101 protein-coding genes and 1 pseudogene (2 of these 102 only partly in view) are annotated in these 114,102 nt (G+C 70.6%); 49 read left to right on the top strand and 53 right to left on the bottom strand.

Going from position 1 to position 114,102, the window contains the following annotated elements; translation table 11 throughout:
- Together ubiB and ubiE are read right to left on the bottom strand one after the other, a co-directional pair.
- Positions 1-1,084, bottom strand: the 5' portion of a protein-coding gene (gene ubiB / locus OWC43_RS16645) for a 2-polyprenylphenol 6-hydroxylase (RefSeq protein WP_393957481.1). The gene continues 479 nt to the left of window position 1, outside the view; the window shows 1,084 of its 1,563 coding nt (coding positions 1-1,084); the start codon lies at positions 1,082-1,084; the stop codon falls past the left edge of the window.
- A gap of 130 nt (positions 1,085-1,214) precedes the next feature.
- A complete protein-coding gene (ubiE, locus tag OWC43_RS16640; RefSeq protein WP_137831819.1) occupies positions 1,215-2,003 on the bottom strand; it encodes a bifunctional demethylmenaquinone methyltransferase/2-methoxy-6-polyprenyl-1,4-benzoquinol methylase UbiE in 789 nt (262 codons plus the stop codon).
- 311 nt (positions 2,004-2,314) lie between these two features.
- Between ubiE and mutM the strand changes: the two genes are divergently transcribed.
- The 3 genes from mutM (at position 2,315) to OWC43_RS16625 (ending at position 3,942) form a co-directional block, all read left to right on the top strand.
- Positions 2,315-3,214 (top strand): bifunctional DNA-formamidopyrimidine glycosylase/DNA-(apurinic or apyrimidinic site) lyase, encoded by a 900-nt coding sequence (gene mutM / locus OWC43_RS16635; protein WP_393957480.1) that lies wholly within the window; start codon positions 2,315-2,317, stop codon positions 3,212-3,214.
- 69 nt (positions 3,215-3,283) lie between these two features.
- Complete coding sequence (locus OWC43_RS16630) at positions 3,284-3,472, top strand: hypothetical protein (RefSeq protein ID WP_238308601.1); 189 nt, start codon at positions 3,284-3,286, stop codon at positions 3,470-3,472.
- 155 nt (positions 3,473-3,627) lie between these two features.
- Entirely contained in the window at positions 3,628-3,942 is a 315-nt protein-coding gene (locus OWC43_RS16625) for a hypothetical protein (protein WP_393957479.1), read from the top strand.
- Between the two features lie 9 nt (positions 3,943-3,951).
- Here the strand turns inward: OWC43_RS16625 and OWC43_RS16620 are convergent, their stop codons facing one another.
- The 5 genes from OWC43_RS16620 to uvrB all read right to left on the bottom strand — a co-directional run bounded on the left by OWC43_RS16620 (position 3,952) and on the right by uvrB (position 11,410).
- The gene (locus OWC43_RS16620; RefSeq protein WP_393958574.1) at positions 3,952-6,261 is read right to left on the bottom strand and encodes a PAS domain-containing protein; all 2,310 of its coding nucleotides are present in this window, start codon (positions 6,259-6,261) and stop codon (positions 3,952-3,954) included.
- Between the two features lie 170 nt (positions 6,262-6,431).
- The gene (locus OWC43_RS16615) at positions 6,432-7,160 is read right to left on the bottom strand and encodes a glutathione S-transferase (protein WP_393957478.1); all 729 of its coding nucleotides are present in this window, start codon (positions 7,158-7,160) and stop codon (positions 6,432-6,434) included.
- A 9-nt stretch (positions 7,161-7,169) separates the two neighbouring features.
- A complete protein-coding gene (locus OWC43_RS16610; protein ID WP_393957477.1) occupies positions 7,170-7,859 on the bottom strand; it encodes a YidB family protein in 690 nt (229 codons plus the stop codon).
- A 274-nt stretch (positions 7,860-8,133) separates the two neighbouring features.
- Complete coding sequence (locus tag OWC43_RS16605) at positions 8,134-8,430, bottom strand: hypothetical protein (protein ID WP_393957476.1); 297 nt, start codon at positions 8,428-8,430, stop codon at positions 8,134-8,136.
- Between the two features lie 232 nt (positions 8,431-8,662).
- Positions 8,663-11,410: an excinuclease ABC subunit UvrB gene (gene uvrB / locus OWC43_RS16600; protein ID WP_393957475.1), complete on the bottom strand. Its 2,748-nt coding sequence runs from the start codon at positions 11,408-11,410 to the stop codon at positions 8,663-8,665.
- A 132-nt stretch (positions 11,411-11,542) separates the two neighbouring features.
- Between uvrB and OWC43_RS16595 the strand changes: the two genes are divergently transcribed.
- Both OWC43_RS16595 and OWC43_RS16590 read left to right on the top strand, forming a co-directional pair.
- On the top strand, positions 11,543-11,803 hold the full coding sequence (locus OWC43_RS16595) for a type II toxin-antitoxin system Phd/YefM family antitoxin (protein WP_393957474.1): 261 nt from the start codon (positions 11,543-11,545) through the stop codon (positions 11,801-11,803).
- Complete coding sequence (locus tag OWC43_RS16590; RefSeq protein WP_393957473.1) at positions 11,800-12,186, top strand: type II toxin-antitoxin system VapC family toxin; 387 nt, start codon at positions 11,800-11,802, stop codon at positions 12,184-12,186. Before OWC43_RS16595 ends, OWC43_RS16590 begins: the two co-directional genes overlap by 4 nt.
- Here the strand turns inward: OWC43_RS16590 and OWC43_RS16585 are convergent.
- Positions 12,159-13,100, bottom strand: coding sequence for a LysR family transcriptional regulator (locus tag OWC43_RS16585; RefSeq protein WP_393957472.1), 942 nt, complete (start codon positions 13,098-13,100; stop codon positions 12,159-12,161). The genes OWC43_RS16590 and OWC43_RS16585 overlap by 28 nt on opposite strands.
- Before the next feature lie 113 nt (positions 13,101-13,213).
- Here OWC43_RS16585 and OWC43_RS16580 point away from each other — a divergent pair, with 113 nt between their 5' ends.
- The 6 genes from OWC43_RS16580 to bchE all read left to right on the top strand — a co-directional run bounded on the left by OWC43_RS16580 (position 13,214) and on the right by bchE (position 17,684).
- Entirely contained in the window at positions 13,214-13,645 is a 432-nt protein-coding gene (locus OWC43_RS16580) for a DoxX family protein (RefSeq protein WP_393957471.1), read from the top strand.
- Between the two features lie 20 nt (positions 13,646-13,665).
- Complete coding sequence (locus tag OWC43_RS16575; protein WP_393957470.1) at positions 13,666-14,148, top strand: VOC family protein; 483 nt, start codon at positions 13,666-13,668, stop codon at positions 14,146-14,148.
- A 164-nt stretch (positions 14,149-14,312) separates the two neighbouring features.
- Positions 14,313-14,936 carry a hypothetical protein gene (locus OWC43_RS16570; protein ID WP_137831390.1) on the top strand — a complete coding sequence of 208 codons (624 nt, stop codon included), beginning with the start codon at positions 14,313-14,315 and terminating at the stop codon, positions 14,934-14,936.
- Complete coding sequence (locus OWC43_RS16565) at positions 14,929-15,306, top strand: transcriptional regulator (RefSeq protein WP_393957469.1); 378 nt, start codon at positions 14,929-14,931, stop codon at positions 15,304-15,306. Before OWC43_RS16570 ends, OWC43_RS16565 begins: the two co-directional genes overlap by 8 nt.
- A 70-nt stretch (positions 15,307-15,376) precedes the next feature.
- Positions 15,377-16,087 (top strand): di-trans,poly-cis-decaprenylcistransferase, encoded by a 711-nt coding sequence (locus OWC43_RS16560; protein ID WP_137831388.1) that lies wholly within the window; start codon positions 15,377-15,379, stop codon positions 16,085-16,087.
- Between the two features lie 94 nt (positions 16,088-16,181).
- Positions 16,182-17,684, top strand: coding sequence for a magnesium-protoporphyrin IX monomethyl ester anaerobic oxidative cyclase (gene bchE / locus OWC43_RS16555; protein ID WP_393957468.1), 1,503 nt, complete (start codon positions 16,182-16,184; stop codon positions 17,682-17,684).
- A 7-nt stretch (positions 17,685-17,691) separates the two neighbouring features.
- Here the strand turns inward: bchE and OWC43_RS16550 are convergent, their stop codons facing one another.
- The 8 genes from OWC43_RS16550 to OWC43_RS16515 all read right to left on the bottom strand — a co-directional run bounded on the left by OWC43_RS16550 (position 17,692) and on the right by OWC43_RS16515 (position 25,824).
- Positions 17,692-19,062 carry a sigma-54 dependent transcriptional regulator gene (locus OWC43_RS16550; protein ID WP_137831386.1) on the bottom strand — a complete coding sequence of 457 codons (1,371 nt, stop codon included), beginning with the start codon at positions 19,060-19,062 and terminating at the stop codon, positions 17,692-17,694.
- A 162-nt stretch (positions 19,063-19,224) separates the two neighbouring features.
- Positions 19,225-19,572, bottom strand: coding sequence for a flagellar motor switch protein FliN (fliN, locus tag OWC43_RS16545; protein WP_137831385.1), 348 nt, complete (start codon positions 19,570-19,572; stop codon positions 19,225-19,227).
- Positions 19,573-19,585: 13 nt separating this feature from the next.
- On the bottom strand, positions 19,586-20,203 hold the full coding sequence (locus OWC43_RS16540) for a flagellar assembly protein FliH (RefSeq protein ID WP_393957467.1): 618 nt from the start codon (positions 20,201-20,203) through the stop codon (positions 19,586-19,588).
- Positions 20,203-21,258, bottom strand: coding sequence for a flagellar motor switch protein FliG (gene fliG / locus OWC43_RS16535; RefSeq protein WP_137831383.1), 1,056 nt, complete (start codon positions 21,256-21,258; stop codon positions 20,203-20,205). Before fliG ends, OWC43_RS16540 begins: the two co-directional genes overlap by 1 nt.
- A gap of 42 nt (positions 21,259-21,300) precedes the next feature.
- Positions 21,301-22,923, bottom strand: coding sequence for a flagellar basal-body MS-ring/collar protein FliF (gene fliF, locus OWC43_RS16530; protein ID WP_137831382.1), 1,623 nt, complete (start codon positions 22,921-22,923; stop codon positions 21,301-21,303).
- A gap of 214 nt (positions 22,924-23,137) precedes the next feature.
- On the bottom strand, positions 23,138-23,413 hold the full coding sequence (locus OWC43_RS16525; RefSeq protein WP_056238806.1) for a DUF1153 domain-containing protein: 276 nt from the start codon (positions 23,411-23,413) through the stop codon (positions 23,138-23,140).
- Positions 23,414-23,543: 130 nt separating this feature from the next.
- On the bottom strand, positions 23,544-24,221 hold the full coding sequence (locus OWC43_RS16520; protein WP_393957466.1) for a flagellar hook assembly protein FlgD: 678 nt from the start codon (positions 24,219-24,221) through the stop codon (positions 23,544-23,546).
- A 10-nt stretch (positions 24,222-24,231) separates the two neighbouring features.
- The gene (locus OWC43_RS16515; RefSeq protein WP_393957465.1) at positions 24,232-25,824 is read right to left on the bottom strand and encodes a flagellar hook-length control protein FliK; all 1,593 of its coding nucleotides are present in this window, start codon (positions 25,822-25,824) and stop codon (positions 24,232-24,234) included.
- A 276-nt stretch (positions 25,825-26,100) separates the two neighbouring features.
- Here OWC43_RS16515 and mnmA point away from each other — a divergent pair, with 276 nt between their 5' ends.
- The 4 genes from mnmA (at position 26,101) to OWC43_RS16495 (ending at position 30,662) form a co-directional block, all read left to right on the top strand.
- Positions 26,101-27,258, top strand: coding sequence for a tRNA 2-thiouridine(34) synthase MnmA (gene mnmA, locus OWC43_RS16510; RefSeq protein WP_137831154.1), 1,158 nt, complete (start codon positions 26,101-26,103; stop codon positions 27,256-27,258).
- A gap of 148 nt (positions 27,259-27,406) precedes the next feature.
- Positions 27,407-28,063: a class I SAM-dependent methyltransferase gene (locus OWC43_RS16505; protein ID WP_393957464.1), complete on the top strand. Its 657-nt coding sequence runs from the start codon at positions 27,407-27,409 to the stop codon at positions 28,061-28,063.
- Between the two features lie 145 nt (positions 28,064-28,208).
- Positions 28,209-28,988 (top strand): TVP38/TMEM64 family protein, encoded by a 780-nt coding sequence (locus tag OWC43_RS16500; protein ID WP_137831156.1) that lies wholly within the window; start codon positions 28,209-28,211, stop codon positions 28,986-28,988.
- 234 nt (positions 28,989-29,222) lie between these two features.
- Positions 29,223-30,662, top strand: a complete 1,440-nt coding sequence (locus OWC43_RS16495; RefSeq protein ID WP_393957463.1) for an ATP-binding protein — start codon at positions 29,223-29,225, stop codon at positions 30,660-30,662.
- Between the two features lie 195 nt (positions 30,663-30,857).
- Here OWC43_RS16495 and bioB read toward each other — a convergent pair whose 3' ends face one another.
- Positions 30,858-31,874 carry a biotin synthase BioB gene (bioB, locus tag OWC43_RS16490; protein WP_393957462.1) on the bottom strand — a complete coding sequence of 339 codons (1,017 nt, stop codon included), beginning with the start codon at positions 31,872-31,874 and terminating at the stop codon, positions 30,858-30,860.
- 155 nt (positions 31,875-32,029) lie between these two features.
- Positions 32,030-32,914 carry a fumarylacetoacetate hydrolase family protein gene (locus tag OWC43_RS16485; protein WP_393957461.1) on the bottom strand — a complete coding sequence of 295 codons (885 nt, stop codon included), beginning with the start codon at positions 32,912-32,914 and terminating at the stop codon, positions 32,030-32,032.
- A gap of 303 nt (positions 32,915-33,217) precedes the next feature.
- On the opposite strand from OWC43_RS16485, the gene OWC43_RS16480 reads away from it, so the two are divergent.
- Together OWC43_RS16480 and OWC43_RS16475 are read left to right on the top strand one after the other, a co-directional pair.
- Positions 33,218-34,537, top strand: coding sequence for an OmpP1/FadL family transporter (locus tag OWC43_RS16480; RefSeq protein WP_393957459.1), 1,320 nt, complete (start codon positions 33,218-33,220; stop codon positions 34,535-34,537).
- Between the two features lie 331 nt (positions 34,538-34,868).
- Positions 34,869-37,283, top strand: a complete 2,415-nt coding sequence (locus OWC43_RS16475) for an EAL domain-containing protein (RefSeq protein ID WP_393957458.1) — start codon at positions 34,869-34,871, stop codon at positions 37,281-37,283.
- 151 nt (positions 37,284-37,434) lie between these two features.
- On the opposite strand, the gene OWC43_RS16470 is transcribed toward OWC43_RS16475, so the two are convergent.
- From OWC43_RS16470 to OWC43_RS16425, 10 genes are all read right to left on the bottom strand, one after another.
- Complete coding sequence (locus OWC43_RS16470) at positions 37,435-38,718, bottom strand: cytochrome P450 (protein ID WP_393957457.1); 1,284 nt, start codon at positions 38,716-38,718, stop codon at positions 37,435-37,437.
- Position 38,719: 1 nt separating this feature from the next.
- Positions 38,720-39,994 (bottom strand): NAD(P)/FAD-dependent oxidoreductase, encoded by a 1,275-nt coding sequence (locus tag OWC43_RS16465; protein WP_393957456.1) that lies wholly within the window; start codon positions 39,992-39,994, stop codon positions 38,720-38,722.
- Positions 39,991-40,200 carry a ferredoxin gene (locus tag OWC43_RS16460; RefSeq protein WP_393957455.1) on the bottom strand — a complete coding sequence of 70 codons (210 nt, stop codon included), beginning with the start codon at positions 40,198-40,200 and terminating at the stop codon, positions 39,991-39,993. The genes OWC43_RS16465 and OWC43_RS16460 overlap by 4 nt, the downstream gene beginning before the upstream one ends.
- 222 nt (positions 40,201-40,422) lie before the next feature.
- Positions 40,423-41,346 (bottom strand): glycosyltransferase family 2 protein, encoded by a 924-nt coding sequence (locus OWC43_RS16455; protein ID WP_393957454.1) that lies wholly within the window; start codon positions 41,344-41,346, stop codon positions 40,423-40,425.
- Positions 41,343-43,157 (bottom strand): aspartate--tRNA ligase, encoded by a 1,815-nt coding sequence (aspS, locus tag OWC43_RS16450; protein ID WP_137831167.1) that lies wholly within the window; start codon positions 43,155-43,157, stop codon positions 41,343-41,345. Before aspS ends, OWC43_RS16455 begins: the two co-directional genes overlap by 4 nt.
- A gap of 214 nt (positions 43,158-43,371) precedes the next feature.
- On the bottom strand, positions 43,372-44,466 hold the full coding sequence (locus OWC43_RS16445) for an ABC transporter permease (protein WP_393957453.1): 1,095 nt from the start codon (positions 44,464-44,466) through the stop codon (positions 43,372-43,374).
- Positions 44,463-45,386 (bottom strand): ABC transporter permease, encoded by a 924-nt coding sequence (locus OWC43_RS16440; protein ID WP_393957452.1) that lies wholly within the window; start codon positions 45,384-45,386, stop codon positions 44,463-44,465. The genes OWC43_RS16445 and OWC43_RS16440 overlap by 4 nt, the downstream gene beginning before the upstream one ends.
- Positions 45,383-46,999, bottom strand: a complete 1,617-nt coding sequence (locus OWC43_RS16435; protein WP_393957451.1) for a peptide ABC transporter substrate-binding protein — start codon at positions 46,997-46,999, stop codon at positions 45,383-45,385. The genes OWC43_RS16440 and OWC43_RS16435 overlap by 4 nt, the downstream gene beginning before the upstream one ends.
- A gap of 5 nt (positions 47,000-47,004) precedes the next feature.
- Entirely contained in the window at positions 47,005-47,442 is a 438-nt protein-coding gene (locus OWC43_RS16430) for a heme-binding protein (protein ID WP_393957450.1), read from the bottom strand.
- Positions 47,443-47,549: 107 nt separating this feature from the next.
- On the bottom strand, positions 47,550-48,002 hold the full coding sequence (locus tag OWC43_RS16425) for an OsmC family protein (RefSeq protein ID WP_393957449.1): 453 nt from the start codon (positions 48,000-48,002) through the stop codon (positions 47,550-47,552).
- Positions 48,003-48,212: 210 nt separating this feature from the next.
- Between OWC43_RS16425 and OWC43_RS16420 the strand changes: the two genes are divergently transcribed.
- From OWC43_RS16420 to OWC43_RS16410, 3 genes are all read left to right on the top strand, one after another.
- A complete protein-coding gene (locus OWC43_RS16420) occupies positions 48,213-49,181 on the top strand; it encodes a UDP-glucuronic acid decarboxylase family protein (RefSeq protein WP_393957448.1) in 969 nt (322 codons plus the stop codon).
- A 108-nt stretch (positions 49,182-49,289) separates the two neighbouring features.
- Positions 49,290-49,514, top strand: a complete 225-nt coding sequence (locus OWC43_RS16415; RefSeq protein WP_238308593.1) for a hypothetical protein — start codon at positions 49,290-49,292, stop codon at positions 49,512-49,514.
- A 73-nt stretch (positions 49,515-49,587) separates the two neighbouring features.
- Positions 49,588-50,304, top strand: coding sequence for a RibD family protein (locus OWC43_RS16410; protein ID WP_137831175.1), 717 nt, complete (start codon positions 49,588-49,590; stop codon positions 50,302-50,304).
- Positions 50,305-50,383: 79 nt separating this feature from the next.
- Here OWC43_RS16410 and OWC43_RS16405 read toward each other — a convergent pair whose 3' ends face one another.
- Both OWC43_RS16405 and OWC43_RS16400 read right to left on the bottom strand, forming a co-directional pair.
- The gene (locus OWC43_RS16405) at positions 50,384-50,857 is read right to left on the bottom strand and encodes an SRPBCC family protein (RefSeq protein ID WP_393957446.1); all 474 of its coding nucleotides are present in this window, start codon (positions 50,855-50,857) and stop codon (positions 50,384-50,386) included.
- A 93-nt stretch (positions 50,858-50,950) separates the two neighbouring features.
- Positions 50,951-51,370 (bottom strand): annotated as a pseudogene (locus OWC43_RS16400) (VOC family protein).
- A 214-nt stretch (positions 51,371-51,584) separates the two neighbouring features.
- Between OWC43_RS16400 and OWC43_RS16395 the strand changes: the two are divergent.
- The 6 genes from OWC43_RS16395 to OWC43_RS16370 all read left to right on the top strand — a co-directional run bounded on the left by OWC43_RS16395 (position 51,585) and on the right by OWC43_RS16370 (position 59,402).
- Positions 51,585-52,391 (top strand): SDR family oxidoreductase, encoded by an 807-nt coding sequence (locus tag OWC43_RS16395; RefSeq protein WP_137831178.1) that lies wholly within the window; start codon positions 51,585-51,587, stop codon positions 52,389-52,391.
- Between the two features lie 4 nt (positions 52,392-52,395).
- On the top strand, positions 52,396-53,790 hold the full coding sequence (locus OWC43_RS16390; RefSeq protein WP_393957445.1) for a dihydrolipoyl dehydrogenase: 1,395 nt from the start codon (positions 52,396-52,398) through the stop codon (positions 53,788-53,790).
- Between the two features lie 329 nt (positions 53,791-54,119).
- The gene (locus OWC43_RS16385) at positions 54,120-56,837 is read left to right on the top strand and encodes a histidine kinase dimerization/phosphoacceptor domain -containing protein (RefSeq protein WP_393957444.1); all 2,718 of its coding nucleotides are present in this window, start codon (positions 54,120-54,122) and stop codon (positions 56,835-56,837) included.
- A gap of 13 nt (positions 56,838-56,850) precedes the next feature.
- A complete protein-coding gene (locus tag OWC43_RS16380) occupies positions 56,851-57,423 on the top strand; it encodes a biliverdin-producing heme oxygenase (protein WP_246681773.1) in 573 nt (190 codons plus the stop codon).
- 169 nt (positions 57,424-57,592) lie between these two features.
- Positions 57,593-58,330, top strand: coding sequence for a dTMP kinase (gene tmk / locus OWC43_RS16375; RefSeq protein ID WP_393957443.1), 738 nt, complete (start codon positions 57,593-57,595; stop codon positions 58,328-58,330).
- On the top strand, positions 58,320-59,402 hold the full coding sequence (locus OWC43_RS16370; protein WP_393957442.1) for a DNA polymerase III subunit delta': 1,083 nt from the start codon (positions 58,320-58,322) through the stop codon (positions 59,400-59,402). Before tmk ends, OWC43_RS16370 begins: the two co-directional genes overlap by 11 nt.
- A 16-nt stretch (positions 59,403-59,418) precedes the next feature.
- Here the strand turns inward: OWC43_RS16370 and OWC43_RS16365 are convergent, their stop codons facing one another.
- Positions 59,419-61,029 (bottom strand): acyltransferase family protein, encoded by a 1,611-nt coding sequence (locus OWC43_RS16365; RefSeq protein ID WP_393957441.1) that lies wholly within the window; start codon positions 61,027-61,029, stop codon positions 59,419-59,421.
- A gap of 203 nt (positions 61,030-61,232) precedes the next feature.
- Here OWC43_RS16365 and metG point away from each other — a divergent pair, with 203 nt between their 5' ends.
- The 3 genes from metG to OWC43_RS16350 are packed head-to-tail and all read left to right on the top strand — an operon-like array spanning position 61,233 to position 64,488.
- Positions 61,233-62,795, top strand: a complete 1,563-nt coding sequence (gene metG / locus OWC43_RS16360) for a methionine--tRNA ligase (protein ID WP_373324521.1) — start codon at positions 61,233-61,235, stop codon at positions 62,793-62,795.
- A gap of 42 nt (positions 62,796-62,837) precedes the next feature.
- A complete protein-coding gene (locus tag OWC43_RS16355; protein ID WP_393957440.1) occupies positions 62,838-63,635 on the top strand; it encodes a TatD family hydrolase in 798 nt (265 codons plus the stop codon).
- Positions 63,636-63,651: 16 nt separating this feature from the next.
- Positions 63,652-64,488, top strand: coding sequence for an MBL fold metallo-hydrolase (locus tag OWC43_RS16350; protein ID WP_393957439.1), 837 nt, complete (start codon positions 63,652-63,654; stop codon positions 64,486-64,488).
- Between the two features lie 174 nt (positions 64,489-64,662).
- Here the strand turns inward: OWC43_RS16350 and OWC43_RS16345 are convergent, their stop codons facing one another.
- The 3 genes from OWC43_RS16345 to OWC43_RS16335 all read right to left on the bottom strand — a co-directional run bounded on the left by OWC43_RS16345 (position 64,663) and on the right by OWC43_RS16335 (position 72,073).
- The gene (locus tag OWC43_RS16345; protein ID WP_393957438.1) at positions 64,663-65,052 is read right to left on the bottom strand and encodes a group III truncated hemoglobin; all 390 of its coding nucleotides are present in this window, start codon (positions 65,050-65,052) and stop codon (positions 64,663-64,665) included.
- A 53-nt stretch (positions 65,053-65,105) separates the two neighbouring features.
- Entirely contained in the window at positions 65,106-65,909 is an 804-nt protein-coding gene (locus tag OWC43_RS16340; protein ID WP_137831692.1) for an SGNH/GDSL hydrolase family protein, read from the bottom strand.
- A 686-nt stretch (positions 65,910-66,595) separates the two neighbouring features.
- Entirely contained in the window at positions 66,596-72,073 is a 5,478-nt protein-coding gene (locus OWC43_RS16335; protein WP_393957437.1) for a beta strand repeat-containing protein, read from the bottom strand.
- 1,155 nt (positions 72,074-73,228) lie between these two features.
- On the opposite strand from OWC43_RS16335, the gene OWC43_RS16330 reads away from it, so the two are divergent.
- The 8 genes from OWC43_RS16330 (at position 73,229) to OWC43_RS16295 (ending at position 84,145) form a co-directional block, all read left to right on the top strand.
- A complete protein-coding gene (locus OWC43_RS16330) occupies positions 73,229-75,226 on the top strand; it encodes a M10 family metallopeptidase C-terminal domain-containing protein (protein ID WP_393957436.1) in 1,998 nt (665 codons plus the stop codon).
- A gap of 687 nt (positions 75,227-75,913) precedes the next feature.
- Entirely contained in the window at positions 75,914-76,003 is a 90-nt protein-coding gene (locus OWC43_RS16325) for a K(+)-transporting ATPase subunit F (protein WP_056241308.1), read from the top strand.
- A gap of 22 nt (positions 76,004-76,025) precedes the next feature.
- Positions 76,026-77,741, top strand: coding sequence for a potassium-transporting ATPase subunit KdpA (gene kdpA, locus OWC43_RS16320; RefSeq protein WP_393957434.1), 1,716 nt, complete (start codon positions 76,026-76,028; stop codon positions 77,739-77,741).
- A gap of 3 nt (positions 77,742-77,744) precedes the next feature.
- Positions 77,745-77,942 (top strand): hypothetical protein, encoded by a 198-nt coding sequence (locus tag OWC43_RS16315; protein WP_393957433.1) that lies wholly within the window; start codon positions 77,745-77,747, stop codon positions 77,940-77,942.
- A gap of 31 nt (positions 77,943-77,973) precedes the next feature.
- Positions 77,974-80,070: a potassium-transporting ATPase subunit KdpB gene (gene kdpB / locus OWC43_RS16310; protein WP_393957432.1), complete on the top strand. Its 2,097-nt coding sequence runs from the start codon at positions 77,974-77,976 to the stop codon at positions 80,068-80,070.
- A 19-nt stretch (positions 80,071-80,089) separates the two neighbouring features.
- The gene (locus OWC43_RS16305) at positions 80,090-80,695 is read left to right on the top strand and encodes a K(+)-transporting ATPase subunit C (RefSeq protein ID WP_393957431.1); all 606 of its coding nucleotides are present in this window, start codon (positions 80,090-80,092) and stop codon (positions 80,693-80,695) included.
- A 14-nt stretch (positions 80,696-80,709) separates the two neighbouring features.
- A complete protein-coding gene (locus tag OWC43_RS16300; protein ID WP_393957430.1) occupies positions 80,710-83,442 on the top strand; it encodes a DUF4118 domain-containing protein in 2,733 nt (910 codons plus the stop codon).
- 10 nt (positions 83,443-83,452) lie between these two features.
- Positions 83,453-84,145 (top strand): response regulator, encoded by a 693-nt coding sequence (locus OWC43_RS16295; protein ID WP_137831745.1) that lies wholly within the window; start codon positions 83,453-83,455, stop codon positions 84,143-84,145.
- 13 nt (positions 84,146-84,158) lie between these two features.
- Here OWC43_RS16295 and OWC43_RS16290 read toward each other — a convergent pair whose 3' ends face one another.
- The 4 genes from OWC43_RS16290 to OWC43_RS16275 form a co-directional block, all read right to left on the bottom strand.
- Complete coding sequence (locus OWC43_RS16290) at positions 84,159-85,193, bottom strand: sensor histidine kinase (RefSeq protein WP_393957429.1); 1,035 nt, start codon at positions 85,191-85,193, stop codon at positions 84,159-84,161.
- Between the two features lie 57 nt (positions 85,194-85,250).
- Entirely contained in the window at positions 85,251-86,216 is a 966-nt protein-coding gene (locus OWC43_RS16285; RefSeq protein ID WP_393957428.1) for a DMT family transporter, read from the bottom strand.
- A gap of 149 nt (positions 86,217-86,365) precedes the next feature.
- Complete coding sequence (locus OWC43_RS16280; RefSeq protein ID WP_393957427.1) at positions 86,366-86,767, bottom strand: hypothetical protein; 402 nt, start codon at positions 86,765-86,767, stop codon at positions 86,366-86,368.
- Between the two features lie 6 nt (positions 86,768-86,773).
- Positions 86,774-87,007: a DUF433 domain-containing protein gene (locus OWC43_RS16275; protein ID WP_393957426.1), complete on the bottom strand. Its 234-nt coding sequence runs from the start codon at positions 87,005-87,007 to the stop codon at positions 86,774-86,776.
- A gap of 276 nt (positions 87,008-87,283) precedes the next feature.
- Here OWC43_RS16275 and OWC43_RS16270 point away from each other — a divergent pair, with 276 nt between their 5' ends.
- The 3 genes from OWC43_RS16270 to OWC43_RS16260 are packed head-to-tail and all read left to right on the top strand — an operon-like array spanning position 87,284 to position 90,492.
- Positions 87,284-88,108 carry an SDR family NAD(P)-dependent oxidoreductase gene (locus OWC43_RS16270; protein WP_393957425.1) on the top strand — a complete coding sequence of 275 codons (825 nt, stop codon included), beginning with the start codon at positions 87,284-87,286 and terminating at the stop codon, positions 88,106-88,108.
- 12 nt (positions 88,109-88,120) lie between these two features.
- Positions 88,121-89,029, top strand: a complete 909-nt coding sequence (locus tag OWC43_RS16265) for an alpha/beta hydrolase (RefSeq protein WP_393957424.1) — start codon at positions 88,121-88,123, stop codon at positions 89,027-89,029.
- Positions 89,026-90,492, top strand: coding sequence for a flavin-containing monooxygenase (locus tag OWC43_RS16260; protein ID WP_393957422.1), 1,467 nt, complete (start codon positions 89,026-89,028; stop codon positions 90,490-90,492). The genes OWC43_RS16265 and OWC43_RS16260 overlap by 4 nt, the downstream gene beginning before the upstream one ends.
- A 70-nt stretch (positions 90,493-90,562) precedes the next feature.
- Here OWC43_RS16260 and OWC43_RS16255 read toward each other — a convergent pair whose 3' ends face one another.
- Positions 90,563-90,862, bottom strand: coding sequence for a hypothetical protein (locus OWC43_RS16255; RefSeq protein WP_393957421.1), 300 nt, complete (start codon positions 90,860-90,862; stop codon positions 90,563-90,565).
- A gap of 120 nt (positions 90,863-90,982) precedes the next feature.
- Here OWC43_RS16255 and OWC43_RS16250 point away from each other — a divergent pair, with 120 nt between their 5' ends.
- Both OWC43_RS16250 and OWC43_RS16245 read left to right on the top strand, forming a co-directional pair.
- On the top strand, positions 90,983-92,461 hold the full coding sequence (locus OWC43_RS16250) for an MFS transporter (protein ID WP_393957420.1): 1,479 nt from the start codon (positions 90,983-90,985) through the stop codon (positions 92,459-92,461).
- Positions 92,462-92,709: 248 nt separating this feature from the next.
- On the top strand, positions 92,710-93,720 hold the full coding sequence (locus tag OWC43_RS16245; RefSeq protein ID WP_393957419.1) for an alpha/beta fold hydrolase: 1,011 nt from the start codon (positions 92,710-92,712) through the stop codon (positions 93,718-93,720).
- A 48-nt stretch (positions 93,721-93,768) separates the two neighbouring features.
- Here OWC43_RS16245 and argF read toward each other — a convergent pair whose 3' ends face one another.
- The 5 genes from argF to OWC43_RS16220 all read right to left on the bottom strand — a co-directional run bounded on the left by argF (position 93,769) and on the right by OWC43_RS16220 (position 98,120).
- On the bottom strand, positions 93,769-94,734 hold the full coding sequence (argF, locus tag OWC43_RS16240) for an ornithine carbamoyltransferase (RefSeq protein WP_393957418.1): 966 nt from the start codon (positions 94,732-94,734) through the stop codon (positions 93,769-93,771).
- 70 nt (positions 94,735-94,804) lie between these two features.
- Complete coding sequence (locus OWC43_RS16235; protein ID WP_137830327.1) at positions 94,805-96,001, bottom strand: aspartate aminotransferase family protein; 1,197 nt, start codon at positions 95,999-96,001, stop codon at positions 94,805-94,807.
- A 214-nt stretch (positions 96,002-96,215) separates the two neighbouring features.
- Positions 96,216-97,082 (bottom strand): helix-turn-helix domain-containing protein, encoded by an 867-nt coding sequence (locus OWC43_RS16230; protein WP_393957417.1) that lies wholly within the window; start codon positions 97,080-97,082, stop codon positions 96,216-96,218.
- A gap of 193 nt (positions 97,083-97,275) precedes the next feature.
- Positions 97,276-97,722 carry a helix-turn-helix domain-containing protein gene (locus OWC43_RS16225; RefSeq protein ID WP_393957416.1) on the bottom strand — a complete coding sequence of 149 codons (447 nt, stop codon included), beginning with the start codon at positions 97,720-97,722 and terminating at the stop codon, positions 97,276-97,278.
- Between the two features lie 164 nt (positions 97,723-97,886).
- A complete protein-coding gene (locus OWC43_RS16220; RefSeq protein ID WP_393957415.1) occupies positions 97,887-98,120 on the bottom strand; it encodes a hypothetical protein in 234 nt (77 codons plus the stop codon).
- A 407-nt stretch (positions 98,121-98,527) separates the two neighbouring features.
- Here OWC43_RS16220 and OWC43_RS16215 point away from each other — a divergent pair, with 407 nt between their 5' ends.
- The 5 genes from OWC43_RS16215 to OWC43_RS16195 all read left to right on the top strand — a co-directional run bounded on the left by OWC43_RS16215 (position 98,528) and on the right by OWC43_RS16195 (position 103,719).
- Complete coding sequence (locus tag OWC43_RS16215; RefSeq protein ID WP_393957414.1) at positions 98,528-99,817, top strand: HlyD family secretion protein; 1,290 nt, start codon at positions 98,528-98,530, stop codon at positions 99,815-99,817.
- Positions 99,814-101,985 carry a peptidase domain-containing ABC transporter gene (locus OWC43_RS16210; RefSeq protein ID WP_393957413.1) on the top strand — a complete coding sequence of 724 codons (2,172 nt, stop codon included), beginning with the start codon at positions 99,814-99,816 and terminating at the stop codon, positions 101,983-101,985. Before OWC43_RS16215 ends, OWC43_RS16210 begins: the two co-directional genes overlap by 4 nt.
- 77 nt (positions 101,986-102,062) lie before the next feature.
- Complete coding sequence (locus OWC43_RS16205; protein WP_137830321.1) at positions 102,063-102,536, top strand: RidA family protein; 474 nt, start codon at positions 102,063-102,065, stop codon at positions 102,534-102,536.
- Positions 102,533-103,291, top strand: coding sequence for a glycerophosphodiester phosphodiesterase family protein (locus OWC43_RS16200; protein ID WP_393957411.1), 759 nt, complete (start codon positions 102,533-102,535; stop codon positions 103,289-103,291). The genes OWC43_RS16205 and OWC43_RS16200 overlap by 4 nt, the downstream gene beginning before the upstream one ends.
- A 101-nt stretch (positions 103,292-103,392) precedes the next feature.
- The gene (locus OWC43_RS16195) at positions 103,393-103,719 is read left to right on the top strand and encodes a hypothetical protein (RefSeq protein WP_393957410.1); all 327 of its coding nucleotides are present in this window, start codon (positions 103,393-103,395) and stop codon (positions 103,717-103,719) included.
- 7 nt (positions 103,720-103,726) lie between these two features.
- Here OWC43_RS16195 and OWC43_RS16190 read toward each other — a convergent pair whose 3' ends face one another.
- From OWC43_RS16190 to OWC43_RS16165, 6 genes are all read right to left on the bottom strand, one after another.
- Complete coding sequence (locus tag OWC43_RS16190) at positions 103,727-105,412, bottom strand: methyl-accepting chemotaxis protein (protein WP_137830319.1); 1,686 nt, start codon at positions 105,410-105,412, stop codon at positions 103,727-103,729.
- A gap of 259 nt (positions 105,413-105,671) precedes the next feature.
- Positions 105,672-106,817, bottom strand: a complete 1,146-nt coding sequence (locus tag OWC43_RS16185) for an alpha/beta fold hydrolase (RefSeq protein ID WP_393957409.1) — start codon at positions 106,815-106,817, stop codon at positions 105,672-105,674.
- A complete protein-coding gene (gene glpK / locus OWC43_RS16180; RefSeq protein ID WP_137830333.1) occupies positions 106,814-108,319 on the bottom strand; it encodes a glycerol kinase GlpK in 1,506 nt (501 codons plus the stop codon). The genes OWC43_RS16185 and glpK overlap by 4 nt, the downstream gene beginning before the upstream one ends.
- 113 nt (positions 108,320-108,432) lie before the next feature.
- The gene (locus OWC43_RS16175) at positions 108,433-108,972 is read right to left on the bottom strand and encodes an ankyrin repeat domain-containing protein (protein ID WP_393957408.1); all 540 of its coding nucleotides are present in this window, start codon (positions 108,970-108,972) and stop codon (positions 108,433-108,435) included.
- A gap of 209 nt (positions 108,973-109,181) precedes the next feature.
- Positions 109,182-109,469, bottom strand: a complete 288-nt coding sequence (locus OWC43_RS16170; protein ID WP_137830316.1) for a hypothetical protein — start codon at positions 109,467-109,469, stop codon at positions 109,182-109,184.
- Between the two features lie 146 nt (positions 109,470-109,615).
- Complete coding sequence (locus tag OWC43_RS16165) at positions 109,616-110,950, bottom strand: capsule biosynthesis protein (RefSeq protein WP_393957407.1); 1,335 nt, start codon at positions 110,948-110,950, stop codon at positions 109,616-109,618.
- Positions 110,951-111,233: 283 nt separating this feature from the next.
- On the opposite strand from OWC43_RS16165, the gene OWC43_RS16160 reads away from it, so the two are divergent.
- Positions 111,234-111,668 (top strand): hypothetical protein, encoded by a 435-nt coding sequence (locus tag OWC43_RS16160; protein ID WP_393957406.1) that lies wholly within the window; start codon positions 111,234-111,236, stop codon positions 111,666-111,668.
- Positions 111,661-112,758 (top strand): lysylphosphatidylglycerol synthase domain-containing protein, encoded by a 1,098-nt coding sequence (locus OWC43_RS16155; RefSeq protein WP_393957404.1) that lies wholly within the window; start codon positions 111,661-111,663, stop codon positions 112,756-112,758. Before OWC43_RS16160 ends, OWC43_RS16155 begins: the two co-directional genes overlap by 8 nt.
- 76 nt (positions 112,759-112,834) lie before the next feature.
- Here the strand turns inward: OWC43_RS16155 and OWC43_RS16150 are convergent, their stop codons facing one another.
- The 3 genes from OWC43_RS16150 to OWC43_RS16140 form a co-directional block, all read right to left on the bottom strand.
- A complete protein-coding gene (locus OWC43_RS16150; protein ID WP_393957403.1) occupies positions 112,835-113,164 on the bottom strand; it encodes a helix-turn-helix domain-containing protein in 330 nt (109 codons plus the stop codon).
- A complete protein-coding gene (locus OWC43_RS16145; protein ID WP_393957402.1) occupies positions 113,161-113,526 on the bottom strand; it encodes a type II toxin-antitoxin system RelE/ParE family toxin in 366 nt (121 codons plus the stop codon). Before OWC43_RS16145 ends, OWC43_RS16150 begins: the two co-directional genes overlap by 4 nt.
- A gap of 184 nt (positions 113,527-113,710) precedes the next feature.
- Positions 113,711-114,102: the 3' portion of an ABC transporter permease subunit gene (locus tag OWC43_RS16140; protein ID WP_137830311.1), read on the bottom strand. Its footprint extends 385 nt past the window's final position; 392 of the gene's 777 nt are visible here — the last part of the coding sequence; its start codon lies off the right edge, out of view; it ends in the stop codon at positions 113,711-113,713.

Below are 114,102 nucleotides of genomic sequence, written 5' to 3'. Positions count from 1 at the left end.
CCTGGGCGAAGTCGTCGACGGAATGGTGGCGGGGCACGTAGCCCGCCTCGAAATGGACCTGGGCGACGCGGCGGTAATCGCGGGTGATGAAGCCGAGCAGAATCTCGGCGAGGAAGCGCCGCTCGGCATGGCCGAGCCGGCCCATGATGCCGAAATCGACCGCCACGAGGATCCCGTCCCGGTCCACGAACAGGTTCCCGGGATGCATGTCGGCGTGGAAGAACCCGTCGCGGATCGCCTGCCGGAGGAAGGACTGGATCACCGTGCGCCCGAGCGCCTTCGGATCGTGGCCCGCCGCGACGATGCCGGCCCGGTCGTTGAGGCGGATGCCGTCGATCCACTCGCTGGTGAGCACGTCCCGCGCGGTCAGCGCCCATTCGGGGCGCGGCGTCCGGAAATCCGCGTCGCCCGCGGTGTTCTGGGCGAGTTCCGACATCGCCGCCGCCTCGAGACGGAAATCCATCTCCATGGTGACGGAGCGGGCGAGGATCTCCACCACCTCCCGCGGGCGCAGGCGCTCGGCATCGGGCAGCAGCGCCTGGACGACGCGCGCCATGAAGCGCATCGCCTGAATGTCCTTGGCGAAGCGCTCGCGCACGCCGGGCCGCATCACCTTGACGGCCAGCGTCCGCTGCGTGCCATCGGCGTCGAGCACGGTCGCCTTGTGGACCTGGGCGATGGAGGCCGCCGCCACCGGCTCGCTGAAGGCGGTGAACAGGGCCGAGACCGGCTTGCCGAATTCCTGCTCCACCACCCGCATGGCCACGCCCTGCGGGAAGGGCGGCACCCGGTCCTGCAACCGCTCGAGATCGCGGGCGGCGGCCATGCCGACGATGTCGGGGCGGGTGGCCAGGAACTGGCCGAACTTGACGTAGGACGGTCCGAGCCGGGTCAGCGCCCGTTCGAGGGGGCTCGCGCCGGGATCGGCGGCGATGCCGCGCCGCTCCAGCGCCCGTCCGAGCCGCAGCGCGAAGCGCAGATGCGGCGGCAGCTGATCCGCGTCGATCAGCGCGAGCCCGCCCTCTCGGGCCAGCACGAAGCCGACATGGGCGCCGCGGGCGAGGTGGAAGACCGCGCCTAGCATGGCCGGACTCCGCGCGGCGACAATGCCGAAGGGCGGAGGCGTGCGGAAGCCGAGGCGTCGAGCGGAGCGAAGGCCGAAGTGAGCTTCACAACCGCGGACCCGGCCGCCAGCATCTGAGGCTGGACAGAGATCAAGAGATCTTCCAGGCGGAGTGGATCGCGACGATGCCGCCGGACAGCCGGCGATGGGTGACGTGCGAGAACCCGGCCGCCCCGATCATGGCGGCGAAGGCGCCGGGGGAGGGGAACTTGCGGATCGATTCCACGAGGTACTGGTAGGATTCCCGGTCGCCCGCCACCCGCTCGCCGATGCGCGGGATCACGTGGAAGGAATAGGCGTCGTAGATCTTCTCCAGCACCGGCAGGTCGACGCGGGAGAATTCCAGGCACAGGAAGCGCCCGCCGGGCTTGAGGACGCGCCGTGCCTCCCGGAGCGCCGCATCGATGCGCGGCACGTTCCGGATGCCGAAGGCGATGGTGTAGCTGTCGAAGCTGTTGTCGGGCAGCGGCAGCGTCTCGGCATTGCCGGTGACGAAATCGATGCGGCCGTCATACTTCGCGCCCGCGCGCTCGGCGCCGACCCGCAGCATCGCCTCGTTGATGTCGAGCACGGTGACGTGGGTGTCCGGCCCGCCCGCCTCGAGGGTGCGGAAGGCGATGTCGCCGGTGCCGCCCGCCACGTCGAGATGGCGGTGGGGCCGCGTCTTCGACGGGCGCAGCATGCCGATCAGGTGCGATTTCCAGGCGCGGTGGAGGCCGCCCGACATCAGGTCGTTCATCAGGTCGTAGCGGCGGGCGACGGAGCGGAACACGTCGTCGACCCGGGCCTGCTTCTCGGACAGCCGGACGCGCTCGTAGCCGAAATCGGCGGTGTCCTCGCCGGCCCTGTCCGGGCCGCTTCCGGTGGTGTTGCCGCTCATCCGATTTCGTGCCGCCCGCGCGTCCGATACCCCTGGCCGAGCCTCATAGCGAAAGCGCGCCGGAACCGCCATGCGGCAGGGGGAGCGCCCGTGACGGAAGGCGGCGGTGCGGCGCGCGCCGACACCGCTTATAATCTCGCTCGCCTCCCACCCCTTCCCCTCATCCTGAGGTGGCGGCGCGAAGCGTCGCCCTCGAAGGAGGGCCCCAGACCGCGCGGTGCTCTCTGGAGCCCTCCTTCGAGGCCGCTTCGCGGCACCTCAGGATGAGGGGAGGGGTGGGGTATCCCGTTTCCGAAGCCTCGTCCCAGAAAATGCCTGAACTGCCCGAAGTCGAGACCGTGCGCCGGGGCCTCGCGCCCGCGATGGTCGGAGCGCGGATCTCCCGCGTCACCTTACGCCGGCCGAACCTGCGCTTCCCCTTCCCCGAGCGCTTCGCCGAGCGGCTGGAGGGGCGCCGGGTGCTCGATCTCGCCCGCCGCGCCAAGTACCTGACGGCGGCGCTCGATTCCGGCGAGAGCCTGATCCTGCATCTTGGCATGAGCGGGCGCTTCGACGTGGCCATGCCCGACGGTTCGAACCTGTCGCCGGGCGATTTCTACCTCGACGGGGCGCTCGGCGTGCCCAAGCACGACCACGTGGTCATGGCCTTCGAGACCGGCGCGACCGTCACCTACAACGATGCCCGCCGCTTCGGCTTCATGGACTTGGTGCCGACGCAGGATCTCGAACGCTGCCGCCACTTCGCCGCCATGGGGATCGAGCCCCTGAGCGAAGCCCTCGACGGCCCGGCCATCGCCCGCCTCTTCCGCCACAAGATCACGCCGCTGAAGGCCGCGCTGCTCGACCAGCGCCTGATCGCGGGCCTCGGCAACATCTATGTCTGCGAGGCCCTGCACCGGGCCGGCCTGCACCCGGCGATGCCCGCCGGCGCCCTGGCCAAGCCCGACGGCGGCCCGACGCCGAAGGCCAAGAAACTCGCGAAGGAGATCAAGGAGGTGCTGACCGAAGCGGTCGCCGCCGGCGGCTCGACGCTGCGCGACTACGCCCGCCCCGACGGCCAGAGCGGCGGCTTCCAGCACGTCTTCCGGGTCTACGACCGCACCGGCTTCCCCTGCCAGGCCCGGGGCTGCACCGGTCACGTGTCGCGGATCGTGCAGGGGGGACGCTCGACGTTCTTCTGCGAGCTGTGTCAGGTGATGCCGAAGTCGTGATCGCCCCCGGAACGGTTTTCCCGCCCCCGTTGTTCGACCCACGGACAACGAACGGAGGAATCGCCCACCATGCGTATCGCCCGGCTTCTGCCCGTCTTCGGCCTCCTCGCTCTCGGCCTCGCCGCCTGCAAGGACGAGAAGAAGGACGCGCCCCCGCCTCCGCCCCCACCACCGGCTACGACAGCACCGACCCAGCCGAGCGCGCCGCCGGCTCCGGCCCCCGCGACCCCGCCCGCCAACAAGCCGGCCGGCCAGTAACATCCAAGACGGAGGAGGGTCGGCCGCCCCGGCGGGCCCTCCTCGCATCGCCGCCGGCCGGGGAATCCGGTACCGGCGGCGCGGTGTGAACGTTCCCCGATCGCTCGCGTTGGTTCCCCGGCTTGCACGTGCCGACGAACCGAACGGGTGCCTCCATGAAGCCGCTGTTCCGCGCAGCCCTCGCGCTGCCCTTCGCACTGCCTCTGGCGACCGCCGCCCACGCCCAGGCGGGTCCCGCCGAGATCAAGCAGCCCGCGCCCGCGCGGACCCTGGGCCCCGCCGACGGCGCCACCACGGTCGTCCAGCCCGGCGGCGTCGACAATGGCGGTCCGGGCTCCCTCGGCACGGCCGCGCCGGGCGTGACGGGCGCCACGAACGTCACCAACAATCCCGGCACCGCCGGCAACGCCGAGAAGCCGGAGCAGCCGATCGGCAATGCCGGCTCGCCCGACACCGCCGGCGGCGGCTGAAGCCTCGCCTTACCGCCCGACCACCTGACGCAGCATCGCCGCCAGTTCCTGCGCCGAGTAAGGCTTGCGCAGGAGATCGAAGCCGTGCGCGTCGTCCTGGGCCAGCACGTGGCTGTAGCCGGAGGTGAGCACCACTGGCAGGTCCGGAAAGCGTTCTCGGAGCAGGCGGGCCAGGGCGATGCCGCCCATGCCCGGCATGACCACGTCGGAGAACACCGCGTCGAACGGCTCCGTCGATCCGGCCAGGGCGGCGAGCGCCGCCTCGGCGTTCTCGGTCCAGACGGGGCGGTGGCCGAGATCCTCCAGGATCTGCGTGCAGAAGCGGCCGACCTCCAGATTGTCCTCCACCACGAGGACGCGCAAGGTGCCGGCCTCGCCGCCGGGCGCGGCGTCGCGGCGGGTGGGGGGATCGGCGGCCGGGGCCGGAACCTCGGGCAGATAGAGGGTGAAGGTGGCGCCCGCGCCGGGCTGGCTCTTCACGTCCACGTCGCCGCCCGATTGCTTGGCGAAGCCGATCACCTGGGACAGGCCGAGGCCGGTGCCCTTGCCGACCTCCTTGGTGGTGTAGAACGGCTCGAAGATCCGCATCAGGTCGGCGGTCGCGATCCCGGTGCCGGAATCCGTCACCGAGACGGCGACGAAGGCCCCCGCCGCCCCCGCATGGCCGCGGATCGGCGGCAGGGCGATGGGCGCGTCGAGGCGCAGCGTCAGGACGCCCTCGCCGTCCATGGCGTCGCGGGCATTGACCGCCATGTTGACGAGCGCCGTCTCGAACTGACTCGCGTCGGCGCGCACGTAGCAGGCGCCGCCGGGGAGATCGGTGACGACCCGGATGCGGGCGCCGGTCACGGAATCGAGCATTTCCGAAATGCCGCGCAGGCGCTCGCAGACGTCGAAGGTCTCGGGCTTGAGCGCCTGGCGCCGGGCGAAGGCGAGGAGTTGGCCGGTGAGCTTGGCCGCCCGGTCCACGGTGTCGGAAACCGCGTCGAGGTAGCGGGCCTTGCGCGCCTCCGGCAGCTCGGGCCGGCGCAGGAACTCCACCGAGGAGCGGATGATCGTGAGCAGGTTGTTGAAGTCGTGGGCCACGCCGCCGGTGAGCTGGCCCACCGCCTCCAGCTTCTGCGACTGGCGCAGGGCTTCCTCGGCGTGGCGCTGCTCGGTGATGTCGCGGCCGAATCCGTAGAGCAGGCCGTCCTCCGGCACGATGGTCCACAGCACCCGCCGCGGCTCCGCGACGGCGGAGAGGCAGCTCAGTTCGAGTTCGAGTTCCCGCCGGATCGGCGGACCGGCAGAGAGCCGGGCGAGGGCGTCGGAGAGGATTGCCCGCTCCTCGGGGATCACGAACTCCTCCAGCATCCGGCCGAGCGATTCGGCGGCCGGCCAGCCTAGGGCCCGGGTCCAGGACGGGTTCACCGCCGCGATCCGACCGTCGGGCGCCGTCACGGCCTTCAGCACCGGCGAGAGCGCCCAGACGCGGTCGCGGTCGCGCCTCTGCGCCGTCACCTCCGCTTCGAGATCGGCGGCCTTGACGTGGAGCTGCTGCTCCATCCGCTTGCGGGCGGTGACATCCTGGAACAGCACCGCGACCCGCCGCTGGCTCGGCGGCTCGATGCGGAAGGCGGCGACTTCCAAGTAACGGCCGGTGGCGACCAGCTCGCGCTGGACCCGGATCGGCCGACCGGTGCGCAGGACGTCGCCGTAGAGCGCGACCCAGCCCTCCGCCTCCTCCGCGGAGACGAACTCGCGCAGGCGCTGGCCGACGACGTTCTCGATGCCGGCATGCTGCGCGTAGGCGCGGTTGGCCTCGACATGGAGGTAATCGCTCGAGGGCCCGTACGGCCCATCGAGAAACTCGATGACGCAGTAGCCCTCGTCCATCTGCTCGAACAGGGTCCGGTAATGCTGCTCGCGCTCGGCCAGTTCGGTCTCGTGGTCGCGTTCCGCCGTCACGTCGCGCACGACGCCCACCCATCGCAGGGGCCGGCCCGCCGCATCGCGCTCGGCGACGAGCGTGCGCCGGACACGGAGCACCGCCCCGGTATCGGCCCGCCGGATGCGGTAGAGCGTGTCGCCGGGTTCCGCGCTCTCGGAGAGGGCGGCTCCGTCCTCGGGGAAGGCCAGGGCCTCCACCGTCGCGACAGGAAACGCGTCCCGCGGGGGCAGACCATGCAGGCGGCAGAAGGCCAGGTTCGGGCGAAGGACAGCGCTCGCCACGTCCAGCGTGAACAGGCCGTGCCCGGCCGCATCCAGAACGCGGGCGAGGGCGTCGGCCTCCGGGGCTGGGGCAGCCGCGATGTTCGATTCTTCGGAGCGGCGCAGGCTGTCGGTCTCTGTCACAGCCGCCATCCTACCACGGCAAAACTGGTGCGTGGCTGACATAGATAAGTGCAGCCACGCTTCCCGACAGCGACCGAGGGGCGCATCCCTCGTCCCTGCTCGTCCCAGGCAGGACCGACGGGTACGGCATGATCCGCGGCGACCGGCGGCGCTTATGCGGGATCGAGTTCCGGGTAACGGCGGAAGATGCCTGCCTCGCCGAACGGCCGGCGCCTCTCGCTTGCAAGATAGGAGGCGATCCGGGGCTGGCCGGCCATCCGCGCCGCGTGGGCGGCGACGCGGGGCACCGCGTCCAGCGCCTGGGCGGTGGCGTGGGGGAAGGCGTAGCGCAGACCCTCGACGAGTTGGAACAGGGAGGTGTCGGCGTAGGAGATCGCGGCGCCGACGAGATGGTCCGGCCCGGCCGGGTTGCGGACGAGCACCAGCTCGAACCAGCCGAGGAATTTCGGCATGCGGTTCTCGCGGAAATCCCGTGCCCGGCGCAGGGCTTCCGGCTTCTGGTCCTCGTAATACAGGCCGACGCCGACGGGATGGTGGGTGTCGTGGGCCTCCGCCACCATGTCGGCGATGGTGAGCTGGATCTGATGCGTCCAGATCCGGTCGGCCTCGCTCTCACCGACGAGGCCGATGCGGGGGCCGAGATAGAGCAGGATCGCCGCGGTCTGGCCGATGACGCGATCACCGTCCCGCAGGAAGGGCGGGGCGAAGGGCGGGCGGAGCGGTTCGTCCTCCAGCCGATCCATCATCGCCTCGATCCCGCCGCCCTCCTCGTGGGGCAGGCGGGCCACGTCCACATATTCGGCGCCGGCCTGTTCGAGGGCGAGGCGGACGAACTCGCCCCGGCCCTGGATCATCGGCCAATAGTGCAGCTCGTAGGCCATGGACGCCGCCTACCAGCCGCGGGCATCCTCCCGGTTCGGGGGCCGGCCCTGCGGCGTGAGGGCGTCGACGACGCCGGGCAGGGCCTGCGCCAGCTGGCCGAGCAGGTCGTCGCGCGAGAGGCCGGTCTCGCGGCTCAGCGTCTCGACGGTGTCGGGGCCGAGCGCATCGGCGAGGCGGTTGGGCTGGACCGTCTGGTTCGGCCCGTGGCCGATCCAGGAGCCGATCACGTCGCCGAGGCCGCTGCGCTCGAAACGCTCGATCAGGCCGCCCAGCCCACCCGCAGCCTCTTGCCCGGCCTGGTCCGCTTCGTCCCGGTCGAGGCGGGCATAGGGGCCGGCGCCGGGGGCGCGCTCGCCCAAATCACTCCGTCCGTCACCCGGCCCGTCGAGCATTCCGGCCAAGTCGCCGAACTCGCCGCCGAGATCGGAACCGCCCTGGGCGGGAGGCCCGCTGCGGCGGCTCTGGTTGAACCCGCCGAGATCGCCGTCACCGGCACCGGGGTCGGGCATGGGGTGCCGGCTCTCGGGCCCCTCCTGCCCGCCGAGGCGGCCCAGAATGTCGCCGAGCCCCCCGTTCGCGCCCTTGGCGAGCAGCAGCATGAGCAGCGCCTTGACGATGGGCGAGGACAGAGCACCGCCACGCCCTCCGCCCAAAACCTGTCCGACGACCCCGCCGATGACCTGATCGAGCAATCCCATGCGGCTCTCCCTTGTCCGATCGTCGTCCAACACGCGCGGCTGGGCCGCAGTTGCGAGACACAGCCAACAGGCGCGGCTCGCCCCATCCATCCCCTCATCCTGAGGAGCCGCGCGAGCGGCCTCGAAGGACGGCGCTGGGTCGCGCACGATTCCTGGGGGCCTTCGAGGCTGCGCTTCGCTCCGCACTTCAGGATGAGGGGGAGGGTGGGAAAGATCGCAGCATCGATCGAGGCCGCCTCAACAGCCGGAGCGTCCGTCCGGTCTCACGGCTGGATCAATTCTCCTGGCTGGAGCGGTAGCGCGCGGAGAGATGGTCGAGGGGGTTGGTGCGGGTCTTGCCGCCGTCGGGCACCACCGAGGTCGAGGGCCGGATCGCGCTGGGGGCCCGCACGTCGCCGGACGGCCGGTCGGGGGCGGGATCCTGGCGGGGCAGGGTGCTGGTTCCCGACGGCAGGGTGCCGGCGGTGGGCTGGTCGTTCGGATTGGCCACGGTCTGGGCGAGCGCGGCGCCGGGCAGGATGGCGGCGGCGAGGCAGGCGGCCGCGAGGGGGCGTCGAAGGAGGGCGCGCATCGGGGACTCCATCAGGCAGCACCCGCGCAGCCGATGAAGGGCGGCCCGCAGCGGGCAGGGTCTGACACGCCAATCCGGCGCCAGAGGCCGAGGTTCCGACGTCGGCCTGACCGAGTTTCAGGCAAGGTCCGGTCCCGGCCCGTTTCCCGCCGACCGCCCTCGGCGAGGCCGAGATCGTCATCGCGCGCGGCGGCGAGGCGATCCGGAACGATCGTTCCGGACGGTGCCCGCCTCAGCCGCGCTTGCGTCCCCCGCCACCCTTGTAGCGGGGCTTCTGACCGCCCAGCCCCTGCGTCGAGCGCGCCTTGGGCCGCTCCTGCCAGGGCACGGCGCCGGCGGGCAATTCGCGATCGGTGCCGGGGCCCATATTGTCCAATGTCGGCTTGGCGATGCGGCTGCCCTTCTGGCCGTAGCGGCCGGCCTCGCGCTCGACATCGCCCTGGCGGGCCATGGGATCGTCGGAGACCATCAGCTCCGTGGCCTGGAGGCGCTTCAGCTCGTCGCGCAGGCGGGCGGCCTCCTCGAAATCGAGGTCGGCGGCCGCCGCGCGCATCCGCTTCTCGAGATCCGCCATGACGGCCTTGAGATTGTGGCCGACGGTGATGGCGTCCTTGGCGAGCCCGGTATCGACGCGGACATGGTCGCGCTCGTAGACGCTCTCGAGGATGTCCGCGATGCCGCGCTTGACCGATTGCGGCGTGATGCCGTGCTCTTCGTTGTAGGCGAGCTGCTTGGTGCGGCGGCGCTCGGTCTCCGCCATCGCCCGCTCCATCGAGCCGGTGATGCTGTCGGCGTAGAGGATGCAGCGGGCATCGGCGTTGCGGGCCGCGCGGCCGATGGTCTGGATCAGCGAGGTCTCGGAACGGAGGAAGCCCTCCTTGTCGGCATCGAGGATGGCGACCAGGGCGCATTCGGGGATGTCGAGGCCCTCGCGCAGCAGGTTGATGCCGATGAGGACATCGAAGGCGCCCAAGCGCAGATCGCGAATGATCTCGATGCGCTCCAGGGTGTCGATGTCGGAGTGCATGTAGCGCACCCGCACCGAATTCTCGTGCAGATACTCGGTCAGATCCTCGGCCATGCGCTTGGTGAGCGTCGTCACCAGCGTCCGGTAGCCGGCCTGGGCGACCGCGCGAACCTCGCCCAAGAGGTCGTCGACCTGGGAGCGGGCCGGGCGGATCTCGATCACCGGATCGACGAGGCCGGTCGGGCGGATGACCTGCTCGGCGAAGACGCCCTGCGTCCGCTCCATCTCCCACTTGCCGGGCGTGGCCGAGACGTGGACCGATTGGGGCCGCATCGCGTCCCATTCCTCGAAGCGAAGCGGGCGGTTGTCGAGGCAGGAGGGCAGGCGGAAGCCGTACTCGGCCAGCGTCGCCTTGCGGCGGAAGTCGCCCCGGTACATGCCGCCGATCTGCGGCACGGTGACGTGGCTCTCGTCGGTGAAGACGAGGGCGTTGTCCGGCAGGTACTCGAACAGGGTCGGCGGCGGCTCGCCGGGCTTCCGCCCGGTCAGGTAGCGCGAGTAGTTCTCGATGCCGTTGCAGGCGCCGGTCGCCTCGATCATCTCGATGTCGAAGGTGCAGCGCTGCTCCAGGCGCTGGGCCTCGATCAACCGGCCCATCTTCGTCAGTTCCTCGACGCGGAGCTTCAGCTCGGTCTTGATGCCCTTGATCGCCTGCTGCAGCGTCGGGCGCGGCGTGACGTAGTGCGAGTTGGCGTAGACCTTCACGAACTTCAGTTCGTTGATCTTCTTGCCGGTCAGGGGATCGAACTCGACGATCGACTCGATCTCGTCGCCGAACAGGCCGATACGCCAGCCGCGATCCTCCAAGTGGGCCGGCCAGAGTTCGATCACGTCGCCGCGGACGCGGAACGTGCCGCGGGCGAAGTCGGACTGGATGCGCTTGTACTGGAGCGCCACGAGATCGGCGATGAGCTGGCGCTGCTCGATCCTCTCGCCGAGCGACACCGTGAACGACATCGCCGTGTAGGTCTCGACCGAGCCGATGCCGTAGATGCAGGACACGGAGGCGACGATGATGACGTCGTCCCGCTCCAGCAGGGCGCGGGTGGCCGAGTGGCGCATCCGGTCGATCTGCTCGTTGATTGAGGATTCCTTCTCGATGAAGGTATCCGAGCGCGGGACGTAGGCCTCCGGCTGGTAGTAGTCGTAGTAGGAGACGAAGTACTCGACCGCGTTGTCGGGGAAGAAGCTCTTGAACTCGCCGTAGAGCTGGGCGGCGAGCGTCTTGTTCGGCGCCAGGATCAGGGCCGGGCGCTGGGTCTCCTCGATGACCTTGGCCATCGTGAAGGTCTTTCCGGAGCCCGTGACGCCGAGCAGCACCTGATCGCGCTCGACCGTCTTCACGCCCTCGACGAGCGCCGCGATGGCGGTCGGCTGGTCGCCTGCGGGGGTGAAATCGGATTTCAGCGTGAATTTGTAGCCGCCCTCGGACTTCGCCGGCCGCTCGGGCCGGTGCGGCACCCAGGCCTCGCCATTCTTGAACAGCGGGTTGCCCTCGGTGAGGAGCCGTTCGAGGGCCTCGACGGTGGCGGACACCCCCTCCGTGGCCAGCGAGGGCGTCTCCTCCGGTCCGTTGCCGGGGGCCGGCCCGTCATCGGGCGGGATCAGGCCGAGGGCCTGGGCCAGGCGCGGATCGACATCGGCCGCATCGCCCAGGGCGAAGCCCGCCTGCGGCGCCTCGGCGAAACCGTCCTGCGCGATCCGCTTCGCGGCGGTCGCCTCACCCGTCCCTTCGCTCTTCGCACGCCCCTTGGCATTTGCCTTCGCATGTGCCTTGGCCACGCCCGTGCGACCGCGCTCCTTCCGGGGCGGCTCCGGCGCGGGCTCGGGCATCCGGAGGCGTTCGCGGTTGAGCGCCGGGCTGAGCAGGGCGGCGAGATGCTCGTCGAGCGGCTTCAGCTCGGGCTTGTCGGCCCGCGCTGGGGCGGCGCGCGGTTTCTTCGGTGCGGGCATGGGACCAATATGGGCCGGACCGGGGCTCGACGGAAGAGTTCACGGGCATGGACGAGGCGACGAGCAAGGACGCGCTTGCCGGGCCGAATGCCACCGAATACCGTCGACCCGCTCTCATCCATGGAGACCGCCATGAAAACGGTCAGCCTCCGCGAGGCCGAGGCCGATCTGTCCCGATTGGTCGAGGAAGCCGCCCGCGGCGAAGCGTTCGTGATCGCGCAGGACGGCCGCCCCCTGGTCCGGGTCGTCCCGGCCGAAGCGGAGGCCCCGCGCACCCAGCGGCTCGGCGGCCTCATCGGTCAGATCTCCGTACCCGACGATTTCGACACGATGTTCCAGGACGAGATCGTCCGAATGTTCGAGGGCGCGTACAAGGGCAAGGCGGAGCCGTGAGGCTCCTCCTCGACACGCATCTGTTGGTTTGGGCTCTCGGCGCACCGCACAGATTGTCGAGTTCGGCTCGTCAACTGATCGATGATCCCACGCATCAACCGGTATTCAGCACGGCGAGCATCTGGGAATTGGCGATCAAACAGAGCCTTGCCCGCATGCCCGGTTCGATTGACGCCGCCGCCGTCCGGAACACCCTGCTTCGCGATGGATACAAGGAACTTGTCGTGCTGGGCGCGCATGCCGTCGCCGTTGCAAGCCTGCCCCCCATCCACAAGGATCCCTTCGACCGGCTCCTCGTTGCCCAGGCCCTGGTAGAGGGGCTCACGCTGCTGACCGCGGACGGGCTTCTCGCGCGCTATCCCGGCCCCGTCCGCCGGGTCTGATCGCCCTTACCCCGCACCGGTTCGGGCAAGTCCCGGTCCCAATCCGGCTCGCCCGCGAAGAGCTGCGTCAGGGCGGCGAGGAAGACCCGCGTCTTGGCCGGGCGGCGGCCCGGCGGCATCAGGGCGTGGATTGGCAGGACGGGCAGGGCGCCGAGGTCGAGGGCCACCAGCGTGCCGGCCCGCAGGGCGTCGGCGACGAGGAAGGTCGGCTGGTAGATCAGGCCGAGCCCCTCGATCGCCGCCGCGACCAGGGCCGCGCCGTTCGAGGCCCGCAGCGTCCCGGTGACCGGAACGGGCGTCCCATCGAACGTCCAGTGTCCCTCCGCCGCCAGGGTGTAGCCGAGGCAATTGTGCCGGCCCAGATCGGCAGGCCTTCGCGGCAGGCCGTGCCGGGCGAGGTAGGTAGGGGCAGCGCAGAGGGCGAGGCGGCAGGGGGCGAGAGGGCGGGCGATCAGACTCGAATCGGCCAGGGGCCCGATCCGTACGGCCAGATCCCAGCCCTCCTCGATCAGATCGACACGGCGATCGTTGAGGCCGAGTTCCACCGTCACGGCCGCATGCGCGGCGCAGAAGGCGGCCAGGGCCGGGGCGATCCGGCGGACGCCGAAGGAGAGCGGCACGTTGAGCCGCAGGGTGCCGCGCGCCTCCAGGGCCTCGGCGCCGATGCCGGCCTCCGCCTCCGCGATCTCCGCCAGGATGCGCTCGCAGGCCTCGAGATAGGTCCGGCCCGCCTCCGTCAGCGTCAGGCGCCGGGTCGTGCGGTGCAGGAGCCGCGCGCCCAGCCGTGCCTCCAGCGCCGCCACGTGCTTGGTCACCCCGGTCTGCGACAGGCCGAGCGCCCGGCCCGCCGCGGAGAAGCTGCCGAGGGCCGCCACCCGAACGAAGACCTGCATCCCGGTCACCCGGTCGAGCATCGGCCCACCTCACTCTGACGATGTGAGATGAATGGCGAAATCTCCCGATTATCGCAAGAACGCCCCCGGTGCAGGATCGCCTTCATTGCCGACCATCCTCACAGGAGACTGCCATGACCGCCCTGACCGCGACCCTGCCCGCCCAAGCCGGCGTCGAATCCCGCACCGTCCCCTACGCCGCCCTGCTGCTGCGGCTCACCCTCGGCGGCCTGTTCCTGGCCCATGCGGGCCTGAAGCTGTTCGTGTTCACCCCGGCGGGCACCGCCGCCTTCTTCGGCTCCCTCGGCCTGCCGCCCGCCCTCGGCTACGCGGTGATCGCCGCGGAGGCGCTCGGCGGCCTCGCCCTGATCCTCGGATTCTATGCGCGGATCGTGGCGCTCGCCCTGGTGCCGATCCTGGTGGGCGCCATCGTCACCGTGCACGGCGCCAACGGCTTCTTCGCGCAGAATCCGGGCGGCGGCTGGGAATTCGCCGGCCTCTGGGCGGTCATGCTCCTCGTCCAGGCCGGGCTCGGCGGCGGCGCCTACGCCCTGCGGCGGGACTAAGAGACCAGGGGGAGGGGACCATGACCGGATCGATCCATTCGCAGACCCGCATCGGCCATGTCCACCTGAAGGTGGCCGATCTGGAGCGGGCCCTCGGCTTCTATGGCGGCGTGCTGGGCTTTGCCCTGACGCAACGCTACGGCAGCCAGGCGGCCTTCGTCTCCGCCGGGGGCTACCACCACCATATCGGCCTCAACACCTGGGAAAGCGCGGGCGGGACGCCCCCGCCCCCCGGCACCACCGGGCTCTACCATCTCGCGATCCTCTATCCCGATCGGGCCGCCCTCGCCGACGCCCTGCGCCGGGTCGAGGCCGCCGGCATCCCCCTCGACGGGGCGAGCGACCACGGTGTGTCCGAGGCGATCTACCTGCGCGATCCCGACGGCAACGGGGTCGAACTCTACCGCGACCGCCCGGAGGCCGAGTGGCCGCGGAACCCGGACGGCACCCTCGCCATGGTCACCCGTCGGCTCGACCTCGCGGCCCTGCGGGCGGAGGCGTGAGCGCCATCCGGCGAGGCGCATGCCGCCTCGTCGGGGGAAGGCGCGGGGAGCCAGGCTCCCCGCGAGGCGGGCGTGCCTCTCCGCACTCGGCCCCCGCTTGACGGCTCTGCCTCCGCGTGTACTTTGCGATGCAAAGTGAATTCGGCCACGGGGGTGGGCGCGTGATGCAGGATCTGGACAGGGCCCTTGCCGACATCGTCGCGATCCGGATGCAGATCGCGCGCGACACCGCCTTCCGCGGACTCGGAACGGCGACGCTGGCGGCGACCGGAGGGCTGGCCTTGGCGGTGGCGGCCGGGCAATCGCTGTTCCTCGACGATCCGACCGGGCGGCCCGTCGCCTTCTTCGGCCTGTGGATCGCCGCCGCCATCGCCGCCTGCGGGCTGATCGGCTTCGAGGCGGTGCGGCGCTCCCGCCAGGTCCATTCGGGCTTCGCCGACGCCATGGTGTTCAACGCCATCGAGGGGTTTCTGCCGGCGGGCGGGGCGGGCCTGTGTCTCGGGCTCGTCTTCGCCCGCTTCGTGCCCGAGGGGCTGTGGATGCTGCCGGGCCTGTGGCAGGTGCTGGTCGGGCTCGGGCTGTTCGCCTCGATCCGCATCCTGCCCCGCCCCATGCAGCTCGTCGGCGCCTGGTACCTGCTCGCGGGGCTCGCCGTGCTGGCGCTGGCCAGCGAGACGCATCACCTCTCGCCCTGGTTGATGGGTCTGCCCTTCGCGGTCGGCCAGGGCGGGCTCGCCGTCATTGTCCACTGCCAGCCGGGCCAGAACGAGGGAGGCATCGATGCCTGACGCTCGCGAAGCGCGCTTCTCCTACGAAGGGCTCGACCGGGTCATCCATGAACGGGCCCGGCTCTCGGTGCTGACCTCCCTGGTCGCGCATCCCCGCGGCCTCGCCTTCCCCGATCTCAAGCGCCTGTGCGGGCTCACCGACGGCAATCTGAGCCGCCACCTCGCGGTGCTGCAGGAGGCCGACCTCGTCGCCCTGGAAAAGGGCTACGACCACAACCGCCCCCAGACCCTGTGCCGGCTGACGCCCTCGGGCCGAACCCGCTTCCTCGAGTACCTCGCGGTGCTGGAGCAGGTGGTGCGCGACGCCCAGACGGCCGGCGGCAAGAAGGCGGGCGACAAGAAGGCTGCGGGCCTCGCCGAGCCGGCCTAACCGGCCGCGATTTCGCACCACCTTAACGGTTTTCTGTTCTCATCGACTGATTGTGCCGCGGAGCTTTACAATGCAAAGCAGTTTCGAGCGCAGACCGAAACTTCATGCCGCGATCATCATGGACGGCAACGGCCGCTGGGCGAGCGCCCGCGGCCTCCCGCGCGGGGCAGGGCATCGGGCCGGCGTCAAGACGATCCAGCGCGTGGCGGAGGCCGCCCCCGATCTCGGCATCGGCACGCTGACGCTCTACGCCTTCTCCAGCGACAACTGGCGCCGCCCGGCCGACGAGGTCGGCGGGCTGATGCGCCTGCTCCGGGCCTATCTGCGCAGCGAGACCGAGCGGCTGGCCCGCACCGGCACCCGGCTCACGGTGATCGGCCGGCGCGACCGCCTGCCCGAGGGTATTCCTGCGGCGATCGAGCGGGCCGAGGCCGCGACCGCCTCGGGCACGCGACTGAGCCTGCGCATCGCCGTCGACTATTCATCCCGCGACGCGATTCTCGCGGCGGCCGCCCGGCTCGGGCCGGAGGGCTTGTCCCGCGAGGCGATGAGCGAGGCCCTGGGCGAGGCCGGCGACGTCGATCTCCTGATCCGCACCGGCGGCGAGCAACGCCTGTCCGACTTCCTGCTCTGGGAGGCGGCCTATGCCGAGCTGCATTTCACCGACCGGATGTGGCCGGATTTCGGGGAAGGCGATCTGGCCGCGGCGGTGACCGACTTCACCGCGCGGGATCGACGGTTTGGGGGCTTGAACGCACCGCGGGTGCCGGAAGCGGCCTGACACGACATTACCGGCACTGCCGAGCCGCCTCGGCGCGGCCGAAACGCGGAGGTGACAGCCTCCGCGAACCCTCCCTCACGTCCGGGAGCCCCCGATGAATATTCTGCTCGTGAACGTGCCGCATCCGGCGATCGGCAGTCGGATTCCCGACGATCACCTGCCGCCGCTCGGGCTGCTCGCCATCGGTGGGCCGCTGATCGACGACGGACACGAGGTCTCCCTGATCGACGGCGAGTTCGGCCCCATGCCGATCCCCGACTTGGTCGCACGGATCGTGGCAGCCGCGCCCGAGGCGGTGCTGTTCGGCCATTCCGGCTCGACCTCGGGCCACCCGGTCATCGCTGCGGTTTCCGCCAGCGTGGCGGCGGCGATGCCGGACGTCCACATCGTCTACGGGGGCGTTTTCCCGACCTACCATGCACGCGAGATCCTGAAGGCCGAGCCGCACGTCACCGTCATCGTGCGCGGGGAGGGCGAAGAAACCGCGCGCCGGCTCATGGCCGCGCTCGCGGCCGGACAGCCCCTCGGCACCATCCCCGGCCTCACCTTCCGCGACGGCGGCGTGATCCGGGAGACGCCGCCGGCCCCACCGATCCGCGACCTCGACGCCTATCGGGTCGGCTGGGAGCTGATCGACCATGCCCGCTACAGCTATTGGGGCGGCCTGCGCGCCGTCGTCGTGCAGTTCTCCCGCGGCTGCCCGCATCCTTGCACCTATTGCGGCCAGCGCGGCTTCTGGACCCGTTGGCGCCATCGCGATCCGGTCCGCTTCGCGAAGGAACTTGCCCGGCTCCACCGCGAGCACGGCGTCCGGGTGATCAACTTCGCCGACGAGAATCCGACGGTCTCGAAGAAGGTCTGGCGCAGCTTTCTCGATGCGCTGATCGCGGAGGAGGTCGACCTGATCCTCGTCGGCTCAACCCGCGCCGACGACATCGTGCGCGACGCCGACATCCTGCCGCTCTACAAGCGCGCCGGCTGGGTGCGCTTCCTTCTAGGACTCGAGAGCACCGACGCGGCGACCCTCGACCTGATCCGGAAGGGCGCCACCACCACGACCGACCGCGAGGCAATCCGTCTGTTGCGAGAGAACGGGTTTCTCTCGATGGCGACCTGGGTGGTCGGCTTCGAGGAAGAACGCGACCGCGATTACTGGCGGGGTCTGCGGCAACTCCTGGCCTACGATCCGGACCAGATCCAGATGCTCTACGTCACGCCCCACCGCTGGACACCCTACTTTCGCACCGTGGAAGAGCGCCGGGTGATCCAGACCGACCGGCGGCTTTGGGACTACAAGCATCAAGTGCTCGCGACCCGCCACATGCCGCCCTGGCGGGTGCTGCTCTGGTTCAAGCTGATCGAGGTCATTCTCCAGGCCCGACCGAAGGCGCTCAGGCGCATCTATCTCAATCGCGACCCGCGTCTGTCGCACGCCATGCGCTGGTACACCCGCATGGGCCGCCGGGTCTGGCCGCACGAGATCCGCTCGTGGTTCCGCGACCCGCTGGTGCGCAACGGGCCCAGCGTCGCGCAGTTCTGGGGCGCAGGGCAGGCGGACGAGAACGCGCTGGCAACCCGGCGGCGGGAGGCCGCCTGACGCCGATTCAGCCGTAAGCCGCCATCGCCCGCACCCCGCCGGGCTCGGCCACGGTCACGCCGGCATCGACGTATTCGTTGAGCTTGTTGCGCAGGGTCCGGATCGAGATGCCGAGGATGCGCGCGGCATGCGTGCGGTTGCCCAGGCAATGGTCGAGGGTGTCGAGGATCAGGTCGCGCTCGACATCGGCCACGGTGCGGCCGACGAGGCCGCGGGTGGCGGCTTCGGCGAGGCTGGCCGCCCGCTCGACCGGGCCGGTCGGGGCGGGCTGGCCGAGCGACTCGCCCTCCGGGCTCAGAATCGCGTCGGGGCCGATCTCGGGCCCCTGGGCCAGCAGCACGGCGCGGTGGATCGTGTTCTCCAGTTCGCGCACGTTGCCGCGCCAGGGATTGCGGGCGACGAGGCCCTGCGCCGCCCGGTCGAGGGCGCGCACCGGCACGCCGTTGATCTCGGCATATTTGCGCGCGAAGTGGGCGGCCAGTTCCAGGATGTCGGCGGGGCGCTCGCGCAGAGGCGGCAGGCGCAGGTGCACGACGTTCAGCCGGTAGAACAGATCCTCGCGGAACGTGCCCTTCTTGACCTCCTCGGCGAGGTTGCGGTTCGAGGTCGCGAGCACCCGGATGTCGACCTTGACGGGGGCGGCGCCGCCGACCCGGTCGATCACCCGCTCCTGCAGGGCGCGCAGCAGCTTGGATTGCAGCCGCACGTCCATCTCGGAAATCTCGTCGAGGAGCAGCGTGCCGCCGTTGGCCTCCTCGAACCGGCCGATGCGCCGGGCCACCGCGCCGGTGAAGGCGCCCTTCTCGTGGCCGAACAGCTCGGATTCGAGCAGCGCCTCGGGGATCGCCGCGCAATTGACCGAGACGAAGGGGCGGCTGCCGCGGTTCGACTTGGCGTGGACGTGGCGGGCCAGCACCTCCTTGCCGGTGCCGCTCTCGCCGGTGATCAGCACCGAGGCCTCCGAGCGGGCGACCTGCTCGGCGAGCTTGACGACCCGCTCCATCGACGGGTCGCGCCAGACGAAGCTGCGGGCATCCGCCGCCACCGCCTCCAGCACCGCCGCGATCAGATCGGGATCCGGGGGCAGGGGGATGTATTCCTTGGCCCCGGCCTGGATCGCCGCCACCGCGGCGCGGGCATCCGAGGCGATGCCGCAGGCGATCACCGGCGTGCGGATGCGCTCCTCGCCCAGGGCCCGGACCAGGCGGGCAATGTCGAGCCCGACATCGACCATGACGAGGTCGCCGCCCTTGGCGCGCAGGACCGCGAGCCCCTGCTCGACGCCCTCCGCATGGGTCACCGAGGCACCCCGGTGCATGGCGATCTTCGAGGCGGTGACGAGCTCGCTCGAGAGCCGTCCGACGATGAGGAGCCGCATGGTGGGTTCTCCGAGTTCTGTTCGCGACGTCCGTTCGGACCGCCCCTTTCACCCACTCCCCTCATCCTGAGGTGCCGCGTCAGCGGCCTCGAAGGAGGCCTCCGCTTCGCTCCGGCACCTCAGGATGAGGGGGTTGGATAGGAGAAGCGTCGATCGAAGCGACTAGTGATCGTTCTTGATGATCTCGGTCATGGTGACGCCGAGGCGCTCCTCGACCAGGACGACCTCGCCGCGGGCGACGAGGCGGTTGTTGACGAAGATGTCGATGGCCTCGCCGACCTTGCGGTCGAGCTCCAGCACCGTGCCGGGGCCCAGGCGCAGCAGATCGCCGATCGGCATGCGGGAGGAGCCGAGCACCGCCGAGACCACCACCGGCACGTCGAAGACCTGCTCCAGATCGGCGGCGCTCTTGGGCGAAGTGGGCACGTCGCGCACCGAGCCGGGGCCGCCCTCGTCGTAGGTGAGGTCGGTCTCGTTGAGCTGGGGCAGGCTGAAATCGTCGCTGGACATGGAAGTGGCGGCCTCAGATCTCGGAAGCGGTGCAGGGGGCCAGGGCCTCGGCCAGGGCGGCCTCGATGCGCGCACGCTCGCGCACCACGCCGCCATCGGCCCATTCGAGGCGGGCATCGCCCGGCGGCATGTCGGGCTCGCCCAGCACGACGAGGCGGCCCTCGAAGCCGTGCTCGCGGGCGAGCCGCCGCATCAGCGTCTCGGCGTCCTCGACGAGGCTCTCGTTCAGGCGCAGCACGAGGTGGGGCACACCGCGCAGGTGGCGGAGCGCCGCGCGGGCAGCCTCCTCGACGCCGGCGAGGGGCCGGGCATCCAGGGCCTCGCCCGCGATCCGCTTGGCGAGGGCGGTGGCGAAGGCCAGCGCCTGCGCCTCGCGCTCGGCGTCGCGGGCATCGGATTGGTGGATCAGGCCGGCGGCCGCCAGCCCCACCCGGGTGAGGGCATCGGCGAGGCGCGCCTGCCCCTGGGCGGCGGCCTCGGCGCGGCCCTCCTGCAGGCCGCGGGCATGCGCGGCGGCGGCGGTGGCCTCGCGATCCGCGGCGACCTGCGCGGCGGCCTCCGCCTCGGCCGGGGAGGGACCGCGCTGGCGCCCGAAATCGGTGTCGAACAGGAAGGGGCGGGAGGCGCGCATCAATAGACCAGCTCCTCTTCGCCGCCGTTCTTGGCGATCATGATCTCACCCTTCTCGGCCAGCTCCTTGGCGAGCTCGGTCATCCGGGCCTGGGCCTCGTCGACCTCCTTGAGGCGGATCGGGCCCATCGAGCCCATCTCGTCGTTGAGGTTCTTGGCGGCGCGGCTCGACATCTGGCCCATGAAGAAGCCCCGCACCCGCTCCTCGGCGCCCTTCAGCGCCCGGCACAGGGTGTCGTTGTCGACCTTGCGCATCAGGGTCTGGACCGAGCCCGGATCGAGCTTGAGCAGATCCTCGAAGGTGAACATCAGCTGGCGGATCTTCTTGGCCGAGCCGCGGTTCGCCTGGTCGATCGCGGCGAGGAAGCGCGTCTCGGTCTGGCGGTCGAAGGCGTTGAACACGTCCGCCATCAGCTCGTGCGCGTCGCGGCGGGTGGTCTGGGCGATGGTGGAGACGAACTCGACCCGCAGGGTCTCCTCGATATGGCGCAGGGCCTCCTTCTGCACCGTCTCCATGCGCAGCATCCGGTTGAGGACGTCGATGGCGAACTCCTCCGGCAGGATGGTCAGCACCTTCGCCGCGTAGTCGGCGCGCACCTTCGAGAGCACCACCGCGACGGTCTGCGGGTACTCGTTGCGCAGGAAGTTCGCGAGGATCTCGGGATCGATCTGGACGAGGCTGCCCCAGACGCGGCGTCCGCTCGCGCCCTTGATCTCCGCCATGATCGAGGAGACCTGCTCGGGCGGGAAGATCTTGAGCAGCAGCGCCTCGGTGCGCTCGAAATTCGAGGTCATGCCCCCGCCCGAGGAGAGGCGCGAGACGAAATCGACGATCAGCTTCTCGACGGTGCCGGCCTCGAGCGAGCCGAGCTGCACCATCGCGTGCGAGACGATCTTGACCTCCTCCTCCTCGAGTCGCTGCCAGATCGGCGCGCCCTCCTCCTCGCCGAGCAGCAGCAGCAGGGCCGCCGCCCGCTGCGGCCCCGACATCTGCGCGAAGGCCGCGGAGGAATCGATGCTCTCCATGGCGGCGGTGAAGTTCACGCCCGCGGACACGGCTCACCTCGCTGTTCGTGATGGCTGCTCATCCCGCCCCGCTCAATGATCATGGATCCAGTTGCGCAGCACCTCGACCGTCTCGGTCGGGCTCGCCCGCACCATGTCGACGACGCGCTCGACCGTCTCGGCCTGGACCTGGCCGTTGATCTTGGCCAGCTCCAGGAAGCGGTTGGCGTCGCTGGCCCGGCCCGCTTCCGCGACCTCTCCCCCGACCTCGGCCCCGGCGAGGGCGAGGGCCCCGGCGGGGCCGGCGAGGGCGACCATCGGCACTTCGGACGCCAGCACGCGCTTGAGGAGCGGGCGCACCACCGCCATCAGGACGATCAGGGTGAGGAGGCTCAGAACCGCGAGCTCGACCATCCGCATCACCTCCTCCTTGCTCGGGGACAGGAGGGACTGGAGCAGGCCCGGCTCGGCGAGGTCGGCGGCGACGGGCATCTCGGCGAAGCGCAGATTGACCACCTCGACCTGATCGCCGCGGGCCTTGTCGAAGCCCACCGCCGTGCGCACCAGGGCGGCGATGCGCTCGATCTCGGCGGCGGGACGCGGCTGGTAGGCCGGCTTGCCGTCGGCGCCCGGGGCGTAGACGCCGTCGACCACCACGGCCACCGAGAGGCGCTTCAGGCGCCCGCCCTCCAGGGTCTCGACCCGGGTGACGCGGGAGATCTCGTAATTCGTGGTCTCCTCGTTCTTCTGGCTCGTGTCCTTCTGCGCGGGCTGCCCCTGGTTCTGGTTGGCGCCGGGCAGCTCGTTGCCGACGGTGACCTGCCCCTCGCCGCCCCCGGTCAGCGAATTCTCGGAGCGGGTCTGGGTCGAGCGCACCACCCGGCTCTCGGGATCGAAGCTCTCCGAGCGGCTCTCGACCCGGTTGAGATCCATCTCGGCGGCGACCTGCACCCGGGCCCGGCCCTGGCCGACGATGCCCGCGACGATCTCCTCGATCTGCGAGCGCAGGCGCCGCTCGATGCCGCTCTGGCGCTCCTCGACGAGGCCGGCGCCCTCGGCCTCGGCGCCGCGGGCGCCGTCGGCGAGGAGCCGCCCGCGCTCGTCGACGATCGAGACCCGCTCGGGCTTCAGGCCCTCGACGGCGGAGGCCGCGAGATGGCGGATGGCGCGCACCTGGCTCGGGTCGAGATCGCCCATCAGCTTGACCACGATCGCCGCCGAGGGCGCCTCGCGGTCCCGCTCGAACAGGCGACGCTCCGGCATGACGAGATGGACGCGGGCGGCCTGGACCCGGCCGATGGCGCGGATCGAGCGGGCGAGTTCGCCCTCCATCGCCCGCAGGTGGTTCACGTTCTGGACGAAGCTCGTCGAGGAGAAGGCGTCGCCCTTGTCGAAGATCTCGTAGCCGACGCCGCCCTGACTCGGCAGGCCCTTGCCGGCGAAATCCATGCGCAGCTTGGCGAGGTCGGCCCTGGGCGCCATCACGGTCTGTCCCGTGTCGCCCCGGGTCTCGTAGGCGATGCCGCGCGCGTCCAGCTCGCGGATGACCGCGGACGAATCCTGCATCGACAGGTCGGAGAACAGCACGCCCATATCCGGGCGCGACACCCGCAGGATCACGAAGGCGAAGAAGCCGACGAGCGTCAGCGTCACGGCCGCCATCGCGGCGATGCGCGCGGGCCCCAGCTTCGTCACCAGTTCGAGGATCGGCTTCACGGTTGGTCGCGGCCCACGGCAGGAGGCGCGGGCGCGACCGGCGCCCACCCGGCAAGAATTGCCCAGGTGGTGGTTAGCGGGGAGTTAATGCGGCCCGACGCGGCCGCCCGGAAACGGCGAAAGCCGCCATGCGTCTCCGCAGGCGGCTCTTGGAGGCTCGGTGCGCGGCCGGCTGCGGGACAAACCCCGCACCGTCGCGTCCGTCTGAAGGAAATCAGTGCCGGTAATGCTGGATGCGCGTGGTGCGCAGGCCGGCGAGACCGTGCTGGTCGATGGAGTACTGCCAGCTGAGGAATTCCTCGGTGGTCAGGGTATAGCGCTGGCAGGCCTCCTCCAGGCTGAGCAGACCGCCGCGCACCGCGGCGACGACTTCGGCCTTCCGGCGGATGACCCAGCGGCGGGTGGAAACGGGAGGAAGATCGGCGATCGTCAGGGGGCTGCCGTCGGGCCCAATCACATATTTCACACGGGGCCGGGGGGTCTCAGTCATGATACGCTCTACACTCGACTGACCTGTCGAGAGCCAAGCTACTTGTCTCCGCTTAAAAGTTCTTGAAGTCGGTCCTTCGAATGCGATTCGTCGTTCGAGGGGGGATGTGGAAAAGCCTTGCTGCATTGCATCAAGATCCTGATGCGACAAGGGATTTCACCGCCGACGCCGGAACCCGCGCGGAGCCGATCGTCAGCACCGGTTCAGATCCGCTCAGATCGACCCCATCGACTTGACCGCTCACCTTGGTATCGACGTCGACCTTCGCGCCGGTGGTATCGATGGCGTCCACGGTGATCGTGTACTGGCCGTCCTTCACGGTGAGACCGGAGGTCGAGGCCCCGTTCCAGTCGAAGGTCTGGGAGCCGGCCTTGAGCGTCGTCGTCTTGGCGGCGACCACGCTGCCATCCGCGCTCTTGATCGTGATGATCGCCCGGGCCGCCGCGCGGGCCGGATTGAGGGTCCAGCTCGCCTGACCGTCGGTGAGGTCGGTGGTGGCGCCGTCGGCCACGACCGTGCGGCCGATCAGGCTCGAGGCGGAGGCCGTCGCGGAGGCCCTCGAGTTCGCCAGGATCGTGCCCAACTGGTCGTTGGTCTTGAGCTGCTGCTCCACGCCCGCGAACTGCACCAGCTGCTGGGTGAACTGGTTGGTGTCCATCGGATCGAGGGGATTCTGGTTCTTGAGCTGGGTGGTCAGCAGGGTCAGGAACTGCGTGAAATTGCCCGCGATCGCCTTGGTATCGGCCGTGGTGGTGGCCGTGGCGTTCGTGATGCTCGTGCTGGTACTGCTGGCGATGCCGGCGGCCATGGTGTGATTCCTAGATGCGGATGTCGAGGCCGCCCGCCGCGCGCAGGCGGCGGAAGGCGGATGGGTTGATGGCGCTGATGTCCGCCTCGCGGCCGGTCACGGCCCCTGGCCGGCCGCGCGCGCCGGAATCGTTGCCGCGGTCGGCATCGCGACCGGCATTCTGTCCGGCCTGGTCATTCGTTTCGCCGCGCAGAGACAAGGCGATCCCCTCGTTCGCCTCGAAGCCCGCCTGCGCCAGCGCCTGCTGCAGGACGCCCGCGTCGCGCTGGAGCAGGGCCAGGGTCTCGGGTCGGTCGACCGTGAGATGGGCCCGCGCCCGCCCACCGGCCCGGTCGAGATCGAGCGACACCTCGATCGCCCCGAGTTCGACCGGGTCGAGGCGGATCGCGAAGCGGCTGGCGCCCGCGAGCGAGCGCAGGCCGATCGTCATCGGCACGGCGCCGAGGGGGATCGGGGCGGGCTGCGCGGGAGCGCTCGCCGTCCCAGTCGCGGCCTCCGCCGAAGATGACCCCGCAGGGCCGCCGGGGGTGGCGGCAGCGGCGGCAGGGGGGGAGGGGGGGCTCGCCGGGGCAAGGTCCGCCTCGCTGCCGCTTCCGGCGGCCGCGAGGATCGCCTCGAACCCCTTCGCATCGGTGCCGGCGCCTCCGGTCACGTCACCCTTGGCGCCCTCGCCCTGAGCGGTCTCGGCCTTCGCCGTCCGACCCGTCGCGACCTCCTCCTTGGCCGCCTCACCCTTGACGATCTCGCCTTGAAGCGCGGTTCCGGCCGTGGCCGCACCGGCTGCCGCCGCGAGGGGAGCGGCAAGTGGGGGGGCAACGGCTGCGCCCGGCTGGGACGATGCGAGGGCGGGATCCGTCGCCGTCCCGGCCCCGCCATATCTCTCCGCCTCCGGGGCGGCCTGGATCGAGGCCGCCACGGGGGAGGGGACCAGCAGGAGCACGGGCCCGGCAGCCCCCTCCGGCGGACGGTCATCGATCCCGGCCGCCTCGCTCTCCTTCGCGCGGTCCTCCGTCGCGTCGCCGTCCTGTCCCTCGCTCTCGACCGATCCGGGCTGGGCCGTCCCGGTCCCCGCCGTGGCGCCGAGGCCCGGCTCGTCGGCGACGGTTCCGTCTCCCGTCCCCTTCGCCACGGGATTCGCCGCGCTCGCCGGATCGGTCGCCCCGGTGCCCTTCGTCGCCCCGGTCCGGTCGTCGCTCCGCCGTGTCGTATCGGAGGCCGGGTTCGCCGCGGGCTCCTCGGCCTGTTTCTTCGGGGCATCGGCAGATCCGGGCGAATGCGCGTTCCCCGCGGATCCGGAGGCTTTCGTGCCTTCCTTCGTGTTCTCCCTGACGGTCCTCGCGAGGCTCCCCTCCGCGTCGGGCGTGCGGGCATCGCGCCGCGCCGTCAGAGCGCGCGCCTCCGCGGTCCGCATCTCGGCGCGCCGAGCGTCATCTGCTTGGTCGGCCATCTGCCGTCCCTGTGCCCGCCGCTCCGCACGATCGGTGTCGGCCGCCTCCTGCAGGAGGCTGAAGCGCTCGTGGGATACGGCCGCGCGGGCTTGGGCGGTCGGCCGCGCCAGCGGCCTGACCGACATCTCCATCTTGTCCGTGCGCGCCACCGTCATGCCTCGACCTCTCTTCGGAGAGCCCGGCGCAAGCCCCGCGCCAGTCAGGCCGGCGCTTAACCCCCTCACGGATCGACAAAATTTCTCACCCCTCGAACATCACCGCGCACCGGCGCAGCGAAAAATGCCGCCCGGGCGGCAGGTTTTGCCGACTCTGCCTGCGGCGACGTCCCTGGAAAGTCCGGACCGGGATCGCTATAGACACGGCAGACGCGCGCGCCGGGGCCCCGGCCCGCTCGCGCCCTCGCGACGGCCCGCACGGGCCCCATCACGGCCATGAACTCGCTCGATCTTCCGAAGCCTCCGCACGAGACGCGCGTCGTCGTCGCCATGTCGGGCGGCGTCGATTCCTCGGTGGTGGCCGGCCTGCTGAAGCGCGAGGGCTACGACGTCGTCGGCGTCACGCTCCAGCTCTACGACCACGGCGCCGCGACCCACCGGAAGGGCGCCTGCTGCGCCGGCCGCGACATCCACGATGCGCGCAGCGTGGCCGAGACCCTCGGCATTCCCCATTACGTCCTCGATTACGAGGACCGCTTCCGCGAGTCGGTGATCGACCGCTTCGCCGAGAGCTACCTGTCCGGCGAGACGCCGATCCCGTGCGTCGAGTGCAACCGCTCGGTCAAGTTCCGCGATCTCCTCGGCATGGCCCGCGACCTCGGCGCCGAGGCCCTCGCCACCGGCCATTACGTCGCGAGCCGGCCCGCCCCCGGGGGCGGGCGCGCCCTCTACCGCGCCCTCGATCCCGCCCGCGATCAGAGCTACTTCCTCTACGCGACGACGCCCGAGCAGCTCGCCTTCCTGCGCTTCCCCCTCGGCGAGCGGCCCAAGGACGAGACCCGCGCGCTAGCCCGCGAACTGGGACTGACCGTCGCCGACAAGGCCGATAGCCAGGACATCTGCTTCGTGCCCCAGGGCGGCTATGCCGACGTGATCGCCAAGCTGCGGCCGGAGGCGACCCGCCCCGGCGCCATCGTCGATCTCGAAGGCCGCCAGCTCGGCGAGCATCAGGGTATCGTCCACTACACCGTCGGCCAGCGCCGGGGCCTGAAGCTCTCGGTCGGCGAGCCGCTCTACGTCGTGCGGCTCGAGCCCGAGACCGCCCGCGTCGTCGTCGGCCCGCGCGCCGCGCTCGCCACCCGCCGCATCCGGTTGACCGACCTCAACTGGCTGGGGGAGGGCGCCCCCGAGGCGTTGACCGACCTGCCCGTGGCGGTCCGGGTGCGCTCCACCCGCGAGCCGCGGCCCGCGCGCCTGTCGTGGAACGCCGCCGAGGCCTATGCCGAGGTCGAGCTCGCCGCCCCCGAGGACGGGGTCTCGCCGGGTCAGGCCTGCGTGATCTACGAAGATGACGGCCCCCGCGCCCGCGTGCTCGGCGGCGGCACCATCCGGCGCATCGGCGCGTTGCAGGCGGGGGCGGCCGAGGCGGCTTGATGGAAGCCGTCGTGGACGTCTCCGTGAGAACCTGCGGGCTTCGCCCGTCGCATTCCGGTTTTCCGACACCTCACATCCCGTCGCACCGTCCCGGCCTCCGCCCGGCTCGAGGCGCGACGGGACGACTGGATAAAGGGTCACGCACGAGATGCTGAAAGAGCGGGCGCCCGAGGCCGGGCCGACCACTGACCTGATGCGCAAGGCCTATGCCCGCTGGGCGCCGGTCTACGACGTGGTCTACGACAAGCTGACCGAGCCCGCCGCCCGCGCCGCTGTCCAGGCCGCCGTCGCCCACGGGCCGCGGGTGCTGGAGGCCGGCGTCGGCACCGGCCTGTCGCTCGGCTACTATCCCCGCGACAGCTTCGTCTGCGGGGTCGATCTCTCCGAGGACATGCTCAAGCGCGCCGGCCGCAAGGTCGCCCGCCGGGGGCTCAGCCACGTCAAGGGCCTGCAGGTCATGGACGTGTGCCGCCTCGGCTACAAGGATGCCAGCTTCGACGCGGTGGTGGCGCAGTTCCTCATCACCCTGGTGCCGGATCCGGAAGCCGCGCTCACCGAGTTCCTGCGGGTGGTGCGCCCCGGCGGCGGCATCGTCCTCGCCAACCATTTCGGCCAGTCGAACGGGCCGGTCGCCCGCGTCGAGGAGATCGTCGCTCCGCTCTGCACCAAGATCGGCTGGTCCTCCGACTTCAAGGCGACCCGGATCGAGGCCTGGGCCCGTCGCAACGGCGTCGAGGTGGTGGGCCTCGCCCCGACCTTCCCCGGCGGCTTCTTCAAGATCCTCCGGATGCGCAAGCCCGGCTGATGGATCGTCACGGGTTTCTGAAGGGACCATCCCTTTGGCGAGGCCAGGGGGATCTGCCCTGGGCGGCGCCCCGCTCTCCCGTTCGACCGGGGCTTCGCCCCGGACCCGTGAAAGGACTTGTCCTTTCGACACCGATGATCGTCCGATGACGGAGGCCGGGCCCCGGCGGCGTGCTTGGCTGCGCTGGCTGCCGCTCGCGGTGCTGCTGGCCCTGTCCCTCGGGATCGCCGCGGCGGGCGGCGCGCAACTCCTCGATCTCGACCGCATTTCCGAGGCGCGCGCCTCGCTCCAGGCCGCCGTCGCCGAGGACCCGGTGCGGGCGATCGCCCTCACCGTCCTGGTCTTCGTCTGCGGCGTGGTCGTCTCGATCCCCGCCGTCACCGTCGCCCTCACCGCCCTGTCCGGCCTGCTGTTCGGCACGCTCACCGGCGCCCTGATCTCCGTCGGCTCGGCAACGACCGGAGCGATGATCGTGTTCTCGATCGGGCGGCTCGCGGCGGGCGACCTGATCCGGCGCCGGGCCGGGGCACGCCTCGGCCGCTTTGCCGAGGGCTTCCGCCGCGACGGCTTCGGCTACGTCCTGACCCTGCGGCTCCTGCCGATCTTCCCGTTCTGGATGACCAACCTCGCCCCGGCGGCCTTCGGCGTCTCGTTCCGCAGCTTCTTCCTCGCCACCCTGCTCGGCCTGATTCCCGGCGCCTTCATCTTCTCGGGCCTGGGCTCGGGGTTGGACGAGGTGCTGACCGCCCGGGACACCACCCGGGATGCCTGCCTCGCCGCGGGCGGCAGCGATTGCGCGGTCGGCCTCGACCTGCGCTCCCTGGTCAGCCCGACCCTCCTCGCCGCGCTCGCGGGCCTTGCGGGCTTCACCTTGCTGTCGGTTTATCTGCGCAGACGGGTTGAGCGGCGGACGCTCCGCGCATAAGACTTGCGCACAAGCGAGTGGCGCACACCCTCTAGCCTCAGAGAGCCTCGCCAGAGGCCCCGCAAGGACGCGCCGCTCTCATCGAACCATCACAACCACGGGTAACTCTTGAGACGGCCCCGCTTTCCGTTCTCGCGCCGGGTTGGCACCCCGGAACGAGCGGACCGGCACGAATCGGCGGCTGCCGCCGCCCTTCCCTTGCACTGTGAGGCATCGGCCGGGACTGCATTCAAGGTGGAAGCCGCGGGCTTCCGCTCGCTCTCCCGCCTGCGCCTCGGCCTGTCGGGCCGGCTCTTCCTGCTCACCGTGGCCTTCGTGGTCCTGGCCGAGATCCTGGTCTTCGTCCCCCTCCTGGCGAGCTACCGGCAATCGCGCCTGTCCGATCGCGTGGCGGCGGCCCAGGTCGCGGCCCTGGTGCTGCGCGCCGCGCCCGAGGGCAACGTCTCCGAGGATCTCGCCCGGCGCCTGCTGACCGGCCTGGGTGCCCGGGCCATCGCGGTGCGCGACGGGGAGGCTTGGCGGCTGCTCTCGGTCGATCCCATGCCGGAGTCCGTCGCCGAGACCGTGGATCTGCGGGTGCAGGATTGGGAAGGCTCCATCCGCGGCGCCTTCCGGACCCTGCTGTTTCCCGCCGACGCGCCGATCCGGGCGGTCGGGGGCGGGCAGGGCGGCGTCGGCGCGGTCGAGATCCTGCTCGACGAGGCGCCCCTGCGCAGCCGTCTCATCGCCTTCGCCCTGCGCCTGCTCGCGGCCTGCGCCGTCATCGCCGCCATCGCGGCCGGCCTCGTGTTCTTCGTGCTGCAACGGTCGATCGTGCGGCCGGTCCTTCAGCTCGCCCGCAACATCGCCGCCTTCGCGGACGATCCCGAGCGCTTCGACCGCCCGGCGGCCTGTTCGCGCCGCACCGACGAGATCGGACAGGCCGAGACTGCGCTCGCCCGGATGAAGGCGGCACTCGGCGGCGAGCTGCGCCAGAAGCGCCGGCTGGCGGAACTCGGCCTCTCGGTGAGCAAGATCAACCACGAACTGCGCAATCTGCTGACCACCGCCCAACTCCTCGGCGACCGGTTCGAGACGGTGTCGGACCCGGTGGTGCAGCGCGTCGCCCCGCGCCTCGTGGCGACCCTCGACCGGGCGATCCGCTTCTGCGAGGCGACCCTCGCCTACGGCCGGGCGACCGAACCCAACGCCCAGCGCCGCATGGTCGCCCTGGCTCCGCTCCTCGACGAGCTGACCGATCTCAGCGGCCTGATGCCGGCCGCGGGGGTGGAGGTGAGCGTGTGCGCGCCCGCCGATCTCGAGATCGACGCCGATCCCGAGCAGCTCCTGCGGGCGCTGACCAACTTGGTGCGGAATGCGGTCCAGGCCCATGCGGCGGCGCGCACCACGGACGCGAGCGTCGTCATCGAAGGTCTGCGCGACGGCTCCCGCGGCGCGGGCCAGGTCACGATCCTCGTCGTCGATAACGGTCCCGGCGTGCCACCCCGCGCGCGGGCCAACCTGTTCGCCGCCTTCCAGGGCTCGACCCGCCCCGGCGGCACCGGCCTCGGCCTCGCCATCGCTTCGGAACTGGTGCGCCTCAACGGCGGGACGCTGGGCCTCGACGAGACCGCCAACGGCGCCTGCTTCCGCATCGTCATCCCGGATCGGGCGATCCAGGCGAAGGCCGCCTGACGTCCTCGCCGATCCGGCGAGCGCCGTCCTTCGAGCAGGAACGCGCGGACCCCGCTATCCGGGACGTTGCATCGGCCGAACCGCATGAAGGGCCGGAGCGACGCGCGTGAGGCGCCATTCGCACGCCTCGGCTGTCACCGTCGCGTCGATACTCCGGCTTCCACCAGAAGGAGCGTGAAAGCCCTTGCGCGGCGGCTACTCCGCCGCCGCGAGCGTCAGGCCCGGCACCGGCACGCCGATGTCGCGGAGCAGTTCGGCATCGGCATCCGCCTCGTTGTTGGCGGTGGTGAGCAGGCGCTCGCCGTAGAAGATCGAGTTGGCGCCCGCCAGGAAGCACAGGATCTGGGCCTCGCGGGTCAGGCTCTTGCGCCCGGCGCTGAGACGCACGCGCGCTCGCGGCATGACGATGCGGGCGGTGGCGCACATCCGCACGAGGTCGAGCGGATCGATCGGCGGGCGGTCCTCCAGCGGGGTACCCTCGACGGCGACGAGGGCGTTGATCGGCACGCTCTCGGGATGCGGGGCGTGGTTGGCGAGCACCTGCAGCATCTCCGCCCGGTCGCGCACCCGCTCGCCCATGCCGACGATGCCGCCGCAGCAGACGCCGATGCCGGCCTCGCGCACGTGCTCCAGCGTCTGTAGCCGGTCCTCGTAGGTGCGGGTCGAGATGATGTCGCCGTAGAATTCGGGGCCGGTGTCGAGGTTGTGATTGTAGGAGGTGAGCCCGGCCTCCGCGAGGCGCTGCGCCTGGCTCTGGGTCAGCATGCCGAGGGTGACGCAGGCCTCCATGCCGAGGCCGCGCACGCCGCGCACCATCTCCAGCACCGCGTCGAATTCCGGCCCGTCCTTCGGCTTGCGCCACGCCGCGCCCATGCAGAACCGGTGCGCCCCGTTGGCCTTAGCCGCGGCGGCTTCCTTCAGCACGGCGTCGACCGGCATCAGCCGCTCGCGCGGCAGGTTCGCGCCCTTGTGATGGGCCGATTGCGGGCAATAGGCGCAATCCTCCGGGCAGCCGCCGGTCTTGATCGAGAGCAGGGCGGCCCGCTGGATGTCGGCCGGATCGTTGTAGGCCCGATGCACAGAGCTCGCCCGATGCACGAGATCGAGCAGCGGCATGTCGTGGATGGCCTGGATCTCGGCGAGCGTCCAATCATGCCGAATGGCGGCCGGGACAGCGGCGGGGGAGGCGAGGGGGACCACGGTGTCGCTCATGCGCACCTTTGAGAGCGAAGGCGGGGAAAAAATCAAGCCTTGCCGTGGGAAGCCACCCGATCTGCCAGTCCCGCTGGGCGGCACCGGTGCGGTCATGGCCGGTCCCGACGCCCTGCGGCCCCCTCTGGCGACTCCCGCCGCGTCGGACCGGACCCTCAATTCGTCGGCTCGCCCGCCGCGACCTTCGCGGTCCAGTCGTCGAAGGCCACAACCCGCTGGCGCTGCTCGCCGAGGCCGGCGATGCGCAGCACCATCTCGTCGTCGCTGCGGAGGAAGCGCGGCGGCTTCATGCCCAGCCCGACGCCCGGCGGCGTGCCGGTGGTGATGACGTCGCCGGGCTCCAGCATCATGAAGTGCGAGACATAGGCCACGATCTGCGCGACGTCGAAGATCATGGTGGCGGTGGAGCCGGTCTGCATCCGCTGCCCGTTGAGGTCGAGGCTCATCGAGAGGTTCTTCAGGTCCGGGATCTCGTCGAGCGTCACCAGCCAGGGGCCGAGCGGCCCGAAGGTCGGGCAGCCCTTGCCCTTCGTCCAGGTGCCGCCGCGCTCCATCTGGAATTCGCGCTCCGACAGGTCGTTGCAGATGCACAGACCCGCGACGTAGCGCAGGGCCTCGTTGGCGTGGACGTACGACGCGCGGGCGCCGATCACCACGGCCAGTTCCACCTCCCAATCGGTCTTGGCCGAGCCCTTCGGCAGGATCACCGTGTCGTTGGCGCCGACGATGCAGGAGGGCGCCTTGTTGAACAGGATCGGCTCCGCCGGGATCGCCGCGCCGGTCTCGGCGGCGTGGTCGACGAAGTTGAGGCCGATCGCCACGAAATTGCGGGTGCCGCCGACGCAAGGGCCGAGGCGGGTGCCGGCCGGGAGCAGCGGCAGGCTCCCGGGATCGAGGCGGGCGAGCCGGTCGAGGGATTCGCGCGACAGGCCGGGCCCGGCGAGATCGCGCAGGACGCCCGAGAGATCGCGCAGGCCGCCACTGCCATCGACGAGCCCCGGCTTCTCCTCCCCGCTCTCGCCGTGCCGGATCAGTTTCATCGCCGGATCTCCTCGCGTCTCTGCCGCGACGGGCCCGCGCGCATGGCCGTCGTGGGGACGGGGCGCGCGGCCGCTCTTGACCGAGGCAACGCCGACACCGCTCGGTCCGGTTCCCGACCGGCTCCTCGTCAGGCCGCGCCCGCGTCGTTGCCGTCATGACAGACGGCTCCGGGCACAACCGTCGCGCCAAAGTTACATTTGTTTATTATTTGGTAAGGCTGCCATCCGAACCCTCGACAGGTGGCACCGATCGATTCGATCGTCGCTTCCGATGACGAGCAAGACACGCGGAGACGGGCGACTATGACGGGGGGGACGACCCGGGCGATCACCATCGCCGGGATCATCGCGGCATCGATCGGTGCCACGACGGACGTGCAGGCCGGTGCCTTCGGCTTGCGGGAACAGAGCACTCAGGGGCTGGGCCTCGCCTTCGCGGGCGCGGCATCGGGCGCGGCGGGCGTGTCCTCGATCTTCTGGAACCCCGCGACCGTGACGATGCGGCCGGGCTTCACCTCCGAGCAGAGCCTGACCTTCGTCAACCTGACGGGCGAGATTCGGCCGACGGTCGGCACCGCTCCCTTCCTGCTGCCCTTCGGCGATTCCGGCGAGATCGGCCAGGGCGCGGTGCTGCCCGCGGGCGCGACCAGCTACCAGCTCACCGACCGCCTCTCTCTGGGCCTCCAGACCGGCACGCCCTTCGGTCTCGTCACCAAGCCCCGCCCCGACTGGGCCGGCTCGGTCTACGGACGCTCCTCTCGGGTCTTCTCGCTCGCGTTCAACCCGGTGATTGGCTACCGGGTGACCGACTGGCTCTCGATCGGCGTGGGCGCCAATATCGAGTATTTCCGGCTGACGCTGCGTCAGGCCATCCCGGTGCCCGGCCTGTCCCCGGCGCTCTACCCGCCCTCCTTCGTCAAGGGCGAGTCGTGGAGCGTGGGCTGGACCGCCGGCGCAACCATCACCCCGTGGGACGGCACCGTGCTCGGCATCGGCTACCGCTCCTCGGTTCACCACGACATCGACGGCTCGATCGGCTTTCCCAACCCGGCTCTGGCCAACGTGTTCGGCTCGATCAGGGCCAACCTCAACACACCGGAGAAGCTCAGTGTCGGCCTGACCCAGGCGATCGACCCGGTCACCCGCATCAATCTGGCCTTCGAATGGGACAACTGGTCGCGAATCGGCGACATCGGCATCGTCTCGAACCTGACCGGCACCACGGTCAGCCACCTGCCGCTCAACTTCAAAGACTCCTACTTCTACTCCGTCGGCCTGGAACATGACTGGTCGCCGAACCTCACGGTCCGCGGCGGCCTCGCCTACGAGGACGGGCCGATCGACACGTCGAACCGCTCGGTGCGCCTGCCCGACGGCGACCGCATCATCGCCTCCGTCGGCGCCAGCTACCGCTGGAATGACAAGCTGACCCTCAATGCCAGCTACGCCCACCTCTTCGTCGGCAAGAACCGGATCCTCGCCGGGCCGGGCCGCAACTTCGATGTCGGCATTCCCTTCGCCGCCATCGCCGATGTGAGCGCCGATCTCGTCTCGGTCGGCTTCCGCTACGCCTGGGACAGCCCGGCGAGCGTCGCCCCGGCCCCGCTGGTGCGCAAGTACTAGGTCATCGTCCGACCAAGTGGATGCCGGCCCATCGGAGGGATTTGCGCCGCCCCGGATCGAAGTCCGGGGCGGCATTTTCATGTGCCGTCGCCGCTCGGCACCGCCCCGCTCAACAATCGATCCGAGCACGGCACGGAAGCCTCGATCATTCGAGCGAAGCGATCATCAATAGAGGCGCGACGTTGCGACAATTCCGCCCAGTTACGCGGTATCTTTGAACAAATACTCGGATTGCGCCGAAAAATCCTCGTGAAGACCCGAATCGTAGCACCGTATTAATAGGCATCCGCGAGAGCTGAGTGGGGGTTCGGGCGATCACGATGGTCCATCTATGCTCAGCATCGTCGCCTGCATCGCGCAGGAGCACGACCTCGGCCTCGTGGCGCTCTCGGCCGCCATCTGCCTGCTCGGCTGCTTCTCGACCGCGACGCTGATGGCGCAGGCCGCGCGGCTGCGCGGGCGCAGGGTCCTCCCCTGGCTCGGAGCCGCCGCCCTCGTCTTCGGCAGCAGCGTCTGGTCGCTGCATTTCGTGGCGATGCTGGCCTTCCGACCGGGGACGCAGGCCGCCTACGCCCTGATTCCGACCGCCGTCTCGATCGCCGTCTCGATCGGCGGAACGCTCATGGCCCTGATGGTCCGGGAGCGGATGGGCGCGACGACGCTCGGGCTCGCGGGAGCCGGCCTCCTCCTGGGGGCGGCGATCGCCGGCATGCATTATCTCGGCGTCGGCGCGATGGGGGCGAACAGCCTGCTCCACTTCGATCCCGGCTATGTCCTCGCCTCGCTGGCGATCTGCGGATCGCTGGCGATTTTGGCCCTCCTTCGGGCCGACGAGCTGTCGCGGCTCGGGCGGCGCCTCGAAGTCACCCTGTGGCTGACGCTCGCGATCTGCGGCCTTCACTTCACCGGCATGACCGGCCTAACCGTCGCGCCGCTGGCGCCGGTGGAAGGCGGTTTCGTCGTGGGCTCGACGCAGCTCGGCCGCGTCGTCGGGCTCGTCAGCCTCGCCGTGCTGGCCGCGGGGCTGAGCGCGCTGCTGACGCAGCGGCATCTGACGCAGCGCCGCTTGGACGAACTGAGCCGGATGCGCCTTCTGAGCAACCTCGCCCACGAGGCCCTGCTGCTCCATCGCGACGGGCGCGTGCTGGAGATCAACGAGGCCGGCACGCGCCTGTTCGCGATGCCGGCCCAGGCCATGATCGGCCGTCCGCTGTTCGACCTCTTCGCCGATTCCGCCATTCCCGCCCTGCTACGGCGGGAGCGCTGCGACCCGCAGGACCGACTCCCGGAGGAACTCGACATCCGCACGCGCTCGGGCGCGCAGGTGCCGGTGGAACTGTCGTGCCGGGCGATCACCTATCTCGGCCGTCCCGCGACCGCGGTGGCGTTGCGCGATCTCAGCCAGCGTCGCCGCGACGAGGCTCGGATCCGCCATCTCGCCCTGCACGACGCCCTGACCGACCTGCCGAACCGCACCCTGCTGGAGGAGCGTCTCGTCCACGCCCTCGGCGTGGCGGCCGACGAGGGCTCGCAGCTCGCCGTGATCTATCTCGACCTCGACCGGTTCAAGCCGGTCAACGACGTCCACGGCCACGCCGCCGGCGACGCGCTGCTGGTCCAGGTCGCCGAGCGGATGCGGGCGGCGCTCCGCCCGACCGACACCCTCGCCCGCATCGGCGGCGACGAGTTCGTCGCCGTGCTGCCGGGCATCGCCATGCCCGAACAGGCGGCCGAGATCGCCGGGCGGCTCGTGACCGTGCTCGGGATCCCGTTCCGGATCGCAGGGAACCGCGTCGAGATCGGCAGCTCGGCGGGCATCGCCCTGTTCCCCGGCGACGGCACCACCGCCGAGGCCCTGTTGCGGGCCGCCGACACCGCCCTCTACCGGGTCAAGGACGAGGGGCGCGGCGCGTTCCGCTTCTTCGAAGCGGTGATGGACGTGCAGCTCCAGAACCGCCGGGCGCTGGAGCAGGAGTTGCGTGGGGCCATCGGGCGCGGCGAGTTGCGGCTGTTCTACCAGCCGATCGTCAACGGCAGCACCGGGGAGATCGAGACCTTCGAGGCCCTGGTGCGTTGGCAGCACCCGATCCGCGGCCTCATCTCGCCCGCGGCCTTCATTCCGCTCGCCGAGCAGACCGACCAGATCGCGCGGATCGGCGAGTGGGTCCTCGACACCGCCTGCGCCGCGGCCGCCGCTTGGCCGCTGCCCTGGCGCGTCTCCGTCAACGTCTCACCGAAGCAATTCCGGCAATCCGACCTGCCGGCGCTCGTGGCGGCGGCCCTCGCCCGCCACGGCCTGACGCCGAGCCGGCTGGTGCTGGAGATCACCGAGGGCGTGTTCATCCAGGATGCCGACACGGCCGTGGCGGTGCTCACCGACCTGCGGGGGCTCGGCGTGCGCCTCGCGCTCGACGATTTCGGCACCGGCTACTCGTCCTTGAGCTACCTGCAGCGGTTCAAGTTCCACAAGATCAAGATCGACCAATCCTTCGTGCATCGCCTGGGGCAGGACGCGGATTCGCTCACCATCGTGCGCGCGATCACCCATCTCGGGCACAATCTCGGCCTTCAGGTCACCGTGGAGGGCATCGAGACCGCCGAGCAACTCGGGATGCTGCGGGATCTGGGCTGCGACCAGATGCAGGGTTACCTGTTCGCACGACCGGCCGCGACGACGGCCTCGGAGTTCGACCGCGCCCGGTTGCGGAGCCTCTTCGCCGAGGCGCCGATGAAGATCAGCGCCTGAGCCCCCGGGGCGAGAGCGAAGGCGAAGGGAGCGCCGAACGCGCCGCAGGGGGTGGGATCCGTTCAAATGGCGCGGCGGTGACGCCGCGTCGCTCATGTCCAGGCCACGACCGACCGGCCACCGTGCCGATCGGTCGCCTTTCGAGCGGCCTTCACGCGTCGGCGATCCCGTCGAAGGCGAGGCACAGATGCCGCGGTCCCCGCAGCGATGCGCCGGGCCGGTAGGGCGGCGGATCCTCGACGAGGCGCGGGTTCTTCAGCCGGCGGGCCAGGGAGACGAGGGCGACCTCGGCCTCGATCCGGGCGAGCGGCGCGCCGACGCAGTAATGCAGGCCGCCGCCGAAGCCGAGATGACGGTTGTCGGGCCGGTTCGGATCGAACCGATCGGGATCGGCGAAGCGGGCCGGATCGCGGTTGCCCGAGGCGAGCAGCAGCACGACCGGCGCATCCTTCGGGATCGTCACCCCGGCGATCGGGATATCGGCCACCGCCAGACGGGTGCGATACTGGACCGGCGGCTCGTAGCGCAGCATCTCCTCGATCAGGCGCGGGGCGATGCCGGGGTCGTCGCGCAGCCGCTCCCAATGTTCGGGACAGCGCAGCAGCGTCAGCACGCTGTTGGTGATCAGGTTCACCGTGGTCTCGTGACCGGCGACCAGGAGCAGGACGGCGGTGGCGATCAGGTCGAAATCGTTCATCGTCTCCGCCCCGTCCTCGTCCGGATCGTCGCCCGAGGCGTTGCCCGGCTTGGTGCCGTTGGCGAGGTCGGTGAGGATGTCGTCCTGCGGCTCCTTGCGCTTCTTGGCGATCAGGTCGCGCAGGAAGTCCGAGATCTCGGTGAAGCACTGCTCGTTCTTGGCTTGCGTCTCCTCGTCGGCGCGCTGGTTCGGCTCCAGGGCGGTGGCGAGCTGGGTCGCCCAGCCCTGGAATTGCGGCTCGTCCTCCGGCGGCACCCCCAGAAGCTTGCAGATCACCGTGACGGGCAGCGGATAGGAGAAGTCGTCGACGAGATCGATCTGCGCCTTGCCTGCGAATTTCCCGATCAGATCGTTCGTGAGGTCGGCGGTCTCCTCGCGCATGCGCCGTACCCGCTCGGGCGAGAAGGCGCGCATCACGAGGCCGCGCAACCGGTCATGGTCGGGCGGATCGCGGAAGATGAAGGGCTGGTGGCGCCGCCGGATCTCGGCGCGGATCGGGCGCACGAACAGGTCGGTGATCGGATGCCCGGTCCAGCGGAATTTCTGGGGGTCGGGCAGATCCTCGGAGCTGATGCGCGGATCGGAGACGAGGCGGGCGATCTCGGCATGCGTGCTGACGACGTAGGTCCCGTCCTCTTGCCGGCAGACCGGCTGGCGCCGCAACTGCGCGAAGAGCGGGTAGGGGTTCGCCCGGTTGTCGGGGTCGAGCACCTGCTCGAACAGCGTGGTGCAGCTCACGTCACGGCTCCTCAATGCGGAGGCGAGGCTGGTCGATCGCGCCCTCGATCGGCGGAAACGGCGCCCCCTCGCGGATCGCGGCCTCGTAGGCCGGCAACCAGCGGGCGCTGTCGATCGAGGCCGCCGCCACGGTGCGGCCCTCGCGCCCGTAGAGCGCCACGAAGCGGCGCGCGTCGAGCGAGCCGTGGACGACGGCGAGGCTGTCGGCGCCGTCGGCCAGCCCGACGAGCTTGATCGTCAGCCCAAATTGCTGCGACCAGAAATCCGGCAGGTGATCGTGCCGCGTGAGTCCGGCCGCGGGACCGGCCAGCATGTTGCGCGCGGCCGCCTCGGCCTGCGCCCGCGCATTGCCCCAATGCTCGACGGCGACCAGCGCCTCGCCCTGATGCGGGTTCGGCCAGCGCGCCACGTCGCCGGCCACGAACACGTCCGGGACGATGTCGCCGTTCGCGCGGATCGCCCGGCAATAGCCGTCGCAGAGCACGCCGCCCTCGTCCGCCGCGAGGCCCGAGCCTTCGAGCCACGCGACGTTGCGAACGGCGCCGATCGCGGCGACGAGGAGATCGGCCTCGATCCGCTCGCCGTCCTTCAGCGTCACGCCGGTGAGGCGGCCGCCCTCGGAGTCCATCCGCTCGATCTCGGCCCCCAGGCGCAGATCGACGCCGCGCTCCTTCGCGATCGTCCCGACGAGGCCGCCGAGGCGCGGCCCCAGAGCGGCGGCGAGCGGTTGTCCGTCGCGCACCAGCAGGCTGACTGGGATGTCGAGGTCGCGGCAGGTCGAGGCGACTTCGAAGCCGATGAAGCCGCCGCCGACGAGGACGACGCGCTTCGGCCCCGCCTTGAACCGTGCCGAGAGCCGGGCCGCATCGTCGCGGGTGCGGAGGGTGAAGACGCCGTCGAGCGACGCCTCCTCCGGGTTCGGCCAGGGTCGCGCCCGGGTGCCGGTGGCGATCAGCAGGCGATCGTAGGGGAGGGTCGAGCCGTCGGCGAGCGTCACGGTGCGAGCCTCGCAGTCGAGGCAGCTCGCGGGCGTGCCGAGGCGGAACTCCGCGCGCAGCTCCGGACGGCGCGGGAGGGTGGTGTCCGGCGAGAACAACCCGCGCAGCACCTGCTTCGACAGCGGCGGCCGGTCGTAGGGCGCGTGCGGCTCGTCGCCGACCAGGGTCAGCGCCCCAGCAAAGCCCTCCGCGCGCAGGGCATGGGCGGCGGAGAGGCCGGCAAGCGAGGCGCCGACGACGAGGATCCGCTCGGGGGGGCCGGACGGGCCTGCGGTCACTTCGTCTCTCCGGCCGGGTCGGGCAGGGCGGTGATGGCCCGGACCGGGCAGGCATGGACCGCCCGCTCGATCTCGGCGCGGGCGGCCTCGTCGGGGGAGGGGTCGTAGATCAGCGCCTCGCGCCCATGCAGCACGAAGTGCCGCGGCGCCGCGTAGACGCATTGGGCGTAGGCCTGGCAGCGGTTGAGATCCACGACGACCTTCATGCGTGCTTCGCTCGTGCTCCTGTGGGCGGATTGGGGGCGAGCCGGGGGCTCGGACGCCGCTCGACGGGGGGAATGCTTCGGGAAACGCCGATCGCGGCCGGATGTCCCCGGCGCGCTCCACGTTTTCCCAGAGGTGAGCTAGGGCGGGGCAGGGGGCTCCACCATGCCCGCATGAACGCCGCCTGCCGCCGCAAACGCCGCAGGGCCTGCGCCGGCCGGTCGTTACGGCGCGAGCCCCTCGCGGGCGAGCGCCGAGACGCCGCGCAGGGCCGCGAGCGCGCCCAGGGCCGAGCCGCCGTAGCGCTCGATGCCGGCGCGGCGCAGGATGAGGGCGGAGAGCAGGGCCTTGGGGGCGTTGGCGGCGAGCATCCCGAGGCTCGGGTTCGGCAGGCCGTATTTGCGCGAGACGTAGGCCCGCGACCACGCTTGGTGCCAGCGCGTCCGAAGAACCCGGCCGGGCTGCGGCGCCGAGGAGCGCCCGCGCCCGTGCAGCGCCACGGCGCCGTGGACGTGGATCAGGGCGCGGCCCGCATCCGCCACCCGGCGGCAGAGGTCGTCATCCTCGTAGAACAGGAAGATGTTCTCGTCGAACCCGCCGAGTCGGAGGAAGAGGGCCCGCTCGACCATGAGGCAGGCGCCCACCAGGAACGGGGCGCAGGCATCGCCCTCGGGCAGGGCGCGCAGGCCCTTCGGATTGGTCAGGTAGGGGGCGAGCAGCGAGCGGGGCTGAAAGAAGAAGCGCCCGTCCGGCTCGTGGATGCGCGGGGCGAGGAGACCCGCATCGGGCCATGCCCGCGCGGCCGCGATCAGCGCCGCGGCGGCACCGGGCTGGAGGATCAGGTCGGGATTGAGGATCAGGACGTGGGAGGCGTCCGCGGCGGCGCGCACGCCGATATTGTTGGCGCGGCCATAACCCTCGTTGCGGGGATGGGCGACGACCCGCGCGCCGTGCGCCCGCGCCACCGCGACGGAGGCGTCGCAGCTGGCATTGTCCACCACGATGACCGGGACACCCTCGCGATTCAGGGCCGCGAGACAGTCGGGCAGGGCGTCGGCGCTGTCATGGGCGACGACGACGGCGGTGAGGGCCGCCCCGCTTCCTCCCCCCTCCCCCGTGGAGGGGGGAAGGTTTGGAGGCTGCCTCACCCCTTCTTCTCGGGCAGGTTCAGCCGGATATGCAGCTCGCGCAGCTGCTTCGGCGTGACCTCGGCGGGGGCGCCCATCATCAGGTCCTCGGCGCGCTGGTTCATCGGGAACAGCACGACCTCGCGGATGTTCGGCTCCTCGCAGAGCAGCATGACGATGCGGTCGACGCCCGGCGCGATGCCGCCGTGCGGCGGGGCGCCGAGGCGCAGGGCGTTCAGCATGCCGCCGAACTTCTCCTCCAGCACGTCGCGGCCGTAGCCCGCGATGGCGAACGCCTTCTCCATCACGTCGGGGCGGTGGTTCCGGATGGCGCCGGACGACAGCTCGATGCCGTTGCAGACGATGTCGTACTGGAACGCCTTGATCCCGAGGATCTTCTCGGAATCCGCCTCGCCGAGCGCCAGGAAGTCCTCGCGCTCGAAATTGGGCATCGAGAACGGGTTGTGGGAGAAGTCGATGCGCTTCTCCTCCTCGTTCCACTCGTACATCGGGAAGTCGACGACCCAGCAGAACGCGAACTGGTCCTTATCCGACAGGTTCAATTCGTCGCCGATGCGGATGCGCGCCTTGCCGGCGAGCCCGGCGGCCTTGGCCTCGGTCCCGGCGGCGAAGAACACCGCGTCGCCCGCCTTGGCGCCGGCCTTCGCGGCGATCCGCGCCTGGATATCGGCGGGGATGAACTTGGCGATCGGCCCCTTGCCGGTGAGCGCGCCGCCCTCCTCCTCGAACACGATGTAGCCCAGGCCCGGCGCGCCCTCGGAGCGGGCCCAGTCGTTGAGCTTGTCGAAGAACGAGCGCGGCTGGCCCGCCGCCCCCGTGGCGGGAATCGCGCGCACGACGCCGCCCGCCTTGATGACGCCCTTGAACGCCTTGAACTCGACCGCGTCCTCAGCGAACTCGTCGGTGACGTCGGCGATGATCAGCGGGTTGCGCAGATCCGGCTTGTCGACGCCGTATTTCAGCATCGCGTCGGCGTAGGTGATGCGTGGGAATTCCTTCGTGACGCGCTTGCCGTTGGCGAATTCCTCGAACACGCCGCGCAGCACCGGCTCGACCGCCTGGAACACGTCCTCCTGCGTGACGAAGCTCATCTCGATATCGAGCTGGTAGAACTCGCCCGGCGAGCGGTCGGCACGGGCATCTTCATCGCGAAAACAGGGCGCGATCTGGAAGTAGCGGTCGAAGCCCGCGATCATCGTGAGCTGCTTGAACTGCTGCGGGGCCTGCGGCAGCGCGTAGAACTTTCCGGGATGGACCCGCGACGGGACGAGGTAGTCGCGGGCGCCTTCGGGCGACGAGGCGGTCAGAATCGGCGTCTGGAACTCGAAGAAGCCGCCCTCGCGCATGCGGCGGCGGAGCGAATCGACGATCGCGCCGCGCTTCATGATGTTGGCGTGCAGCTTCTCCCGGCGCAGATCCAGGAAGCGGTACTTGAGCCGCGTCTCCTCCGGATATTCCTGGTCGCCGAAGACCTGGAGCGGCAGTTCGCCCGCGGGCCCGAGCACTTCGAGATCGTCGATATAGACTTCGACGGCCCCCGTCGGCAGGTCCGGGTTCTCGGTGCCCGCGGGCCGGGTGCGGACGCGCCCGTCGATGCGGATCACCCACTCCGAGCGGACGATTTCGGCCGCCTTGAAGGCCTTGGAATCGGTGTCGATCACGCACTGCGTCAGGCCGTAATGGTCGCGCAGGTCGATGAAGAGCACGCCGCCATGGTCGCGGATGCGATGGCACCAGCCGGACAGGCGGACGCTTCCGCCGACGTCGGACGGGCGGAGCGCCCCGCAGGTGTGGGTACGGTAACGGTGCATGGCGGGCTCTTGAGAATGAGGCCGGCACCATTCACGGGGAGGGGGGGAAGTCAAGGATAAGCGGTCGCGCCGCCGACTTTCGCGCCGTTCACCCCTATTCCGGGACCGCATGGCGGAACCCGGAAGCCCCGATCGGCCACGACGCCTTTCATAGCCGCGCATCACGGGTCGATCCCGGGTTTCGCTGCGCGGCCCCGGGATGACGTCCGTGGGGTTACGGACGTCCCAGCCGCGGGTCGAGGGCGTCCGACAGGCCGTCGCCGAGGCGGTTCAGGGCCACCAGGGTCAGCACCAGAAGGCCCGCGGGCGCCACGAGCATCCAGGGCGCGGCCTCCAGCGCCCGCGCCCCTTCGGCGATCAGCACGCCCCAGCTCGTCGCCGGCTCCTGCACGCCGAGGCCGAGGAAGGACAGGAAGCTCTCGAGGAGGATCACCCGCGGCACCAGCAGGGTCGCGGCGGCGATGATCGGCCCGAGCGTGTTGGGCACGGCGTGGCGCACCAGCACCGCCCCGGTGCCCGAACCGAGGGCATAGGCCGCGCGAAAAAAGTCGCGGCTCTTCAGGCTGAGCGTCTGGGTGCGGACGATGCGGGCCATGTCGAGCCACTCGACCGCGGCCACCGCCACCAGCACCAGCCACAGACCGGCGCGGAAGAACACCAGGAGCACGATGACGAAGAACACGAAGGGCAGGGCGTAGAGGATGTCGACCACGCGCATCATCAGCGCGTCGAGCCCCCCGCCGACGAGGCCCGCGACCGCGCCGTAGGCCACCCCCAGGGAGAGGGCGACCAGCGTCGCGACGAGCCCGATCAGGAGCGAGATCCGGCCCGCGACGAGGCAGCGGGTGAGCAGGTCGCGCCCGAGCATGTCGGTGCCGAGCCAGAAATGGAGACGCCGCACCGGCGCCTCGACGACGAGTCTGGTGTCGTCCGGCGACCGCTCCACGACGGTCGCGGTCCCGAACAGGTCGGAGCGGGGGAGGAGCACGAGGTTGCGCGCGTCGATGGGCTTCGGCGCCGTGAGCGTCAGGCGGACACGATCGCCCTCGGGGCGCACGTCTTCCAGGGTGACGCGCATGCGCAGGGCGAGCCTGTCGAGGGCCGGGCGCACCTCGCCGGGCGTCGGATGAGCCGACAGGCTCGGGGCGGTTCGCACGAAATCGGGATAGATCCGCTCCGGCGCATGGCCGGTGAGGAACGGGCCGATCAGGCAGGCGAGCGCGATGCCGACCAGCGCGATCAACGCCGCCACGGCGCCGCGATCGCGGGCGAGGCGGCGACGGGCGAGGGCGGCCAGCGACGCGCTCACGCGGCGGCCCTCACGCGGGGATCGAGGAGGGCGGCTAGGATGTCGGCGATCAGGTTGAAGACGAGGACGAGGATGCCCACCAGCACCACCGTGCCCATCACCAGGGTGTAGTCGCGGTTGAGCGCCCCATCGACGAAGTAGCGGCCGATGCCGGGCAGGCCGAAGATGGTCTCGACCACGACCGAGCCGGTCATCAGCCCGGCGGCGAGGGGGCCGAGCGTAGCCACGACCGGCAGCAACGCGCCGCGGAGCGCATGGCGGGCGACGCGGCCGCGCGAAAACCCCATGGCGCGTTGCGTCCGGATATGCGGCTGCACCAGCATCTCGGCGAGCGAGGCCCGGGTGAGCCGGGCGATGCCGGCGGCATGCGGGAGCGCCAGCGTGATCACCGGCAGGACGAGGTTTCTCAGATGTCCCCCGCCCCAGCCGCCGACGGGGAGCCATGCCAGCCCGAGCCCGAACCCGATCTGAAGGAGGGGGGCGACGACGAAGTTCGGCACTGCGAGCCCGAGGGAGGCAATGAGCCCGACGCAGCGGTCGGCGAGCCCTCCGCGGCGGAGGGCGGCGAGGCTGCCGAGCGCGAGGCCGAGCCCCAGCGCCAGAACCAGAGCGAGCGCCCCCAGCGTCGCCGAGACCGGCAGGCCGCGGGCGAAGAGATCGGCGACGGTGAGATCGCGGAAGGTGAAGGAGGGCCCGAGATCGCCCCGGGCGAGACCGGCGAGGTAGCGGGCGAACTGCTCGGGCAGCGACGCGTCCAGGCCGTAGACGCGGCGCAGATTCTCCATGGCGGCGGGCGGCAGCGGGCGCTCCAGATCGAACGGGCCGCCGGGGGCGAGCCGGATCAGGAAGAAGCTGCCGGCGATCACGAGGAACAGCGTCGGCAGGCTTTGCGCCAGCCGGCGCAGGAGCAGGGCGGTCACGGATCGAGCCGGAGGTAGCGGGTGGGGGCGGCGTTGCGGATGTTCTCGTGCACGCCGTGCAGCCGGGGCGAGATCAGCGCCTTCGAGCGATAATGCAGCACCGGAATCCAGGGCAGTTCGTCGAGCACGATGGCCTCCGCGTCGAACAGCATCCGGGCGCGGCCCGCGACGTCGCGCTCCTGCGCCGCCGCCGTCAGCAGCCCGTCGAAGCGCGGATTCGACCAATGCCCGGCATTGAACCCATCGTTGCCGGTGCGCAGCAGAAACAAGAAGTTCTGCGGATCGGAATAGTCGGCGATCCAGGACATGCGGGCGAGGTCGAAATCGCCGCCGTCGCGTAAGTAGGCGAAATGGGTCTTGGCGTCGGTGGCGACGAAGCGGGTCGTCACGCCGATGCCGCGCCAGACATCGGCCAGGGCGATGGCGGTGTTGCGGTTGTTGTCGGTGACGTTGAACCGGTACTCGACGCGCAACGGGTTTTCGGGGCCGAACCCCGCCTCCCTCAGAAGGCGCAGGGCCTGCTCTTCGCGGTCGATCGGTCCATCCTCGCGGCCGGGCAGGAGCGGGGAGGGCAGGGCGTTGTCGAGACCCGGCGGGCAGAAGGAATAGGCCGGGGCCATGGTCTCGCCCCAGACGGCGGCGCTCAGGAACTCCCGGTCGATGGCGAGCGACAGGGCGCGGCGCACCCGCGCGTCGTCGAAGGGCTTCTTGCGCGTGTTCACCCCGATGGCGAGGAGGCCGAGCCCCGGCCCGAGCCGCACCTGCGCGCCGAAGCGCGCCCTCAGCGAGGCGATCTGGTCGGCGGGGAGATCGGCGAGCGAGTCGATCTCCCCGGCGGCGTAGCGGCGCACCGCCGCCGCGAGGTCGGGGGTCGGCACGAAATCGACCTGCTCGATCGGGATCGCGTCCGCATCGCGGAAATGCGGGTTCTTCCGCAGGGTGATGCGGTCGTTCGGCACCCAATCGACCAGGGCGTAGGACCCGTTGGTGACGGCGCGGCCCGGCCGGGTGAAGCCGTCGCCCCAGCGGGCGAGCGTCGGGCGGTGGACCGGCAAGGCCGTCTGGTGCGTCAGGAGTTCGAGGAAGTAGGGCACCGGCTCGGCCAGCCCGATCTCGACCGTGCCGGGGTCCGGGGCGGACACGCCGAGCGTCTCGGGGGGCGCCTCCCCGGCATTGACGGCGGCGGCGCCGCGGATCGGGAACAGCACCTCGGCGTATTTCGCCGCCGTCTTCGGATCGAGGATGCGGCGCAGGGAATACAGGAAATCCTCGGCCGTGACGGGATCGCCGTTGGACCAGCGCCCGTCGGGGCGCAGGGCGAAGCGGTAGGTCAGGCGGTCGTCGGAGACGCTCCAGCGCGCGGCGGCGCCGGGGATGATGGCACCGCGATTGTCGTAGGTGAGCAGCCCCTCGTACAGGTCGCGCAGGATATGCGCCTCGGCCACCGTCGAGGTCTTGTGCGGATCGAGCGTCTCCGGATCCGCGTCGTTGCCCCGGCGATAGACCGGCGCGCCCGCCGCCCGCGCCGGTCCCGCGGCGAGCGGAGGGAGCACCAGTCCCGCGGCGAAGGCGGCGCCTCCCCGCAGCCAGCGGCGTCGGTCGGGCCGCGCCACCCGGGTCAGGCGCCGGTCTCGGCGGCGAGTCCGGCCGCCTCGATGCCGGCGAGCGCGCAGATCTCGTCGTTGTCCGAGGTGTCGCCGGAGACCCCGACCGCGCCGAGCAGGCGGCCTTGCGCGTCGCGGATCAGCACGCCGCCGGGCACCGGCACCAGGGCGTCGGGTCCGACGAGATGGCTCACCGCGGCCACGAAATGCGGCTGTTCCTCGGCCCGCTTGGCGATGGCCCGCGAGCCGAGGCCGAGCGCCAGCGCCCCGTTGGCCTTGCCGCGGGCGATCTCGGTGCGGCGCAGGGAGGTGCCGTCCTCCGCCGCGAGGCATTTGAGGGCGCCGCGGGCGTCGTAGACCACGACCGCGAGCGGCTTCAGATCGCGCTCGCGAGCGGTCCTCAGCGCGGTTGCCACGAGGGTCTGGGCGGCGGCGAGCGTCAGGTCGGTCATGGCGGTCCTCGAAGATGCGGCGGCCTCAGGACATGCACCGGCGGACGCCGCCACGCCAAGGGCTCATCGCCACAAGGGCGCATCGCGACGAGGACGCAGCTCGGCCCTCAGGCGACGATCACCTCCGCCCGCACCGAATTGGCGATGAAGCAGACCGCGTGCGCCTCCGCGTGGAGGGCCGCCAGCCGGTCCGCGTCGGGCGCCGACCCGGCCCAGTCGATGGCGGGGTGCAGCACCACCCGCGTCACCGCCTGCCGCCCCGGCGCGATCTCGGCCATGGTCCCCTCCGCGCGGTCGCGGTAGGCGCCGACATCGAACCCGGCGAGGCGGGCGACGTGGAGGAAGCTCAGCATGTGGCAGGACGAGAGGGCCGCCACCAGCATCTCCTCGGGATCGACCGCCGCCGGATCGGCCCATTTGCCGACGACATGGGGCGAGGCCGAGCCCGGCAGCACCACGCCGCCGTCGAAGCGCAGGCGATGGCCGCGGCCGTAGCGGCCGGCGGCGAAATCCTCGCCCTCGCCCAAGGCCCATTCCACCTCCGCGACGTAGCGCGCCATCGGTTCCGTCTCCGCATCGGTCTCGAGGCCGGGGAGCCTATCGGAGCCGGACGGGGCGGACCACGTTGTGCCGCCCGCCGCCGCCGGGCATGGTGCGCCCCGGGACTGGCGGGGCGAGAACGACCGGCAAGGTCACCCGGAAGGACGACCCGCAAAACCGATCGACGAGATCGGCCGAGGCCGAAGAAGAGACTGCGGAAAGCGGCGACGATGCGCTACGGCACGATGAAGAAGATCCTCGTCACGGGGGGCGCCGGCTTTCTCGGCTCGCATCTCTGCGAGCGGCTGCTGGCGCAGGGCCACGAGGTGTTGTGCGTCGACAACTTCTTCACCGGCGCGCGCCGCAACGTCGCCCACCTGCTCGATCATCCGTCCTTCGAGCTGATGCGCCACGACGTGACCTTCCCGCTCTACGTCGAGGTGGACGAGATCTACAATCTCGCCTGCCCGGCCTCGCCGGTGCATTACCAGTTCGATCCCGTGCAGACGACGAAGACCAGCGTCCACGGGGCGATCAACGTGCTCGGCCTCGCCAAGCGGGTGAAGGCGACCGTGCTTCAGGCCTCGACCTCGGAGGTCTACGGCGATCCGGAGGTGCATCCGCAGCCGGAGGAATATTGGGGCCGGGTGAACCCGATCGGCTTCCGCTCCTGCTACGACGAGGGCAAGCGCTGCGCCGAGACGCTGTTCTTCGACTACCACCGCCAGCACCAGGTGCCGATCAAGGTGGTGCGCATCTTCAACACCTACGGGCCGCGCATGCATCCCAACGACGGGCGCGTGGTCTCGAACCTGATCGTCCAGGCGCTGAAGGGCGAGGACATCACCCTCTACGGCGACGGCCAGCAGACCCGCTCGTTCTGCTACGTCGACGACCTGATCGAGGCGATGCTGCGGATGATGGCGACCGGTCCCGAGGTGACGGGCCCGATCAATATCGGCAATCCGGGCGAGTTCACGATCCGCGAGCTGGCGGAGACCGTGCGCGACCTCACCGGCTCGTCATCGGCCTTCATCCACCGGCCGCTGCCGCCGGACGATCCGCGCCAGCGCCGGCCCGACATCGCCAGGGCCCGCGCCGTGCTGCATTGGGAGCCGACGATCTCCCTGCGCGAGGGCTTGGCCAAGACCATCGCGTATTTCGAAGCCTATCTTGCCTCGGAGCCCAAGGAAGGCTGAGATCTTCCTTCCACGATGCTTGTCTCCCTCGCACTTGACCTTGCCACGGTAGGAAGGTGCAGCGTCCTCGACGGCGAAGACGCCAAAAATTCCGACGGAGACGACATCGTGAAGACACTCGTTGCGGGTGCGGCCGCCCTGCTGCTGCTGGGCGCCGCGCCGGCCCTGGCGATGAGCTGCTGCGGCGGCGCCAAGGGCAAGGCCGGCCTCTGTGCCAAGGGGGATATGAAGGGGAGCATGAAGAGCGGCATGAGCATGAGCCGCGCCGATTCCAAGGGCGGCAAGGGCTGCTGCTGCGAGGGCATGGCGGGCAAGATGAGCCGCCGCGGCTGACGGACGCGGCTGGGACATCGCTCAGGGTCGCTCTAGTTCAGACGAACCCCGAACCGAGCCGGATCGACGTTTCATGAGCGAGTCCCATCCAGACCGTCCCTATACCGTCTGCCACATGACCACGTCCGTCGACGGGCGCATCAAGGTGCGGCGCTGGAAGACGGTCGATGCGGACGCCCATTACGAGGAGGTCCACGGCACGCTCGGGGGCGACGCCTGGATGTGCGGACGCATCACCATGCAGGGCTACGCCGACAGCGCGCAGCCGCTGCCCGAGGCCCCGCCGGAGGAGCCGGTCTCACGGGAGGACCATGTGGCCAAGGCGGACGCCTCCGGCTACGCGGTGGCGCTCGACGCGCGCGGCGCGATGGATTGGGGCGCGCGCAACGACATCACCGGCGACCACGTCGTCGTGGTGACGACGCACCAAGCCTCCGACGACCGCCTGCGCCGCCTGCGCGCCGGGGGACAATCCTACATCCTGGCGGGCGAGCGGGAGGTCGATTTCGCCCTGGCGCTGAGGAAGCTCAAGGCCCTGTTCGGCATCGAGCGGCTCCTGGTGGAGGGCGGCGGACGCATCAACGGCTCGCTCCTGAAGGCCGGGCTGATCGACGAGCTGAGCCTGCTCCTGGCGCCGGCCGTCGACGGCGTGTTCGGCACGCCGGCCCTGTTCGACTTCGACGGGGAGGAGGCCGACTCGATGGGGGCGCGCCTGCGCCTCACCCGCACGGCGTTCGAACCCTTCGACGACGGCACCGTCTGGCTGCGCTACCGCGTCGAGCCGGTCTGACGGAAGTCCAGGGCTCTGCCCTGGACCCGCTGAAAGGACTTGTCCCTTCGAAACCTCGACTTGAAACCTCGGCGTGGGCTCAACCGAGCCCCTTGGCCACCGCTTCGAGCTGGTCGGCGCAGAGGCCCCAGCCCTGGTGAAACCCCATGGCCTCGTGGGTGGCACGGTCCTCGAGCGTCCAGTGGCGGGCCCGCGCGGTGTAGCGGGTGCCGCCGGCCTCGTCCGCGAAGGTGAGGATCACCGTCAGGAACGGCTTGGGGGAGGGCACCCAGGCACGGGTGTAGGCATCGGTGACGACGAGGCGCGCCTCGGGCACCACCTCCAGATAGACGCCGGGATTGGGCAGATCCTGCCCCTCGGGACTGCGCATCACGATGAGGCTCGTCCCGCCGGGCCGCACGTCGAGTTCGGCGACCGGGGTCGTGTAGGGTTTCGGGGCGAACCACTGCCGGAGCAAGTCCGGCTCGGTCCAGGCTCGCCACAGGGCGCGGCGCGGCACGTGGATCAGGCGGGTCAGGACGAGATCGCGGGGATCGTCGGCATCCTCGGTCATGCGGGGGGCTCCTCGGCTCCAACTCCTCGTGAGCGGGGTCATGCCGGATGGCCGGGTGCGACCGCCGGCGTGTGAGGCGGCGCAGAAGCCCGGTTAGGTCGGCCGCTTCGATTGGTTCATCGCCCAGGTCACGCCGAACGGGTCGCGCAGTTGCCCGTAGACGTCGCCCCAGAACATCTCCTGATACGGCGTCACCACCGTGGCGCCGGCCGCCACCGCACGATCCCACCACGCGGCGATGTCGTCCACCGGCAGCATCAGGTTGAAGGCCTCCGGTGCCTGGAGCGGATGGCCGTACTCGGGAAAGGCGTCGGAGAGCATCAGCGAGCTTCCGTTGAGAGTGAGGTGGACGTGCATGGTCCGCCCCTTCTCGTCCACGGGCATCGCGGCCGCGATCTCGGCCCCGAAGGCCTACCGGTAGAATTCGGCCGCGCGCATCGCCCCGTCCACCGTCAGGTAGGCGACCACACCGCCCCGGGTCGACGGCAGCGCGTCCGTCATCGCCTCGCTCATCGTCGCATCCTCCCGGATCCTTCGAAGATCGCCATACGGGCAAGCCGACCGATCCTAGCGTGGCGTGCGGGCCACGGGCAAATGCGGGCCCCATCCCGGTCTGATCGCCGCAGCGGCGGGACCGGGCGGAACGATCGTGAACGCCTCCCGTTGGCCCGCGAACTTAACGCAGGATGGCCGCGTCGGCGCCCGCCGGCCGGGAAGGACCTCTCTCATGGATCTCGGTATCAGCGGTCGCGTCGCGGTGATCACCGGCGGCGATTCCGGCATGGGCTATACCACCGCGGAATATCTCCTGCGCGAGGGCGTCCGCGTCGTCCTCTCGGACCTGAAGGAGACGGAATTGCAGGAGGCCGCCCAGCGGCTGTCCGCGCTCGGCGAAGTCAAGGCCTGCCAAGCGGACCTCTCCTCCAACGAGGGCGCCCTCAAGCTGCGCGACTTCGCCGACCGCGCCTTCGACGCGAAGCCGTCGATCCTCGTCAACGCCGCGGGCGTGACCGGCGCCACCGGCGACTTCCTCGACATCGACGACGATGGCTGGCTCTCGACGATCCAGGCGGATCTGATGGGGGCGGTGCGGGTCGCCCGCGCCTTCATTCCCGGCATGCGCGCGCAGAAATGGGGGCGCATCGTGCTCTTCACCTCCGAGGACGCGGTCCAGCCCTATGTCGAGGAGTTGCCCTACTGCGCCGCCAAGGCCGGCCTGATGAACCTGACCAAGGGCCTGTCCAAGGCCTACGGGCCGGACGGCGTTCTGGTGAATTCGGTGGCCCCCGCCTTCATCGCCACGCCGATGACCGATGCCATGATGGAGAAGCGGGCCGAGGAACTCGGCGTCTCGTTCGACGAAGCGATCGAGAGCTTCCTCGAGGAGAAGCGCCCCGGCATGGTCGCCAAGCGTCGCGGACGGGCGGAGGAGGTCGCGGCGGCGGTCGCCTTCCTCTGCTCGGAGCAGGCGAGCTTCATCACCGGCGAGAATGTGCGCGTCGATGGCGGCGCCGTCCTGACCATGTCGGCCTGATCCGATGCGCGAGATCGTCTGCGACGTCGCCATCATCGGTGCCGGCACCGCCGGCATCGCCGCCCATCGCGCCGCCCTCAAGGAGGGCGCGCGCTCGGTGCTGATCGAGCAGGGGCCGGGCGGCACCACCTGTGCCCGCGTCGGCTGCATGCCGTCGAAGCTCCTGATCAGTGCGGCCGAGGCGGCGCATGTCGCCCGCGGGGCGGAGGTGTTCGGCGTGCGGGTCGAGGGCGTCGGGATCGACGGCCCTGCGGTGCTGCGGCGGATGCGCAGCCTGCGCGACGACTTCGTGGCGTCCGTGTTCGAGGGGCTCGACGATCTGCCGGCGGAATCGCGCTTGACCGGCCGGGCGGTGTTCGAGGGACCGGATAGCCTGCGGGTGGGCGACCACACGCGCCTGCGCTTCAAGGCCGCGGTGCTCGCCACCGGGTCGAGCCCGAGCGTGCCCGAGCCGCTGCACGACCTGGGTGAGCGCGTGCTCACTACCGACACCGTGTTCGAGATCGAAACTCTGCCCGAATCCCTGGCCGTGCTCGGTGCCGGGCCGGTGGGGCTCGAACTCGCCCAGGCCATGGCCCGGCTCGGCGTGCGGGTCAGCGTGTTCGATCCCGGCGACAGCCTGGGGGGCCTGAAGGATCCCGACCTGACGGCGGCGGCCCGCGAGATCTTCTCCGGCGCCTTCAATCTTCATCTCGGCGCGGAAGTCGAATCCGGCGCTGCGGAGGGCGACGGCGTGCACCTGACCTGGAGCGCGAAGGAAGGGGCGGATTCGACATCGGGATCCGGCCGTTTCGCCCGGGTGCTCTCCGCTGCCGGACGGCCGCCGAACGTGCGGGGCATCGGCCTCGAACGCACTGGCGCCCAGCTCGACGAGCGCGGCAGCCCCGCCTTCGACGCCCGCTCCCTGCGATGCGAAGGCACCGCCCTGTTCATCGCGGGCGACGCCAATGCCGATCGCCCGATCCTGCACGAGGCGAGCCGCCAGGGAAAGATCGCCGGACGCAACGCCGCCCGCCTCGCCGCCGGTGCGGGCGTCAAGCGGCCGGAGCGCTGGGTGATGCTCGCCATGGTGTTCAGCGATCCGCAGATCGCGGTGGTGGGCGGCGGCTTCGACGAGGACGCGGGCCACCGCGTCGGCGGCGCGGATTTCTGCGATCAGGGCCGGGCGCGCGCCATGGACCGGGCGCAGGGAGGCCTGCGCCTCTATGCCGAGCCCGGCGGACGCCTCGTCGGCGCCGAGATGATCGGCCCGGAGGTCGAGCATCTGGCCCATCTCGTCGCCTACGCCGTGCAGGACGGTCTCGACGTGGCGGCCTTCCGCGACCGTCCCTTCTACCACCCGACCCTGGAGGAAGCGCTCGACACGGCGCTCGGTCAGTTGGCGGATCGGGACGGCTGATCCGCGCCCCGCCCCTTCTGCGGTCGATGAACGATCGGAGTGTCTTCATCGTTAAGGTTCGGGGCCGCCCTTCGGCGGCGGCCGGCACGGCACCGGATCGGCGTGTGAGCGCATCCGGGGCGGCCTTGGGAGCGCGCGGCCAACCAGCAGCACCGGGCCGATCATGAGCCGCAGGAGGCGGTCCGCTTCGATATGCACACTCTGTGCGCTTACATACAAAGCTCCGTGAGCTCAACAACTTGGCCATATGCCGGTTTAGCCTCGCACGGGGGATCTTTCCGACAGAAGGATTGCGCACAAGGCTCGCGGCAGGCATATCGGGCAGCGTAATGGTCGATCCGTCGCAGATGCACGCCAAGGGAGCGATCACGGGAGCGGCCAAAGGGACGGCCACGGGTTCGGACTCTGTCCCGATCGATCTGCCCGTCGATCTCGACGCCCTGACGACAGCCCAGAGGGACGCGATCGAGGCGGGGCTTCTCGCTCTCGATCCGGCAGGGCTCGTGCTCGCCTGCAACCGGGCGGCAGGAAGCCTGTGCGGCTTCGCCCCCGAATCGATGGTGGGACGCAACTTCTTCCGCGATCTCATGCCGAGCGCCCGCGTTCCGGGCTTCTACGGCCGCTTCCTCGGGACCCAGCGCGGGAGCGTCGGCGCGCAGACCTTCGAGTTCGTGTTCGGCCGGCTTCCCGCCCCGTTGCGGGCGCGCATCGGCCTGATGCCCGGCACGGACGGACGCACCTGGCTCGCCATCAGCCCCCTGGAGCAGATCGCCTCCGGCCCCTCCCGCGAGGCGGTGCTGGCGGCCATCGCCCGGCGCAGCCGGGCCGAGCCGGTCGATCCCGGCCTGTGCGAGCGCGAGCCGATCCACATCCCCGGCTCGATCCAGCCGAACGCCGTGATGCTCGCCGCCGATGCGGGCAGCTTCGAGATCCTCGCCTTCAGCGCCAACGCGGCGGACGTGCTGCCGCCCGCCCTGTTCCCGCCGACCGGGCAGCATCTGGACGCGGTGCTGCCGACGGGAATCGTGTCCGCCCTCCGCGACGGGATCGCCGCCCACAGCCTCACCGACGGGCGGGTCCTGCGCTGCGCCATCACGCTCCCGCCGCGTGGGGAAACCTTCCACCTCGTCGCCCATGTCCATCTCGGCCGGGTGATCGTCGAACTCGAACTCGCCCCCGAGCGGGCCGAGGACTTTTGCGCCGCGAGCCCCCTCGACACCGAATTGGCGATGACCCGCCTGCGCGCCGCCGAGAGCCTCACCGAGGCGGCCCAGATCGCCGCCCTGGAGATCCGTGCGGTCACCGGCTTCGAATCGGTGCTGGTCTACCGCTTCGACACCGACTGGAACGGCGAGGCCATCGCCGAGGACATGGTGCCGGACTGGCAGCGCCCGCTGATCGGCCTGCGCTTCCCCGCCTCCGACATCCCGGCCCAGGCGCGCGCGCTCTACACCAAGGCCAAGAGCCGCTTCGTCATCGACCGCGACTGCGTGCCGGTGCCCCTGGTGGCGGATCGGGCCGCCGGCAATGCGCCGATCGACCTGACCTTCGCCCAGAACCGCACGCTGTCGCCGATCCATCTCGAATACCAGCGCAATCTCGGCGTCGACGGCTCGATGTCGATCTCGATCATGGTCGAGAACCGACTGTGGGGCCTGATGATCGGCCATCACCGCCGTCCGCACTACGTCGCTCCGGAGACCCGCGCGGCGGCGACCGTCCTGACCGACGCCTTCGCGATGCGGGTGCAGGAGATCGAGGGCAAGGCGCTCTGGAGCGAGCGCCAGCATCACCTCGACATCCAGGGTCAGCTGGTGCGGCGGCTGACCAGCACCGAGGATTTCACCGACACCCTGATGCAGGGCAGCCCGGCGCTGATCGACCTGTTCGCCGCCACCGGCGCGGCGATCGTCTCCGACGACACCGTGTGGCGGGCGGGTGCGGCGCCGGACGAGGCGCAGATCGGAGCGCTCACCGAGTGGCTGCGGGCGGAGTTGCCCGCCGAGGCGCGAAGCTTCGTCACCGACACGCTGGCGCTGCACCATGCGCCGGCCGCCTTCTATACCGAGATCGCGAGCGGCCTGCTCGCGGTGTTCGTCGGGGCCCAGCGGCGCCACCTGCTCCTGTGGTTCAAGCCGGAAGTGCCGAGCACGGTCACCTGGGGCGGCGATCCGAGAAAGCCGGTCCTGCCCGGCAGCGGGCCGGTGGCGGTGCTGCCGCGGCGCTCGTTCGAGCGCTGGGTCGAGGAGCGGCGCGGCCATTCGATCCCCTTCGCCCCGTGGAAGGTCGATCTCGCCCAGCAGCTCGCGGAGGCCGTGGACGGCGTGGTCCTGCGCCAGCGCCGCAAGATCTCCGAGCTGACCGGTCTGCTCGCCGAGAAGGAGCGCCTGCTGGAGCAGAAGGATCTCCTGACCCGCGAGATCGACCACCGGGTCAAGAACTCGCTGCAGATCGTCACGGCCTTCCTGCACATGCAGCGCCGCCAGATCGCCGACCCGGCCGCCCGCCAAGCCTTCTCCGAGACCTCGGCGCGGGTGATGAGCGTGGCCCGCGTCCACGACAGCCTGTACCAGGGCGACAGCCTGGAGGAGGTTGATCTCGGCCAGACCATCCAGGCGCTCTGCGACGACCTCGCCGGCATGGCGGGGGACGAGCACAGCGTCGAGCTGACCGCCGATGCCGGCCTGATGGTGCCCTATCGCCACGCCGTGGCGCTCTCGCTCATCACCACCGAACTCGTCACCAACGCGTTCAAATATGCGAGCCGGCCCGACAAGGGCGCGCATATCACCGTGACGGTGAAGGGCGAGCGGCGGAGCGAGGGGACGGAGGGGCCGGCGCCCGCATCGGGCGAGGCCCGCAGCGGGGAAGGGGCGGTGCGGCTCACCGTCTGCGACGACGGCGACGGCATGCCGCCGGATTGGGAAAGCCGCAAGGCGCAGGGCACCGGGCTCGGGATGAAGCTGGTCCGCGCCATGCTGGAGCAGATCGGCGCCCGCCTCGAGGCCGAGAATGCGGGCGGCGCCTGCTTCACCGTTCACGTCTGAGCCGGAGCCGGGTGTGAGCGAGCGCGAGACCCTGCACGCCCGCCTGCGCGAGGCCACGGCGGATGCCCATGCCGCCCTGGAACGCGATCTCGATTGGCAGGACAAGGTGGCGACGCTTCCCGGCTACCGCGCGCTGCTGGCCCGGCTGCGGGGTTTCCATGCCGCCTACGAACCCGCCATCGCCGCAGGGCTCTCCGACGCGGACTTTCTCGCGCCGCGGCGGCGGCTCGCCGCCCTCGACACGGATCTCGCCGCCCTCGGCCTCGACGAAGCGGCCCGCGACGCCCTGCCCGCGCCCGACGCCCCCGTCCTCGACGGGGAGGGCGCGGCCTTCGGCGCGCTCTACGTGCTGGAGGGCTCGACCCTCGGCGGTCTCGTCATCGGGCGCCATGTCGGGGGCCTGCACGGTCAGGCCGCCCCGCTCGCCTATTACGCCGGCCGGGGCCGCGAGGCCGGGCCGCTCTGGCGGCGTTTCCGCGAGCGGCTGGACGGCCTTCCTCCGGCGCAGGAAGCCCCTGCCTTCGCGGCCGGCATCGCCACCTTCGACGCGATGCGGGAATGGCTGACGACGGCGCCTGCCGTTTGAGCGTCCGCGGTCCGACTCGAGCGCCATCGCCGCCAACCTCGGACAATCCACTGCCGTGATTCCGGGGCGCCGGAGACGAACCCGGAATCGCGATGGCGCACGTTCGGCGTCTCCCCCTGCCCTCCACCTGCGCTGTCGCGCCGGCCCACCCTGTGCTAGCCCGCTTTCCATGTCGAGCGATGCGCCGCGGGGCGTCTTCATCACCTTCGAGGGCGGGGAGGGGGCGGGCAAGTCCACCCAGATCGCCCGACTGGCCGCCACCCTGCGGGAACGGAGCGGGCGCGAGGTCGTGACGACGCGCGAGCCCGGCGGCACCCAGCGGGCGGAACGCTATCGCGAGGCGCTGCTCCGGGGCGTGGCCAAATCGTTCGGCCCCTTCGCCGAGGCGCTGATCTTCGCCGCGGCCCGCATCGACCATATCGACGCGCTGATCCGCCCGGCGCTGGAGCGCGGCGCCATCGTCCTGTGCGACCGCTTCGCCGATTCCACCCGAGCCTATCAAGGCGCGGCGGGCGGCCTCGATCCGGCGCTGATCGCGAGCCTGGAGCGGGTGACGCTCGGTGCCCTGCGCCCCGACCTCACCCTGATCCTCGATCTGCCGGCGCCGGCCGGCCTCGCCCGCGCCCGCCGCAGGAGCGGGGAGGGGGGCGAGGCGCCGGACCGGTTCGAGGCCGAGGCGCTGGGCTTCCACGAGCGGTTGCGGGCGGCCTTCCGGTCCATCGCCGAGGCCGAGCCGGAGCGCTGCCGGGTGATCGATGCCGAGCCCGGCCCCGACGCGGTGGAAGCGGCGATCCGCGCGGCCCTTGCCGCCCTCCGGCCCGATCTCCTGACCGGCGAGACGAGCCCGGGGGACCGTGACGGCGATCGGGCAGGGGATCGGGAAGGAGGCCGCGACCATGCCGCCTGAGGGAGGCCGCGCCCGCAAGGAGGCGCCCGCCGTCACGGAGGCCGAAGCCGGCGATCTCGCCCACGTGCCGCGCCCGCGCGAGCAGACCCGCCTCGTCGGCCACGGGGCGGCCCAGACGGCCTTCACCGAGGCTCTGGCCGCCGGCCGCCTCCATCATGCGTGGCTGATCGGCGGCCCCGTCGGCATCGGCAAGGCGACGCTCGCCTATCGCGTCGCCCGGCGTCTGGTCGCCGATCCGCGCACGCTGCCCGCCCCCGGCCGCCTCGACCTGCCCGAGGACCATCCGGCCGCCCGCCAAGTGGCGGCCCTGTCGCATCCGAACCTGATCGCGCTGCGCCGGGTCCAGGCGCCGGGCGCCAAGACCCTGCCGACCCGCATCTCCGTCGATGCCGCCCGCGAGGCGCTCGCCCTGTTCGCCACTACCGCGGGCGGGGAGGGGGGCTGGCGCGTCTGCATCGTCGACAGCGCCGAGGATCTCAACGCCAACAGCGCCAACGCGCTGCTGAAGATGATCGAGGAGCCGCCCCCACGGGCGATCTTCCTGATCGTGTCCCACGCGCCGGGGCGGCTCCTGCCGACGATCCGCTCCCGCTGCCGCGCCCTGACCCTGCGCCCGCTGGCCGAAGAGCAGGTGCGCACCGTGATCGAGGGCTTTCCGGCCCCCTTCCCCCGGCCCGATCCGGCGGCGCTCGCCCGCGCCGCGGCCCTCTGCGAGGGCTCGGTGGCGCGGGCGGTGGCCCTGCTCGATCCCGCGACGCAGGGGATCGAGGCGGAGGTGTCGAGCCTGCTCGCCGGCCTGCCCGACCCGGATTGGCGCCGCGTTCTGAAGCTCGGCGAGAGCCTCGCCGCCCGCGATGCCGAGCCCCTGCTCGCGGCCGTGCTCGACGCGATCCAGCGCCATGTCGCCGCCGAGATCGACCGCCGCCAGGGGGAGGGCCCGGCCCGGCTCCTGCCGCTGGTCGAGGCCGCCGAGCGCATCGGCGCCGCCGCCCGCGAGGCGGCGATCTACAATCTCGACCGCCGTCCCCTGGTGCTCGCGGCCTTCGAGACGCTGGCGGCTGCCGGCCGGTAAGCCCCAAACCCGCGCATCACCGGCCGTCCGTCCCGGGCAGCGCGGCCATGCGCCCGTCCTCGTCGACGACAATGGCGAGCGGGACGGCATCGCCCGGACAGGCCGCGCGCGCGATGCGCATCCGATAGCCGATCCGCTGTCGTCCGACGCCCTCGAAGCCGGGGCGGGCGGCGAGATCCGCGCGCAGGCGCCGCGGCCGGTCGAGCCCCGCGAGCCGCCCGCCGCAATAGAGGGCGAGCATCATCCCGCGCTCCGGCCGCGCCGGATCGTAGGCGAAGCCGCTCACGATCGCCTCCGTCGGCGAGACCGGCTCGATCGCTTCCAGCGCGCCCCGCAGGGTGGCCGGCAGGCCGAGGTCGCGGCCGGAGAGGGCGGCCTCGGCCGATTCGCGGCCGGACCACGCCTCCGGGGGAAGCCCGGCGAGGGCGGCCCGTGCCCGGCTCTCGCGCAGATCGTTGCGGGCGGTCTCGATGCTGCCCCAGGCGGCACAACCGAAGAACAGCAGGAGGTAGAGGGTGAGGCCCCGCCGCAGGCTCCGGGGGGAGGCCGCATCGATGCGGCGGCGCAGGTGCCGGTAGAGCGCTCCGTCGAGGGGGCCGAGCAGGGCGGCGAGGCCGAGCGCCGCGGCAATTCCGACAAGCCCGTAGGCGAATCCGGGCCAGGAGGCGGGCAGGGCCTGGGCCGTGAGCCACAGCACCGGGACGTGGACGAGGTAGAGGACGTAGCTCCCATCCCCGAGGGCCAGCGCCGCCCGGGACAGGGGCCCCTCGCCCCGGATTTGCTGTCCGGTCGCGGCGGCGCCCACGAGCAGCACCGCGGCGGCCCCGCCGAGCCAGCGCGCCGCGTCGATCTCCACCAGCAGGCAGGCCGCCGCCAGCGGCAGCGCCAGCAGACCCGCGGAGGGCCGCAGCCGACCGGACGCGATGAGGCGCGGCAGGAGCAGGCCGCCCGCGAAGGGAATGCAGGCGCCGGACAGCGGCAGCAGGTAGAGCGGCGGCAGGGTAAGGTCGACCGCGCCCTGCGGCAGCATCACGAAGGCGGCAGCCATGAGCCCGAGCCAGCCGAGCGCCAGCGGCACGATCCGGCGGGCGAGGCCGGCCAGCGCCACGAGGAACAGGCCGACATAGAAGCTCGTCTCGAAGACCAGCGTCCACTCGACGGTGAGGGGGTAGGCGCGGGGGCCGGCCGGCGCGAGCGACAACGTCAGCGGCGTGAGATTGCCGAAGCCGAGGCCGAGGGCGGCGAACAGCCCGGCGAACAGGGCGACCACGGCGAGATAGGTCGGGAAGATCCGCGCGATCCGGTGGGACAGGAAGGCGAGGGGGCGGTCGCGCAGGACGAGCCCGGCCATCAGGAAGCCGGAGATCGCGAAGAACAGGGCCACGCCCCACAGCCCGAGCATGGCGTCGAGGGCCCGCATCGGCCGCCCGGCGCCGCGCAGGGCCTCGGCGTAGTGGGCCGTATGGTGGACGAGCACGGCGCTCGCCGCGAGCCCGCGCAGGACCTGGATGTTGGAGAGGCCCGGCGCGCGGGTGCCGACGGTGACGGGCGCCGCCGGGGCGCGGCCCGTCGCGACGAGGGGCACCGCGGAGCGGGACGACAATCCTCTGACGAGGCGGGTGATCATGGTAGGGGTCTCGGGAACGGTCCGGGGCGGCGTGTCCCCGTGCGCTTCGGATCCCCGTCCACGAGGAATCGGGCGGTTTTCCGCCGCCAGCATGCGTCCGGCGCCCTGACAGCACCGCGCTCCGCCTCGCCTCGGTTGCGTCGCGGGACGCGGCGCGCCACAAGGCCCCTCGGTCCATGTTCGAACCAGCCGGGACATCATACGTGAGCGAGACGGCGAGGCAGCCCTTCCTCATCACCACGGCGATCTCCTACCCCAACGGCGCGCCGCATATCGGCCACGCCTACGAGGTGATCGCCACGGACGCGATCGCGCGCTTCCAGCGCCTCGACGGGCGCGAGGTGCTGTTCTCCACCGGCACCGACGAGCACGGCCTCAAGATCCAGCAGACGGCGGCCAGGGCCGGGATCAGCCCGCGGGCCTTCGTCGACGACATGGCCGGGCGCTTCAAGGCCATGGCCGACCGGCTGAACTGCGCCTACGACCGCTTCATCCGCACCACGGAGGCCGACCATTACGCCGCCGCCCAGGAGCTGTGGCGGCGCATGGAGGCCAATGGCGACATCTATCTCGCCAAATATGCCGGCTGGTACTCGGTGCGCGACGAGGCCTATTACGACGAGGCCGAGACCGTCGTGGGCCCCGATGGAAGCCGCCGCTCGATCAAGACCGACACCCCGGTCGAGTGGATGGAGGAGGAGAACTTCCTCTTCCGCCTGTCGAAGTATCAGGATCGTCTGCTCGCGCTCTACGCCGAGCGCCCCGATTTCCTGAGCCCGGAGACGCGCCTCAACGAGGTCGCGAGCTTCGTGCGCTCGGGGCTCAAGGACCTCTCGATCAGCCGCACCACCTTCGATTGGGGCGTGCCGGTGCCGGGGCATCCGGCCCACGTCATGTATGTCTGGGTCGATGCCCTGACGAACTACCTCACGGTCTGCGGCTTCCCCGACGAGAGCGATCCACGCTTCCGCTTCTGGCCGGCCGACGTGCACGTGATCGGCAAGGACATCGTCCGCTTCCACGCGGTCTACTGGCCGGCCTTCCTGATGTCGGCGGGGCTGCCGGTGCCGGCCCGCGTCTTCGGCCACGGCTTCCTGCTCTCCAAGGGCGAGAAGATGTCGAAATCGCTCGGCAACGTCGTCGATCCGATGGATCTGGCCGAGACCTACGGGGTCGATGCCCTGCGCTACTTCGTGCTGCGCGAGGTGCCGTTCGGCGGCGACGGCAATTACAGCCACGAGGCGATCATCAACCGCATCAACGCGGATCTCGCCAACGATCTCGGCAATCTCGCCCAGCGCTCGCTCTCGATGATCGCCAAGAACCTGTCCGGCGCCGTGCCGCAGCCGGGCGCCCTCAGCGAAGCGGATACCCGCTTGCTCGCCGCCGCCGCGGCCCTGCCGGAGAAGGCGAGGGGATTGATGCGCGATCTGGCGCTGCACACGATCCTGTCCGAGATCTGGACCGTGGTGGCCGACGCCAACCGCTACTTCGCCTCGGAAGAGCCGTGGCGCTTACGCAAGTCCGATCCGGCCCGCATGGAGACGGTGCTCTACGTCACCGTGGAGACCCTGCGCCGGGTCGGGATCATGGTGCAGCCCTTCGTGCCGACGGCGGGCGCGGCGCTCCTGGATCTCCTGGCGGTGCCGGCCGACGCGCGGAGCTTCGCCTTCGCCGACGAGGCCCATCGCCTGACGCCCGGCACGGCGCTTCCGGCACCGGCGCCGATCTTCCCGCGTTTCGAGAAACCGGAGGCCGCGGCCTGACGGCCTCCGTCTCCCTCACGCCCTCACCGCTCAAAAGAATCCATGCTGGTCGACAGCCACTGCCATCTCGATTTCCCCGATTTCGCCGAGGACATCCCCGGCGTCGTCGCCCGCGCGGCGGCCGCGGGGGTGACGCGGCTCGTCACCATCTCGACCCGGGTCGCCAAGGCGGACAGCTACCGGGCGATCAGCGAGGCCAACCCCGCCGTCTGGTACACGGTCGGCACCCACCCGCACGGGGCGGCCGAGGAGCCGGACGTGCCCGCCGACACGATCGCGGCCTTGGCCGAGGCCCCGCGCTGCGTCGGCATCGGCGAGGCCGGGCTCGACTATCATTACGAGGATGCCGCACCGGAGGCCGTGCAGGAGCGGGTGCTGCGCGCCCATATCGAGGCCGCCCGCCGCGCTGGCCTGCCGCTGGTGATCCATTCCCGCGACGCCGACGCGCAGATGGAGGCGGTGCTGACCGACGAGATGGCCCGCGCCCCGTTCAAGGCGGTGCTGCACTGCTTCTCGTCGGGCGCGCGGCTGGCCGAGGTCGGGGTCGAACTGGGGCTGTCCGTGTCGTTCTCCGGCATCGTCACCTTCCGCCGCTCGGACGCGCTGCGCGACATCGCCCGCCGCGTCCCGCGCGACCGCATCCTGGTGGAGACCGACGCGCCGTTCCTGGCGCCGGAGCCGCACCGGGGAAAGCGCTGCGAGCCCGCCTACACCGCCGACACCGCCCGCGTGCTGGCACGGGCCCTCGACCTGCCATTCGAGGATTTCGCCGCGCTCACCACGGGCAATTTCTACCGGCTGTTCACGAAGGCGGCGGCCCTCGAGGGCGTGTCCGCATGACGATCGGGGAGGGCCCATGGCGAGCCTAACGCTCCGCATCCTCGGCTGCGGCTCGTCGGGCGGCGTCCCGCGGGTCGGCTCCGGCTGGGGCGCCTGCGACCCGTTCAACCCGCGCAACCGCCGCCGCCGGTGCTCGCTGCTGGTCGAGCGTCGCGAGCGGCAAGGGGAGGGGCAAGGGGAGGCGCGAGGGGAGGGGGCACCGACGACGGTGCTGGTCGACACCTCGCCCGACCTGCGCGAGCAACTGATCGATGCGGGCGTGACCCGCCTCGACGCCCTGCTCTACACCCACGCGCATGCCGACCACACCCACGGCATCGACGACGTCCGCCCCCTCGTGATCCAGATGCGCCGCCGCATCCCGGTCCACGCCGATCCCCTCACCCGCACGCTGCTGACGGCCCGGTTCGGCTACGCCTTCGAGACGCCGCCGGGCAGCGCCTATCCGCCGATCCTCGACCTGCACGAGTTGCGCGCGGGCGAGCCCGTGACGATCGACGGTGCCGGCGGCACGATCGAGGCGGTGGCCTTCTGGATGGAGCACGGCAACGAGGCCGCCCACGGCTTCCGCTTCGGCCCGGCGGCCTACGCCCCGGACGTGAGCCTGATGCCGGAGGCCGCCAAGGCGGAGTTGCGCAACCTCGACCTGCTCATCATCGACGCCCTGCGCGAGATCCCTCACCCGTCGCATTACTCGGTCTCGGACGCCCTCGCCCTGATCGAGGAGGTCGCGCCCCGGCGGGCGATCCTGACGAATCTCCACACCGATCTCGACTACGCGACGCTGGCCAGGAAGCTGCCGCCGGGTGTGGTGCCGGCCCATGACGGGTTGAGTGTCGCGGTGGATCTGTAGAGCGTCGGCCTGCCCGGTTTCTCATACCCGACCGCCTCATCCCGAGGTGCGGAGCGAAGCGCAGCCTCGAAGGAGGGCTCCCCGGATCGCGTGCGAGCGGGAGCCCTCCTTCGAGGCCGCTGACGCGGCCCCTCAGGATGAGGGCGCGGGTCGGAGCGACGGGGGGACGGCGTCTCACCGCGCGCCCGCGAGATCGGGCCGGAAGAACAAACCCGCCTTGAGGCTGTCGCCGATCCGGTGCGCCCGCCCGGCGATGTCCTCGGCCAGAGGAGCGTCGAAAAACTCCGCCGCAGTTTCCTCGAACAGGCCGAGCCAGCGGACGAAATGGTCCGGGGCGAGCCCGCCGATGCCGAGATGACGGCCGAACGGGTTGCCCTTGTAGCGGCCGGTCTTCAGCAGCACCGAGGACCAGAAATCGGTCACCCGGGCCATGTGATGCGGCCAATCCGCGTCCGGAATCCGGCCGGCGAAGACAGGCCCGATCAGCGGATCGCGGCGGACCTTGCCGTAGAACGCGTCGAGGAAGGCGGCGAGCGCCGCCTCGGTCAGCTCGGTGTGGGGCATGGTGTGCGGGGAGGGGGCTTCGGGACCTCTTGGAAAGAGGTCCCTCCTCCGGTTCAGTTCCGGGCCAGCGTGGGCTGGATCAGGCCGGCGCCGACGAGGATCTGGGCGGCAGCCGCCTTGGCGAGCTGGCGATAGCCCGCATCGGTCATGTGGAGGCCGTCGGGGCCGATCATCTGGGCCGGCGTCATCAGGCCGTGCGTGACCCAGGACTGCATCAGGGCGCGGCGGCGGATCACCGGGACGTTCAGTTCGGCGGCGAGGGCGTGCAGCGCCTCGCCGTAGCGCTCGGCGCCGTCGACGCCAGAGAGCTTGCGGCACCATTGCTGATCCATCAGCACCACGTCGGCGCCGGTGGCCCGGATCGCCTGGATGCCGGCGCGGGTCAGTTCGACGAAACGCTCCACCGGCACGCCGCGCAAGGGATCGTTGCTGCCGGTCTGCCAGATCACGAGGTCGGGCCGCTCGGCCAGCACGTCGCGCTCCAGGCGCTTCGCCATCTCCTCGGAGGTGTCGCCGCCCTTGCCGCGGTTGATCACGGTGATCGAGCGCCGGCTCGACGCACCGATCTGCAGCCGCTCCTCGAGGTCGCGCTCCAGCAGGGCAGGGTAGGCCATGGCCGGCGAGGACGCGCCCGCCCCTTCCGTGGAGGACGAGCCGAACGCCACGATCCGCACGTCGCCATCCTGCCCGAGCATCGAGGCGAGGCGGGCGAGCTTGGCCGGCACCCGCTCGGCCACCCGCTCGGTCGGCGCCTGCCCCGTGACCGGCGGCGCGTCGGGCTGGGCGAGGGCCGGGCCGATGCCGGCGATGGCCAGCGCGGCGAGCGGCATCAGGCCGAGGAGCGGGCGGAGCGGCATGGAGCGAGGCTCGGCATGAAACGGGGTGAAGCGCTTGATCGCGATCATCGGTCTGGCCGTGTTGCCCGGGAATTGTGACGATTGCGAGAGTGCGCCGCGCCCACCGCCCAAATTGAATACGTTATGCATGATCGTGCCACAAGTGCCGCCCCGGCGTTGCCAATCTGCAATTTCGTGCAACGTCGCCCGCCGACCGTGAGGCATCATCGGATCGAACCGATCCGATTCCCTCGCAATCTTCGCTCAAATGCGAGGAAATCATGGTTAATGCTCTTAACCATACAGCGCCGGGCGACCCTGCCCACGACCCAATGTTCCATAATATATCTTATGCGAACGACTTTGGTGGCCGTTGGGGCGGAGATCTGACGGGCTGCGAGGCGGCATGGCAACCTGCCTGGGATGGGTGAACCGCCGCGCGATGATCGGGGTAGCATCCAGCCGGCACGAACGGGCGGCGGTCGCGGATCGCTGCGCCTTTCCTTGGTCGAGGAGGGCCGGGCGGTCCGCACAGGCCCCCTCCTCCGCGGCACGCCTCGCCGTCTCCGGAACGCGCCAGCGAGCGTGGTTTGGGGATGGTCAGGCGTGAGCGTCGCGTCGGATCCGATGCCCCTGCCCCGCCGACCGGGGATCGCGGCCACGGCCCGCCCCCCCGAGCGCCAGGCTCGGGGTGCGGGCGCGGATCGCTACACGATGAAATCGACGTCGATGGCTTTGAGGAAATCGGTGGCTGCCATGCCGGTGGGCACCGTGAAGACAGCCACCGCTACGGCCGCCTGGCTCCCAGCACCGTCCGCGTCCCAGGACAGCGTCTTCGATGAACCGTTGAAGACGAATGTCGCGTGCGACCGGCTCGCCGCCGCCCCGTACTCGAAGTAGTCCGCATTCAGATGACCCGATGCGTCCACGCCGTGACCGACGCCGAGACCGTAATCGCTGGCGCGAAACACGAGTTTGTCCCCGGCCGCACTGTTGAAGTCGAGGATCCGGTCGGTGCTGTCCGCGCTGGCCACGCCAAACACGAAACTGTCGGCGCCTGCTCCGCCGGTCAGCGTATCCTTGCCGCCGTCGCCGGCCAGGACATCGTCCCCCGCATTGCCGAGCAATATATCGGCCCCGTCACCACCGGACAGAACGTTGGCGGCGCCGTTTCCACTCAGCCGATTGGCAAGGGCATTGCCCGTGCCGTGAAGCGCCGCCGTGCCGGTCAGGGTCAGGTTCTCGACGTTGGTCGAGAGCGTGTAGTCGATGGCACTGTTGACGAGGTCGATGCCCCAAGGGTCGTCACTTTCGTCGACCACGTCGCCGGCATTGTCGACATCGTAGGTGTCGTCGCCGGCGCCGCCGCGCATGAGGTCGGCGCCCGCACCGCCGTCGAGGCGGTCGTTGCCCTCGCCGCCCACCAGCGTGTCGTTCCCGGCGACACCGTAGAGAAAGTCGTTGCCGCCACCCCCATCGAGGATGTTGGCCGCCGCGTTGCCGCCCAGCTTATTCGAGAGTTCGTTGCCCGTGCCGTTGATCGCCGCGGTGCCGGTCAGCATGAGGATCTCGACCTCGCCGAGCACGTGCGTCCGGTCACCGAGGTCGAAGCTGATCGAGCTGAGGACGCGGTCCGCGGCACCCGAGCCGTCGCTCTCGTCGACGACGTCGCCCACGTTCTCGACCGTGTAGGTGTCGTCGCCGATCCCGCCACGCATCGTGTCGGCGCCGGTCCCGCCATCGAGCTGGTCGTTCCCGCCCTCCCCATAGAGCATGTCGTTTCCGGCATAGCCCAACAAGACATCGTTTCCGGCGTCACCATACATGCGGTCGTCGGAGGCCGTCCCTCGCAACATGTCGTCGCCCGCGGTGCCGGCGATCCGTGACGTCGCGACGGTATTGATCGAGAAAACGATCTGGCCTCCGCCGCCCGTATTCCCGGCACTGTCCGCGTATGAGGCGCCCCCGACACTCACGAGCCCCTCGCCCGCGTAGTCGGAATCGGGGGTGAACAGGGCCGTGTAGGTCCGCTCGCCCACCTTGGCGAACCGCCCCAGTTGGCCATGGCTGATCGATACGCTGTCCGACGAGAAACCCGAGATGGTCTCGCTGAACTGAAAGGTGAGCTCGCTCGTCTCACCGGCGGTGAGCTGCGCGTCGCTGGCCGAGATCGAGAGGCTCGGCGCGAGCCGGTCGAGGACGAAGCTCAGCGAGGCTGCCGAGGAGACGTTGCCCGCCGCATCGGTCTGCGCCACCGCGACGGTATGGGTGCCGTCGGCGAGCGCCGTCGGATCGTAGGTCGTCACCGCGACGCCGTCGACCGTATAGCGCAGGCTGCCGCCCGGCTCACCGGCGGCCACGACCAGGGTCGCGTCCCGGGTGACGCCGTCGCTCGCCGAGGCGCCCGTATCCGACCCAAGCACCAGGCTCGGAGCGGACGGTGCGGTCCGGTCGAGGACGAAGCTCAGCGAGGTCGTCGGGGAGACGTTGCCCGCCGCATCGGTCTGCGTCACCGCGACGGTATGGGTGCCGTCGGCGAGCGCGGTCGGATCGTAGGCCGCCACCGCGACGCCATCGACCGTATAGCGCAGGCTGCCGCCCGGCTCACCGGCGGCCACGACCACGGTCGCGTCCCGGGTGACGCCGTCGCTCGCCGAGGCGCCCGTGTCCGACCCAAGCACCAGGCTCGGTGCGGAGGGTGCGGTCCGGTCGAGGACGAAGCTCAGCGAGGTCGTCGGGGAGACGTTGCCCGCCGCGTCGGCCTGGGTCACCGTGACGGTGTGGGCACCGTCGGCGAGCGCGGTCGGATCGTAGGTCGCCACCGCGACGCCGTCGACCGTGTAGCTCAGGCTGCCGCCCGGACTGCCGGGAACCGCGACCACGGTCCCGTCCTGGGTGATGCCGTCGCTCGCCGAGATGCCCGTGTCCGACCGAAGCGCCAGGCTCGGGGCGGGCAACGACCGGTTTAGAACGAACTGAACGTCTGAAGCTTTGAGGAAATCGCCGGCGGCCATGCCGGTGGGGATCGTGAAGATGGCCACCGCCACGGCGGCTTGCCCTCCCGCGCCATCCGCGTCCCAGGACAGCGTCTTGGTGAGGCTGTTGAACACGAACGTCGCGTGCGAGCGGCTCGCCGACGCCCCGTACTCCAAGTAATCCGCATTCAGCTGACCCGTCGCGTCCACGCCTTGACCGACGTTGAGACCGTAATCGACGGCCTTGAACACGAGTTTGTCACCCGCCGCGCTGCTGAAGTCGATGACCCGATCGGTGCTGGTCGCGCTGGCCGCGCCGAACACGAAACTGTCGGCGCCCGCCCCGCCGGTCAGCGTATCCTTGCCCTCATCGCCCGCAAGGACATCGTCCCCCGCACCGCCGAGCAGGGAATCGGCCCCGTCACCGCCGGAGAGAACATTGGCGCCGGCATTGCCCGTGATGACGTTGGCCAGCCCGTTGCCGGTCCCGGCGAGGTTGGCGGTGCCGGTCAGCGTCAGGTTCTCGATGGCCCCGATCGCCCGCGCCGCATCGCCGAGGCTGAAATCGATCGCGCTGTTGACGACGTCGGTTCCGTCACCGCCCGTCTCGTCGACGATGTCGCCCGCGTCGTTCACCGTATAGGTGTCGGCGCCGGCGCCGCCCTGCATCCGGTCGGCGCCCAGGCCGCCATCGAGGCGGTCGTTGTCCGCCCCGCCGATCAGCAGATCGTCCCCCTCCCCGCCCAGCAGGTAATCCGCCCCGGCATCGCCCACGAGCGTGTCGTTGCCGGCCATGCCGTAAAGGTAGTCGTTGCCGCCGCCGCCCGAGAGGAGATTGGCGCCGACATTGCCCGTGATGACGTTGGTCAGCGCGTTGCCGGCGCCGGCGAGGTCGTCGGTGCCGGTCAGCGTCAGGTTCTCGACGGCCCCGATCGTCCGCGCCGCATCACCGAGGTCGAAACTGACCGAGCTGTTGACGAGGTCGATGCCATCGCCGCCCGTCTCGTCGACGATGTCGCCCGCGTCGTTCACCGTATAGGTATCGGCGCCGGCGCCACCCTGCATCCGGTCGGCGCCCAGGCCGCCATCGAGGCGGTCGTTGTCCGCCCCGCCGATCAGCAGATCGTCCCCCTCCCCGCCCAGCAGGTAATCCGCCCCGGCCTCGCCCACGAGCGTGTCGGCACCCGCGCCGCCTTGCAGCGTGTCGTTGCCGTCGCCGCCCGTGAGGAGATTGGCGCCGGTATTGCCCGTGATGACGTTGGCGAGCCCGTTGCCGGTCCCGGCGAGGTCGGCGGTGCCGGTCAGCGTCAGATCCTCGAGGTCGCTCCCGAGCGTCCAGGAAATCGACGCCTTGACGAGGTCCCGGCCCTCCCCGGGCCTCTCGATGACGACGTCGCCGGCATCGTCCACGATGTAGGTATCGTTGCCGACCCCGCCGATCAGGATATCGGCGCCGAGGCCGCCATCGAGTACGTTCGCCGCGGCATTGCCGATGATGATATTGGCGAGCTCGTTGCCCGTTCCGTTGATCCCCGAAGAACCGATCAGAGTGAGGTTCTCGACGTTGCGGACCAGCAGGGTGGATGTGGTCGCGAAGACCGTGTCGATGCCCTGGCCGTCCTCCTCGGTGATCGTGTCGTTGGCGTCGGTGTAGTAGCGATCGTCGCCCTCGCCCCCGAACAGGGCATCGAAGCCGATATCGCCGTAGAGGATGTCGTTGCCCGCGCCGCCGTAGAGGGTGTCGTTGCCCCCGTAGCCGCGCAGGATGTCATCACCGTTCAGGCCCGAGATGACGTTGACGCCGTTATTGCCCAGGATGACGTTGTCATCGTCGTTGCCCGTCCCGTCGATCGCGGCATTGCCGGCCAGGATGAGCTGCTCGACATTGACGTCGAGCGTGTAGGAAATCGACGTACTGACGGTATCGAAGCCCCCGCCCACCAGTTCCACGATCTGGTTGGTCACCACCGCATCGCTGTTGGGGCTGTGGTCGGTGATGATCGCGATCGTGTAGGTGTCGTCACCGTTACCGCCGATGAGCACGTTGCGCCCGGAGCCTCCGTTGAGGAGGTCCCGGCCGTCACCGCCGTAGAGGACGTCGTCACCGCGCCCGCCGAAGAGGACGTCGTTCCCCCCGTCCCCGTGAATCGTGTCGATGCCGTCGTCGCCGTAGATCGCGTCGTCGTCCTCGCCGCCGTGGAGGAGATCGTCGCCCGCGCCGCCGGCGATGACGTCGCGTCCGGCGCCGCCATCGACGCGGTCGTCGCCGCCGAGGCTCCGGATCACGTCGTCGCCCGCGCCGGGTGCCAGATCGTCGGCCGCGTCGGTGCCCGCCAGCCGCGGATCGGGAACGGGGGCGTGCCCGCCCAGCGTGATGGCGGCGGCCTTCGCCACCTCGATCGCCTGCCAGACGCGGGCGGCGCCGGTGAGGTGAACGTGGTCGATGAGTTCCAGGCTGAGATCGGAGGCGACGTAGTCCACGTCGGCCATCGCGTCGGCGGTGGCGATCTGGCCGGCCCGGATCGCGTCGAAGCCGGCCGGGAAGAGCGGCGAGGCCGCCAGCCCCCCGATGATGACGGGCGGGCTGCCCATATCGGCCTGGGCCTTGGCCAAGAGGCCCTGGAGCGCGCCCGCATACTCGTCCGCGGTCACCGTCCGCGCGCTGGCCTCCGTCTCGCCCTGCATCCAGAGAATGAGGTCGGCCGTGCCGCCGACCGCTTTCAGCTGATCGAGGGTGTTCTGGTAGAGGCTGCCGGGACCCTCCTTCAGCCAGTAGCCGAACGCAGTCTCGGTTCGGGCGAGGAGCGCCGTTCCTCCGACCGCGCCATCGACGAACGCAATCGGCGCACCGTCCAGGCCGGCACTCAACGTGCTGGCGAAGGCCACCGCCCCGGCGCCGGGCGTGGCGACCCAGTCGCTGCCGTTCCAGCGGAAACTCGGCACGGTCGCGTCCTGCGTCACGGGGTCGGTGAACCAACCGCGCATGTTGGACTGGCCGGTGGTCACGACGATGTAGCCGACGCTGAGATCGACCGAGGTGACGACGCCGCCACGGACCGTCTCAAGCTGATAGCCGACCCCGGCGGGGACGCCGGACAGACTCGTCCCCGTCGTCCAGTCGACGACGACGACACCGTCCTTCGTGACGCGCGCAGCGTCACCGTCGAATCCGACCTGTCCTGAGGCAGCGTCGACCCGAGCAAAAATCATAACTTTTGATCCAAAATTTTGTATCGATACCGTTAACGAATAATTAAGGCAGGATAGCGACTTGTAAAGCTTTCGCGCTCAAAAATGTAATCGGCGGCGAGCCTCGATCTACGTAGTTATCATTTATTGCAATCGCCGTTAGATTCCTATGCGAATAGACTTTTATTCACTGACGCGATTACAAGTACATTCCATAGCAACGCCTTAAACTGACGAAATCGAGCGAATCGCCCAATCAATATACGGGCTGGGTGATCCGAGAATGTCCGGAGCCCAGGAAGAAGATCCATCTATTTTCGGGATGATCAGGCAATCGCGCCGACATCGACGATCTTGGCGGACATCAGAGCTGCCCTCGATCGCCGTATTGGCGAGATATCGAAGACGGTCGAAACGATATCGGCCCCGATCAATCGATCGCCGACTTGGCCGTTCGGCCTCGAGCCGGGGTCCGATCCCGCTCGTAAGCTCGGATTGGGCGCCCCGTGCACCCGGCGAGATCAGAAGACGCGCACGGGTCAGGTACCGTCCGCACCGCGCCGGGCCGCGGTGCGGACGTCCGGGGCCCACGCGCGGCGCTGGTTTTCACGGGGGCGACCATCGTCGGGCAGGACGGCGCGCGTTGGCGCAGGGCGGCAAGGCGCTCGATCCGGACCCTCGAAGGATCTCGGGGGCGGGACCCCTGCCCGGCCGAACGCATCACCGGCCCACGAGCCGCCAGGCTCCGGTCTTTGGTTCCTCATGGCCGAGACCGCGCAAAAGCCTCTCGAACGGCCCGGCCCCATACCGATCCGTTGTCCGCCCTGAGCCATGGGTTGCCCTCACGACAAGGGTCGCGACCGCATCGTCCCTGCCCTGCGGCAGCCTCTGCGGCCCTGCGCGATGCCGACCGAGTCCACGGCGGACGGCGAGTCATAAAAGCGTAGCGTCCGTCCGCTAAGACCTTGTTCAACCACAAGAAATTTTGTTAACCATTTATTAACTATGCCACCGGATGATTTATAAGACTTCGAAAGATACAAAAACACTAGATGCAGCAATGTTTAGATATTCATCGAAAGGATTCTTTAATAATTCGATTTAGCGTCCACGGAAGTTCACTGAAGGCATAAGCGCAGCGGGCGTTGAGCAACGCTGCCGATTGGGGCTGGTTATATGTACGTTGCTTCGGATCTCGCGGCCATCGCCCGCAACAACGGCCTTCAGAAGGTCGCTGGCGTCGATGCAGCGGTGGGCACGTCTCTGTCCAAGGGGCAGCTCAAGAGCTTCACCACCCTGAAGTCGACGGATGGCGTCTACTACAACAAGGCTCTGAACACGCTCGCCATCACGAAATCAGGCGTGACCTTCGATGGCTACGACTTCCGCGGCGTGTCGATCAATGTGCAGGCCGACAACGTCACGATCAAGAACTCGACCTTCGACGCGTCGGTCGGCAAATATGCCATCAACGCGCTGACCGGGACCAAGAACCTCACCGTCGACCGCTCGACGTTCGACGGCCTGAAGCTCGACAATATCGGCTATGTCGACTTCATCATGTCGCGCGGTCACAACACCGTCCTGACGAACAACGCCTTCCTCGATGCGCCGTCCGACGCCATCGCGATCCAGAGCGGCACGATCAGCGGCAATTACATCTCCGGCGGATCCTACGCCACGGGTGCGCACGCGGATGCGATCTGGATCGGCAAGACGATCGGCTCGGTCGTCATTGCCAACAACGTGATCGACTGGCGCTCGCGCGCCGATGCGCCGACCGAGACCAACGAAGCCGTGCGGATCACCGGCGAGCTGGGCAACGTCTCGAACGTCCTGGTCAAGAACAACATCCTCCTCGGCGGCAGCATGACCGTCCTGGTGTCGGATGGCGCCACCCAGACCCACAATGCCGGCCAAGTCGGCACGGTCACCGGCGTGAAGATCGTCGAGAACGTCATCGACTTCGGCAAGTACGGCGACCTGAAGCAGACCTCGCGCCCCAAGGACATGGTCTATGCCGACAACATGCATGCCAGCGGACGCCCCGCGATCCCGGGCGCGGAAACCGTCGAGGCCCGCACCGACCTGTCGTCCCTCAAGAAAATCGACGCCGCCTCGGCCGCTGCGTCCATCATCGGCACCGCCAAGGGCGACTACATCAAGGGCGGCAGCGGCTCGAACTACATCCACGCCGGCGCTGGCGACGACGTCATCGTGGGCGGCGGCGGTCGCGACTCCATCACCGGCGGCAGCGGCAAGGACACTTTCGTCTACACGTCCCTCACGAATGACGGCATCGACCGCATCGCCGACTTCACGCAGGGGCAGGACAAGATCCATCTGGCAAACCTCGCCGGCGCCCCCAAGGACCATACGGATTGGCAGTGGCTGGAGTCGCGGAGCTTCACCGGCCATGACTGGCAGCTCCGCTACGGCTACGCGTCGGGCGCCACGACGATCGAGATCGATGCCAACGGTGACCTGAAGGCCGATTTCAAGCTCGAGCTGACCGGCAAGGTTGCGCTCAAGACGAGCGATTTCATCCTGGCCGAGAAAGGGTCTACCCTTCCGCCCACATCGGGGACCGACGCACCGACGGCCCCTCCGGTAACGCCCTCTCCGGTCGAGACACCCAAACCATCGGCGCCGACCAAGCCCGCCGAGCCCGCTCCTCCGGTGCAATCCGCAGATCCGACCCTCGTGCTGCAGGCGCCCTCCTCAGGGGGGCATGTCAACGGAAAAGCATCCGATGAATTGATCCTGGGCAGCGCGAAGGCGGACGGCCTCAGGGGCGGTGGCGGCGACGACGTCCTGGTCGGGCGGGGCGGCAAGGACATCCTCTATGGCGGGGCGGGCCAGGACACGTTCCGGTTCGAGAAGCTCAGCGACAGCCTGGCCGCCGGATCGGGCCGCGACTACATCGGCGACTTCGTCAGGGGCGAGGACAAGATCGACCTGCACGCGATCGATGCCGATGCCCTGACGGCGGCCAACGAGGCCTTCACCTGGATCGGTTCGGACACCTTCACGAAGAATGCCGGTGAACTGCGGATCGCGTCGATCGCCGGCGGCCATCAGGTCCAGGCCGACATCAATGGCGATGGAAAGACCGATTTCGCGATCGACGTCATGACGAAGACGACGCTGCACTCGTCCGACTTCTTCCTGTAATTTTCGGCGTCGCGCAGAGATGAAAGGATCGCCATGGATCTTGGGTCCAGGGCGATTTTTTGATTCTCGTGCTGCATCGGCATGTTCCGATAGCCGGCATCCCCTTTTCCGGCCGATGCTCTGCGGCGCGTTCCGATAGAGTGGAAGCGCCCGTCGAGAGACTGCGCCGCGCTCGCCCATCAACATCACGGCGCGGCCGAATCCGTCGCCGAACCGCAGCGATGCCGGCGTGTCCCGCGCTGTTCCGGCTCATCCCGCCCGGTTCGGACATCCGCGACGCGTGGCGGTGACGGGCCCAGGGCGGTCGCGCGAGGCCGCGCCTGAACGATCCCCGCGTCGAACGCTGGACCCTTGCCCCCGTGACGGGACGGTACCGAAGATGCGGTGGGAACGGGAGCAGTACCTTCCGGCCTTACCCTGATTCCCCTCCGTCGGGGCAGGGGAACGTCTCTGGGGACCCGCCAAGGCGCCCTCCCGGCAAATCCTGATGCGATCCTTATGCGGGGGGCCGTCTTTCCCCCTCGAACCCTCACGCGGTTTGTCGACCTAGTCCGGTCCGCGGCGCCTCCTCGCCGAACGGACCCGAACCCCATGCTCGACCTCGTCCTCCTCGCCGCAGGCCTCGCCTTCTTCGGGCTGGCCGCCGGCTACACCGCGCTCTGCGCGCGCCTCTAGGAGGGTCCGCCGATGACCCTCGACCTCGCCCTCGGCGCCCTCGTGACGGCCGGGCTCCTCGTCTACCTCACGGTCGCCCTCGTCCGCCCCGAGCGGTTCTAGAGCGGCGCGACGGAACACTCCCATGACTCTCGACGGCTGGATTCAGGTCGCGCTGTTCTGCGCGATCGTGCTGGCGCTCGTGAAGCCGCTCGGTCTCTACATGACCCGCGTCTTTACCGGCGCCCCCACCCTCCTCTCGCCCCTGCTCGCCCCGGTCGAGCGCGGGCTCTACCGGCTCGCCGGCATCGACGGGCGCCAGGAACAGAGCTGGCTCGGCTACGGGCTGGCGCTTCTCGTCTTCAACGGGCTCGGCTTCGTGGGGCTCTACGCCGTCCTGCGGTGTCAGGATCTCCTGCCGCTGAACCCGGCCGGGCAGGCGGCGGTCCCGCCGGATCTCGCCTTCAACACCGCGGTCAGCTTCGTCACCAACACCAACTGGCAGAATTACGGCGGCGAGACCACGCTCTCGCACCTGTCGCAGATGCTCGGGCTGACGACGCAGAACTTCCTCTCGGCGGCCACCGGCATCGCCCTGGCGCTGGCCCTCATCCGCGGCTTCGCCCGGGCCTCGGCGGCCACCGTCGGCTCGTTCTGGGTCGATCTCACCCGCTGCACCCTCTACGTGCTGATGCCGCTTTCGGTCGGGCTGACGCTGTTCTTCGTCTGGCAGGGCATACCCCAGACGCTCCAAGCCGCCGTCGAGGCGACCACGCTGGAGGGCGCGCACCAGACCATCGCGGTCGGCCCCGTGGCGAGCCAGGTCGCCATCAAGATGCTCGGCACCAATGGCGGCGGCTTCTTCAACGCCAACGCCGCGCACCCGTTCGAGAACCCGACGGCGCTCGCCAACCTCGTCCAGATGGTCGCGATCTTCGCCCTGGGGGCCGCGCTCACCAACGTGTTCGGCCGCATGGTCGGCGACGAGCGCCAGGGCTGGGCGATCCTGGCCGCCATGGGCGTGCTGTTCTTAGGCGGCGTGGCCATCACCTACGCGGCGGAAGCGGCCGGCAGCCCCGTGCTGAACGCCCTCGGGCTGCCCGGCGGCAACATGGAGGGCAAGGAGGTCCGCTTCGGTCTCGCGGCCTCGGCCCTGTTCGCCGTCGTGACCACCGCGGCCTCCTGCGGCGCGGTCAACGCCATGCACGACTCGTTCACCGCGCTCGGCGGCCTGATCCCGCTCCTCAACATGCAGCTCGGCGAGATCATCGTCGGCGGCGTCGGCGCGGGCCTCTACGGCATGCTGGTCTTCGTCGTGGTGGCGGTGTTCGTGGCCGGGCTGATGGTCGGGCGCACGCCGGAATATCTCGGCAAGAAGATCGAGGCCCGCGAGGTCAAGATGGCGATGCTCGCCGTCCTGTGCCTGCCCGCGGCGATGCTGGGGCCGACGGCGTTGGCGACCGTGATCCCGGCGGGCCTCGCGGGGCCCGCGAATGCCGGCCCGCACGGCTTCTCCGAGATCCTCTACGCCTTCACCTCGGCGGCGGCCAACAACGGCTCGGCCTTCGGCGGCCTCTCGGGCAACACCCCGTTCTACAACGTGGCGCTCGGCTTCGGCATGCTGGCCGGACGCTTCCTCGTCATCATCCCGGCGCTGGCCTTGGCCGGGGCGCTGGCGGCCAAGAAGACGGTCCCGGCCTCCGCCGGCACCTTTCCGACGGATAGCGGCCTGTTCGTCGGCCTGCTCGTCGGCGTCATCCTGATCGTCGGCGGGCTGACCTTCTTCCCCTCGCTCGCCCTCGGCCCCGTGGCCGAGCATCTCGCGGGGGCGGCGGGCCAGACCTTCGGGGCAGGGGGCTGACCGATGCCGCGTCCCCTCCCCGCCCGCCGCGCCCCGCGCCATACCCCGCCGCCGCGCCCGAACCGGTCGCGCCTTCCCTGGCACCGGGCGCATGGCGGGCGGCCCATGCCCGCCCGCACCTCCGACCTCGTGCTCGCCGTGCTCGGCGTCGTCCTGCTCGGTGGCCTCGCCCTCGCCGCGGCCTTCGCGGCGGCGGCCTGACGCCCCTCCCCCTTTCCGGACCCGCGATCCCATGTCCCCTCAGAAACACAACTCCCCGTTCGGCGCCGCCCTCGCGGGCCGGGCGCTGCTCGGCGCCTTCGCCAAGCTCGATCCCCGCGCCATGGTCCGCAATCCGGTCCTGTTCGCCGTCGAGGTGGTCGCGGTGCTGACCACGATCCTGTTCGCGCGCGACCTCGTCACGGGCGGGCCCGACCTGCTCTTCTCCGGCCAGATCGTGCTGTGGCTGTGGTTCACCCTGCTCTTCGCCAACGCCGCCGAGGCGCTGGCGGAAGGGCGGGGCAAGGCCCAGGCCGAGTCCTTGCGGCGCACCCGCACCGAGATGACCGCCAAGCGCCTGACCGGCGGCGCGAACCGGGACCACGAGACCGTGCCGGGGGCGAGCCTCCGGGTCGGCGATCTGGTTCTGGTCGAGGCCGGCGAGCTGATCCCCTCCGACGGCGAGGTGGTCGAGGGCGTGGCCTCGGTCGACGAGGCGGCGATCACCGGCGAATCCGCTCCCGTGATCCGCGAATCCGGCGGCGACCGCTCGGCGGTGACGGGGGGCACGCGGGTGCTGTCCGACGCGATCGTGGTGCGGATCACGGCGGCGGCCGGCTCGACCTTCGTCGATCGCATGATCGCGCTGGTCGAGGGCGCCTCGCGCCGCAAGACCCCCAACGAGATCGCCCTCGACATCCTGCTCGCCGGTCTCACCCTGGTCTTCGTGTTCGCGGTCGCCTCGATCCCGAGCTTCGCGCATTATGCCGGCGGCACGATCCCGGTGATCGTGCTGGCGGCCCTGTTCGTCACCCTGATCCCGACGACGATCGGCGGTCTGCTCTCGGCGATCGGCATCGCCGGCATGGACCGGCTGGTGCGCTTCAACGTGCTGGCGATGTCCGGCCGCGCCGTCGAGGCGGCGGGCGACGTCGATACGCTGCTCCTCGACAAGACCGGCACCATCACGCTGGGCAACCGGCAGGCCACGGCCTTCCGGCCGGTCTCGGGCGTGCCCGAGCGCGATCTGGCGGATGCGGCGCAGCTGGCATCCCTCGCCGACGAGACGCCGGAGGGGCGTTCCATCGTGGTGCTGGCCAAGGAGGCCTATGGGCTCCGCGGGCGCGACATGGCGGCGCTGAACGCCACCTTCGTGCCGTTCACGGCGCAGACCCGCATGAGCGGCGTCGATCTCGGCGGCTCCTCGATCCGCAAGGGCGCGGTCGAGGCGGTGCTGGCGGCCCTGTCGGTCGCGCCCCCCTCCCCGCGCGGCGGGAATGCGGCCCTGGCCTTCCGCCCGGCCGACGAGCCGGAGGCGGCTGCCGAGATCCGGGCCATCGCCGAGGAGATCGCCAAGGCCGGCGGCACGCCGCTCGCGGTGGCCCGCGACGGGCGCCTGCTCGGCGTCGTGGCGCTCAAGGACATCGTCAAGGGCGGCATCCGCGAGCGCTTCGCCGAACTGCGCCGCATGGGCATCCGCACCATCATGATCACCGGCGACAACCCGATGACGGCCGCCGCCATCGCGGCGGAAGCGGGCGTGGACGATTTCCTCGCCCAGGCGACCCCCGAGGACAAGCTGGCGCTGATCCGGAGCGAGCAGGCCGGCGGCAAGCTGGTGGCGATGTGCGGCGACGGCACCAACGACGCCCCCGCCCTCGCCCAGGCCGATGTGGGCGTGGCCATGAACACCGGCACGGTGGCGGCGCGTGAGGCCGGCAACATGGTCGATCTCGATTCCGACCCGACCAAGCTCATCGAGATCGTGCGGATCGGCAAGCAGCTGCTGATGACCCGCGGGGCGCTGACCACCTTCTCTATCGCCAACGACGTCGCGAAATACTTCGCGATCCTGCCGGCGATGTTCGCCGCCCTCTACCCGCCGCTCGCGGCGCTCAACGTGATGGGGCTCGCCTCGCCCCAGAGCGCGATTCTGTCGGCGATCATCTTCAACGCCCTCGTCATCGTCGCCCTGATCCCCCTGGCGCTCAAAGGCGTGACCTACCGCCCGGTCGGCGCCGCCGCGCTCCTGCGGCGCAATCTCCTCGTCTACGGCCTCGGCGGCGTCCTCGTGCCCTTCGCCGGCATCAAGGCCATCGACATCGCCGTCGCCGCCCTCCATCTCGCCTGAAGCTTACGAGACTCAAGCCATGCTTGCCCCACTCCGCCCCGCCCTCGTCCTCCTGACCGCCTTCACGATCATCACCGGCCTCGCCTATCCGCTGGCCATGACGGGGCTCGCCGGCGCCGTCTTCCCGGCCCGGGCCGCCGGCAGCCTGATCGCGCGCGACGGCCGGATCGTCGGCTCGCGCCTGATCGGCCAGACCTTCACCGATGCCCGGTACTTCCACGGCCGACCCTCGGCCACGACCGCGCCCGATCCGGCCGACGCGACGAAGACCGTACCGGCCCCCTACAACGCCGCGGCCTCGCTCGGCTCGAATCTCGGCCCCACCAGCGCGGCGCTCGCGGGCCGCGTGAAGGGTGACCTCGACGCCCTCCGGACCGAGAATCCCGGGGCGCCGGTGCCGGTCGATCTCGTCACCACCAGCGGCTCGGGCCTCGATCCCGATCTCTCGCCGGAGGCCGCCCTGTTCCAGGTGCCGCGCGTCGCCAAGGCCCGCAGCCTCCCCGAGGACAGGGTGCGCACGCTCGTGACCGCCCAGGTCGAGGGACGCACCCTCGGCCTCCTCGGCGAACCCCGCGTCAACGTCCTTGCGCTGAACCTCGCCCTGGACGCTCTCGCCGGGCACTGACGGGCGGACCGAGCATGCGGGACACCGGCCGCGATCCCGAACGCCCCTCCCCCGACGCGCTGCTCGCCGCGGCGCGCCGGGAGGCGCGCACCCGCGGCCGGCTCAAGATCTTCCTCGGCGCCGCCCCCGGCGTCGGCAAGACCTACGAGATGCTCACCGTCGGGCGCGCCCGGCTCCGGGCCGGCACCGACGTGGTGGTCGGCGTGGCCGAGACACACGGCCGGGCCGAGACCGCCGCCCTACTCGACGGCTTCGAGATCGTGCCCCGCGCGTCCGTGCCCTATCACGGCACCGTGCTGGAGGAGATGGATCTCGACGCGCTGCTGGCACGCCGGCCGGCGCTGGCCCTGGTGGACGAACTCGCCCACACCAACGCGCCGGGCTCGCGCCACCGCAAGCGCCATCAGGACGTGGAGGAACTCCTCGATGCCGGCATCGACGTCCTGACCACCCTCAACATCCAGCACGTGGAGAGCCTGAACGACGTGGTGGCCGGCATCACCCGCATCCGGGTGCGCGAGACAGTGCCCGACGGCATCCTCGACCGGGCCGACGACATCGAGGTGGTCGATCTCAACCCCGACGACCTGATCCAGCGCCTCAAGGACGGCAAGGTCTACGTGCCGGAGGGCGCCGAGCGGGCGCTGGCCCACTACTTCTCCCGCGGCAATCTCACGGCTTTGCGCGAGCTGGCGCTGCGGCGCACCGCCGACCGGGTCGACGACGAGCTGCTCGGCCATATGCGGGCCAACGCCATCCCCGGCCCCTGGGCGGCGGGAGAGCGGGTGCTGGTCTGCATCAGCGACGACCCGCGCTCGGCCGCCCTCGTGCGCTACGCCAAGCGCCTCGCCGACCGCCTGCACGCCCCCTGGACCGCCCTGTTCGTCGAGGGTACCCGCGCCGCCGCGCTCGGCGAGGCGGCGCGCGACCGGGTCGCCGAGGCCCTGCGGCTCGCCGACCGGCTCGGCGGCGACGCCGTCACCCTGCCCGGCGGGCGGCGGGTGGCCGACGACATCCTCGCCCATGCCCGTTCGGCCAACGTCAATCACGTCGTGGTCGGCAAGGCGGAGCGATCCTGGGCCTTCGAGCTCCTGCACGGCTCGGTGGTGCACGATCTCGTGCGGCGCAGCGGCCCGATCAGCGTGCACGTCGTCCCCGGCGAGGCGCTGCCGGGGGAGAATCTCCGGGGACGGGCCGGCGCCTCGGGGGGGGCCGCGGCGGTCGCCACCGCCCCGGCCCGGTCGCGGCTGCAGCTGCGGCCCTACGGCCTGTCCCTGCTCGCCACCGCCGCCGGGCTCGGCCTCGCCCTGCTGCTCCAGCCCCAGACCGGCATCGAGAATGCCGACCTCATCCTGCTCACCGCGGTGGTCGCGGTCGCGGTGCGCTTCGGTCTCGGGCCGGCGCTCGCCGCGGTCGTCGCCGCGTCGCTCGCCTACAACTTCTTCTTCCTGCCCCCCGTCTACACCCTGACGATCGCCGATCCGACCAACGTGGCGGCCTTCCTGCTGTTCACCGTGGTGGCGGTGCTGGTCTCGAACCTCGCCGGACGCTCGCGCCGGGCGGCGATGATCAGCCAGACGCGGGCCGCCGCCACCGAGCGGCTCTACGGCTTCTCGCGCAAGCTCGCGGCCTGCGGCACCCTCGACGACGTGCTCTGGGCGACCTCGGCCCAGGTCGCCGCGATGCTGCGGGTGCGGGTGGTGGTCCTCCTGCCCGAGGGGCGGACGGTCGTCGTGCGCGCGGGCTACCCGCCGGAGGATCGGCTGGAGCCCGCGGATCTCGCCGCCGCGCAATGGACCTTCGACAACGACCGCCCGGCGGGCCGCGGCGCCGACACCCTCCCCGGCGCCCGGCGCCTGTTCCTGCCGATGCGCACCGGACGCGGCACGATCGGGGTGATCGGCCTCGACGCGGACGGCGCCGGCCCGATCCTGACGCCGGAGGGCCGGCGCCTCCTCGACGCGCTCGCCGACATGGGGGCGCTGGCGATCGAGCGGGTGCGGCTCGTGGACGATCTCGACCGGGCCGAGCGCGCCGCCGAGACCGACCGGCTCGCCCGCGCGCTCCTCACCTCCATCAGCCACGACCTGCGCACGCCGCTCGCCTCCGTGCTCGGCGCGGCCAGCACCCTGCGCGATCTCGGCGCCGCCCTACCCGACGAGGCGCGGGGCGAGCTGCTCGCCACCGTCATCGAGGAATCGGAGCGGCTCAACCGCTTCATCGCCAACCTGCTCGACATGACGCGGCTGGAGGCCGGGGCGGTGGCCCCGAACCTCTCGGACGGGGACATGGCCGAGAGCGTCGACACCGCCCTCCGCCGGACCGGGCCGGCCCTGTCCGGCCACCGGATCGCGGTCGAGGTCGAGCCCGGCCTGCCGACCCTGCGGCTCGACCCGGTCCTGTTCGAGCAGGCGCTCGTCAACCTGCTCGACAACGCCGCCAAATACGCCCCCGAGGGGACCACCGTCACGGTCCGGGCGGACCGCCGGGGCGCGTGGGTCCGTCTCGCGGTGCTGGACGAGGGCGAGGGCCTGCCGGAGGCCGAGACCGAGCGGGTGTTCGACAAGTTCCACCGCCTGCGCAAGGGCGACCGGGTCCGCGCCGGCACCGGGCTCGGGCTTGCCATCGCCCGCGGCTTCGTCGAGGCCATGGGCGGCACCGTCACGGCGGCCAACCGGCGCGACCGCCCGGGCGCCGTCTTCACCGTGTCGATGCCGATCCCCGCGCCGGAGGACCGCGCCGCATGAGCCCACCTCTATGAGCCCGACCGTCCTCGTGATCGACGACGAGCCGCCGATCCGTCGGCTCCTGCGGGTCGGCCTGTCGACGCAGGGCTACAGCCTCCTGGAGGCGCCCGACGCCGGCACCGCCCTGACGCTGCTCAAGCGCGAGCGGGTCGATCTCGTCATCCTCGATCTCGGCCTGCCCGACATGGGCGGGCACGACCTGCTGCGGACCATCCGCGCGGATCATCCCGACCTGCCGGTGGTGGTGCTGTCGAGCCGCGGCGACGAGGGCGGCAAGGTCGAGGCGCTCGATCTCGGCGCCGACGACTACGTGACCAAGCCCTTCGGCATGGGCGAGCTGCTGGCCCGCCTGCGGGCGGCCCTGCGCCATCAGCTCGCCGCCAAGGGCGAGCGCCCCGTCTTCCGGGTCGAGGGACTCAGCGTCGACCTCGTGCGGCGCATCGTGCGGGTCGACGGGGCCGAGGTGAAGCTCACCCCGCGCGAGTACGATTTCCTGCGCATCCTCGTGCTGCATGCCGGCAAGGTGCTGACCCATGCCCAGCTGATGCGCGAGGTTCCGGCCTCGTCCGACCCGCAATATCTGCGGGTCTACATGCGCCAGCTCCGGCAGAAGCTGGAGGCCGATCCCGAGCGCCCTCGCCTCCTCCTGACCGAGACCGGAATCGGCTACCGCCTGCGCGCGTCCGACGACGGGCTGGGCTGAGCGCGGCGGCGCCTCACGCCGCCCGGCCGCCGGGGAATACGAGACGCACCACGGTGCCGCCGTCATTGGCATAGGTGAGCGTGCCGTCGAGCTGGGCGGCGAGCCCCTGGACGATGCGGAAGCCGAGGCTGCGGCTCGCCGTCGGATCGAAGTCTGCCGGGATGCCGGGACCGTCATCGGTGATGGTCAGCGCCGTCATGCTCCCCTGCAGCTGCTCCAGACGGATCGTGATGGTGCCGCGCGCGGATTCGGTGAAGGCGTGCTTGAGGGCGTTGGTGACGACCTCGACCACGAGGAGCGACAGGGTCGTCAGCCGGGCGAGGTCGAAGCGCAGCGGCGGCACGTCGACGAGGCAGACGATGTTGCGCGCGCCGGTGGCCTCGAGGAGGTCGCTGCACAATTCCTGAAGGTACTGGCCGACCGGCTGATCGATCCGGCTCGGATCGTAGAGGCGGCGGTGGATGCGGGCGATCGTCTCCAGCCGGGCCTGGGCCTCGTCGAAGGCCTCCGCCGCCGCCCGGGGATCGTCGGCGATCTTGCGCTTCTGCAGGGCGAGGAGCGCGGCCACGAACTGCATGTTGTTGGCGACCCGGTGCTGCAGCTCCTGGAACATGGTGCGCTGCTGCTCGTAGAGGTCGGCGGTCACCGCCCGCTCGGCGGCCAGACGCTCCCCCGCCACGCGCATCCAGTGGATCAGCGCGATGTCGACGGTGACGATAAAGGCGTAGAAGATGAGCGCCAGGGCGGTCTGCGCGTTCAGCACGAACGAATTGATCGGATTGATGAAAAAGTACCACGCCGCCAGCCCCGACAGCACCGCGCAGACGATGCCCGGCCGCAGCCCGAAGAAGAACGTCGTCAGGACGACGGCGGGGAAGAAGGTCAGAAACGGGAAGCCCGGCGGCAGCACCGGATCGAGCAGGAGGCGCAGGCCGGTCGCGAGCAGGGTGATGGCCACGGCGACCGCGTCGCCGGCCCAGGGCGGCAGGGCGCGCAGCGGAGCGAGCCGTTCACCGGCCCGCGACGGGGGGGTGGAAGCTGAGGGCATCGGCGGAGGAGAAGTTCGGCTTCGGTGATTCGCGGATGTCATAGCCGATGGATGCGCCTAACCTGTGGCCTCATCACCACAACCTTTGGTTTTCCCTCCACGGACCGATGCCCGCCGCCCGGCGGTCTCGGCGATCAGGATGCCGCCGAGGACGAGGGCGAGGGCCACGCCGTCGAAGGCATCGAACGGCTCGCCCGCGAGCATCACGGCGAGACCCGCTCCGAACACCGGCACGAGATTGACGAACAGGCCTGCCCGGTTCGGACCGATCAGCTCGACGCCGCGGATATAGGAGAGCTGCGCGAGGAGCGATGGCCCGAGCGCCACGAAGGCGACGAGGGGCCAGCCGAGGGGAAGCGTCGGCCAGATCAAGCGCCCGGCCGCCCATTCGACGGCGAGTGGCGGCAGCGAGGAGAGGAGGGCGGCCAGCGCCAGCCCGGTGAAGAAGACGAGCCCCGACACCGCGGGCCGCGACGGCAACGCCACGGTGTAGCCGGCATAGACGAGGCAGGCGGCGAGCATCAGCCCGTCCCCGAGATTGAAGGTCAGGGTGCGCAGCGCGTCGAGATCGCCGTGGGTCGAGGCGACCGCGACGCCCGCCAGCGTGACGGCCGCGCCGGCCGCCTGCCCGGCCCGCACGCCCGCGCCGCGGACGAGAAAGTTCAGGAGCATGACGAAGATCGGCACCGCCCCCTGGATCAGGGCGACGTTGAGGGCGGTGGTGTGGGCGCCCGCCGCGTAGAACAGGCTCGCGAACACCGTGTAGCCGCTCGCCCCCATGGCGAGCACGTAGCGCCAGCGCGGCAGCAGGCGCGGCCATTCCGCCGCGACCTGGCGGCGGGCGATCACCGCCAGCAGCGCGAAGGCGAAGGCCCAGCGCAGGGTTGTCAGCGCCTGCGGCGACACCTCGCCGACCGCCCATTTCCCGGCCACCGCGTTGCCGGCCCAGAGCAGCGCCGTGAAGGTCAGGATCGCGTAGGCGGTGACCGCGGAGCCGCGTCGCCGGTCAGGGTCTGATGGCACGTGGGATATCCGAATACCGGGGGGCGGATGGAGGCGAAGATCGGTCTGGACATTCGTCGAGCGAGCAGCGGATCGACGACGCGCATCGGGTCGATCGAGGGCTGGCCAGAGCCTGAGCCACCAATGGCGGCCGATGAGGACAGTCGCCGTCAGTACTGGAAATTCGGGAGCGCGGGGAGCCGCTCGATGATGAGCTCGCCTGCGACCAGCCGGCGAACGGTCCGCGTGCCATCGATCTCGATCACGATGTGCTCGCCAGGGCCGGCACGGCGCAACGTGTCAACGACATCGTCCGCTCGTTCCAAAATGGCGCGCCGCCGGTTGTGCGGCAGAGCAACGACCGTCAAGCGCCGTCCGTGAAGGCTTTGCTGATCGGCAATGTTCTTGTCATTGGTGACGAGCATGTCGAAGCCCGCGGCCTCGCAGGCGCGGATGAGCGCGCCATTGCTCAACGAGATCCAATTGCGCGGAAAGCGCACGGCGTCGATGCCACGCTCGGTCAGAGCTTGCACGAGTTGCCTCGGCACGCCCTCGTCGATGACGACGCGCATCGGATCTCAAGCGGCACGCGGCGCGGCGAGGGAGTCGGCCGTGATTTCGAGCATGGCGACCACGTCGCCGCGGTCGAGGCTCTCGTAGGTCTCCAGAATCTCGTCGAGAGACAAGCCGTCAGCAAGGTTCTCGAACAGGACCTCGACGGGCACGCGCGTGCCCCGGAACACGCGCCGCCCGCCCATGATAGCGGGGTCGGATGTCACCAAGTCTTCGAGGCGGAGGGCGGTATCACGCATCGGTCGTGCTCCCCTTCATCGGCCGGGTTGCCGAGAGAGGTAGCGAGTGCAGGACCGCAAATCCAGGGAGCCTCCGAAACGCAGCGCCGATCAGGCCGCCCCCCTGCCAAGCCGCCTTCCCCATTCGTTGGCTTGACGCCGGCAGGCTTTGGCCCGACCTGGACTTCTTCGCGCCGGAGACGCTGCCCTGCCCGCTTGTCTGCTCGTGTCCCCTCCCCCTCACTGTTCCCCTCGTCTCCCTCGCCCCGCGCGGGGCCGTCCGGGGGCGCGGGGGTGATGGCGCGCTCCTTCGTCGTCGGAGGCCGCACCGCCCTCGTCACGGGGGCGGCGAGCGGGATCGGCGCGGCGCTGAGCCGGGCGCTCGCCGCGCGCGGCTGCGCCCTGGCGCTGGCCGACCGCGACGGCGAGGGTCTGGCCACGGTGGCCGCGTCGGCCCGGGCCCAGGGCGTCGCGGTGAGCGAGCACACCCTCGACCTCGCCGATGCGGGGGCCATCGCGGCCCTGCCCGCCGCGGTCCAGTCCCGTCATGGCGGGCTCCATCTGCTGGTCAACAATGCCGGCGTCGCCTTGGCCGGGCGCTTCGAGGAGACCGATCTCGACGACGTGGCGTGGCTGATGGACGTGAATCTCCACGCGGTGATGCGCCTCACCCATGCCTGCCTGCCGCTGCTGCGGGCCGAGCCGCAGGCCCAGATCGTCAATCTGTCGAGCCTGTTCGGCATCATCGCGCCGGCGGGGCAGGCGGCCTACGCGGCCAGCAAATTCGCGGTGCGCGGCTTCTCGGAAGCGCTGGCCCACGAATACGAGGGCACCGGCCTCGGCGTCACGCTGGTCCATCCCGGCGGCGTGGCGACCCGCATCGCCCGCAATGCCCGCCTGCCCCGCACGCTCGATCCGGCGGCCACGACCCAGGGCCTCGCTGCCTTCGAGCGCCTGCTGACGATGGAGCCGGAGGTCGCCGCCGCCGCGATCCTGCGCGGCATCGAACGGCGCGAGCGCCGCGTCGTCATCGGGAAAGATGCCCGCCGGGCGCTGCTGATCCAGCGCCTGATGCCGGTGCGCTACTGGTCGTTGATCCGCCGGAGCATGGACGAAGGGTGAGCGAGGTCGAGCATGGCGAGCCTGCGGGCGCATTTCTACGACATTGCCGTGCGGCTCGCCGTAAAGGCGCGCCTCAGCGGCCAGTCCGACATCGCGGCGATCCGCCGGGCCTTCGACCGTGACACGTTCCGGCCGCCGCCGGGCGTCGCCTTCACCCCGGGCGAACTCGGCGGCGTGCCGGGAGAATGGGCCGAGGGGGAGGACGGGCCGGAGCGGCGCCCCACCCTGCTCTACATCCACGGCGGCGGTTTCATCGCCTGTTCGGCCCGGCTGTATCGCCCCGTGACCGGCCGTTTCGCGCGGGCCGGTTTCCGGGTGTTCGCCCCCGATTACCGCCTCGCCCCGGAGCAGCCCTTCCCGGCAGCGGTCGAGGATTGCACCGCCGCCTGGGCGGCGCTGTCCGGCCGGGGACCGGCCACCATCGCGGGGGATTCCGCGGGCGGCAACCTCGCGCTCGCCACGATGATCGAGGCGCGGCGGCTCGGCCTGCCGCGGCCCGCGGGCGCGGCCCTGTTCTCCCCCGCCACCGATCTCATCGGCCGCAGCCCCTCGCTGCGCACGAATGCGCGCCGCGACGCGATGCTCCGCCCCGAGGCGCTGGCCAGGCTGGTGCCGACCTACCTTGCGGGCGCGGATCCGGCCGATCCCCGCGCCTCGCCGATCGAGGCGGACCTGTCCGGCCTGCCGCCGCTCCTGATCCATGTCGGCACCCGGGAGATCCTGCGCGACGATTCCCTACGGCTCGCCGAGAAGGCCCGCGCGGCCGGCGTGCCGGTCTCGCTCACGGTGTTCCCGGTGGTGCCGCATGCCTGGCAACTCGCCGAGAGCATCCTGCCGGAGGCCCACCGTTCGCTGGGCGAGGCGGCGACCTTCCTCCGCGCTACGCTCGGCGCGGCGCCGGAGGCGGAGGCCGCCGCGTGAGCGCGCCCGTCCTCGATCTGATCATCGTCGGCGCGGGCTTCTCCGGCCTCGCCATGGCGATCCGGGCGGACCGGGCAGGCTTCTCCCGCTTCGCGATCCTGGAGAAGGCCGACCGGATCGGCGGCACGTGGCGGGACAACACCTATCCGGGCGCGGCGAGCGACGTCCCCGCCCATCTCTACTCCCTGTCCTTCGCGCCGCGCTCCGGCTGGTCGCGGCTCTTCCCCGCCCAGGGCGAGATCCAGGCCTATCTCGAAGACCTCGTGGCCGAGAACGGATTGGGGGATCGCCTGCGCCTCGGCACGACCGTAAGGCGGGCCAGCTTCGACGCCGCGTCCTGCCTCTGGCGAGTCGAGACCGACCGGGGCCTCCTCGTCGCCCGGGTCCTCGTCGGGGCGGTGGGCGCCCTGCACCAGCCCGCCCGGCCCGCCCTGCCGGGCCTCGACGGTTTCGCCGGGGCCTGTTTCCATTCCGCCGAGTGGGACCATCGCCGCACGCTGGCGGGGCGCCGGGTCGGCGTGATCGGCACGGGGGCGAGCGCGGTGCAGATCGTGCCGGCCATCGCCGGGACGGCGGCCCATCTCACCGTGTTCCAGCGCAATCCGCCCTGGATCCTGCCCCGCCACGACCGTCCCTATTCCGCGGGGGCGAAGGCGTTTCTGCGGATCGGGGCCCTGCGCCGGCTCTACCGGGCCAGCCTGTTCTGGCGGCGGGAGCTGACCGCGCTCCTCGGCTTCACCCGCGTCTCGTGGCTGACCGCCGTGGCGGAGGCGCTGGCCCGGTTCCACCTCAGGACCGCGATCGCCGATCCGGACCTGCGGCGGCGGCTGACGCCGTCCTATCGGCTCGGCTGCAAGCGGGTGCTCCTGTCGGACGATTTCTACCCGGCGCTCGGACGGCCCGACGTGAGCCTCGTCACCGAGCCCGTCCGCGCGGTGCGACCCGGGGGCGTCGTCACCGCGGACGGGACCGAGCACCCCCTCGATGTGCTGATCCTCGCCACCGGCTTCTCCCCCTCGGGCAGCTACGACCGGCTCGACATTGTCGGGCGCGGCGGCCGGACCCTGGCCCAGGCGTGGCGCGACGGGGCGGACGCGCTCCACGGCGTCGCGATGACGGGCTTCCCGAATCTGTTCCTGCTGCTGGGGCCGAATACCGGGCTCGGCCACAACTCGGTCCTGGCGATGGTCGAGGCGCAGGTCGAGCACGTGCTCGGGGCGCTGGCGTGGCTGCGCGACCAACCGGGCCGGGCGCTGGAGGTGCGGCCGGAGGCGCAGGCGCGGGTCCGCGCGGCGATCGACGCCCGCCTCGCCGACAGCATCTGGGCGCGCGGCGGCTGCGGCAGCTGGTATCTCGACGCGGCGGGACGCAACCGGACCCTCTGGCCCGGCACGGCCACATCCTATCGCCGGCAGACAAGGCGGCTGCGGCGGGGGGATTACGCCCTGATCGGGCCGGCCTGATCCGGCGCTCGAGCGAAGCCCACATCCGGTATCCCGAAGGATCGACCGGATTGAATTCGAGACACCCGCGTCAGCGCTCGGACGCCACCGTGATCGGGCCGTAGCCCTGGTAGACGATGCGCACCGAGCGCCGCTCGCCGGGCAAGTCCGAGAGCGGGATCGCCTTGGCGCCCCGCAGCACCGGGGCAGGGATTGGAGCGAGAACGGGGGCCGAGGCCGGCACGGAAGTTCGGACCGGCCGCAGCGACCAGCGTTCGGCGCCGGACGCATCCGGCCGATCCGAGGCCAGGGCCGAGGCGGCGAGCACCGCGCCGAGGCCGGCGAGCGGCAGGAAGACGGCTCTCGAGAAGGCTCTGGCGGGAGAATGCATGGCTTCGGGCCCTGGGGATGGGGCCATTTCGCGCATCCAAGCGTTGCCGGACATGAATACGCACCACGCCCAGGCGGCGGTTGCGAACAATTGTCTGGATTCAGGGTAAACGGGGGGCCAATGGCGAGCCGAGCGGAAGGTCAGGCCGGGGCTGCGACGCCCGAGCGGGTGGCGGCCGGGACCGTCATCGACACCGACATCTCCGCCCGGCTCGACCGGCTGCCCTTCGGACGGTTCCACACCCTCGTCATCGTCGCCCTCGGCATCACCTGGGTGCTCGACGGGCTGGAGGTGACGCTCGCCGGCGCCCTCGTCGGCGCGCTCCGCAAAGAGCCGATGGCCTTCACCGAGTTCGACGTCGGATTGGCGGCGAGTTCCTACCTCGTCGGCGCGGTGACGGGCGCGGTCGGCTTCGGCTGGCTCACCGACCGGATCGGGCGCAAGAAGCTGTTCTTCATCACGCTGGCCCTCTACCTGATGGCGACCGCGGCCACGGGCCTGTCCTGGGACATCACCAGCTTCTGCCTGTTCCGCTTCCTCACCGGGGCGGGAATCGGCGGCGAGTACACGGCGATCAATTCGACCATCCAGGAGCTGATCCCGGCCCGCGTGCGCGGCTGGACCGACCTCGTCATCAACGGCTCGTTCTGGATCGGCGCGGCGCTCGGCTCGTTCCTGTCGATCGCCCTGCTGCGGCCGGAGGTGATCGATCCAGCCTGGGGCTGGCGCGTCGCCTTCTTCGTCGGCGGCGGGATCGGCCTCGTGATCCTGCTCCTGCGCACCTGGATTCCCGAGAGCCCGCGCTGGCTCGTCACCCACGGCTACGCCGCGGAGGCCGACCGGGTGGTGACCGGCATCGAGAAGCGCTTCACCGATGACGGCATCACCCTGCCCCCGCCGGAGGCGGGGCGGCACCTGCGGCTCAAGGTCCGCAGCCACACCCCGCTCTCCGAGGTGGCCGGGGCGATGTTCGTGACGAACCGCCGCCAGACGCTGGTCGGCCTGGCGCTGATGATCGCCCAGGCGTTCTTCTACAACGCCCTGTTCTTCACCTACGCGCTCGTGCTGGAGCGCTTCTACGGCGTGCCCGGCGGCGATGTCGGCTGGTACCTGCTGCCCTTCGCCCTGGGCTCCTTCCTCGGGCCGGTGCTGCTGGGGCGCCTGTTCGACACGGTGGGCCGGCGCCCGATGATCGCGGCGACCTACGGCATCTCGGCCGTGCTGCTGGCCGCCGTCGGCTACCTGTTCCAACTCGGCATCCTCGGCCCCGTGGGCCAGACCGCGGCCTGGATGGTGGTGTTCTTCTTCGCATCCGCCGCCGCCAGCTCGGCCTATCTCACGGTTGCCGAGACCTTCCCCCTGGAGATCCGGGCGCTGGCGATTGCCGCCTTCTACGCCCTCGGCACCGGCATCGGCGGCGTCTCCGGCCCGCTCCTGTTCGGCTCGCTGGTCGAGACCGGATCGCGCGAGTGGGTGCTGGTCGGCTACCTGGTCGGGGCCGCGCTGATGGCGGTCGCGGCGGTCGTCGGCGGGCTCTACGGCACGGCGGCCGAGGGCAAGTCGCTGGAGGACGTGTCGAAGCCGCTGGCCTCGGCCTGACACCGATCGACGATGCTCCGGTCATCGTCGATCGCCCCCGCGCGGAGACACGAAACGGGACCATCGGTCCTGTTTCGTGCGGCCTAGGTAACGGGAAACCTCCGCTCCGCCTCGCGTTGTCGCCGGACATTGCTGGAGCATCGGCCCGAAAGGCGGGAACCGGCTTTCGGAAAAGCCGATGCGGCACAAGAACCCAAAGCATCGTCCTGGATACGATCCAGGACGATGCTTCGGCCCGGAGGCCATCGGTGGATCGGACACGGAGATCGGTCGGGCGGGGCAAGGCCCTGAAGGCCGCCGCCCTGCTGCCGCTCGCGGCGGCGGGCGCCTGGATCGCCTGGAGCCATCTCGGCCTCAATCGGAGCGCCCCCCTCCCCCCGGCGCTGCCGGGGCGGCGGACGCGCCTGCGCACGCGCGCCGGCGGGGTCGGCCTCTACGCGGCGGATGCGCGCGCCGGCCGCCCGCTCCTCCTGATCCACTCGATCAACGCGGCGGCCAACGCCTACGAGGTCCGGCCGCTCTACGAACGGTTTCGCGGGTCGCGGCCCGTCTACGCCCTGGAGCTGCCCGGCTTCGGCTCGTCCGAGCGGGCCGACCGCGTCTACACGCCCCGCCTCATGGCCGACGCGATCCTCGACGCGGCGGCCGAGATTTCCGGCCGCCACGGCGGCGGGGCGATCGACGCCGTCGCCCTGTCCCTGTCCTGCGCCTTCCTCGCCCGCGCCGCCCTCGACCGGCCGGCCCTGTTTTCCACCCTCGGCCTGATCAGCCCGACGGGGTTCGATGCCCGGCTTTCGGGCCGCGGGCCCCTGGACGCGCATCGCGGCAGCGCCGCGACGCGCCGGATCGTCCGCTTCCCGCTCTGGGGGCGGCCGCTCTTCGACGCCCTGGTGAGCGCCCCGAGCATGCGCTTCTTCCTCGAGAAGACCTGGGGCAGCCGCGACATCGACGAGGGGCTCTTCGCCTACGACCAGCTCTCGGCCCACCAGCCGGGGGCCGAGCACGCGCCGTTCTCGTTCATCGCGGGCTACCTGTTCCCCGACGACACCACGCGGGTCTACGAGGCGCTGACGCTCCCGATCTTCATGGTCCACGGCGCGCGGGGCGATTTCGTGGATTACCGCCATGTCGGCGAGGTCGTGGGCCGCCCGAACTGGACGGTCCGGCGACTGCCGACGGGAGCCTTCCCGCATTTCGAGCGGACGGAGGCCGTGGCGGACGCCTACGAGGAATTCCTGGCGCGGGCCAAGGCCGGCTGATCCGGAAGGTCCCTCTCTCCCCTCGCGGGGAGGAGGACGGCCGGCGCGCTACCGCTCATCCTCCAGGCACCATGCCAGAATCCCCTTCTGGGCGTGCAGACGGTTCTCGGCCTCGTCGAACACCACCGATTGCGGGCCGTCGATCACCTCCGCCGTGACCTCCTCGCCGCGATGGGCCGGCAGGCAGTGGAGGAAGATCGCGTCCTTGGCGGCGTGCGCCATCAGGGCGGCGTCGACCCGGTAGGGCGAGAGCAGGTTGTGGCGGAAATGCTCGTCGTCGTCGCCCATCGAGACCCAGCAATCGGTCACGACGGCATCCGCCCCCTTCACCGCCTCGGTGGCGTCGGTGGTGGCGTGGACCCGCGCGCCCTCGCGCTCGGCCCAGGCGACGAGGGCCGGCGGCATCGCCAGCTCGTTCGGGGCGGCGACGGTGAGGGTGAAGTCGAAGCGGGCCGCGGCATGGACCCAGCTCGCCAGCACGTTGTTGGCGTCGCCCGACCACGCGATCGTACGGCCCTTGATCGGCCCGCGATGCTCCTCGAAGGTCATGATGTCGGCCATGATCTGGCAGGGATGCGAGACCTTGGTCAGGGCGTTGATCACCGGCACCTCGGCATGCTCGGCCAGTTCGAGCATGAGCGCGTGGTCGAGGGTGCGGATCACGATCGCGTCGACGAAGCGCGAGAGCACGCGGGCGGTGTCCGCCACCGTCTCGCCGCGGCCGAGCTGCATCTCCTTGCCGGTCAGCATCAGGGTGTCGCCGCCGAGCTCGCGCATGCCGACGTCGAACGAGACGCGGGTGCGGGTGGACGGCCGGTCGAACACCATCGCCAGCGTCTTGCCGGTGAGCGGGCGTTCCTCGGCCTGCCGGCCCTTCACCCGCGCGCGCTTGATGGCCGCGCCGGAATCGAGGATGCCGCGCAGGGTCTCGGCGGAGAAATCCTTGAGGTCGAGGAAGTGGCGGACGTCGGTGGGGGCGGCTTGGGCGCCGCTGCCGTTCAGGGTCGTGCTCATATCGATTTTCGCTCGCGGGGAGGCCGGGGCCCCGGGACACGCCGCTTCGGCGCGTTCCGGGAAAAGCCCTTCAGGCCGCGCCGCGCATCTGCGCCTCCAGATCGGTCGCCGCGGCCTCGAGCCGAGTCACGGCCTCGTCCACCTCCGCCTCGCCGACGATCAGCGGCGGCAGCAGGCGGACCACGTTGTCGCCCGCCGGGATCACCAGCAGGTGCCGCGCCCGGGCGGCGGCGGCGAACTCGGTGTTCGGCAGGTTGAGCTTCAGGCCGCGCATCAGGCCCTGCCCGCGCAGCTCGACGAAGACGTGCGGGTGACGGTCGACGAGGCCGGCGAGCTTCTGCGTCAGCAGGAGGCCCATCCGCTCGACATGGGCCAGGAACCCGTCGCCGAGCACCACGTCGAGCACGGCATTGCCCACCGCCATGGCGAGCGGGTTGCCGCCGAAGGTCGTGCCGTGCGTGCCCGCGACCATGCCGCGGGCGGCCTCGCGGGTGGCGAGGCAGACGCCGAGCGGAAAGCCGCCGCCGATGCCCTTGGCCGCGCTCATGATGTCCGGCGTCACGCCCGACCATTCATGGGCGAAGAACTTGCCCGTGCGCCCGACGCCGGTCTGGACCTCGTCCATGATCAGCAGCAGGCCGTGCGCGTCGCAGAGCGCGCGGAGCCGCCGCAGGGTCTCGCCGGGGATCAGCCGCAGGCCGCCCTCCCCCTGGATCGGCTCGATCATCAGGGCGGCGGTCTCCGGGCCGATCACGGCCTCGAGCGCCTCGAAATCGCCGACCGGCACCTGATCGAAGCCTTCGACCTTGGGGCCGAAGCCGTCGATGTATTTCTGCTGCCCGCCCGCCGCGATCGTCGCCAGCGTGCGCCCGTGGAAGGCGCCCTCGAAGGTGACGATGCGGTAGCGCTCCGGGTGACCGCCGACGGCGTGGTACTTGCGCGCCATCTTGATGGCGGCCTCGTTCGCCTCCGCGCCGGAATTGGCGAAGAACACCACGTCGGCGAAGGTCGCGTCCACGAGCCGCTGCCCCAGCCGCTCGCCCTCCGGAATCTGGAACAGGTTCGAGGTGTGCCAGAGTTTCTGCGCCTGGGTGGTCAGCGCCTCCACGAGGTGGGGGTGCGCGTGGCCCAGCGCGTTGACCGCGATCCCGGCGCCGAAATCGAGATATCGCTCGCCGCGCTCCGTCACGAGCCAAGCGCCCTCGCCGCGCTCGAAGGCGAGCGGCGCGCGGGCATAGGTCGGCAACAGGGCGGAGGTCGCGGTCATCCGGCTTCCTCAGGCAAAAGAACGAAGAGCGTTCCAAACGAAAGTGCCGCCTCGGGATGCGGGCGGCACGGTCGCGATTACACTGGAAAAGGGGGGATCCGCAACGTTGCGGGCGTCTCGACCTGTCGCAACCCTGATCACGCCCCGTCTTTTGCCGGCTCAGTCCTGCTCTTGATCTCGCACGCGATGCGGCGAGACCGGATCAGGCGCCGTGCTACCGCGCCGCCGCCGTGGGCGAGCGGCCGGTGACCTTGCGGAAGGTGCGGCCCATGCGCCGCGCATCGGGGAAGCCCGCGCGGCTCGCCGCCTCGCTGAGCGTGACGGTACCGGAGCGGATCAGGGATTGGGCGAGCGCCACGCGCTCGCGCAGGACGTACTGGTAGGGCGTGATGCCGAACGAGCCCTTGAAGGCGCGCACGAAGTAACTTTCGCTCAAGCTCACCGCCTCGGCCATCTCGCCGAGCGACAGCGGCGTGCCGATCCGATCGGCGACGAGATCGCGAATGCGGCGCACCTGCCGCGCCGTGAGTGCGGTCTTGCGCGGCGAGGCGCCCGGCGCCACGCCGCAGGCGCGCAAGACCGCGAGCGCCACGCTGTCGATCAGCAAGGCGTCCGTGGGACTGTCACGGTCGGCGGCCGCCAGGCCGAGGGCGGTCAACAGGTGAAAGACCGTCATTCGATCGGACAGGCTGCAGGTCGTCGTGCCGATATCGAGCTGCCCGACCGGTGCCTCGATCTTCCGCTCGACGGCCTCCGGACTGAAGACGAGGTAACGCCCCCGGCATTGGCCGTTCCATTCCGTCCGGCCGGCGAAGCCGGGCGGACGCAGGACGAACGTGCCGCCTGCATTTTCCTCGTAGATGCCGCTGCCGGCCTTCTCTTCCTGGAAAGTCAGCGACTCGCTCTGCCATGTCCCGACAAGCAGCCCGGTGACGCTGTGCGTGCTGTGCCCGGGCAGGTGAAAACCGAAATCGATGAAGGTGAGACTGTCGATCCCGCTCGCGACGATCTGTCCGAACACGATGTCGGGCAGCGCGCTGATTTCACCATGCACGCTGCCATTGGCGAAAGGCACGCTCATCGTTCGCATCGCTCCGGATCATGGGGCCTACCCAGCGTCCGGTGACGCCCGGCACTCCTCGACGGTCTCTGTGGCCGGTACCGATATCCTCTCAGTCTATGGTCCATCGGCGCCGAAGCGAGCGCCCTTAGGAAATCAGTCGGCGCGAACACGGATGAGCGGCCATTGTCGTTAACGTTTGCCGATTCCCGTTTCATCCTTCGCGCTTCATGCGGGTTGGAGAATGGCCAACCAATTGCCGGAACGTACGCCCCATCCGACGGGCATCGGGGAAACCGGAGCGCCGGGCCACCTCGCTCAGGGAAGCCCCGCCGGAGCGAATGAGGGACTGAGCCAGCGCGACGCGCTCGCACAGCACGTAACGATACGGCGTCACCCCGAACGATCTCTTGAAGGCTCGTACGAAGTAACTCTCGCTCAGACCGGCCGCGCCAGCGAGGTCGCGGAGCGTCAAGGGCCGGTCGATCCGCTCGGATATGACAGCACGCAGACGCCCGATCTGTTCGTCGGACAGAGCAGGGTGCCGCCCACCTTCTTTCGAAGACCGCTTTGCTGATGCGTCGACGGCAGATCTGACGACCAAGGCATCGCCCTCCGTCTTCCGGAACGGAGGCCGCAGCGATCCTTCGCGATGCGACATGCCGTTCAAAATGCGGCTGCGATCGATCTCGTGTCTCCCTGGAACCGGCGAATGTCGCCGGTTCCAGGGAGCATCCGAGGCAGGGCGCCTGTCGCCGGAACAGCCAAGTTCGTCGCCGATGGGCCGATGAACTCCGGAGATTCCAGGGGCGCCCAAACCCGCTTTTACTTGCCGAGGAGACCGCCGACAGCACCGAGAACCGTGTTGAGCGTACCGCCGGCAGCCCCGAGGATCGTATCGAGCGCACCGCCGGCGAGACCACCCACCTGATCGATCGTGCCGGACACCGCACCCAACTCTTTGCTCAGGTCGAGATTGAGGCCGAGAGACAGACCGCCGCCGACCTGATCCAGCTCCGCAGCGTTGAGCTCGCGGATGGTGTCAATGTTCTGCTGCATGGTTTTCTCCTGCGTGTCGGAAATTCGTAGAAAGACGTTCTGTATTTTTGTCTTCCTGTGGAATAAGAGCTGCGTGTTGCGCGGCTCTGCTGTTAAAAGTACGGATATTGTCTCGGGAGGCAACCCTTGTCGTCGCCTATAACTGCTCCAGACCGTTCGGAATTACGGCCGGTGGACATATCTTGCCCTTCCCTCTTCGGAGTTTTTGACGGCGGATGCGCTCGGCCCCTGCTGACGAAAGGTCGCGGGCCCCGCATCGAGGGATCAAAAACTGACCTGATCGCCCGCGTCTCTCGCGCAACGGGGCATCGACGAGCTAACCACTTGTCGCATCGTCATTTTTTTGCAGATCTGCGCCATAATAACGCAGGCTTAAAGTGCCGAATCGCGCTCGGGAGCCCCGAGCGATGAACGCGCCCCTCTTCCGCCAGGAGGTCGCCGAGGCCCGTCGCAGCGCGTGGCTGGGCGAGGCGCAGGTCGTCCAGCCGCTGCCGATCCGGATCGTGGTCGGGCTCTGTCTCGGATTCGTCGTGGCGGTCGGCCTCTTCATCTGGCTCGGCACCTATACCCGGCGCGTCCACGCCGACGGGCTGCTGGCGCCCGATGTCGGGCTCATCACCGTGGCGAGCCCGCTCGCGGGCCGGGTCAGCGCCTCGGGTGTGAAGGAGGGCGACCGGGTCGAGCGCGGACAGCTCCTCTTCACCATCGATCTCGACGCGGTCTCGGCGAGCGGCCCCACCCAGGAGCGGGTGATCGCCCAGCTCGCCCTTCAGCGCGACAGCGTCGAGCGCCAGCGCACGGCCCGTGCCGCCATGGCCGAGGCCGAGAAGCGCGGCCTCACGGAGCAGATCGCCAATCTGGAGGAGCAGGGCGCCCGCGTCGCCGAGCAGGTCGAACTCCAAGAGAAGCTGGTGCCGCCGCTCAAGACCCGCGCCCAGGAACTTGCCGATGCGGTGGCCAAGGGCTTCGCCCGCGCCGCCGATTTCCAGAGCCAGAACTACCTCTATCTCCAGGCGACCTCGCAGCTCGCCCAGTTCCGCCAGAACGGCCTGCAGGTCTCCGGCAAGCTCGGCGACCTGCGGGCGAGGCTCGCGACCTACGACGAGACGCTCGCCCGCGACCTCGCCGAACTCGACCGCACCGCGGCTCAGCTCGAACAGCAGCGGGCCGAGAGCGAGGCGCGCCGGGCCATCGAGGTGCGGGCGCCCGAGCGGGGCATCCTCACCTCGATCCGGGCGCAGGCCGGGCAGACGGTGGCGGCGGGCGCGAGCCTGCTCACGCTCCTGCCGAGCGAGGGGCGGCTTCAGGCCAATCTCTACGTCGATTCCTCGGCCATCGGCTTCATCGAGCCGGGCGCCACGGTGATGCTGCGCTACGCCGCCTTCCCGTTCCAGCGCTTCGGCCTCTATGCCGGGCGCGTCACCGAGGTGACCCGCGCGCCGCTCGAAGAGGGGAACGCCGTCCCCGCCCCGGGCCAGGACGCCGCGAGGCGGACGAGCGGCGGCGTCTACCGCATCGTCGTGCGCCCCGACGCGGACAGCGTGGTCGCCTACGGCGAGGCCCGGCGGCTGGAGGCAGGCATGCGGGTCGAGGCCGATATCGCGCTCGAGAAGCGCCCGCTCTACCGCTGGCTGCTCGACCCGCTGAATCACGTCCAGCGCAGCATCGATCTCGTCACGGGCGGAGGCATCCGGTGAGCCTGATCGCGGATCTCAAATTCGGCTTCGGCCGACGCCTGCCCGTCCTGCTCCAGGCCGAGGCCGCGGAATGCGGCATGGCGTGCCTGGCCATGGTGCTGGGTTACCATGGCCGCGCCATCGATCTCGGCACGATGCGGGCGCGCCACGCCCTCTCGCTGAAGGGCATGACACTCAGAAACCTGATCGACCTGTCGGGCACGATGGGTCTGTCGACGCGCGCGCTCCGGGTCGAGCTCGACGATCTCGGCCGCCTGCGGACCCCCTGCATCCTGCATTGGGGCCTCAACCATTTCGTCGTGCTGGCCGAGGTTCGGCGCCGGGACATCGTCATCCACGACCCCGCCCGCGGCCGCCGCAGCTTGAGCCTCGCGGAAGCCTCCCGCGAGTTCACCGGCGTGGCCCTGGAGGTGCAGCCGAACCAGAGCTTCGTGCGAGAGAAGGCGGAGCGCCGGTTCGGCATCCCCGACCTGTTCCGGGGATTGGCCGGCATCCGCGGGGCCATGGCGCAGGTCCTGGCGCTCTCGCTCGGCATCGAACTCGTGTCGATCCTGATGCCGATCGCCTCGCAGATCGTCATCGACGAGGTGATCGTGAACGGCGACCGCGACCTGCTGCTCGTGGTCGGCCTCGGGCTCGCCCTGCTGCTCCTGCTGCAACTGGGCCTCGGCGTCGCCCGCACCTGGGCGATCATGCTGACCGGCTCGAAGCTGAACTATCAATGGTCGAGTTCGCTGTTCGACCACCTCTCGCGCCTGCCGCTCGACTATTTCCAGAAGCGCCATGTCGGCGACGTGATCTCCCGGTTCGGGTCGCTCGCGACCATCCAGAAGGGACTCACCACCGACCTCGTCCAGGCGGCCCTCGACGGGATCATGTCGATCGGCATGCTGATCATGCTGTTCGTCTACGGCGGCTGGCTGGCGCTGGTGGCGCTCGCCTCCACCGCGCTCAACGCCGGGCTTCGGATCATCGCCTACAAGGCCTATCGCGAGGGAACCGAGGAGGCGCTCGTCGCGGAGGCCCGCCAGCAGAGCCACTTCATCGAGACCGTGCGCGGCATGGCGAGCGTCAAGCTCCTGAACCTGCGCGAGCGCCGCCGCGGCGTGTGGATGAACCAGTTCGTCCAGGCGCTCAACGCACGCCTGCGGTTGCAGCGGCTCGACCTCGTGTTCGGACGCGGCAATGAGTTCCTGTTCGGGGCCGACCGCCTCGTCCTGCTCGTGCTGGGAGCCGGCGCCGTCATCGACCAGCGGCTGTCACTCGGCATGCTCGTGGCCTTCCTGGCCTATCGCGACCAGTTCTCGACCCGCATCGGCAACCTGATGCAGGCGGGCTTCCAGCTCAGGATGCTCAACGTCCAGACCGACCGGCTCGCCGATATCGTGATGACCGAGCCGGAGGAGAATGCTGCGCCGCCGCCGCCCGCCGCCACGCCGGACCCGCCGGATTCCGGCGCACGCCCCCTCCCCGCGCCGGCTTCCGGTGCGGGGCACGGCGCGGCCCTGCGGGCGACGGGCCTGTCCCTGCGCTACGGCGCGGACGAGCCCTGGGTGTTCCGCGATCTCGACCTCGCCGTCCCGGCCGGATCGAGCTTGGCCATCACCGGCCCCTCGGGCTGCGGCAAGAGCAGCGTGATGCGGGTGATGATGGGCCTGATCGCGCCGAGCGAGGGTGCGGTGCTGGTCGATGGGCGCGACATCCGCGCCGGGGGCACCGCCGCCTATCGCGGCCGCATCGCCGGGGTGATGCAGGACGATGGCCTGTTCGCGGGCTCGATCGCCGAGAACATCGCCTGCTTCGACGAGCGGCCCGATCCCGGCTGGATCCGCGAATGCGCCGCCCGCGCCGCCATCCTGGAGGATATCGCCCGCACGCCGATGGGCTTCGAGACGCTGGTGGGCGATATGGGCTCGACCCTCTCCGGGGGGCAACGCCAGCGGGTGATCCTGGCGCGCGCCCTCTACCGGCGCCCGGAGATCCTGTTCCTCGACGAGGCGACGAGCGCGCTGGACGAGCCGACCGAGGCGGTCATCGCGGCGGCGCTCCGCGACCTCAGGATGACCCGCATCATCGTCGCCCACCGCCCGGCGACGGTGGCCCATGCCGATCTGCGCTACGACTTTTCTCAGAGCCGGGCGCCGGCGCGGGACGCGGTGACGGCGTGAGGGAAGCCCCCTTGCGCCCTGCCCCGCCCCCGTGCTTCGTCCCCGGCGGCGAAGCGGCCCCAAGGAGCGACATGCGCATGAACTCGGTCAAGGAACGCCTGAAGGCCCTGGGGCTCACCCTGCCGAAGGCGGCGGCTCCGGTCGCGAACTACGTGCCGTTCGTGCGCTCGGGCAACCTCGTGATCATCTCCGGCCAGATCTGCTTCGGGCCCGACGGCAAGCTGTCCGAGGCCCATAAGGGCAAGCTCGGCGCCGAGGTCTCGAACGAGGCCGGGATCGAGGCGGCCAAGCTCTGCGCGCTCAACGTGCTGGCCCAGGTCGAGGCGGCGGTGGGCGATCTCGACCGCGGCGTCGTGCAATGCGTGCGGCTCGGCGGCTTCATCAACGCCGTGCCGAGCTTCGCCGGGCTGGCTCCGATCATGAACGGCGCCTCCGACCTGATGGTCGCGGTGCTCGGCGATAAGGGCCGCCATGCCCGTTCGACCGTCGGCGTCGCCGAACTCCCCCTCGACGCCGCGGTCGAGGTCGAGGCGATGTTCGAGGTCGCGTGAGCCGCGCTCTCAACGCGCCCGGCTGGCTGATCGCCCGGCCGATCGCCCATCGCGGCCTGCACGACCGCGCGGGCGGCGTGCCCGAGAACACCCTGGCCGCCGCCGAGGCCGCGGCGGCCGCGGGCTACGCCATCGAGTGCGACGTGCAGATCAGCGCCGACGGCGAGGCGATGGTGTTCCACGACGCGACGCTGGGGCGCCTCACCGGCACCGAGGGCGCCGTGGACGCGACGAGCGCCGCCGACCTCGCCGCACTGACCGTCGCCGGCACCGCCGAGCGCATCCCGACGCTGACCGCGTTCCTCGCCCGTGTCGGCGGGCGCGTGCCGGTGGTGGTCGAGATCAAGAGCCGCTTCGACGGCGACCGGCGGCTCACCCGCCGCACCGCGGAGGTCGTGTCCGGGTTCACCGCGCCGATCGCGCTGAAATCCTTCGATCCCGGCATCGTCGGGACGCTGGCCGAGATCGCGCCCTCGGTGCCCCGCGGCATCGTCGCCGAGGCGAGCCAGGACGATCCCGAATACGACCGACTGACGGCCGCGCAGCGCATCGCCCTGTCGGGCCTGCTCCATCTCGACGAGAGCCGGCCCGACTTCCTGTCCTGGCGCGTCGGCGACCTGCCGGGGCCGGTGCCCTATCTCTGCCGCCGCCTCGGCCAGATGCCGGTGATGACCTGGACCGTGCGCAACCCCGAGCAGCGGGCGCTCGCCGAGGCCCATGCCGACCAGATGGTGTTCGAGGGCTTTCGGCCCTGACCGCACGGGGCGGAGGATTGAGCGACCCGCCCCGCACTGCTTATGTTAAGCCGGTATGCCGATGCGCCCGGGCGAGGCGGCGGCCCGGAGATGACAGAGAGATGGCGTCGATCGACGAGATTGCGGCCACGCTGCGCACAGTGGCGGCGGCGGGCATGAAGCCCAAGAACCTGCTGGCTGCCGTGCGCGAGCGGCATCCCGAAGCGAGCAAGAAGGAGGTGGTGCGCGCCGCCTTCTACGCGCTGATCGAGAACCAAACGCAAGGACAAGCCCGAGATCAGGACCCTGGCTTGGAGCAGGCGGCCGATCTCCACGCCTTCGCGATCCAGGCGCGCGCCGCCGACGAGGAGCCGCCGGTCAAGCGGAGCCGGCTGCGCAAGAAGAAGGCCCCGGCGCCCAAACCCGCCGCGGAGGCGCCGGTCTTCTGAGGCCGCCTCAGGCGGCCCGCACGGTACCGAGGAAGCGGTGGACCTCGGCGCCGAGATGCTCGGATTGGCGCGACAATTCGGTTGCCGAGGCGAGCACTTGGCTCGCCGCCGCACCGGTCTCCTCCGCCGCGCTCGCCACGCCGGCGATGTTGGCCGTCACCGCGCCCGCGCCGTTCGCCGCCTGGGCGACGTTGCGGACGATCTCCTGCGTCGCCGCGCCCTGCTCCTCCACCGCCGCCGCGATGCCGGTGGCGACGCCGCTGATCTCGCGGATGCGCCCGGCGATGCTGTCGATCGCCGACACCGCCTGATCGGTCGAGGCCTGGATGCGGCCGATCTGGCCGGTGATCTCCTCGGTCGCCCGCGCGGTCTGGTTGGCGAGCTCCTTCACCTCGGCGGCGACCACCGCGAAGCCCCGGCCCGCCTCGCCGGCGCGGGCCGCCTCGATGGTGGCGTTGAGGGCGAGCAGGTTGGTCTGGCCCGCGATGGTCGAGATCATCGCCACCACGTCGCCGATCCGGGCGGCGGCGTCGGAGAGGTCGCGCACGAGGATCGCGGTCTGTCCGGCCTCGCCGACGGCGGCCTGCGCGAGGGCCGCCGAGCCGTCGACCTGTCGTCCGATCTCCTGGACCGAGGCGCCGAGTTCCTCCGCCGCCGCGGCGACGGTGCCGACATTGGAGGCCGCCTCGTCGGCGGCGGTGGCGACCGTGCCGGACTGGGCCGCCGTCTGGGCGGCGGTCGCGGTCATCTGCTCCGCGGTCGCCTGCAACTCCGTGGCGGCCGCCGAGAGACCGCCGATCACGCCGCCGACGGCGCGCTCGAAGGCGTCGGCCATGTCGCGGGCGGCGGCCTTGCGCTGAGCCTCGGCTCCGGCGCGGGCGAGCGCGGTCTCCTCCTCGAGCGTACGGGCACGGATCAGGTTGTCCTTGAACACCTGGACGGCGGCCGACATCGCGCCGATCTCGTCGCGGCGGTCGCGGCCCGGCACGTCGAGGGTGGCGTCGCCCGCGGCGAGCCGGCCCATCGCCGCGGTCATGTTCTCGATCGGACGCGAGATGCCGCGCCAGCCGAACAGGGCGGCCATGAGCGCCGCGAGCAGCGTCACCGCCATGGCGATCCAGGCGGTGGTGGCGGCGGAGGCCGCGCTGCCTACGGCCTGGTCGACGCTGGCCTTGGCGCCGCGCTTGTTGAGGGCGAGGTTCTCCTGCAACGTCCGCGTGGCGTTCTGGGCCAGGGCGAGGGTGTCGGCCCCGGCGAGCAGGGTCAGCGCCTCGGCCCTGCGCCCGGCCTGCATCAGGCCGACGATCTCCTCCAGCCGGGTCGTATAGGTGGCCCAGGTGGCGGAGAACCGCTCGTAGACCGCCCGCTCCTCGGGCGAGGCGATCAGCGGCTCGTAGGCGCGGCGCAGATCGGCGAGCGTCTTCTGGCTCGCCCGGACGCTCTTCTCGTTCTCGGCGAGCAGCTGCGGCGTGTCGGAGGTCGAGACGTAGCGATAGGTCTTCACCCGCTCGTCGCGGGTCGCGGTGCTGATGTCTCCGAGCAGGCCGACCGAGGGCAGCCAGTTGTCGGCGATCTCCCGCACCTCCCGGTCGATCGCCGATAACCGGACGATGCTGAGGCCGCCCTGAACCGCCGCGACGACGGCGAGCAGGCTGAAGGAGCCGGCCAGGGCCGCTTTGAGGGAGACGCGCATGGAGGATCCGGTCGAGTTCAGGAACAATTCCTGGGGCCGGATTAAGGATTTGAAGAGTTAATTTTCCGTCGCGAGAGCGGCGCTCAGCACTATTATTCTAGAATCCGGAGCATCGAAAACGTGTCATTTGATTGCCATTGACCGCGCCGCGGCTCGGATACCCTCTACGAAGGAGGCGTCGCCGCAGCCGCAGCGCTTTCGAGGCTTGCAGAGCAACAGAGACGGAGCCGAGACATGCCCCGTCCGGCGTCCTGCCCCGTCAGTTCTGATCCCCCGGCCGCTTCGCCGGCCCCTCCGGAGTATTCGGCCCCTCGGTCTTCGCCTCGGGCGCGGCCAGGAACTCGGCCAAGTGGCGCTTCCACAGTCCGGCATAGCGCAGCGACTGGTGACCATGGGTCTCGGGCGAGGTCGGCACCAGCACGAAGCGGCTGTCCTTCACCTTGGCCAGGGCCGCGTTCATCACGTCGAGCTGGGGCGGATTGAGCTCGTCGTCGGCGAAGTTCACCGCGAGCACCTTGGCCCTGATCTTGTCGAGTTCCGGGAACGGGTCGTAGTCGAACGAGGAGTCGAACCAGCGGAGCCAGTCGTTGGCGTCGGCCTTGTTGTCGTAGCCCGCGACCATCTTGTCGTAGGCCGCGTCCGCCGCGGCGCGGGTGGGCGCCTGTTTCTGGAGGCCGAGCACGCTCTCGGTCATGATGTTGAAGATCGGCAGGATCCGCTCGAAGCTCTTGGGCTGCGTCGTGTACTCGCCCTCCTTCCAGTCGGGATCCGAGCGGATGCCCTCGATCAGCAGGCGCCGCCACAGGGCATTGCGCCCGCTCACGGGGATCGGCTGGCTGGCCACCGCCATGATCAGGTCCATCGCCTGCGGGTAACGGATGCCCCACATCCAGGCCTGCATCCCGCCCATGGACGTGCCGAGAACGAGGTGCAGCCGCTTCACGCCGAGTTCCTCGACCACGCGGTGCTGGCCCTCGACGACGTCGCCGTAGCCGTAGCGGGGGAACCGGCCCTTGAGCCCGTCCGAGGGCTTCGACGAGCCGCCGCGCCCGAGCCCGTCGGGCAGGATCACGTACCAGCGGCGCGCGTCGAGGGGGGCGCCCTCGCCGAACAGTTCGGGGCCGAGCGTCGGGATCAGGAAGCTCTTCCCGGTGCCGGTGGTGCCGTGGAGGACGAGCACCGCGTTGTCGATCTCGCCGTCGGCGCCGCGATGGGGCGTGCCGAGGGTGGTGTAGTGGAGCTTGGCCTGTTCCAGGCGCTCGCCACCGGTGAGCCGGAAGTCCCTGACGACGACGTCACCCTCCTGCTGGCCTGGATAGGTCTGCGGTGCGGCCGGAGCCGGGTCCGCCATCCCGAAAGTCATCGTCATCGTCAGGAGTGCCGCCGCGATCCGCCCGTGCCTCATGCCTCGTCCTCCACCCAGCCGAAGGAGCGCTCCACCGCCCGGCTCCAGCCGGCGAACAGGGCCGCGCGCCGCTCCGCGTCGAGATGCGGATGCCAGCGCCGGTCAACCGCCCAATTGTCCTTGAGGTCCGAGAGGCTGCCCCAGAAACCGGTGGCGAGCCCGGCGGCGTAGGCGGCGCCCAGGGCCGTGGTCTCCGACACCTTCGGGCGCAGGGTCTCGCGATCGAGGATATCGGCCTGGAACTGCATCAGGAGATCGTTGACGACCATGCCGCCGTCGCAGCGCAACTCGCCGAGCGTGATGCCGGAATCGCGCTCCATCGCCTCCAGCACCTCCCGGGTCTGATAGGCGGTCGCCTCCAGGCAGGCGCGGGCGATGTGACCCTTGTTGGCGTAGCGCGTGAGGCCGATGATGAGCCCGCGGGCGTCGTCGCGCCAATGCGGCGCGTAGAGGCCGGAGAAGGCGGGCACGACGTAGACGCCGCCATTGTCCTCGACGCTGCGGGCGAGCGCCTCGACCTCGCCGGACTCGCGGATGAGCCCCAGATTGTCGCGCAGCCATTGCACCAGCGCGCCGGTGATGGCGATGGAGCCCTCCAGGGCATAGGCCGGGGGTTCGTCGCCGATCCGGTAGGCCAGCGTGGTGACGAGACCCGCCTTCGAGGCGACCGGCTCGGGTCCGGTGTTCATCAGGGCGAAAGCGCCGGTGCCGTAGGTGTTCTTGCCCTCGCCGGCGGCGAAGCAGGTCTGGCCGAACAGGGCCGCCTGCTGGTCGCCGAGGATGCCCGCCACCGGCACCCCGGCGAAGGGGTCGCGGGTCTCGCCCACCACGCCGCTCGACGGGACGATCTTCGGCAGCACCCCGCGGGGAATGCGGAACACGCCGAGCATCCCGTCGTCCCAGTCGAGGGTCGCGAGCGACATGAGTTGGGTGCGGCTGGCATTCGTCACGTCGGTGACGTGCAAGCCCCCCTCCTCGCCGCCGGTGAGGTTCCAGACCAGCCAGGAATCGATCGTGCCGAACAGGGCGCGCCCGTCCTCGGCCTTCTCCCGCGCGCCCTCGACATGATCGAGCAGCCACGCGAGCTTGGAGGCGGAGAAGTAGCTCGCCAGCGGCAGACCGGTGAGATCGCGGAAGCGGTCACGCCCGCCGTCCCGGGCCAGCGCCGCGACGTGGCGGTCGGTGCGGGTGTCCTGCCAGACGAGGGCATTGTGCAGGGGCTCGCCGGTCGCGGCATCCCACAGGAGCGCCGTCTCGCGCTGGTTGGTGATGCCGATGGCGGCGAGATCCGCCGGTTCCAGCCCGGCCCGGACCAGCCCCTCGCGCATCACCGTGCGGGTGTTGCGCCAGATCTCGCGCGCGTCGTGCTCGACCCAGCCGGCGCGAGGAAAGATCTGCTCGTGCTCGCGCTGGGCCTGCCCCAGGATGGCGCCGGAGCGGTCGAACACGATGAAGCGCGTGCTCGTGGTGCCCTGGTCGATCGCCCCGACCGCTTGCGCCACCGCGTTCCCCATGCCGGACCTCCCCGGCCCGGATCGTCCCGCCCGGGCCATGGCGCGATCCTACACGACGATCGCGCCGCCGGAAGGCGGTCCGGCGACCGGCGCGTCGCCGGTCAGCCCGCCGCCCGTTCCAGCAGGGCCGGGGTCTCCTTCGCGCCCATCTGCCGGGCCAGGTCCGCGGCATTCATCCCCGAGGCATCGCGCCGGGCCGGGTCGGCACCGCGGGCGAGCAGCCGCTCGACGATGGCGACGCGGTCGAACATCGCCGCCACCATCAGCGCGGTGCGCGAACCGTCGCCCGCGCCGTCGATCGCCGCCCCGTGATCGAGCAGCAGCTCGACGATGCCCGCCTCGCCCTTGAAGGCGGCCCCCGCCAGCGGGGTCTGGCCGCGATCGTTGGCGAGTTCGGGATCGCCGCCCGCCTCCAGCACCACCCGCGCGGTCTCGGCCTGGCCGTTATAGGCGGCGAGCATCAGGAGGCTGTCGCCCTTGTCGTTGCGCAGGTTGGCCGGCAGCCCCTGCGCGAACAATCCGGCCAGCTCCTCGGCATGCCCCATCCGGGCATATTGGAAGACGCGGCCGGCGAAGGCGATGGTCTCGTCGTCGAGGGTGGGGGACGCGGCGGGGGATTCAGGAGGGGACTCGGCCTGCATCGCGGATCTCGTCGGGGTTTCCTAGGGCGCTCGCGCATCGGTCCGAAAGGTGGGCGCCGGCTCTCGGAGAAAAGCCGATGCGGCCCGATCCTCTCGGGGAATGCCACGGAGGGCGGAGGGCCGTCATGTGGGGCCCCGGCCGGGTTCGTCCAGCCGGCGGGCGGCGCATCCGGATCACCGCGCGGGGCGGAGCGGAGGTTCGGGCGGGCTCAGCGCCGCCGGCCCGAGATCCGCGCCGCGTGTTCGGCATCCTGTGCGGCCCGGGCCTCCTCGATCTTGCGCAGCGTCAGGTAGCGGGTGATGTCGAACTCGACGTCCCGGATCGTCTCCTCGATCAGGTGGCGCTGGAGCACGATGGCGGGATCGTCGGCCGCCAGCCCCTCGCGGTCCTGGAGCCGCTGCACCGCCTGCCGGACCACCGTGTAGACCTGCTCCCGCTCGTCCCGGCTCATCGACGGGCTCACCGCGCGGGCGACGAGGTCCGAGAAGTCCGCCATGGCACGCACTCAAAGCCGGTTGAGGGTCATCGGGTGAAAATCGGAGCCGGGCGGCCCCGGACGGGAATGTGCCCATGGCGGCAGCCCGATCAAGAGGCCCCGCCCGGCATCGCGATGCCGGAGCAGTCCACGACCGGCTCCGCTCGTCAGAGGCGATTGTCGACGACGGCGGCCCGGACCAGGGAGAGCGCGCTCCAGATCATCGTGAACAGGAACAGCGCCACGCCGACGGCGTAGAGGGGGGCCGGATAGGCCGAGTAGGTCGGCAGCAGGGGCTCGATGAAGGTCGAGAGGTAGATCTGCTGCTTCGAGGCCGCGACCCGGGCGCGGTCGAGGAGCATGGTCACCGACGCGTTGAGCTTCTCCGCGATCATCTGCTCGACCATCAGCCCCTCGTATTCGAGGAGAGCCTGGGTCAGATTGCGCGAGGCGTCGGTGACGAGGCCGTCGGTGGTGAGACGGTTCTGCAGTTCCTTCATCTGCCCGTCGATGGCCGCGACGGTGGCGACGAGCACCTGGACGCCGCGGGTCCGCTCGTCGAGCTTGGAATCGCGCATGACGCGCAGGTCGTTCTCGGCCTTGATCTTGTCCTTGCGCAGCATCTCGATCGTCGTGGCCGTCGCCTTCGCGGACAGCACCGGATCGATGATGCCCCAGCGATTGCGGAATTCCTGCAGCGCCATACGGGCGCGCTTGAGCCGCTCGCCCGCCTTGTCGACCTCCTTCTGCGCCTGGACGAGCATGTCCTCCTGGGCGCGGCGGGAGATCGTGTTCACGAGGCTCTCCGACCGGGTGATCACCTCCTTGGAGATCGCCACGGCGTCCTCGGGCGAGAAGGCCCGCACGGTCAGACGGATCACGCCTGAGACGACGTCGATCTGCGGCTGGACGTGGTGGCGCCAATGTTTGACCAGCTTCTCGACCGGCTGGCCCGCATCGTAGCGCGCCCAAAAGTCGATCCCGTCATGCGAGAACATCTTTCCAAGATCGAGCTTGGCATCGACCGCCTCCACGAGGGGGCGGCTCTTGATGTAGTCGCGGAGGATGAAGCTATCCTGGCTGTTATGCTTCTGAATGAGGTCTTGATACATTCCGAGCTGGACGGATCCCATCGGCTCGATGTTGCCGCGCACCGCGAATTGCGACTCGACGATGTATTGCGGCGTGGCCAGGGCGAAGACGTAGAAACTCACCGCCGCCGTCGGCACCAGCACGAAGATGCCGTAGCTGCGCAGGAGCCGCACCAGCAGGCGGGGCTGCGGCCGGTTCTCCTCGCGGGGCTTGAGGCCGGGCAGGCGGGTCCAGTCCAGGGTCCGGCGCAGCTGCGCGGCCAGGGCGCCCCTGCGGCTCGCGGGCACGGGCTCGATCGTCTCGGCGTTGCGCCGCAGATCCGGCACGGAGCGGCGGGCGAGATCCATGAGCGACTGGACGCTCGGGCTCGACCGGACTCTCGTCTCCTGCTTGATCTCGTCCGAACTCATCGAAAGGACATCCTCGCGGGGAAACCGCCGCCGGGGCTCGTGCCGGTTCATGCCGGGCTCATGCCGCACCCGGCCGCGAAGCGCCGGGCGAGCCCTCGCGGCCACGGCTGAGGTCACGGTTTTTTCGGCCCTTTTTAAGGCGCGGCGATCCGCCGGGATTGCCGCGCGGGACCGGACTTGCGATAGGCCGCCCCGCACCGGTTGTGCCCGGGGCATGCCGCGGGCAGCCCGGATCCGGGGGGCGTGCCGGATGCACGGCGATCCGGCACCACGGCCGATGCGGATGACGACTTCGGAGGAGCAGTTGGGACGGCGTCAGGAACCGTGCGGCCCGGCCCGCACGGCCAAGGCCAGCTTCGCGGAAGTGGTTCTGGTCTGCGGCAAGTGCGCCAAACGCCAGGGCGTGGACCGCAAGCGGCTCGGCCGCGCCCTCAAGCGCGTCCTCAAGCGCGCCCCAAGCTCTCACGCCACGGCCGAGATCGACGGCACGCTTCGCAAGGCCGAGACCCGCAAGACGAAAGCCCGCAAGGTGAAGATCGTCGAGACGGGCTGCCTCGGCCCCTGTCCCAAGCGGTTGCTCACCGTGGCGACGGCGGCCTCCCTGGCCCGTGGTCGCGTCGTCCTGCTGGAGCCGGCGCTCAAGGAACTCTCGCCGCAGGCCCTGCGCCTCGACGCCCCCGCCCGCCCGGTTCCGATCGTGCGCGCCGCCGATGGCTGATCCCCGGCCCGGCCCGAAGCTTGCCCCGAAGTCTGGCCCGAACCGGCTCCTGCGCGGCCTCGCCCGCCGCCTGCCGCTCCTCGGGACGCTCGCCGGGCTGGCCCTGGGCACGTGGCTCGTGGTCACCAACGATCTCACGGCGATCGGCGACGCGTTCGGGCGGATCGGCGCGATCGGTCTGATCGGCCTCGTCCTCGTGCGCGCGCTGATCGTCCTCGTCTGCGGACTCGCCTGGGCACGGCTTCTCGCCGGCCTCGCGCCCGCCGGGCCGGGGGGAAAGCCGGTCGAAACCGGCGCCTTCGTGATCCTGCGCTTCGTCCGCGAGGGGGTGAACGTGCTCCTGCCCGTCGCCTCGGTCGGCGGCGAGGTGGTGGGCGGGCGCCTGCTGACCTTCTGGGGGGTCGCCGGCAGCTTCGCCGCGGCCTCGCTGCTCGCCGACATGCTGATCCAGGTGGCCACGCAGGTGGCGTTCACCGTGCTCGGGGCGGGCCTGCTCTGGCGGCTGCCGGGCGAGGCCGCCGCCACTCTGGCCCGCTGGACCGTGGAGGTGGCGGCGGTCGCGGTCGCCGCGGTGGCGGCCTTCTTCGCGCTGCAGCGCCTGGGCTCGACGCGCGGCCTGGAGCGGCGGCTCTCCGGCCTCCTGCGCCGCGTCATCGGCCCGTCCGAGCCCGACGCCGCGGCGCGCACCGGCCCCTCGGTCCGCGATGCCCTCGACGCCGTCTGGGGTCGAGACCGCCGGGGGCCGCTGGCCCAGGCGACGCTGCTTCACGCCGCCGGCTGGCTGCTCGGCGCGGCCGAGATCTGGATCGTCCTCGCCTGCATGGGGATCGAGGCGAGCCTGACCGAGGTGCTGGTGCTGGAATCGCTGTCGCAGGCGATCAAGTCGGCGGCCTTCCCGGTCCCGAGCGGCCTCGGCGTGCAGGAGGGCGGCTTCGTGTTCGTCGGCGCCCTGTTCGGGCTCGATGCCGGAATCGCCATCGCCCTGTCGCTGGCCAAGCGCGTCCCCGACGTGGTCCTCGGCCTGCCCTCGCTCCTCGTCTGGCAGACGCTGGAGGCCCGCCGCGCGCAGGTGCTGGCGCCGCCGGGGTGAGACCCAGGCGAGACTGGTTCGGCATGCGCCAGGAGGCTTCCTTCGGCGAACCAGCATCTGCTTCCGGCGGGAGCGTTCACAGGATCGTATCGATGCCCTTGTGCGCGGCCAAAGACAGGAGCTTGAGCGAGGGGCCGCTCGGGCGGCGCTCGCCGCGCTCCCATTGACTGACGAGGGTGACAGTCACGTTGAGCGCGCGGGCGAAGAGCGCTTGGCTCATCTTCGCCGTCTCGCGCACCTGCCGGATGGCTTCGGGCGAGAGCGGCTCGACCGGGGTGAGACAGGCAAGATCGAAATGGCGCATGGTGGCCTTGTTGATCGCCCCGACTGCGTGGGAGTCGGACGCAGCCTCGTGCAGCGCCTGAAGGGCGTCGCTGCGGGGCGTGGCTCGAGAGCGGGTTGTCATGCGATCTGCCTCCATCCTCGCTCGGCGACCAAGCGGGCGAAATCCGCATCCGTGTGACGGGTCAGGGTCTCGGCGTAATCTTGGTAGGCGGTGCGCTCGTGCACCGTAAGGTTGGCCCGGGCGCTCTTCGGGAAAAGATACAGGAACACGGCGAAGTCGCCGGCCCTGTACGCGAGGATGGATCGAAAGCCGCGGGCGCGTCCCTGTCCCGGACGGGCGATACGCTGCTTGATTAGGAACTTTCCGATCGGACCATCGATCTGACCGCGCTCGGCACGATCGACCGCTTCCATCAGATCAGCTTCGGAAACGCCCTCCTTGTCGACCAATTTCGCGAAAAGCGAAGTCGTAAAAATCTTCATGCCCTGCCCCCAGTCGGCAGATCAAAAAACCATGAAAATCATCTTGTTATAGCCGCTCGATCGATCAGCGGGTGCGGGCGAACCGAACCGTTGCCCCGATGTCTCAGGCCGAAAAAACCAGCACGGCAACACCTCAAGAAGTACAACGCTCTGCGTTACAATTCAAGTTCGCAGCAGCCCGCCCCTATCCCCCCTGCCCCCGCCGCGCCGTCAGCCACGAGGCCGCCAGCACCACCAGGCCCACCAGGGCGATCATCAGCGTCGAGGCGGCGTTGATCTCCGGGTTCACCCCGAGCCTGACCTGGCTGTAGAGGCGCATCGGCAGGGTCGTGGCGCCGGGGCCCGAGACGAAGCTCGCGATCACGAGGTCGTCCAGCGACAGGGTGAAGGCCAGCAGGAACCCGGCCACCACCGAGGGCGCGATCAGCGGCAGGGTGATGCCGAGGAACACCCGCAGCGGCGCCGCGCCGAGATCGGCGGCGGCCTCCTCCAGGGAGCGGTCGAGGCTTTTCAGGCGGGCGCCGACCACTACCGCCACGAAGCCGGTGGCGAAGGTCGCGTGGGCGATCACGATGG

The sequence above is a fragment of the Methylorubrum sp. POS3 genome (assembly GCF_043352485.1).
GTDB lineage: Bacteria > Pseudomonadota > Alphaproteobacteria > Rhizobiales > Beijerinckiaceae > Methylobacterium > Methylobacterium suomiense.
The sequence above is the reverse complement of the archived record's forward strand: the minus strand, read 5'-3'. Positions and strand labels throughout refer to the sequence as shown.

Bases quoted from the DNA above. Each gene is read 5' to 3' on its own strand.
- OWC43_RS16365 (WP_393957441.1), bottom strand. From the start codon at position 61,029: ATGATCACCCGCCTCGTCAGAGGATTGTCGTCCCGCTCCGCGGTGCCC.
- OWC43_RS16565 (WP_393957469.1), top strand. From the start codon at position 14,929: ATGCCTGACGCTCGCGAAGCGCGCTTCTCCTACGAAGGGCTCGACCGG.
- bchE (WP_393957468.1), top strand. From the start codon at position 16,182: ATGAATATTCTGCTCGTGAACGTGCCGCATCCGGCGATCGGCAGTCGG.
- OWC43_RS16220 (WP_393957415.1), bottom strand. From the start codon at position 98,120: ATGCAGCAGAACATTGACACCATCCGCGAGCTCAACGCTGCGGAGCTG.
- OWC43_RS16335 (WP_393957437.1), bottom strand. From the start codon at position 72,073: ATGATTTTTGCTCGGGTCGACGCTGCCTCAGGACAGGTCGGATTCGAC.
- OWC43_RS16295 (WP_137831745.1), top strand. From the start codon at position 83,453: ATGAGCCCGACCGTCCTCGTGATCGACGACGAGCCGCCGATCCGTCGG.
- OWC43_RS16585 (WP_393957472.1), bottom strand. From the start codon at position 13,100: ATGCTCGACCGGGTGACCGGGATGCAGGTCTTCGTTCGGGTGGCGGCC.
- OWC43_RS16525 (WP_056238806.1), bottom strand. From the start codon at position 23,413: ATGACTGAGACCCCCCGGCCCCGTGTGAAATATGTGATTGGGCCCGAC.
- tmk (WP_393957443.1), top strand. From the start codon at position 57,593: ATGTCGAGCGATGCGCCGCGGGGCGTCTTCATCACCTTCGAGGGCGGG.
- OWC43_RS16165 (WP_393957407.1), bottom strand. From the start codon at position 110,950: ATGAGTTCGGACGAGATCAAGCAGGAGACGAGAGTCCGGTCGAGCCCG.
- OWC43_RS16540 (WP_393957467.1), bottom strand. From the start codon at position 20,203: ATGCGCGCCTCCCGCCCCTTCCTGTTCGACACCGATTTCGGGCGCCAG.
- ubiE (WP_137831819.1), bottom strand. From the start codon at position 2,003: ATGAGCGGCAACACCACCGGAAGCGGCCCGGACAGGGCCGGCGAGGAC.
- OWC43_RS16325 (WP_056241308.1), top strand. From the start codon at position 75,914: ATGACCCTCGACCTCGCCCTCGGCGCCCTCGTGACGGCCGGGCTCCTC.
- OWC43_RS16225 (WP_393957416.1), bottom strand. From the start codon at position 97,722: ATGTCGCATCGCGAAGGATCGCTGCGGCCTCCGTTCCGGAAGACGGAG.
- OWC43_RS16550 (WP_137831386.1), bottom strand. From the start codon at position 19,062: ATGCGGCTCCTCATCGTCGGACGGCTCTCGAGCGAGCTCGTCACCGCC.
- OWC43_RS16230 (WP_393957417.1), bottom strand. From the start codon at position 97,082: ATGAGCGTGCCTTTCGCCAATGGCAGCGTGCATGGTGAAATCAGCGCG.
- OWC43_RS16475 (WP_393957458.1), top strand. From the start codon at position 34,869: ATGCTCAGCATCGTCGCCTGCATCGCGCAGGAGCACGACCTCGGCCTC.
- mutM (WP_393957480.1), top strand. From the start codon at position 2,315: ATGCCTGAACTGCCCGAAGTCGAGACCGTGCGCCGGGGCCTCGCGCCC.
- OWC43_RS16395 (WP_137831178.1), top strand. From the start codon at position 51,585: ATGGATCTCGGTATCAGCGGTCGCGTCGCGGTGATCACCGGCGGCGAT.
- fliN (WP_137831385.1), bottom strand. From the start codon at position 19,572: ATGTCCAGCGACGATTTCAGCCTGCCCCAGCTCAACGAGACCGACCTC.
- OWC43_RS16265 (WP_393957424.1), top strand. From the start codon at position 88,121: ATGGCGAGCCTGCGGGCGCATTTCTACGACATTGCCGTGCGGCTCGCC.
- OWC43_RS16420 (WP_393957448.1), top strand. From the start codon at position 48,213: ATGCGCTACGGCACGATGAAGAAGATCCTCGTCACGGGGGGCGCCGGC.
- aspS (WP_137831167.1), bottom strand. From the start codon at position 43,157: ATGCACCGTTACCGTACCCACACCTGCGGGGCGCTCCGCCCGTCCGAC.
- OWC43_RS16290 (WP_393957429.1), bottom strand. From the start codon at position 85,193: ATGCCCTCAGCTTCCACCCCCCCGTCGCGGGCCGGTGAACGGCTCGCT.
- OWC43_RS16150 (WP_393957403.1), bottom strand. From the start codon at position 113,164: ATGACAACCCGCTCTCGAGCCACGCCCCGCAGCGACGCCCTTCAGGCG.
- OWC43_RS16390 (WP_393957445.1), top strand. From the start codon at position 52,396: ATGCGCGAGATCGTCTGCGACGTCGCCATCATCGGTGCCGGCACCGCC.
- OWC43_RS16480 (WP_393957459.1), top strand. From the start codon at position 33,218: ATGACGGGGGGGACGACCCGGGCGATCACCATCGCCGGGATCATCGCG.
- OWC43_RS16345 (WP_393957438.1), bottom strand. From the start codon at position 65,052: ATGCCCCACACCGAGCTGACCGAGGCGGCGCTCGCCGCCTTCCTCGAC.
- OWC43_RS16630 (WP_238308601.1), top strand. From the start codon at position 3,284: ATGCGTATCGCCCGGCTTCTGCCCGTCTTCGGCCTCCTCGCTCTCGGC.
- uvrB (WP_393957475.1), bottom strand. From the start codon at position 11,410: ATGCCCGCACCGAAGAAACCGCGCGCCGCCCCAGCGCGGGCCGACAAG.
- OWC43_RS16190 (WP_137830319.1), bottom strand. From the start codon at position 105,412: ATGCGCGTCTCCCTCAAAGCGGCCCTGGCCGGCTCCTTCAGCCTGCTC.
- argF (WP_393957418.1), bottom strand. From the start codon at position 94,734: ATGAGCACGACCCTGAACGGCAGCGGCGCCCAAGCCGCCCCCACCGAC.
- OWC43_RS16145 (WP_393957402.1), bottom strand. From the start codon at position 113,526: ATGAAGATTTTTACGACTTCGCTTTTCGCGAAATTGGTCGACAAGGAG.
- OWC43_RS16505 (WP_393957464.1), top strand. From the start codon at position 27,407: ATGCTGAAAGAGCGGGCGCCCGAGGCCGGGCCGACCACTGACCTGATG.
- OWC43_RS16625 (WP_393957479.1), top strand. From the start codon at position 3,628: ATGAAGCCGCTGTTCCGCGCAGCCCTCGCGCTGCCCTTCGCACTGCCT.
- OWC43_RS16270 (WP_393957425.1), top strand. From the start codon at position 87,284: ATGGCGCGCTCCTTCGTCGTCGGAGGCCGCACCGCCCTCGTCACGGGG.
- OWC43_RS16215 (WP_393957414.1), top strand. From the start codon at position 98,528: ATGAACGCGCCCCTCTTCCGCCAGGAGGTCGCCGAGGCCCGTCGCAGC.
- OWC43_RS16605 (WP_393957476.1), bottom strand. From the start codon at position 8,430: ATGCGCGCCCTCCTTCGACGCCCCCTCGCGGCCGCCTGCCTCGCCGCC.
- OWC43_RS16575 (WP_393957470.1), top strand. From the start codon at position 13,666: ATGACCGGATCGATCCATTCGCAGACCCGCATCGGCCATGTCCACCTG.
- OWC43_RS16170 (WP_137830316.1), bottom strand. From the start codon at position 109,469: ATGGCGGACTTCTCGGACCTCGTCGCCCGCGCGGTGAGCCCGTCGATG.
- OWC43_RS16560 (WP_137831388.1), top strand. From the start codon at position 15,377: ATGCAAAGCAGTTTCGAGCGCAGACCGAAACTTCATGCCGCGATCATC.
- OWC43_RS16160 (WP_393957406.1), top strand. From the start codon at position 111,234: ATGACGACTTCGGAGGAGCAGTTGGGACGGCGTCAGGAACCGTGCGGC.
- OWC43_RS16460 (WP_393957455.1), bottom strand. From the start codon at position 40,200: ATGAAGGTCGTCGTGGATCTCAACCGCTGCCAGGCCTACGCCCAATGC.
- OWC43_RS16300 (WP_393957430.1), top strand. From the start codon at position 80,710: ATGCGGGACACCGGCCGCGATCCCGAACGCCCCTCCCCCGACGCGCTG.
- OWC43_RS16250 (WP_393957420.1), top strand. From the start codon at position 90,983: ATGGCGAGCCGAGCGGAAGGTCAGGCCGGGGCTGCGACGCCCGAGCGG.
- OWC43_RS16275 (WP_393957426.1), bottom strand. From the start codon at position 87,007: ATGCGTGATACCGCCCTCCGCCTCGAAGACTTGGTGACATCCGACCCC.
- OWC43_RS16410 (WP_137831175.1), top strand. From the start codon at position 49,588: ATGAGCGAGTCCCATCCAGACCGTCCCTATACCGTCTGCCACATGACC.
- OWC43_RS16570 (WP_137831390.1), top strand. From the start codon at position 14,313: ATGCAGGATCTGGACAGGGCCCTTGCCGACATCGTCGCGATCCGGATG.
- OWC43_RS16185 (WP_393957409.1), bottom strand. From the start codon at position 106,817: ATGAGGCACGGGCGGATCGCGGCGGCACTCCTGACGATGACGATGACT.
- OWC43_RS16255 (WP_393957421.1), bottom strand. From the start codon at position 90,862: ATGCATTCTCCCGCCAGAGCCTTCTCGAGAGCCGTCTTCCTGCCGCTC.
- OWC43_RS16175 (WP_393957408.1), bottom strand. From the start codon at position 108,972: ATGCAGGCCGAGTCCCCTCCTGAATCCCCCGCCGCGTCCCCCACCCTC.
- OWC43_RS16385 (WP_393957444.1), top strand. From the start codon at position 54,120: ATGGTCGATCCGTCGCAGATGCACGCCAAGGGAGCGATCACGGGAGCG.
- OWC43_RS16485 (WP_393957461.1), bottom strand. From the start codon at position 32,914: ATGAAACTGATCCGGCACGGCGAGAGCGGGGAGGAGAAGCCGGGGCTC.
- OWC43_RS16425 (WP_393957449.1), bottom strand. From the start codon at position 48,002: ATGGCGCGCTACGTCGCGGAGGTGGAATGGGCCTTGGGCGAGGGCGAG.
- mnmA (WP_137831154.1), top strand. From the start codon at position 26,101: ATGAACTCGCTCGATCTTCCGAAGCCTCCGCACGAGACGCGCGTCGTC.
- OWC43_RS16595 (WP_393957474.1), top strand. From the start codon at position 11,543: ATGAAAACGGTCAGCCTCCGCGAGGCCGAGGCCGATCTGTCCCGATTG.
- OWC43_RS16370 (WP_393957442.1), top strand. From the start codon at position 58,320: ATGCCGCCTGAGGGAGGCCGCGCCCGCAAGGAGGCGCCCGCCGTCACG.
- bioB (WP_393957462.1), bottom strand. From the start codon at position 31,874: ATGAGCGACACCGTGGTCCCCCTCGCCTCCCCCGCCGCTGTCCCGGCC.
- OWC43_RS16350 (WP_393957439.1), top strand. From the start codon at position 63,652: ATGGCGAGCCTAACGCTCCGCATCCTCGGCTGCGGCTCGTCGGGCGGC.
- OWC43_RS16615 (WP_393957478.1), bottom strand. From the start codon at position 7,160: ATGGCCTACGAGCTGCACTATTGGCCGATGATCCAGGGCCGGGGCGAG.
- OWC43_RS16610 (WP_393957477.1), bottom strand. From the start codon at position 7,859: ATGGGATTGCTCGATCAGGTCATCGGCGGGGTCGTCGGACAGGTTTTG.
- OWC43_RS16500 (WP_137831156.1), top strand. From the start codon at position 28,209: ATGACGGAGGCCGGGCCCCGGCGGCGTGCTTGGCTGCGCTGGCTGCCG.
- OWC43_RS16430 (WP_393957450.1), bottom strand. From the start codon at position 47,442: ATGACCGACCTGACGCTCGCCGCCGCCCAGACCCTCGTGGCAACCGCG.
- OWC43_RS16520 (WP_393957466.1), bottom strand. From the start codon at position 24,221: ATGGCCGCCGGCATCGCCAGCAGTACCAGCACGAGCATCACGAACGCC.
- OWC43_RS16305 (WP_393957431.1), top strand. From the start codon at position 80,090: ATGCTTGCCCCACTCCGCCCCGCCCTCGTCCTCCTGACCGCCTTCACG.
- OWC43_RS16235 (WP_137830327.1), bottom strand. From the start codon at position 96,001: ATGACCGCGACCTCCGCCCTGTTGCCGACCTATGCCCGCGCGCCGCTC.
- OWC43_RS16195 (WP_393957410.1), top strand. From the start codon at position 103,393: ATGGCGTCGATCGACGAGATTGCGGCCACGCTGCGCACAGTGGCGGCG.
- kdpB (WP_393957432.1), top strand. From the start codon at position 77,974: ATGTCCCCTCAGAAACACAACTCCCCGTTCGGCGCCGCCCTCGCGGGC.
- OWC43_RS16580 (WP_393957471.1), top strand. From the start codon at position 13,214: ATGACCGCCCTGACCGCGACCCTGCCCGCCCAAGCCGGCGTCGAATCC.
- kdpA (WP_393957434.1), top strand. From the start codon at position 76,026: ATGACTCTCGACGGCTGGATTCAGGTCGCGCTGTTCTGCGCGATCGTG.
- OWC43_RS16155 (WP_393957404.1), top strand. From the start codon at position 111,661: ATGGCTGATCCCCGGCCCGGCCCGAAGCTTGCCCCGAAGTCTGGCCCG.
- OWC43_RS16330 (WP_393957436.1), top strand. From the start codon at position 73,229: ATGTACGTTGCTTCGGATCTCGCGGCCATCGCCCGCAACAACGGCCTT.
- OWC43_RS16515 (WP_393957465.1), bottom strand. From the start codon at position 25,824: ATGACGGTGGCGCGCACGGACAAGATGGAGATGTCGGTCAGGCCGCTG.
- OWC43_RS16355 (WP_393957440.1), top strand. From the start codon at position 62,838: ATGCTGGTCGACAGCCACTGCCATCTCGATTTCCCCGATTTCGCCGAG.
- OWC43_RS16315 (WP_393957433.1), top strand. From the start codon at position 77,745: ATGCCGCGTCCCCTCCCCGCCCGCCGCGCCCCGCGCCATACCCCGCCG.
- OWC43_RS16280 (WP_393957427.1), bottom strand. From the start codon at position 86,767: ATGCGCGTCGTCATCGACGAGGGCGTGCCGAGGCAACTCGTGCAAGCT.
- OWC43_RS16405 (WP_393957446.1), bottom strand. From the start codon at position 50,857: ATGACCGAGGATGCCGACGATCCCCGCGATCTCGTCCTGACCCGCCTG.
- OWC43_RS16340 (WP_137831692.1), bottom strand. From the start codon at position 65,909: ATGCCGCTCCGCCCGCTCCTCGGCCTGATGCCGCTCGCCGCGCTGGCC.
- OWC43_RS16205 (WP_137830321.1), top strand. From the start codon at position 102,063: ATGAACTCGGTCAAGGAACGCCTGAAGGCCCTGGGGCTCACCCTGCCG.